This window comes from Caballeronia sordidicola (assembly GCF_002220365.1).
Taxonomy (GTDB): Bacteria; Pseudomonadota; Gammaproteobacteria; order Burkholderiales; family Burkholderiaceae; genus Caballeronia; species Caballeronia sordidicola_C.
The window spans coordinates 1-115,343 of the sequence record NZ_MTHB01000041.1 but is presented as its reverse complement, the minus strand read 5'-3'; the positions used below and the strand labels follow the sequence as shown (position 1 = coordinate 115,343).

Here is a 115,343-nt window from a genome sequence, read left to right as displayed (position 1 = left end):
CCAATCGCGTGACACGGTGGCAGAAGAAGCGCAGCGCGCTGGCATGCCTTTCGTGAACGCTCGCTGGCTCGGCGGCATGCTGACCAACTTCAAGACGCTGAAAGTATCGATCAAGCGCCTGAAGGACATGGAAGCATCGCTGGAAGCCGGTGAAACGGAACGCATGAGCAAGAAGGAAGCGCTCCTGTTCGAACGCGAGATGGCCAAGCTGGTGAAGTCGATTGGCGGCGTGAAGGACATGGGCGGCATTCCGGACGCAATTTTCGTGGTTGACGTGGGTTATCACAAGATTGCCGTGACCGAAGCCAAGAAACTGGGCATTCCGGTTATCGCCGTGGTTGATACGAACCACTCGCCGGAAGGCATCGACTACGTGATCCCGGGTAACGACGACGCTAGCAAGGCCGTCATGTTGTACACGAAGGGTGTGGCCGACGCGATCCTGGAAGGCCGTTCGAGCGCGGTGAACGAAGTCGTGCAGGCAGTTCGCAGTGGTGATGGCGACGACTTCGTGGAAGTCAACGCAGAAGCGTAAGTCTCTGCATAAGACGCCGACGTGATGTATCCGGCAAGAAAGGGGGCTTTGCGAAAGGCCCCCTTTTTTTAACCGGCCGCAACTGCGACGTAAAGTGACAACGGCAGTATTCGTGGGCAGCAGAACGCGAAACAGTCGTGAAGTATCGGTGAAGTAGTAGGCAGCACCCCAGGCAGCACCCCCATTCTGGCCGCGGGCATTTCTCGCCGGCGGCGCGTGTCAATAGTGCGAACGTGTGAAAGCACGGCACAGACTCAAGGAGCAAATGATGGCGGCAATTACCGCAAGCATGGTGGCAGAACTGCGCGCAAAGACCGACGCGCCCATGATGGAATGCAAGAAGGCGCTGACGGAAGCCGAAGGCGACATGGAGCGCGCTGAAGAGCTGCTGCGCGTGAAGCTGGGCAACAAGGCAAGCAAGGCAGCATCGCGTGTGACGGCTGAGGGCATCATCACGGCGCACATCGACGGCGGCGTGGGTTCGCTCGTCGAACTGAATTGCGAAACCGACTTCGTCGGCAAGAACGACGACTTCCTGGCATTCGGCAAAACCGTCGCCGAGATCGTGGCGAAGAGCAACCCGGCCGATGTCGCTGCCCTCGGCGCGCTGCCGCTGGAAAGCTCGACTGTCGACGCCGTGCGTCTCGCGCTGGTCGGCAAGATCGGTGAAAACGTGTCGATTCGCCGTTTCGTGCGTTTTGAATCCGCCAACAAGCTGGCGTCGTATCTCCACGGTACGCGTATTGGCGTGCTGGTCGAGTTCACGGGCGCGGACGAGCAAGTCGGCAAGGACGTTGCCATGCACATCGCTGCAATGAAGCCAGTCTCGCTGTCGTCGGACGACGTTCCGGCGGAACTGATCGCGAAGGAACGCAGCATCGCCGAGCAAAAGGCCGCTGAATCGGGCAAGCCGGCTGAAATCGTCGCGAAGATGGTCGACGGCAGCGTCCAGAAATACCTGAAGGAAGTTTCGCTGCTGAACCAGACGTTTGTTAAGAACGACAAGCAGACGATCGAACAAATGTTGAAGGCCGCTGGCGCGTCGGTGCAGAAGTTTGCGCTGTTCGTGGTCGGAGAAGGCATCGAAAAGCGTACGGACGACTTCGCTGCTGAAGTGGCCGCGCAAGTTGCCGCCGCCAAGCAAGGCTAAAGATTCAAACGGTGGTCAGGGCTGCGCAGCCGGCTAGGTGCAGCAGACGCGCGTAGCAAGTCCGGTGCAGCATCAGCCGGCCCGTTCAACCGGGCCGCTCGATGTAGACGCACTGGCCGCCGAGTCAAAAATGCAGTGAAAAGCAGCTAAATGTGAGTTCGGCGTTCCCGTATGCGGAACGTCGGTCTCGCGCCCTCATGGCGGTCAAAACCGCGCCGGACGGGCAAACCAGGGTTGATTCAGGTGAGCCCCGGGGTTAATCCGTTACGCCGCCGCGGCTTGTCCAATATGGGATGCTTGCCGGAAATATCGTTTCACCCCTACAGTTCTACGTTGTTGCACTCCCTCTCGGCGCGATCGGAACCCTCATATGCCCACAGCCTACAAACGCGTACTCCTCAAACTCTCCGGCGAAGCACTAATGGGCGACGATGCCTTTGGCATCAATCGCGCGACAATCGAAAGGATGGTGGCAGACGTCGCTGAAGTAGTGCGCATGGGTACGCAACTCGCGGTTGTCATCGGCGGCGGTAATATTTTTCGCGGCGTGGCAGGCGGTGCGGCCGGCATGGACCGTGCGACGGCAGACTACATGGGCATGCTCGCGACCATGATGAATGCGCTCGCCTTGCAGGACGCCATGCGCCACGCTGGTATCGAGGCGCGTGTGCAATCCGCGCTGCGCATGGACCAGGTGGTCGAGCCGTACATCCGCCCGCGCGCCATCCGTCAGCTCGAAGAAGGCAAAGTGGTCATTTTCGCGGCGGGTACGGGCAACCCGTTTTTTACCACCGATACCGCCGCTGCGCTGCGTGGTTCGGAAATCGGTGCGGAAGTTGTGCTGAAAGCGACCAAGGTGGACGGTGTATATTCCGCCGATCCCAAGAAAGACCCGAGCGCCACGCGCTACAGCACGATCAGTTTCGACGAGGCGATCGGCAAGAATCTGCAGGTGATGGACGCGACGGCGTTTGCGCTGTGCCGCGACCAGAAGCTGCCTATTCGCGTGTTTGCGATCAATAAGCCGGGCGCGCTCAAGCGCATCGTTCAGGGCGACGACGAAGGTACGCTCGTCCACGTGTAAACTCACGCGGTGACAAAAGGGCGAGGGCGGGCGCGCTCCCAGGGAACTGCGCTGCCACCGCCAGCACTGCACGCAATAAAAGTACGGAGGCTCAAATGAGTGTGGCTGACATTAGAAAGAGCGTCGATCAGAAGATGCAAAAGTCGATCGAAGCGTTCAAGAACGATCTCGCGAAGATCCGCACGGGCCGCGCCCACACGGGCTTGCTGGACCATATCCAGGTGGATTACTACGGCTCGAGCGTGCCCATTTCGCAAGTCGCGAACATGACGCTCATCGACGCCCGTACGATCGGCGTGCAGGCGTGGGAAAAGAAGATGGTGCCGGTGGTGGAAAAGGCGATCCGTGACTCGGATCTGGGCCTGAACCCCTCCAACCAGGGCGATCAGATCCGCGTCCCCATGCCCGCGCTGACCGAAGAACGCCGTCGCGAACTGACGAAAGTCGTCAAGAGCGAAGGCGAAAACGCCAAGATTGCCGTGCGCAATCTGCGTCGGGACGCCAACGAGCAGTTGAAGCGGCTCGTGAAGGACAAGGAAATCTCCGAGGACGACGAACGTCGTGCAAGCGATGACGTCCAGAAGCTCACCGATAAAAACGTCGCGGAAATCGACAAGCTGGTTGTGTCGAAAGAAGCCGAAATCATGACGGTTTGAGGCCGTTTCCGGTCTCTTGCGTCGTGCCGGCGCGTCACTCTGTCGATACTTAGATTCAGCGGCCATGACCTATACCAGCTCTACCGTTCGCGTACCCGATGTCGCGGCTGTCCCGCGCCATATCGCGATCATCATGGACGGCAACGGCCGTTGGGCGACGCAGCGGCGCCTGCCGCGCGTGGCCGGCCATACCCGCGGCGTAGACGCCGTGCGGGCAACGGTCGAAAGCTGTGCGCGCCAGGGCGTCGAATTCGTGACGCTGTTCGCTTTCAGTTCCGAAAACTGGCGTCGTCCGACTGACGAAGTCTCGTTCCTCATGCGCCTGTTCGTGACGGCGCTGGAGCGGGAAGTCGGCAAGCTGCACGCCAACGGCATCCGTTTGCGGGTGGTCGGCGACACCTCCATGTTCGACGACCGCATCCGTGCGCTGATCCAGCGTGCCGAAACCAAGACGGCGCGCAATACGCGCCTGACGCTGACCATCGCGGCAAACTACGGCGGCCGCTGGGACGTCATGCAGGCGGCGAAAAAACTGGCGGAGCAGTCGGTTCAGGAAGGCCGCGTCGTTCCAGTCGACGAAGCGGCGTTCGAGCAGCACCTGGCCATGGCCTATGCGCCAGAGCCGGACCTGTTCATCCGCACGGGCGGGGAGCAGCGCATCAGCAATTTCCTGTTGTGGCAGATGGCGTACACCGAACTCTATTTCACCGATACCTACTGGCCCGATTTCGACGCCGAAGCACTGGCTCGCGCGATCGAATCGTATGCTGAGCGCGAACGCCGGTTCGGGCGGACCAGCGCGCAACTCGAACCGCAATCGCAGAAGGCCGACACCCTTTCATGCTAAAGACCCGTGTCATCACGGCAATCGTCCTGCTGGCAGTGCTTCTGCCAATCACGTTATTCGCGCCGATAGGCGTTTTCGCGGCATTGATCGCCGTTGTTGTCATCTTCGCTGCCTGGGAATGGGCGCGACTGCTCAAGCTTACCGGCGGGTCGCCGGTGGTGTACGCGGTGATCGCCGGCATGGCGCTGATCGCCAGCACGCGGCTCGGGCTGGGTTACAAACCGTTGTATCAGATGGCGGCCATATTCTGGGTGCTGGCCGGTCCGTTCGCGCTTGCGCGCAAGCCCGCGCTTGCCGACGGCGCGTGGCGCGTCTTCCTGCTGTTCGCCGGCATTGTGACCTTCGTGGCCTGCTGGCACGCGCTCGTTGCGGCCCGTACGGTCGGGGTGGCGTTCGTGCTATCGCTTCTCCTAGTCGTATGGCTGGCCGACATTGGCGCATACTTCGCCGGAAAAGCGTTCGGCCGTCATAAGCTTGCACCGTCCATCAGCCCCGGCAAAACCCGCGAAGGCGCGTTGGGTGGCTGGCTGGCGGTAATGATCGTAGGCTCGGCGGGCGCGGCGACGCTGGTTTTTGCGCCGACACTGTTTTCGGCGCTGGTGGCGCATCTCGGCTGGGCCGGCGCGCTCCTCTCCTTGACGGTGCTGACCGTATTCAGCGTAATTGGCGACCTGTTCGAGTCTCTGCTGAAACGCCAGGCGGGCGTCAAGGATTCGAGCGGATTGCTGCCCGGGCACGGTGGCGTCCTTGACCGGATCGACGCATTGTTGCCTGTATTGCCGATCGCACTCCTGTTGCTCGGTCCTGTTGCCCAGTCAATCGGCTAATCGGCTAAAGAAGGATTTATGCAAAAACGTCTGACTCTGCTCGGATCCACGGGCTCGATCGGCGAAAGCACGCTCGACGTCGTGGCGCGGCACCCGGACCGCTTCACGGTCTATGCGCTGAGTGCGCATCGCAACGGCGACAAGCTCGTCGACCAATGTGTGCGATTCCAGCCGGAAGTGGCGGTGGTCGGTGACGCCGATACCGCCGCGAAGGTTGCCGCGGCGCTGCGCGCCCAAGGCTGCAAGACCGAGGTGAGCTACGGTCCGCAAGCGCTGGTGGACGTTTCGGCAAGCGCCGCCTGCGACACGGTGGTGGCCGCTATTGTCGGTGCTGCGGGCCTGGCGCCCACGCTGGCTGCCGCGCGCGCGGGCAAGCGCATCCTGCTGGCCAACAAGGAAGCGCTGGTCATGTCGGGCAAGATTTTCATTGATGCGGTGCACGACAACGGCGCGGTGCTGCTGCCGGTCGATAGCGAGCACAACGCGGTGTTCCAGTGCATGCCGCGTGAAGTGGCGCTGCACGGCGGGGTATCGAAGATCATCCTGACGGCATCCGGCGGCCCTTTCCGTACCCGCGAACCGTCAACGCTGCGCCACGTCACGCCTGACGAAGCCTGCAAGCATCCGAACTGGGCGATGGGCCGCAAGATTTCCGTCGATTCCGCCACGATGATGAACAAGGGCCTCGAAGTGATCGAGGCGCATTGGCTCTTCAACGTGCCGGGGTCGCGCATTGAAGTGCTGATCCATCCGCAAAGCGTGATTCATTCGCTCGTTTCGTACGCGGACGGTTCCGTGCTCGCGCAACTCGGCAACCCCGACATGCGCACGCCGATCGCCTATGCGTTGGCGTTTCCTGAGCGTGTGGACTCGGGCGTCGCGCAACTTGATCTCGCGCAAATCGCTTCGCTCACCTTCGAGAAGCCTGACCTGAAGCGTTTCCCGTGCCTGGCGCTCGCGCTGAAGGCGCTGGACGCTGGCGGCACCGCGAGCGCGGCGCTCAACGCGGCCAACGAGGTCGCGGTGGAGGCGTTCCTTGCTCGCCGTATCGGCTTCATGTCGATCGGGGAAGTGGTCGAGCGCGTGTTGAATGCGTTGCCGAACGGCAGTGCATCGACCCTTGATGAGGTGCTCGCCGCCGATGCCGAAGCGCGTCGCCTGGCAGGCGAGTTCGCCGCTTTGCTGACAGCCGACGCACCGCACGCCGAACGCGTCCTGCACTGAGGTCGCCATGAACTTCCTGATCGAGATCGTTGCATTTGTGGTGGCCATCGGCGTGCTGGTCGTCGTCCACGAATTCGGCCATTACAGCGTCGCGCGGCTGTGCGGCGTGAAGGTCCTGCGATTTTCGGTCGGGTTCGGCAAGACGCTCGTGAAATGGGTCAGCAAGCGCACCGGCACCGAGTGGACGATCTCAGCGCTGCCGCTGGGCGGCTACGTGAAGATGCTCGACGAACGGGAAGCTGAAGCGAGCATTCCCGAAGCCGATTTGCCGCACGCATTCAACCGTCAACCGGTGTTCAAGCGGATCGCGATTGTTGTGGCGGGGCCGGTAGCGAACTTCATTCTCGCCATTTTGCTGTTCGCCGGCGTGTTCGCGGGGGGCGTCTCCGAGCCGGCGGCGATTCTCGCGGCGCCCGCGCCCAACACCGTTGCCGCGAAGGCGGGCTTCGAAGGCGGCGAGACGATCGTTTCAATGCGCGATGTGCAGGGCAGCAGTGACGCGAGTGGCGAGACGCACAAGGTGCGCTCGTGGTCCGACCTGCGCTGGAAACTGCTTGACGCGTCATTTGATCATCGCCGCGTGGTGCTGACGGCCAGGACGAACGAGGGCACGTTCGATTTCCCGTTGAGCGTGGGCAAGATCGACGATCAGGACGTCGACCAGGATTTCATGGATAAACTCGGCTTCGAGCCGGGCGGCGGCACGCTGGCGGTAGCCGGTGTGGAAGCGGGCAGCGCGGCGGCAAGAGCGGGCTTGCAGGCCGGTGACGTGCTGCGCGCTATCGACGGCAAAAAGATCGATAACGCGATGGGTTTTATCGACTACGTGCAGCATCGTCCGGGTACGCCGGTCTCGCTGACGGTCGAGCGCAACGGCGTGGAGCGCGCAGTGCAGATCGTGCCGGAGCTCAAGCAGGACGCTGCCACGCATCGCGATGTCGGCCGGATCGGCGCGTCGCTCGCGACCCGGATTGCGGCAGTGGATGTGCGTTATGGTCCGGTCGAAAGCCTGCAGTTGGGCGTCAAACGGACGTGGGACATCAGCATTTATTCGCTGCGCATGTTCGGGCGGATGATCACGGGCGAAGCGTCGCTGAAAAATCTTTCGGGGCCGGTGACGATCGCCGACTACGCCGGCAAGAGCGCGCGGCTTGGATTGTCGGCGTTTCTTTCATTCCTCGCGCTCGTGAGTATCAGTCTTGGCGTCTTGAACTTGTTACCGATTCCGGTTCTTGACGGTGGGCATCTGTTATATTATTTGGTTGAAGCCGCAACCGGCAAGGCCGTGTCAGATCGTTGGCAGCTGGTTTTGCAGCGGGCGGGTCTTGTTTGCATCGTCGCCTTGTCGATGATCGCGCTCTTTAATGACCTTGCTCGCTTGATCCGCTTTTGATCTGGCTTGCCGTTTCACCTTGATCCTTTTTCATCCTGTCTGGCGGCGCTTGAACGAACGCCGTCCGGCTTGATGCAGCTATACACACTGGGGAAGCACGTTGTTCAAACCTCATCGCTTTGTTCCTAAGTCGGCTGTGGCCGCAGCATTGGCCGCAACCGGAATGGCGGCGCACGCGACAACGCCGTTTGTCGTGCAGGACATCCGGATTGACGGCCTTCAGCGCATTGAACCCGGTTCGGTTTTCGCCTACTTGCCTATCAAGCAGGGCGACACGTTCACCGACGACAAAGCCTCCGAGGCAATTCGCGCGCTGTATGCAACGGGCTTCTTCAACGACGTCCAGATCGCCACACAGGGCAACGTGGTGGTGGTGCAGGTGCAGGAGCGTCCGGCCATTTCGCAAATCGACTTCTCCGGGATCCACGAGTTCGAAAAGGACAACCTGGCGAAGGCGTTGCGCGCGGTAGGCTTGTCGCAGGGCCGCTCGTACGACAAGGCGCTTGTCGACAAAGCCGAGCAGGAACTCAAGCGCCAGTACCTGACGCGCGGGTTCTACGCGGCCGAAGTCACGACCACCGTCACGCCGGTTGACCGTAACCGCGTGCAAATCCTGTTCTCGGTGGCGGAAGGTCCGAGCGCGAAGATCCGCCAGATCAACTTCATCGGCAACAAGGCGGTCAGCACGAGCACGCTGCGCGACGAGATGCAGTTGTCCACGCCGAACTGGTTCTCGTGGTACACGAAGAACGATTTGTACGCGAAGGACAAGCTCACGGGCGACCTCGAAAACGTACGCTCGTACTACCTGAATCGCGGTTATCTCGAGTTCAACATCGACTCGACGCAGGTGTCCATCTCGCCCGACAAGAAGGACATGTACCTGACGATTGCGCTGCACGAAGGCGAACCGTACAAGATCAGCGCGATCAAGCTCTCGGGCAATCTGCTCGACCGCCAGGCCGAGCTGACGAAGCTCATCAAGATCAAACCGGGTGACCGTTTCTCGGCTGAAAAGCTGCAGGCGACCACAAAGGCTATCGTCGACAAGCTCGGTGAATATGGCTACGCGTTCGCACAGGTCAACGCACAGCCGCAGATCAATCAGGCCGATCACACGGTCGACCTGACGCTGAATGTGGATCCGAGCCGTCGCGTGTATGTGCGGCGCGTGAACATCGTCGGCAATACGCGTACACGTGACGAAGTGGTGCGCCGGGAAATGCGTCAGCTCGAAAGCTCGTGGTTCGATTCGAGCCGGCTGGCGTTGTCGAAGGATCGCGTGAATCGTCTCGGTTACTTCACCGATGTCGACGTGACCACCATCCCGGTCGAAGGGACGAACGACCAGGTGGACGTGGACGTGAAAGTCACGGAAAAGCCGACCGGCGCGATTACGCTCGGCGCGGGTTTTTCGTCGACCGACAAGGTAGTGCTGTCAGCGGGCGTGTCGCAGGACAACGTGTTCGGTTCGGGTACCAGCCTCTCGGTCAACATCAATACGGCCAAGACGTACCGGACATTGACGGTGACGCAAGTCGATCCGTACTTCACCATCGACGGCATCAAGCGTATTACCGACCTGTACTACCGCACGTATCAGCCGCTGTATTACTCCACGGATTCCAGTTTCAAGATCGTTACCGTCGGTGGTGATTTGAAGTTCGGCATTCCGTTCTCGGAGCAGGACACGGTGTACTTCGGCGCGGGCCTCGAGCAGAACACGCTCGATATTGATTCCGCTACGCCGCAAAGCTATATCGACTACGTGAAGGAATTCGGCCGCGTAGTGAACAACGTGCCGGTGACGGTTGGCTGGTCGCGTGACAATCGTGACAGCGCATTGGTCCCGAGCCGCGGTTATTACACGCAGACGAACGCTGAATACGGCACGCCGGCGGGTAACACGACGTACGTCAAGGTGGACGCTCAGGCGCAGTACTACTACTCGTTCGCGCGCGGCTTCGTGCTCGGCCTGAACTTGCAAGGCGGCTACGGTAAGGGCCTGCAAGGCCAGACGTACCCGATTTTCAAGAACTACTATGCCGGCGGTATCGGCTCGGTTCGCGGCTATGAACCGAGTTCGCTGGGTCCGCGTGACACGACCACGGGAGACCCGATCGGCGGTTCGCGCATGGCGGTGGGCAACATCGAGTTGACCTTCCCGTTGCCGGGTACGGGTTATGACCGCACGCTGCGCGTCTTTACCTTCCTTGACGGCGGTAACGTCTGGGGCGATCCGGGTCAGGGCGGCACCAGCACGGGTGCGAACGGCCTGCGGTATGGTTACGGTTTCGGCTTGGCCTGGATCTCGCCGATCGGCCCGCTCAAGTTGAGCTTGGGTTTCCCGGTGACGAAGCATGCCGGCGACCAGTATCAGAAGTTCCAGTTCCAGATCGGTACGGCGTTCTAAACCGCGATCGGGATGTGTCGGTGGCCCGGTTTTCCGCTCTTGTCGCGGAGCTGGGGTGCCTGACACAGTGGCTTGACTTCGTAACCTGATTCAGCGACTTGATTGAGCAAGATAAGTCAGTGGTGTAAATAAGTAACGTGAGGAAGACTTTGCGAACCGGTAAGCTTTCTAAACATGTAGCGTTGGCGCTTGTCATGTCGGTGGCGCTCGGCCTGACGGGTGCCGCCAAGGCAGAGGCGCAGGAGACCCGGATTGCAGCCGTCAACTCCGATCGCATCTTGCGTGAGTCAGCAGCGGCGAAGGCGGCGCAGACGAAGCTCGAAAGAGAGTTTTCAAAGCGAGACAAGGCGCTGCAGGACATGGCAGCGGGCCTGAAGACCCTGTCGGACGCAATGGACAAGAACGGCGCAGGCATGGCACCTGCCGACCGTGCTGCCAAGCAACGCGAGTTGTCGCAGGCCGATCAGGACTTCCAGCGCAAACAACGCGAATTTCGCGAAGACCTGAATCAGCGGCGCAACGAAGAGCTTGCTGCCGTGCTGGACAAGGCCAACAAGGTCATCAAGCAGATTGCGGAAGCGCAGCATTACGACCTGATCGTGCAGGAGGCGGTGTACGTCAGTCCGCGCATCGATATCACCGATCAGGTGCTGAAGGCGCTGGCCGCAAATCAGGCGAGCCTGTCTGCCAATCCAGCTAGTAGTTCGAACTGATCGGGAGCGGTACCGGATGGCATCAGACAGTGCGATCACGCTTGGTGAACTGACCGAGCGCTTCGGTGGAGACATAGCGGGCGATGCAGCGCATCGCGTGAACGGCCTCGCGCCGCTCGACAAAGCCGGCCCCACGCAACTCGCCTTTCTCGCGAACCAGAAATATTTGTCTCAAGTGGAAAGCACTCAGGCCGGTGGGGTATTGATTTCGCCAGCAGACCTGGAAAAAGTGACGTCGCCGGAAGGGCGTAACTTCATCGTCACAGCGAATCCCTACGCTTATTTTGCGCGTGTGGCGCAGGCTTTCATCGACCTCGCGACGCCGCCGGTTGAACCCGGCGTGCATCCCACGGCGTTTATCCATCCCGGCGCGAAGGTGGCGGCCAGTGCCGTGATCGGGCCGCACGTGAGCGTGGAAGCGGGCGCCGAGATTGGCGAGCGCGTGAAGCTGGATGCGGGCGTGACGATCGGCCAGGGCGTCAAGCTGGCTGACGACGTTCATCTCTATCCCCACGTGAGCGTCTATCATGGCTGTAAGCTCGGGGCGCGCGTGATCGTGCATGCCGGCGCGGTGATCGGTGCAGACGGTTTTGGTTTTGCTCCGGATTTTGCCGGCGACGGCGACGCGCGCACCGGCAACTGGGTCAAGATTCCGCAAGTCGGCGCCGTGGTCGTGGCAGAGGACGTGGAGATCGGCGCGAACACGACGATCGACCGGGGCGCAATGGCCGATACGGTGATCGAGGAAGGCGTGAAGATCGATAATCTGGTCCAGATCGGGCATAACTGCCGGATCGGCGCCTACACGGTGATTGCAGGCTGCGCGGGCATTGCGGGCAGCACGAACATTGGACGGCACTGCATGATCGGCGGCGCGGTGGGCATTGCGGGCCACGTGACGCTGGCGGACTACGTGATCGTCACGGCCCAGTCCGGCGTGTCGAAGTCGCTGCTGAAGCCGGGTATGTACACCAGCGCGTTCCCCGCCGTGAATCACGCCGACTGGAACAAAAGCGCTGCCATTGTGCGTAATCTGGACAAGTTGCGCGAACGCATCAAGACGCTCGAAGCGGCCGTAGCTGCGGGCACTCACCCGGATAACACCGCGGATAACATCCCGGACAGCACTTCAGGCAAGCATTAAGACGGTAAATACCGGCATCCCACGCGAAGCCGCTTGTTGTTTGTTGCTTATCAACGAGTAACGAGCTAACGAGCGGTTTCGCAGTCAACACCCGCGCTGTGAAGCGCGCGAGCAGAACGACTATGAGCACCGAAAAAATCAATCTAGACATCCACAAGATTCTCACGTTGCTGCCGCATCGGTATCCGATCCTGCTCGTCGACCGAGTACTCGAACTCACGCCGCATAAGAGCATCAAAGCGCTGAAGAACGTGTCGATCAACGAGCCGTATTTTCAGGGTCACTTCCCGACACGGCCTGTGATGCCTGGCGTGCTGATTCTCGAAGCGCTTGCGCAGGCAGCCGCGCTGCTGACGTTCGCCGAGGAGAAGGAGCCGCACGACCCGGAAACCACTCTGTATTACTTCGTAGGCATCGACCGGGCACGCTTCAAGCGCGTGGTCGAACCCGGCGACCAGTTGATCCTGAACGTGAACTTCGAGCGCTACATGCGCGGCATCTGGAAATTCAGCGCACGTGCCGAAGTGGACGGTGCAGTAGCAGCCGAAGCCGAGTTGATGTGCACCGTGAAAAACACGGCCGCCGACCCGAAGTGACGCGAGCCGTGCCTAAGTGACGCGAGCCGTGCCTTAGCCGGCGCGGCAAACCAAGCAACTGAACACCAAGCGAGGGCGCATGAGCAAGATTCACCCTACCGCGATCATCGAGCCGGGCGCGCAGCTCGACGAATCCGTCGAAGTCGGTCCATACGCGATCGTCGGCCAGCACGTGCAAATTGGCGCGCGCACGACTATTGGTTCGCACAGCATAATCGAAGGCCATACGGTCCTGGGTAGCGACAACCGCATCGGCCACTACGCATCCGTCGGCGGCCGGCCGCAGGACATGAAGTACAAGGACGAGCCCACCCGGCTTGTGATCGGCGAGCGCAACACTATCCGCGAATTCACCACCATTCATACCGGCACGGTGCAGGATACAGGCGTGACCACCATCGGCGACGACAACTGGATCATGGCCTACGTGCACGTAGGGCATGATTGCCAGCTTGGCAGCAACATCGTCATGTCGAGCAACGCGCAACTGGCAGGTCACGTGATCATTGGCGACCATGCCATTGTCGGCGGCATGTCGGGCGTGCATCAGTTCGTGCGCATTGGCGCGCATTCCATGCTGGGCGGTGCGTCCGCGCTCGTGCAGGACATCCCTCCGTTCGTGATCGCCGCCGGTAACAAGGCTGAGCCGCACGGTATCAACGTGGAAGGGCTGCGTCGCCGTGGCTTCTCGGCTGAGGCTATTTCGGCGCTGCGTTCGGCGTATCGCGTGGTGTACAAGAGCGGCGCGACGCTGGAAGAAGCGAAAGTGCAATTACGTGAACTCGCTTCCGCAGGTGGAGACGGCGACGCGCCCGTCACGGCGCTGGCCGATTTTATCGACGCCTCGCAGCGCGGCATCATCCGTTGACCGAGCGCTCGATGACGCTGGCCCCCGCCCCCCTGCGCGTTGCGATGGTGGCGGGCGAGCCGTCAGGCGATCTGCTCGCGGCTTCCCTGCTTGAGGGCTTGAACGAGCGTTTGCCGGCCGGCACGCAGTTCAACGGGATCGGCGGTCCACGCATGACGGCCGCGGGTTTCGACGCCCACTGGCCGATGGACAAGCTGACGGTGCGGGGTTATGTCGAAGCGCTCAAGCATATTCCCGAGATCCTGGGCATTCGCAACGAGCTCAAGCGGCAACTGCTCGCGGAGCCGCCGTCGGTGTTTATCGGCGTGGATGCGCCCGATTTCAATTTTGGTCTCGAACACGCGTTGCGCGACGCCGGTATTCCGACAGTGCATTTCGTGTGTCCGTCGATCTGGGCGTGGCGCGGCGGACGGATCAAGAAGATCGTCAAAGCTGTCGATCACATGCTGTGCGTGTTCCCGTTCGAACCGGCGCTGATGGAGAAGGCGGGCATTGCGTCCACCTACGTGGGCCATCCGCTCGCCGATGAAATCCCGCTCGTGCCTGACGTTGAAGGCGCGCGCCGCGCATTGGGCTTGGCGGAGGGCGGCCCGATCATCGCGGTGTTGCCCGGTAGCCGGCGTTCCGAGATCGCGCTGATCGGCCCGACCTTTTTCGACGCGATGGAGCTCATGCAGCTTCGCGAACCCGGTGTGCGTTTCGTGATGCCGGCGGCGACTGCTGCGTTGCGCGAATTGCTGCAGCCGCTGGTTGCCGCGCATCCGAATCTCGCGCTGACGATCACTGAAGGCAAGGCTCAGGTGGCGATGACTGCCGCCGACGCCATCCTGGTCAAGAGCGGCACCGTGACGCTGGAAGCAGCGCTGCTTAAAAAGCCGATGGTCATCTCGTACAAGGTGCCTTGGCTGACGGGCCAGATCATGCAGCGGCAGGGTTATTTGCCGTATGTCGGCTTGCCGAATATTCTGGCCGGGCGGTTTGTCGTGCCGGAGATTCTCCAGCATTTCGCCACGCCCGAAGCGCTTGCCGACGCCACGCTGAAACAGTTGAATGACGATGCGAACCGCGCGACACTGACGGAAATCTTCACGGAAATGCATCACGCGCTGCGTCAGAACACGGCTCAACGCGCTGCGCAGGCCGTGGCGCAGGTGCTGGAAACGAGGAGGCCGCGGTAATGGCGAAGATCGTCGTGAAAGGCGTGGTACGGCGCGCGGGGCGGCAAGCACTGCAGCCTGCGTTCGACTTCGACGTCGACATGCCGTCCGACGTCATTTGCGGCGTGGACGAAGCCGGCCGTGGCCCGCTGGCGGGTCCCGTGGTTGCGGCGGCGGTGATCTTCGATCCATCGAAACCCAAGATTCGCGGACTCGATGACTCGAAGGTGCTGAGCGCCAAGAAGCGCGAGGAGTTGTACGAGAAGATCATCGACCGTGCGCTGGCCTATAGCGTGGCTTCGGCGACGGTCGACGAAATCGACACGATCAACATTCTCCATGCCACCATGCTCGCGATGAAACGCGCCGTGGAAGGGCTGTCGGTTACGCCGACGGTCGCGAAGATCGACGGTAACCGGTGTCCCCAGTTGTCGATGCGCTCGGTGGCTGTTATTGGCGGCGACGCGTTGATCGCGCAGATTTCGGCGGCTTCCATTCTGGCCAAAGTCACGCGCGACCGGATGCTGCTGCAATTGCACGAAGTTCACCCCGTTTATGGTTTCGATGCCCACGCCGGTTACGGCACGCCGCAGCACCTGAGGGCGTTGCTTGAACACGGGCCTTGCGAGCATCATCGGCGTTCGTTTGCGCCTGTTCGTGAGGCGCATGCGCGCTTGGGCACGGCGTTGCCGGTTGTTGCGGCCGGGGTGCTTGAAGCGGCTGCCGCGGAGCAAGGCGTCGACGCTCCTCCGTTCTGAATTCTCCCCACGTGAAATCCATTACCTCGCGGGATAACCCGCTTTACAAGCGCCTGAAGGCGCTCGCCGGATCGACCTCGCAGCAGCGCCGCAGTGGCCACGCTTTGCTCGAAGGGCTGCATCTCGCCAGTGCTTATCTCGACGCGGAAGGGCAGCCAGAGACGTGCGTTGTGACCGAGGGTGCGCTTGAGCACGATGAAGCGCGGCAGATTGTCGGCCGGATCGATCCTGCGCATGTTTATACGTTGCCCGATGCTTTGTTCGGACAACTATCGAGTGTCGTGCATGGTGTGGGGATGGTGTTGCTGGTCGAGAAAATCGCGCCATCGTTGCCCGAACGCATCACTGGGACGTGTCTGGTTCTCGATGGTATCCAGGATGCCGGCAATGTCGGATCCATCTTGCGGAGCGCCGCAGCGGCCGGCGTTCAGCATGTGTTTTGCGTACCCGGGACGGTGTTCGCGTGGTCATCGAAGGTGCTGAGGGCGGGTATGGGCGCGCATTTCCTGCTCGGCATTTATGAGGACGTCGAACCGGCGGAGTTATTGTCGCGACTCGCGCCCGAGGTGCGGGTGACCATCACTGATTCGCACGGCGCAAAAGCGATCTACGATACCGATTTGTCAGGGCCTGTGGCCTGGGTCATGGGCAACGAAGGCGCGGGCGTCTCGCCATTCTGGCGCGACCACGCGACGCTTCGGGTGACCATTCCCCAGCCGGGCGGCATGGAGTCGCTGAATGTGGCGGCGGCTGCTGCGATTTGCATCTTTGAACAGTGCCGGCAGCAACGCCGATAGTCGCGATGGCCGTCGCGTGAGTTCGCAAAAAAGCCGTTTTCAACCTTCGTTGAAAACGGCTTTCGCCTATATGCCCACCATACCAACCGATATCAATAATACGATGGCCGTTCCAGCCGGATCTCCTGCAGGATGGTCGTGGCGATTTCCTCGATCGACTTATGCGTCGACGATAACCACTTGACCCCCTCGCGTTTCATCATCGCTTCGGCTTCGTTGATCTCATAGCGGCAGTTCTCCAGCGCCGCATATTTACTCCCCGGCCGACGCTCATTGCGAATCTCCGCCAGCCGCTGCGGATCGATCGACAAGCCAAACATCTTTTCCTTATACGGCAGCAACGGCGTCGGCAACCGTCCACGCTCAAAATCTTCCGGAATCAACGGATAATTCGCTGCTTTGACACCGTACTGCATCGCCAGATAAAGCGACGTTGGCGTCTTGCCGCTGCGCGACACACCAACCAGGATCACATCGGCATCGGACAGATTGCGATTTGACTGGCCGTCGTCGTGCGCCAGCGAAAAATTGATCGCCTCGATCCGGTTCTTGTATTCCTCCGTATCCGCGTTCTGGTGAACCCGGCCCATCGCGTGCGTCGACTTGATGTCGAGTTCCAGTTCCAGCGGCTCGATAAACGTCTGGAACATGTTCAGAACCAGCGCATTGGAGCGCCTCACGATCTCGTTCGACGCGCTGTCCACCAGCGTGGTGAACACAATCGGCCGACGGCCGTCAAGCGACACCGCCTCGTTGATCTTGGCGATAGTCGCATGCGCCTTCTCGGTCGAATCGACAAACGGCACGCGCACGAGCCGGAATTTCTGGTCGAACTGGGACAGGATCGAATGCGCGAATGTCTCGGCAGTGATCCCGGTGCCATCGGAAACGATGAATACGGTAGGCGGCATCGGCGTTGAGGGTCGTGAAATTACGTGAAATGAATTGACGGTGATTATGGTCGGCTAACGGGTCGATTAGTCGACCGGACGAAATGACGCAAAAAGACGCTAAAGGATGCTAAGGGCCCTAAGGGCCCTAGTGTGAGCCCTAGTGTGAGCCCGACTATGAGCGCCCATCGACATCGCGCCGGGCGCGGCGTCAGGCTGACAACTCCAAACTAAGCATCCACTAAAACACCCGATGTGCGCCGCCACACCATCCACGTGTGAAGGGTCTCATTACGCAGCGCTTTTATGCCCCGCGATGAAACATTTTCAAGAGTTAGCACGGTAGAATAGCGGCAACCTGTTCGATAAGCAATTGCGGACGATTAATCATCGATTGAGTGAAATTGTCGCCCATTCGTGCGTTTTCGAAACAATACGTAGATTTTATGGGCAGTTTTAACTGATATCGATGTGTTTCGAAGTCGTGTTTTTCAGCATCGCGACGTGGTTTGGCAGGACTCACGTTCCGGTGCATACACGATACGTCACGCCCCCAACGGCGCGTGGATCGAAACATGCGGCATGTGCTTATCAAACAGGTTATGCAGGTTGCGGTACGCGCCCCCAAATAAGCGCCACCGCTTCGAGCCCACTTGCATGATCGTGAATTCCATCCACCTTAGGGGCTTACATGACTAACGAAGCTAACGTTGCAAAGGACCAGGCGTATGTAGTTCCATTCGAGCAGTTGCGAATGACCGACGTCGACATTGTCGGCGGCAAGAATGCGTCGCTCGGCGAGATGATCAGCCAGCTCGCCGAAGCCGGCGTGCAGGTGCCCACTGGTTTTGCGACCACGGCACAGGCATTTCGCGACTTCTTGAATCACAATAACCTGACCGAACGCATCGCCAAACGTCTGGAACTCTTCGACGTGGACGACGTGAAAGCCTTGGCCGAAGCCGGCAAGGAGATCCGCCAATGGATCGTCGACGCGCCGATGCAACCGCGCCTCGAAGAATTGATTCGCAAAGGCTTCGACACGCTTCAGGCCAGCTCGCCGGACGAGCTGTCGTTCGCGGTGCGCTCTTCGGCGACTGCCGAAGACTTGCCGGATGCATCGTTCGCGGGTCAGCAGGAAAGCTATCTGAACGTAGTTGGCATCGACGAAGTGCTCGATCGCATGAAGCACGTGTTCGCGTCGCTGTATAACGACCGCGCTATTTCGTACCGGGTGCACAAGGGCTTTACCCACGCTGAAGTCGCGTTGTCGGCAGGTGTGCAGCGTATGGTCCGCTCGGACGTGGGCGCGGCCGGCGTGATGTTCACACTCGATACCGAATCAGGCTTCAAGGACGCCGTGTTCATTACGTCGAGCTATGGCCTGGGCGAAACGGTCGTGCAGGGCGCCGTGAATCCGGACGAGTTCTACGTCTTCAAGACCACGCTCGCACAAGGCAAGTACCCGATCATCCGTCGTTCGATCGGCTCGAAGCTCATCAAGATGGAATTTACGAACGCTGGCGAAGCCGGCCGAGTGAAGACCGTCGACGTGTCGCACGAACAGCGCAACCGCTTTTCCATCACCGACGAAGACGTGATCCAGCTCGCGAAGTACGCGGTGATCATCGAAAAGCATTATCAACGTCCGATGGACATCGAGTGGGGCAAGGACGGTCGCGACGGCAAGATCTTCATTCTCCAGGCGCGTCCGGAAACGGTGAAGAGCCAGGCTGCGGGCAAGGCTGAAATGCGCTTCAAGCTGAAGGGCCAGTCGAACGTGCTGGCTACCGGCCGGGCTATCGGCCAGAAGATCGGCGCAGGTCCGGTGCGCGTGATTCACGACCCGTCGGAGATGGATCGTGTTCAGCCCGGCGACGTGCTGGTGGCCGACATGACCGACCCGAACTGGGAGCCGGTGATGAAGCGTGCATCGGCGATCGTGACCAATCGCGGCGGGCGCACCTGCCACGCGGCCATCATCGCGCGCGAACTCGGCGTGCCGGCCGTGGTGGGTTGCGGCGACGCAACCGACATGCTGAAGGAAGGCCAGTTGGTGACGGTGTCGTGCGCGGAAGGCGACGAAGGCAAGATCTACGACGGTCTGCTCGAAACTGAAGTGACCGAAGTCGAGCGCGGCGAACTGCCCGAAATTCCGGTCAAGATCATGATGAACGTCGGCAATCCTCAGCTCGCGTTCGACTTCTCGCATCTGCCGAATGCAGGCGTGGGCCTGGCGCGGCTCGAGTTCATCATCAACAACAACATCGGCGTGCATCCGAGGGCGATTCTCGAGTACCCGAACGTTGATGCCGACCTGAAGAAAGCCGTGGAAAGCGTCGCGCGGGGCCATGCGTCGCCGCGAGCGTTCTACGTCGACAAGCTGACCGAAGGTATCGCGACAATCGCGGCGGCGTTCTATCCGAAGCCGGTGATCGTGCGCCTGTCCGACTTCAAGTCGAACGAGTACAAGAAACTGATCGGCGGTTCACGTTACGAGCCGGACGAAGAGAACCCAATGCTCGGCTTCCGGGGCGCATCGCGTTACATCTCGCAGGATTTCGCCGAAGCCTTCCAGATGGAATGTATTGCGTTGAAGAAAGTGCGCGAAGAGATGGGCCTCGACAACGTCGAGATCATGGTGCCGTTCGTGCGCACGTTGGCGCAGGCTGAGAAGGTCGTTGGCCTGCTCGAGAAGTTCGGCCTGAAACGCGGCGTGAACGGTCTGCGGTTGATCATGATGTGCGAGATTCCGTCGAATGCCATCCTGGCTGAAGAGTTCTTGCAGTTCTTCGACGGTTTCTCGATCGGATCGAACGACCTGACGCAGCTGACGCTGGGTCTGGACCGCGATTCGGGCATGGAGTTGCTCGCAGTCGACTTTGACGAACGTGACCCGGCTGTGAAGTTCATGCTGAAGCGCGCTATCGAAACATGTCTGCGGCTGAACAAGTACGTGGGCATTTGCGGTCAAGGCCCGTCGGACCATCCGGACCTCGCCGAATGGCTTGCGAAGGAAGGCATTGAGTCGATGTCGCTGAATCCGGACACGATTATCGACACTTGGAAGACGCTGGCAAAGACGTTGAACAAGTAAGCGCGATAAGTAAGCGCAATACGTACGACATGCCGCTGCATCGAAAGGGTATCAACCTTTCAAAACAGTAAGCGTGCTATAACACCCCGGACGTTCCGGGGTGTTTTTGTTTGGAGGAATCGCATGGCTGCTAACGGACTTTTCTGGTGGATCGGCGCCGGGGTGCTCGTGCTGCTCGAGCTGATGTCCGGTACGTTTTATCTGTTGATGGTGGCGGTCGGTTTTATCGCGGGCGGAATCGCACATTTGTTTGGAGCGGGTCTGGAGATCGAGCTGCTGGTGGCGGCTCTGGTCGCGATGATCGCCGTCACTGTTTTGCGGCGCTCGAAGCTGGGACACGTTACCCGGCGCGATGCATCGCATGATCCGGGCGTGAACCTGGATATTGGCGAGACGCTGAAGGTGAACGAGTGGCATGAGGGCCGCGCGCGGGCGCTGTATCGCGGGGCGGAATGGGACATTGAACTGGCGCCCGGGGAGACTGAAGGCGCGCATATGTACAGGATCACGGCGTTTTCCGGCAACACGCTGGTGGTTGCGGCAACACGCTGAGAAGGTGGAACGGGGTTGAAGCTTTCCTAAGTAAGACACGCATAACAAGGAGTAGAAATGGACGTGACTATCATCGGGGCAATTTTGTTGATTATCGTCATCGCGATCGCCGCGCAGACGATCAAGATCGTGCCGCAACAACACGCATGGGTGCTGGAGCGGCTTGGGCGCTATCACGCGACCCTCACGCCGGGGCTGACCATCGTCGTGCCGTTTGTCGACCGCGTGGCCTACAAGCACGTGCTGAAGGAAATTCCGCTGGAAGTGCCGAGCCAAGTCTGTATCACGCGTGACAACACGCAGTTGCAAGTGGACGGCGTGCTGTACTTTCAGGTGACAGACGCCATGAAGGCGTCGTATGGATCGAGCAACTTTATTTACGCCATTACGCAGTTGTCGCAGACCACGTTGCGTTCAGTGATCGGCAAGCTCGAACTCGACAAGACCTTCGAAGAGCGCGACTACATCAATCACAGCATTGTGACGTCGCTCGATCAGGCTGCGGCGAACTGGGGCGTGAAGGTACTGCGCTATGAAATCAAGGATTTGACGCCGCCGAAGGAAATCCTGCACGCGATGCAGGCGCAAATTACGGCCGAGCGTGAGAAGCGGGCGGTGATTGCTGCGTCGGAAGGTCGCAAGCAGGAGCAGATCAATATTGCGTGGGGCGCGCGTGAGGCGGCCATCCATAAGTCGGAAGGCGAGCGTCAGGCGCAGATCAATCAGGCCGAAGGCGAGGCGTCGGCCATTCTGGCGGTGGCCGTGGCGAATGCTCAGGCGATTGAGAAGATCGGCGCGGCGATACAGACGGCCGGCGGCATGGAAGCGGTGAACCTGAAGGTTGCCGAGCAGTATGTCACTGCGTTCGGGAACATCGCGAAGCAGGGCAATACGCTGATCGTGCCGGGGAATTTGTCGGAGATGAGTTCGATGATCGCGTCGGCGCTGAGCATCATCAAGGGCGATGGAGCGGGTGGCGGCGTGATTCGTAAGAGCTGAAGCTTGGCATTAGCCGAATCAGCTTGTTGAATCACCTGACCGTATGAAAAAAGGGCGTCGACTCCATGGTCGACGCCCTTTTTGCGTTGGATATCTTACTTTCATTCCGGCGGTGCTCAATGCTTGGCACCGCGCATGATTTGCGCTTTTTCGCGTTCCCAGTCGCGTTTTTTCTCGGTTTCGCGTTTGTCATGCAGCTTCTTGCCCTTCGCGAGGCCGATCTCGCATTTCACGCGACCGCCTTTGTAGTGGAAGTTCAGCGGGACAAGCGTGTGGCCTTTCTGCTCGACCTTGCTGATGAGCTTCGAGATCTCTTCGCTGTGCAGCAGCAGCTTTCGAGTGCGGACCGGATCCGGATGGATGTGGGTCGATGCTTCCGGCAACGGGCTGATGTGAGCGCCGATCAGGAACAATTCTCCGTCGCGAATGATGACGTAGCCTTCCTTGATCTGGCCGCGGCCGGCCCGGAGCGCCTTGACTTCCCACCCTTCCAGCACGAGCCCCGCCTCGTAGCGATCTTCGATGAAGTAATCGAAGAAGGCTTTTCTGTTGTCGATGATGCTCATGAATGAAAAGTGCCTAACTCGTTTAAAATCCTGATTTTAGCAGCGCGGGCGAGGTAAAGCCCGCAAAGCTTCCCACTCTTGCCACGCGTTGCGCCCTTTATGGCAGATGTCCAGAAAACTGTATTGATCCGTCACTCTGCAGAGCAGATGTTCGACCTCGTCACCGATGTCGCCGATTACCCGAATTTTTTGCCGTGGTGTGGAGGGGTGGAAGTAGGCCGCCACGACGAACACAGCATGGAAGCGAAGATCCACATCAATTTCAAGGGCATCAAGCAACATTTCGCTACCCGTAACGTGCATACGCGACCGACCACCATCGATATGGAGTTCATGGACGGTCCTTTCAAGAAATTCACCGGTTACTGGCGGTTCACGCCGTTGCGGGCCGATGCCTGCAAGATCGAGTTCGCGCTGCACTACGAGTTTTCGAACATCATTCTCGAGAAGATCATCGGGCCAGTGTTCAGCCATATCGCGCACACGTTCGTGGATTCGTTCGTGAAGCGCGCTGACCAGCGGTATGGAAAGTGATGACTCTTGCCGTTGAGGTTTGTTATGCGTTGCCGGAGGGGAAGAGTGCGGTGTGTACGCTTTCCTTGGGCAACGGTGCGACCGTGCGGGAGGCGATTGAGGCGAGTGGATTGCTCGTACAGTTTCCCGAGATCGATTTGAACGTGCAAAAAGTGGGCGTTTTCGGAAAGATTCAGGCGCTGGATGCGGTGCTCGCCGATCACGACAGGGTGGAGATTTATCGGCCGCTGAAGGTTGATCCGAAGGTCGCGAGGCAAAGGCGGGTTGAGAAGACGCGGCGCGGCGGGTCCATTGAAGGGCGCCGGTGGACGCGAAAGGAAGCGCGGTAAGAGCGATCCGATCGCGCGCCGGCATTCCTGCTGGCATCCGCAAAACCGAACTTATATCGAACGCAAATCGAGCGAAAAACCGAAACGGCGGCGTAAATCGCCTACCCGGTTGAGGCCCGGAAATTGCGCCGGAAAGCGAGCAGCGCCGCCTAAGCTGCTGTTCGGGCAGTGAAAATCCGGGGAACTATCGGTATAATTCGGTTTTGCGCCCATAGGATTTGCCATGCGTCTGATCCAGAAAGCACTCACGTTCGATGACGTGCTCCTCGTGCCCGCGTTTTCCAACGTTCTCCCGCGCGATACCAGCCTGAAAACACAGGTTACCCGCAAGATCTCCCTGAATATGCCTCTGTTGTCCGCCGCCATGGACACAGTCACCGAAGGCCGGCTCGCTATTGCGATGGCTCAGCTCGGCGGCGTCGGCATCATTCACAAGAACCTTACCGCAGCCGAACAAGCCCGCGAAGTCGCGAAAGTAAAGCGCTTCGAATCGGGCGTGGTGCGCGATCCGATTACTGTTCCGCCGCAAATGAAAGTGCGCGACGTGATCGCTCTCACGCGACAGCACGGTATTTCCGGGTTTCCGGTGGTGGAAGGGCCGCAGCTGATCGGTATCGTGACGAACCGGGACCTGCGCTTCGAAGAACGTCTCGACGACGAAGTGCGCAAGATCATGACGCCGCGTGAACGCCTCGTGACCGTCAAGGAAGGCACACCGCTCGCCGAAGCCAAGGCGCTGATGCATAGCCATCGGCTGGAACGCGTGCTGGTCGTCAACGACGCGTTCGAATTGCGCGGCCTCATGACCGTCAAGGACATCACCAAGCAAACCGAACACCCGGACGCCTGCAAGGACGAGCACGGCAAGCTGCGCGCTGGCGCGGCAGTTGGCGTGGGTCCCGAGAACGAAGAGCGTGTTGAGCTTCTGTCGGCGGCGGGTGTGGACATCATTGTCGTAGATACGGCGCACGGTCACAGCCAGGGCGTGCTCGAGCGCGTGCGCTGGGTGAAGCAGAACTATCCGCATATTGAGGTGATCGGCGGCAATATCGCCACGGCTGCAGCCGCCAAGGCGCTCGTGGAATACGGCGCGGATGGTGTGAAGGTCGGTATCGGTCCGGGTTCGATCTGCACGACGCGGATCGTGGCGGGTGTCGGCGTACCGCAAATTACCGCGGTGGCGAACGTGTCGGATGCATTGCGCGGCTCGGGCGTGCCGGTGATCTCCGACGGCGGTGTGCGTTTTTCTGGCGATGTCAGCAAAGCGCTTGCAGCCGGCGCGGACGCGGTGATGATGGGCAGCATGCTGGCCGGCACGGAAGAGTCCCCCGGCGACGTGTTCCTGTTCCAGGGCCGCCAGTTCAAGGCGTATCGCGGCATGGGGTCGGTCGGCGCGATGAAGGACGGTGCGGCGGACCGGTACTTCCAGGACAACTCGGCGAATATCGACAAGCTCGTGCCTGAAGGCATTGAAGGGCAGGTGGCTTATAAGGGTTCGGTCAACGCCATCCTGTTCCAGGTGGTCGGCGGCGTGCGGGCAAGCATGGGGTATTGCGGCTGCCGCAATATTGCAGAAATGCATGACAAGGCCGAATTCGTCCAGATCACGGGCGCCGGCATGCGCGAGTCGCACGTGCACGACGTGCAGATCACGAAGGAAGCGCCCAACTACCACGTGGACTGACTATGAAACCGTTGCTGCGCGCTGTTCTTGTCATCAATGCACTGATTTTTCTGGCTTTCGGCGTGCTGTTTCTGCTCACGCCTTGGACGGCTTTGTGGGCATCGATGCATCTCGTGACCGTGCAGCCGCCGTTTGTCGGACAGTTGTTCGGGATCGCGCTGATCGGTATTGCGTGGCTCGCGGTTCATGCCGCTATCGATGGTGCGTTGACTGCGACCGCTGCCAAGGTGTCGGGACATGTGGAGTGGTTGTCGGGCCTGGTGATGATGGTCTGGCTGCTCGGGCTGCATACGCCCGAGTTGACGGGTTTTGGTCAGGTGATCGCGGCGTTGGTTGGCGTGGCCATGCTGGTGCTGGGGCTTGGCAGCGTGAGGCTGTCAGGTGCCGTGCGGCGGCGCGAGCGCGCCGCGCTGGCCGGCGCTGCCGCGGCTGAGCGTGCCGAGAAACGGGCGGCGAAGACCAAGGCGGAAGAACGCGTGGAGCGTGTAACTCCGCCGCCGAGGCCTTTGTCGTCTGACCCCGTCGCACCGGCAAATCCGCGCTGGGACAGGGATAGCGGGCTGGTCGAGCCTGTCGTGGGCGAGGCTATTGCACGTCCTGCCGCGCCGGCGCCATCCGCTACCGCGTTTGATCCTGCTACCGGGCATGTCATCGATCCGGCCACGGGACGCTCGCTGGACCCCGCCACTGGCCGCGCGTTCGATCCCGTCAGTGGTCACAAAATTGATCCTGAAACCGGGCGCCCGATCGACCCGGTCACCGGTCGTACGGTGGATCCGGTGACCGGCCAGTTTATCGATCCGGTCCGCCGCGATCCGCGCTGAAGGCTTGCGCGCACAGGTCTTCGCGGCCGCGTCGGGTTGATCGAACACTTATCGATGAACGGAGCGTCGCGTTTCGTTGTATCGATGAATCTGTCTTGCTGCGGTCGGCAACAATCGCCGGCCGTTGAACTCTCTGCGTGACGTGATGCGCGGGACCTCGTTCCTGCTGCTTGCGTTATCGTTTTTGCCAACTGTTTCCGTCTACTTGCCTTCCCGGCCGCTGCCATGCACGACAAGATCCTGATTCTCGATTTCGGCTCCCAAGTCACCCAGTTGATCGCACGACGCATCCGCGAATCACATGTGTATTCGGAGATCCATCCGTACGACGTCGACGAGGCGTTCATTCGCGACTTCGCACCGAAGGGCATCATTTTGTCGGGCGGCCCGAACTCGGTTACCGAACTCGGCTCGCCGCGTGCGCCGCACGTTGTCTTCGATCTCGGCGTGCCGGTGCTCGGCATTTGCTACGGCATGCAGACGATGGCCGAACAACTCGGCGGCAAGGTCGAACTCGGCAATGTTCGCGAATTCGGTTATGCCGAAGTGCGGGCGCATAACCACACGAGCTTCCTGAACGGCATTGAAGATTTCCAGACGGCCGAAGGTCACGGCATGCTGAAAGTGTGGATGAGCCATGGCGACAAGGTGTCGGACATGCCCGTCGGATTCAAGCTGATGGCATCGACACCGTCTTGCCCGATCGCCGCGATGGCCGACGACGAGCGCCATTTCTACGGCCTCCAGTGGCATCCGGAAGTTACGCACACGGTTCAGGGACGCGCGATGCTCGACCGCTTCGTGCTCGAGTTGTGCGGTGCGCGGCCGGACTGGGAGATGGGGCATTACATCGATGAAGCGGTGGAGAAAATCCGCGCGCAAGTCGGCGATGAGCACGTGATTTTGGGTTTGTCGGGCGGCGTGGATTCGTCGGTGGCGGCGGCGCTTTTGCATCGTGCGATTGGGGCGCAATTGACGTGCGTTTTTGTTGACCATGGCTTGCTGCGCTTGAACGAAGCCGAGCAGGTCATGACGACGTTCGCCGATCACCTTGGCGTGAAGGTGATTCATGTCGATGCGAGCGAAGTGTTCTTGTCGAAGCTTGCCGGCGTGACGGATCCTGAGGCGAAGCGGAAGATCATTGGCGCTGAGTTTGTTGAAGTGTTCCAGACGGAAGCCAACAAGCTGAAGGACGCGAAGTGGCTCGCGCAAGGGACGATTTACCCGGATGTGATCGAGTCGGCAGGCAAGGGCAAGAAGGGCCACACGATCAAGAGCCATCACAACGTGGGTGGATTGCCCGAGACGCTGAATTTGAAGTTACTTGAGCCGTTGCGCGAGTTGTTCAAGGACGAAGTGCGGGAGTTGGGCGTGAAGCTGGGGCTGCCGCCGGCGATGGTTTATCGGCATCCGTTCCCGGGCCCGGGTTTGGGCGTGAGAATTCTGGGCGAGGTGAGAAAGGAGTTCGCCGAGCTGCTGCGTCACGCGGATGCGATCTTTATCGAAACGTTGAGGAATACGTTCGATAAGGAATCGGGTAAGTCGTGGTATGAGCTTACGAGCCAGGCTTTCGCTGTGTTTTTGCCGGTGAAAAGCGTGGGCGTGATGGGCGATGGGCGGACCTATGAGTATGTGGTTGCGCTGAGGGCCGTGCAAACGCTGGACTTCATGACCGCGCAGTGGGCACATCTGCCGCATGAGTTGTTAGGACATGTTTCGAACCGAATCATTAATGAGGTTCGCGGGATTAATCGCGTTGTTTATGATATTTCGGGGAAACCGCCGGCTACGATCGAGTGGGAGTAGAATTTCCGCCGGAAACATTATTCGCTGGTTGATTGACTATTAAAGCCCTGTTTTTACAGGGTTTTATATTTTGGATTGTCGCTTGATAGTTCTCGCATTCTGGCGAATGTTGGAGAAACTCGTGTCGTTTCAGTTTGGTGAAACTGCACTTGGCGACGGAAATAGCGGCTACATCATTTTTAGGATTTCCCCATGGAAATTAAAGTCAACTTTCTCGATAAGCTGCGTCTTGAAGCCAAGTTCGATGATTTCACGGTCGTGTCCGACCAGCCTATCCGTTATAAGGGCGATGGGTCTGCGCCCGGTCCCTTCGATTATTTTCTGGCTTCATCGGCCTTGTGTGCAGCTTACTTTGTGAAGTTGTACTGCGTAACTCGCAATATTCCTACCGAAAACATCCGCCTGTCGCAGAATAATATTGTTGATCCGGAAAACCGGTACCAGCAGATTTTCAAGATTCAGGTCGAGTTGCCGTCGGATATCTCTGCCAAAGACCGCCAAGGTATTTTGCGCTCCATCGACCGTTGTACGGTGAAAAAAGTGGTGCAAGCCGGACCCGAGTTTGTCATTGAAGAGGTAGCGAACCTGGATGCCGATGCACAGTCGTTGCTGATGCTGAAGCCGGCTTCTGATGCCAGCACCTATATTGCGGGCAAGGATCTGCCGCTGGAGCAGACCATCGCCGATATGTCGGGCGTTTTGGCGGCCTTGGGCATCAAGATTGAAATCGCTTCGTGGCGCAATCTTGTTCCCAATGTGTGGTCGCTGCATATCCGCGATGCGCACTCGCCGATGTGTTTTACCAATGGCAAGGGAGCGACCAAAGAAAGCGCGTTGGCGTCGGCGTTGGGAGAGTATATCGAGCGATTGAATTGCAACCATTTCTACGCCGGCGCGTTCTGGGGCGAAGACATCGCCAATGCGGCGTTTGTGCATTACCCGAACGAGCGCTGGTTCAAGCCTGGCCGTAAGGATGCGCTGCCGGCTGGAATTCTGGATGCGTACTGCCTGGAAATTTATAATCCTGATGGCGAGTTGCATGGCTCACATCTGGTCGACACCAACTCCGGCAATGTGCAGCGCGGTATCTGTTCGCTGCCGTTTGTGCGGCAGTCGGACGGCGAAGTGGTGTATTTTCCGTCCAACCTGGTCGAAAACCTATATGTCAGCAATGGCATGAGTGCCGGGAACACGCTGGCCGAAGCGCAGGTGCAATGTCTATCGGAAATTTTCGAACGGGCGGTAAAGCGCGAAATTCTGGAAGGTGAAATCGCATTGCCTGATGTGCCACAGGAAGTGCTGGCGAAATATCCTGGCATTCTGGCCGGCATTCAGGGGTTGGAAGAGCAGGGCTTTCCGGTGCTAGTGAAGGATGCGTCGCTGGGAGGGGTGTACCCAGTGATGTGCGTCACCTTGATGAACCCGCGCACAGGCGGTGTGTTTGCCTCGTTCGGCGCGCACCCAAGCTTGGAGGTGGCGCTGGAGCGTAGTCTGACGGAATTGCTACAGGGCCGCAGTTTTGAAGGCCTGAACGAATTACCTCGGCCCACCTTTGCGAGTGAAGCCGTGACTGAGCCAAATAACTTTGTCGAGCACTTCATTGATTCCAGCGGTATCGTGTCATGGCGCTTTTTCAGCGCCAAAGCGGATTTCAATTTTGCTGAATGGGATTTCTCTGGCCAGGGTGCGAACTCCAATGCCGAAGAAGCCGCGACCTTGTTCGGTATTCTCGAAGACATGGGCAAGGAGGTGTACGTGGCGGTGTATGACCAGCTGGGCGCCGTAGCCTGCCGGATTTTAGTACCTGGGTATTCGGAAGTTTACCCGGTAGAGGATTTGGTCTGGGATAACACAAACAAGGCGCTGTTGTTCCGTGCCGATGTTTTGAATCTGCATCGCCTGGACGATGCCGGCCTGGCAGCAATGCTTGAACGGTTGGATAACAGTGAACTAGATGAGCACTCCGATATTGCCACTTTGATCGGCATCGAGTTTGACGAGAACACGCACTGGGGACAGTTAACCGTTCTCGAGTTGAAGCTGCTGATTCATCTCGCTTTGAAGCAATTTGAGGAGGCACAAGAGCTGGTGGGAGCCTTCCTGCAGTACAACGACAACACGGTCGAACGCGGATTGTTTTACCAGGCCTTGAATGTGGTGCTGGAGGTGCTGCTCGATGACGACCTGGAACTGGACGACTACGTAGTCAACTTCCGTCGCATGTTCGGCGACGCTCGGATGGACGCGGCAATGGGGTCAGTGGACGGCAGCGTGCGCTTCTATGGCTTAACGCCTACGAGTATGAAACTGGAGGGTCTCGATAGGCACCACCGCCTGATCGACAGTTATAAAAAATTGCATAAGGCGCGGGCGAAGGGGGCGGCTACAGCGAGTTAGCGTGACGAGTCATGGCTGGATGCGATGATGCCGTTCATCTCCAGCACAAACGCATGTTCGATACGCCAGCGGCCGTCTGTGCCGGCGTGCATCAGTGTGGATGCCGTCGTGTCCGGAGCTTCAATCCGCCTGGGGGCTAGTCAGCACACTGGCGCGCTCCTGATTGATCTTTTAGCCCCTTCGCGTCTTCGACCGAGACGACTTCTATGACGGCGATCACTGCAGCTTCTTGCATTGTGGTTCTCCGAGTTGAATTCTTTCGGGCAAGGTCCAGGCAGGTCGTCCAGTCGCAGGCCAGCTTTTTTTCGACCCTCACTTTTGATATCGGCCATTTTGGCTAGGGCCGCGCGTAGCAGGCCGCCCCACTCAGTTCCCGGGGTAGTGTCCGGCTGCAATGTCTTCCAACAGCGTCTCGTGCGTCGGCTCCCAGCCAAGCTGCGAACGCGTGCGTGCGCTGGAGGCCGGGGCGTCGGCACCGAAGAACATGCCCAGCCAGTCGAAGTGAGCCTGTGCGCGCTCGACGGGGATCGATTCCACCGGCACGTCCAGGAATTGTCCCAGCGCCGTCGCGATGTCACGCGTCGCGACGCCCTCTTCGGCGACAGCGTGCAGCACGCTGCCTGGTGTCGCCTTGTCGATCGCGAGTTGCACGAGCTTGCCGGCATCGAGCCGGTTCACCGCCGGCCAGCGGTTATGGCCCTCGCCGATGTAGCCCGACATGCGCTTTTCGCGAGCGATGCGCGCCAGCACCGCGACGAATCCGTGGTCAGCGCCCGCGCCATGCACCGTGGGAGCGAAGCGCACGACCATTGACCTGATACCGCGATCGGCCAAGCCCAACGTGTAGGCCGCGTTGGCAATGCGCGGATGGACCCCGGCGCTCGGCATGTCCGTCTCGGTGCCCACGCGGCCCGGGGCCAGCCCCAGTGTGCCCGAGGCGATCAGCAGCGGGCCGCCAGTGCCTTGCAGTACGTCGGCGAACGTGTCGATGGCCGCGCGGTCGGTCTGCGCAGCGGCCGCCATCTGCGAGAAATCGTGGTTGTAGCCGAGGTGCACGACGCCCTCGGCTAGCGTCGCTGCGCCGCGCAGGCTGGCAAGGTCGTCCAGGCTGCCGCGCACCACTTCGGCACCAAGCTCGACGATCCTGGCTGCGGACGCGTCGTTGCGGGCGAGGCCGAGGACGTGGTGCCCTGCAGAAATGAGTTCCTTGACGCTGGCCGAACCGATCCAGCCCGAAGCGCCGGTGACGAGAATTCGCATGAGATGCTCCTTTGATGTCATTGAGTGACATCAGTATAGGCCTATGATGTCACACTGTGTCAACACAAGAGAGAAAATATGGGTCGCTGGGAACCCGATGCTGAGAGCCGTTTCCGTGCTGCGGCCATTGAACTGTTCGGGGAGGTAGGCTACGAGCAGACGACCGTGGCAGCCATCGCGGAACGCGCGGGGCTGACCGCGCGCACGTTCTTTCGCTACTTCGCCGACAAGCGCGAAGTGCTCTTCAATGGTTCCGAACGTCTTCAGCAGACGATGGTCGATGCGCTGGCTCAGGCGCCGGCCGAGGTTTCAGCGATAGACGCGATCGCCGCCGCCTTGATGAAGGCCGGCGATTTCTTCGATGACGACCGCCGCCCGTTCGCGCGCCTGCGCAGCACGGTGATCGCGGCGAACACGGACCTGCGCGAGCGCGAGCTGATCAAGCTGGCGACGTTGTCCGCGGCGCTCGCACAGGCGCTGCGCGAGCGCGGTGTCGGCGAGCCGGACGCGAGCCTTGCGGCCGAGGCGGGCATCGCCGTCTTTCGGGTTGCGTTCGTGCAGTGGGTCAGCGAATCCGAGCGACGCGGCTACGTCGGGATCGTGAAGGAGTCGCTTGCGCGACTGAGAATGCTCGCGGCCAGCTGACCGGTTTGCTTATGAGGCAGTGGGAGGGGAGAGAGACCTCATCAGCAGGCAAGTTGCGGGGAAATCATGCAAGAAATTCACGATCGGAGGAGAACCAAGGATTTCGCCGAAGGGTTCCGTGCTGATCTTGTTCACGGACCGACCAGCCATTGATCCTGAAGCCATAATCTTTAAGTTTGAAGAGATAGCAGTGAGCGTCGACGTTGTATCCGAAGAGGAATTGCATCAAACCGTTTTTAATCTCTTAGGTGTGCACGACAAGTGTCGCACCGGGGCGCTTCGTTTTCGACGCAACGACAAGGCTCCGTTTCTAGGCGATGAGAACGATATCGCTGCGCGTCCCTTCGTCCAGTTCGCCCTCCGGAGGCCCCGAGCTTGGCTCTGGAGCGCGACGAAGACAACACGGCGAGCGAAGCGGATGAATGGCTGCGGATGCTGATCGCCATGGCGGCTGATTGGGCGGAGCCCGGCACAAGGCCAGCGTGGTCGATCCGAATGGTCATCTGTGGATTGCGAAGTATCCTAGCGTTCGAGATGAGTTCGATGTCGGCGCATGGCAAATGGGGGTGTACACGCTGGCTAAGGCGTGCGGGCCTTGCGTTCCCGACGCACTTGGGTATTCCGAGGGTGTAATTAGTTTTGTGTAAACGGTCATTTGGCAGGAGACTGCCAGCATCCAGGAGCAACGATGACCGTAGTGAAGCGCAACAAACGAGTGAAACCCGATCCTGAGTTGGTGAAACTGGCGGACAGCCTGTTGGCGAACTACCAGAAGCCTGAGGATTTGATTGGCGAGAATGGCCTGCTCAAGCAGCTTACCAAGATGTTGGTCGAGCGGGCTCTGGAAACGGAGCTGTCAGAGCATTTGGGTCACGGCAAAAGCGAAACGGTAACCAATGCCACGGGCAACACGCGCAATGGCCACAGCGCCAAGACGTTGCAGGGCGAGTTTGGCGAATTACCGCTCGATATCCCGCGAGACCGTCAAGGCGCGTTCGAGCCGAAGCTGGTGACGCGCCACCAGACACGCTGGGCGGGCTTTGACGACAAGATCATCTCGCTGTACGCCCGCGGCTTGAGCGTGCGCGAGATCCAGGCTCATCTGGAAGAAATGTATGGCACGGAGGTTTCGCCCACGCTGATCTCGGCTGTGACCGATGCGGTGAGCGAGGAGGTGAAGCTTTGGCAAGGCCGCCCGCTCGACGCGCTGTACCCGATCATTTATCTGGACTGCATCCACGTCAAGGTACGCGACAGCGGGCCTGTGCGTACCAAGGCGGTGTACTTGGCGATTGGCGTGAACATGAACGGCCACAAGGAGGTTCTGGGGTTGTGGATCGCCCAGACCGAGGGTGCCAAGTTCTGGCTACAGGTGGTGACGGAGTTGAAGACGCGCGGCGTGCAGGACATCTTCATCGCCTGTGTGGACGGGCTCAAGGGCTTTCCAGAAGCGATTGAAGCGGTCTATCCGAAAGCGACGGTGCAGCTTTGTATCGTGCACATGGTGCGCAACAGCCTAAACTTCGTGTCTTGGAAACTGCAGCGCGAAGTCGCCGCCGATCTGAGGACGATTTATACGTCGACGACCGTCGAGGTGGCCGAGCAGATGCTCAGCGCCTTTGAAGCCAAATGGGATAAGGAATACCCGTCGGTCGGCCAGAGCTGGAGGCGCAACTGGGCCCGAGTGATCCCGTTCTTCAACTACCCGCCGGAGATCCGAAAAGTGATTTATACGACCAACGCGATCGAATCGATCAACATGAGCCTTCGCAAAGTCATCAAGACCCGAAGCTCATTTCCAACCGACGACGCAGTAACCAAGCTGTTTTACCTGGCGTTGAACAACATCAGCAAGAAATGGTCGATGCCAATCAGAGACTGGAAGGCGGCTCTAAACCGCTTCGCTATCCAGTTCGAAGACCGGATGTCGCCGGGTTAAACGAAAACCCGTTTACACAAAATTCGGGACACCCCCGGTATTCCCGTCGCGCAGCAACGACATTTTGCGACTGCCTTTCGGCTATCTGAGCAATCGGCGAGCGGATAAGCAGTGAGTTGAATCGTCGAAATTCGCGCTGGATCATTCCGACGATGCGTTGCTAATGTCATGCCGTGGCGACATCTTTACCGCTGCGCGTCTGCAAGACGAGCAATAAAACCATCGCAAGTCCCCACGCTGCTGGTGGTGCTTTCGTTGCCCTGGACCAGCAGGTTCTGTATGGTGAATCAACAGACGCAGCGCTCGCATGCATCACACCACGGATACCGAATGACTTCTGAATCAGACACACGCGTCGGCGCATCAACAGCGCCTACATCCCCTACATCCCCTACATCCCCTACATCCCCTACATCCCCTACATCCCCTACATCCCCTACATCCCCGATAAGTACCGATGTCCTGATCGTCGGCGCCGGGCCCGTAGGCCTCTTTGCCGCATTCGAGGCGGGGGTGGTCGGCTTATCGTGTCAGATCGTCGATACGCTCGAACGGATCGGAGGCCAATGTATCGAGTTGTATCCCGACAAGCCCATCTACGATATCCCCGCCATTCCTTCGTGCACCGCCCGCGAACTGGTCGACCGGCTCATGGAGCAATGTCGCCCCTTTAATGTCCCGATTCACTTAGGTCAACGAGTCGAAACCGTTCAGCAGCGCGAAGACGGCCGCTGGACGGTCACGACAGGCCAAGGCCTCGTCTTCGATACCGCCGCGATCATGCTGGCCGCCGGGAACGGTGCGTTCGTACCGCAGCGTCTCGCACTGCCCGAAGCGACACCGCTTGAAGACAGCCACGTCCACTACAGCGTGCGCAATCTCGCCGATTTCGCCGATAAGACCGTGATAGTCGCCGGCGGCGGTGACTCCGCGCTCGATTGGGCGCTGGCCTTGCGCCAAGTTGCGCGCCGAGTCGTGCTGGTGCATCGGCGCAATGGGTTCAGCGCGGTGGCATCGAGTGTCGATGAGATGAGGCGCGCGGTGGACGCGGACGAAATGGAGTTCATGGTCGGTTCCATCGCGGCGCTGGCCGCACCCGAGAACAAGCTGGCATCGATCGAGATCCGGCAGATTGGGGGCACCGCGCAGATCGATGCGGATCATCTGGTGGTGCTGTACGGTCTGGTTGCCGACCTTGGACCGATCGCGAACTGGGGGTTAAAAATAATCGGTGGCCGGGTCGACGTGGATACGTCGAACTACGAAAGCTCGCGACCGGGGATCTTCGCGGTGGGGGATATAGCGAATTATCCGAACAAGCAAAAGCTGATTCTTTCGGGTTTTCATGAGGCGTCGCTGGCGCTGAGGAAGGCATATACGTACGCGCACCCCGACAAGAAGCGGGTGCATGTCCATTCCAGTTACGACGCCGGTTTGGCCGACCGTATTGCGACGGGTTCGACGCATCAGGCGTGAGATTCCGGGTTCCGCCCAACGCTTGTCAGCTAACCTAGTTTGCAAAGCGCCCAGCGATCCAGACACGAACAAGCGCAGCTATTGGCGCGCAAGACCGCAAGACCGGGCGAGCACGCCTGGTAAAAGGCTCGGTAGTGTTGCCAAGCGCGACACGGTCAACTAAATTCAAGTTTATGAGTTGATTGGCCGTAAATCCGGCGGGGCGCCTCCGATGCTTCGTCGCAAGCGCCTATGCCACGACCTGTGTGTTGGGCATCCTAGCGGAAGGCAATGATGGATCAAAGCAATCGACCCGTGACGGACCGTTATGCCAAACGGCGTGATCCGGTTGAAGTTGAAATCGCACAAGCGCCCGGAGTACCGGCAACCCTTGAAGGCGAAGTGGGATATAACGCCGGCGATGCCCTTATCACTGGAGTAAAGGGCGAGCGTTGGCCCGCTTCGCGTGAACGGTTCGAACGCACCTATGAAGCCTTGCCGCCCACTCGGCCTGGTGAATCAGGGCGGTATAGGCGATGACCGAACGAAGTATCGGCGCGCCGGATGGATGCGCCTTTCAAGCTTGCCCCACAGTCGCCGCGATCCGTTCCGCAAGTTCGCGCGTGTCCCAATACACGCGTCCTTCGATCATGCGGTCGCCCTGTAGGCAAAAGCGATCCACCCCTGTCCAGCTAAGCGGTTGACCAGCAACGCTCGCGCTTGCTCGCCATTCGATCATCACGGCATTCTCCGTGGGCGCCCATCGCTCAACGGCGATTCTTAAATCGGGTAACTGCTGCAGCACCTGCCGGAAGAGCTCGACTACATCCTCCCGATTACCCGGCGTCTTCATCGGCGGGATCAGATTTTGAGTATCGGGATGCATCAGTTCGCGCAGATCGTCGGCTCGCGGGTGATCCCAGTGTTCAGCGAATCGTCCAACAATATCTCGCGCGGCGGCCAGTTGCTCGGACGTAGGCGGCACATAACGCGCGGCGGCATCAACGCGGATTGCTTCTGTCATGAGTTTCTCCATGTCGGCGCTGCGGGGACACGCCCAGTGCGGTCCCATTTCACATACACCGTGTATGTAACATACCATGAGAATTCAAAAGACGCCGGGTACACTAAAACGATGAACCTGCCCACGCCCATCAAGACACGCCGCGAGGAGTACGCCGATCAGACCCGTTCGGCGTTACTCGCGGCCGCTCGTACGATCTTCACGACCCAGGGTTTTGCCCAAGCGAATGTCGGCGAGATTGCCGAGATTGCGCGCGTGACACGCGGCGCCTTCTATCATCACTTCGAGGACAAACAAGCGTTGTTCGAAGCGCTGGTCGTGTCGTTGCAGGCGGCTGCAGCGCAGCAGATCCGGGCCCATGCGGTGGCCGAGCCGAACGTCGAAGCGCGAGTGATGGCGGGAGCGGCCGCTTTTCTCGATAGTTGTATGGAACCCGCGTACCGGCGGCTGGTGATCCAGGACGCGCCCGCCGTTCTCGGTGAGCGCCGCTGCCGTGAGATCAGCGAGGCTTACCCATACGGGCTGCTGATAGCCGCGGTGACGGAGCTCAGGAAGGTGGGACGTCTTGATTGTGAGAACCCGTACCTGGTGGCAAGAATGATCGGTTCAATGATCTGCGAGGCTGCGCTGCTCCTGGATGGAGCGGGGTCGTCGGAGGAGGAGTTGAAGCAACAGGCGCTGGCGATCGTCGCGCGGGTTTTTGCCGCTTTCTCCTGTCCGCCCGCATGAGCGCTTCCGTTTGCTCGCCACGCAGGCTGGAATAAACTAAGGGCGGCTATGTCCACGCCCGCCACGCGGCACCCTCTTCAGGGAGCGTTGCATGATCACTCTCTTTTCATACCCGGAACTGTACGGTCTCGAAGACAACAATCCGTATGGTCTGAAGGTATTCGCATTCCTCAAGCTCTGCGGTTTGCCTTTCGAGCATCGGCATATCCTCGATACAAAATCTGCACCCCGCGGACAGCTTCCGTACGTGACCGACGGCCAGGAATCGATTGGCGATAGCGACGCGATCATCGCTTATCTGAAGCGGCAGTACGGCCTCGCTATTGACGATGCGCTGACACGCATCCAGCATGACCTGAGCTTTTTGATCGGGCGGGCGCTCGACGATCTGTATTGGGTCATGTCGTATTCACGCTGGAGCGATCCGCGTTTCTGGCCGGTCTTCAAGGACGCGTTCCTGGCGGCACATCCTGGCATTACCCCAGATAGCCTCGACGCGGCAAGACAATACAACTTCGAGCGGTATCGATATCAAGGCATCGGTCGCTTTGAAACCGGCGAGGTCTATGCGCGAGGGATCGCCGATTTGCAGGTGATATCGAATCTGCTTGGGGATAGTGAATTCCTGTTCGGCGCGCAGCCGGCAGGTATCGACGCCAGCGTTTATGGCTTCGTGGCGAACATCTTTTTCTACGATATAGACACGCCGCTCAAGCAGTTCGTTTTGACGCAGCCTGAGCTTGTGCGGCACTGCCGCGCAATTCGTGCGGCGATAGCCAGATCCGCCTGACTACGACGCGTACCGGAGCAATTTGGCAGCAAGCGCTTCGGGCGCGCTGATCATTGCGTCGTGTCCGGTTTCTACTTCGTCCCACGCCCAGTCTTCTTGAGCACGCACGAAGTCGCGGCTGGCTTGCAACGGCTCGTACACCGGATCGACACACTGGATGTACACCTTCGGGATCGTACCGCCCACGGGTCCGTTGAGCATCATGGGGTCAACAAAGGTCTTCAGCGGATGCGGCGTACAGTTGCGTTCAAGCAGCGCCACCTGGGATGGCTCGAACACCCCGAACGCGCTCGCGGGCGGCACGGGTATGGAGAGGCCGCCGCTGGTCTCGTTCGACTGCGCGATGCGTCCTGCCACGATCTCGGGCGCAAGCCGGGAGAACGCCGTCTGTCCGTGCTCGAGCACGACGGCGTCAAGAAAGACAAGCTGGCGGATGCGCCGGGGCGCGCGATCTGCCGCACCGGTGATCGGCAGTCCGCCAAAACTGTGGCCGACCAAGACGACGTCGGTCAGGTCTTCGTACTCGAGGACATTGACGACGTCCTGGATGAAGACACTGAGATCAATAGCCTTCGAGAGCAGATGTGCACGTTCGCCCAGGCCGCTGAGCGTAGGGGTAAAGACCTGATGCCCATGAGCGCGCAAGATTTGGGCGACGGTCTTCCAGCACCATCCACCATGCCAGGCGCCGTGAACCAGTACGTAGGTTGTGCCTTCGCGGGCAATGGTTGTATCGATCAGATTGTGAGGGGTAGTCAAGGCCGTCTCCATCTCCAACTCCATCTTCGTCTTGTCTTTGTCGGCAAAGTGTTGCGCAGCGCGATCATTTCAGCCGCGCTGGGACGGAAATAGTACGCGCAACAAGTGTTCAATGTGCGCTCAACGTTTTACTTGCGAGGGCTCTTGAGCCGCGCCGCGTTCTTCTTGCGAGCGCTGATTCCCTGGCCTCGTTGTCAAGGAGACGATAGCTGCAAACCCGCCGCCTTCACGCTGCAGCAGCTGAAGTTCACCGCCATGCAGCTTCGCGATCCTTTCGACGATAGCCAGACCCAACCCCGTCCCTCCCGGATGCGCGCCCGTCGAACGCCCGCGTTTGAACGGCGCTTTCAATGCATCGAGATCCCCAGCATTCACGCCGTTGCCACGATCGGCGATCTCCACGTACGCGGTGTGACTGGCATCGTCTTCCCAGGTACGCGCCGACAACCCCACGCGGCCGTACAGCACCGCGTTCTGCATCAGGTTCATCAGAACGCGCATGACGCTGATAGGACGGAACGCGAATGGTTGCAGCTCGCCCAGAGTCAGCTCGAACACGTGACCAAGACCGGCGAAGTCGGCGGCAAGGCTAGTCACCAGCGCATTCAGGTCACCGACCTCGGCCGCTTCACGCGTGCCGCTACCAGCATAGTCCATGAACTGCTGGAGAATGGCGTCGATCTGATCGAGATAATGATCCGTCGATAGCGCGAGTTCATCATGTTCTTCCGATGGTGTGGTCATTGCCACGGCCAGGCGCAGCTTCGTCAACGGCGTGCGGATATCGTGCGAGATACCGGCGAGCATCAGCGAACGGGTCGCATCGGCTTCCTGCAAAGCGTGGACCATCTGGTTGAATGCGACGCTGACTTGCGCGATCTCGGTCGTTCCATCGACACGCAGTGCTTGTGGCGCGTCGCCGGAGCTCAAGCGGTGCGCTGCGTTGGCGAGATCGCGCAAGGGCCGGTTGATATGGCGCTGGATCAGGTAGGCGGTGACGATGGCAAGCCCGCCAAGCGCGAGCGACAGCGCGACAGCGGAGAGCATGCCGTCGTTGTGAGCGGCTTCAGGAACGGGCAGGGCGATCCAGCTAGGTTCGTGACCAAGATGCGCGCGAATCCAAAGCCGTTGCTCGCCTTGCGTCTGCCATTGAACCTCCATGCCCGCGGGCAAATGCTGGCGTAAGGTATCGATAAAAACATCGCGCTGATAAGTCCGATAAAAATTGCGCCATGTCAGCGAAGGTTCGGAGGCGGCGCCGGCGGGGAATTGCCGGCTGGCTTCGAAGCGAACCGCGAGTGCGCTCTGTGCGTCAGGCGCGACGGTCTTCAGCAGGTCATCGAGCGTTTGCACGTAGATCGCGAAAGTCTCGGCGGCGCGTTCGATCCGTGGTCTCTGAACAAAGTGCATTAGTACGCTTAACGAGCTGATCTGGCTGACAATGACCAGTGCCACGAGCAGCGCGATATTGCGTGCGAACAACGAGCGCGGCAGCGTGACTGAGCCCATTCGAGGGCTTATGCGAGGGCTCATGCGTCGGCTCATGCGAGGTCTCATGGTTCGACTTCCGCGACCAGCATGTAGCCCACGCCCCACACCGTCTTGACGAAGCGCGGTTTCGACGGATCGGCTTCCACGATTTGTCTCAGCCGTAGTACCTGCACGTCGATACTGCGATCAAGCGCATCGTGGTCGCGTCCGCGTGAGCGGGCGATCAGATTGTCACGGCTAACGGGCCGGTTCGGTGAAGCACCCAGAGCATTCAATAGCAGCATCTGGGTCGAATGAATCTCGAACAACTCGCCGCACCTGTAGAGGCGCTGTTTGCCGAGATCGAGGCAATAGTCGCCGAAACGCACGGTCTGCGACCTGAGTACAGGTTCGCCCGCAGCGATCTTCTGGCGTCTGAGCAGCGCGCGAACGCGTGCGACGAGTTCACGCGGCAGGAACGGTTTGGCGAGGTAGTCGTCGGCGCCGGTTTCGAGACCAATGACCTTGTCGACGGGATCGCCCTTGGCGGTGAGGATGAGAATGGGCAGTGTCTGGCCTTCGGCACGCAAGCGCCGGCACACCGATAGCCCATCCTCCTGATCCATCATCAGGTCGAGAATCAGCAGATCGAAAGGCTCGCGCTGCAGATAGCGATCAAGTCGCTTGCTGTCGGCGACCACGCGGACTTCGAACCCGTGACTGCTCAGGAAACGCTGCAGCATGTTGCGCAACTCGGCTTCGTCGTCGAGAACGATGATCTTCGGCTGACTCTCCATTCATGCCTCCTTCGATGCGTCGGACGGATGTGCTTCGTGACGTTCGGCAAGCCGCTGTAGCAGTGCTTGGGACGGCAGGTTTTCAAACTGCGGGTTCTCCACGCGCGTGGCCAGCTAGTTGAAGCAGGGCCGACTGTCACGCAACCGGCGAGCGGCACAATGAGCGCCGCGCTGGCTGCGAGAAGAGGACAACGCGGACCTCAATTCAAAGACAATAGTCCAGTACGCACAGAACAAAAAGCTTCCACTGCTGTCGCGTCACCGTCAGTGCGATGTCGCGCGCTGCTGCATGAATTGCTCGATTTGCGGCAGCGTGATGTAGCCAGCTTTTTGCGTGTCGATCTGGTCGAAGTTCTGCGCGACCATCGGCATGCCTTGCGCTGCTTGCGCCTGGGTCAGCTTGCCGTCGTGCGTGGTGTTGGCGGCAGCAAAGCGCGCCTGCAGTTGCTGCATCGCACGCTCCATGCGTTGCGGGCTGACCGTGGCTTGCGGCGCGGTTTGCGCCATGGCGCCTGTGCTGGCGAAGGAGGCGGCGATGGACAGGACAAGGATGGTAAGCGTGTTTTTCATGGGGTTCTCCAGTGACTTCCAGTGAATGAAGGGTTCGTTTGCCATTGGTTGCGGGTGTTTGCGTTTGGCCGTCAGGAGCGGCCAAGACCAATGGCAGACCGAAGCTTATCGGCCAGCACCCGAAAATGAATGACAAACCGGCTACGAATCATGTCACCACATGTCATGCATCGTGCCGATAACTAAGCATCTACTCCCTACAAAAATTGCGTGCCCTGACGTGTGAGCACGGATGACCGTGACATCGAATGAAATATGTTTTGACGTGGTTTTCAACCGCGGTTTGCGTATCTTTCGGTGGTCGGCGCTACGAGCGCTTCAACAGATTCGCAAGGCTCTGAAGCAATGCGAATTGCCCGGCGGAACGGCTTCCAAAGCGAAGACGAGACCTGCCGATCGAATTGAAGGGAATTCACATGAATATTCGTCTTATCAGTGCATCCGCCGCCACTGCTCTTGGTTTCATGCTCTGCGCCGGCGCTGAAGCACGGACATTCGTTGTATACGCCGGACCGGCTGTGGTTTATGTACCGCCGCCGCGGCCTGTTTACTACAGCGTCCCGGTTCAGCGGAGGTACGTCGCGGTGGTGCCCGCGGCTCCTGTTGTTGCGGTCCGCATGCCGGCGCCGAAGCCAGTGGTTTATGTGCCAGTGCAGGGCGGCTACGCTGCCGTGCCTGTGGCGAACGTAAGCTACGCACAACCCGTCGCCGTGGTGCCGGTCGCCGGCATGCGCTGAGCTAGTCGAAGTTTTGGGCTCAGCAATCGTGATTGGCGCAGCGACGACTATCGTGTAACCGGGCGAAAAACACGTTCTCCCGCGCGCGGTTGACGCACTGTCCAGGAGCGTCGGACGCGCATCTGCGTCCCGTGATGGGTGTGGCGTTTATTCCTCTGGAGGAGTTTTCCATGTGCGTTCATTCGATGTGTTCCTTGTCGCGCCGGCGCGCTCTTTTTGCCGGCGCGGCATCCGCGGTCCTTGCTGCATTTTCGTTGCATGATGCACGCGCCGATCAACCTTCAGCGGGGCCTGGTCCCAACGCGATTGCACCCTCGGATGCACTTGCACGCCTGCTGCAGGGCAACGAGCGATATGTTGATAATGTCCCTGCAAACAAGGACTATTCCGCTGGCCGGGCGGCACGAGTGACGGCGCAATATCCCATTGCGGCGATTCTCGGTTGCGCGGATTCAAGGGTTTCACCTGAGTTGGCGTTCGATCAAGGTCCGGGCGATCTTTTCGTCGTAAGGGTCGCGGGTAATTTCGTCAACGACGATGGACTCGCCAGCCTGGAATACGGGGTGAAGTTCTTGGGTGTACCGTTGATCGTGGTGCTTGGACATACACATTGCGGCGCGGTCTCCGCCGCAGTCAAGGTGATCCGTGAAGGTGCCGTCTTGCCGGGGCATTTGCCCGAACTGGTCAGGGCGATCACGCCGGCCGTCGAGATCGCCAAGACGCATGGACATGGCGATCTGGTGGCGGACGCCACGATCGAAAATGTGCGGCTGAACGTCAACCGGTTGAGGGTCTCGAAGCCGCTGATCGGAGAGTATGTGAGGGCGGGCAAGGTGCAAGTGATCGGAGCGATCTACGATCTCGCTTCGGGGATGGTCAGGGTGGTCGATTGAAGCGATCGTCCAGGTCCACGTGAGTTAAAAGTATGGGCGTCAACCGCCGGAGCGTGATGGGCCGCTTACCCATCTAGAGTGCCGTCGCCAGGATAAAACGCGAGAAAGAGCATTGCCTTCGCTGCTCGCGCCAAGGACAGGGGTTTAACTCACGTTGAAATGCACGCGCACGTCCTGATGACTCTCCACGGGATGTCCACCTTGCATCGCGGGGAAAAATCGCCATTTGCTCAGCGTTTCAAGTAGTAAAGCATTCAGGCGAGGGTTTTGCGTCGGCTTCGAAAGTTCTACTTCAATCGTCCCATCCGCGTGAATATCGAAACGCGCGACGGCGATCGCCTGATAGGAGTCCTCGCGAAGATCGTCGGGGAGAGAAGGCATCAGCTGACTGATGACGCGTGCGTCGGAGCGCGCTGAAGGGGCCTCAGTATTGCTTGTTGACGTAGAAGACGACGTTGTCACAGCGGCTGTGGATGTTGCTGCGGGGCTCGCCTCCGGCGACGCTGGCGGTGCCGGTTGGTCCGTTTTCGCAACTACGCGGTTCGGGGTTGGATGCTGGATTTCATGCGGTTTCGCCACTCGGGCCGGCGTTGGATCCCGTCGGGCGTGCAGTTGCGGCGTGACTGCCGCAGGGGGTGCCCAAGGGGCAGCAGCACGCGCATTCGCGGGGGGCGTGGCCAATTCGACAAGACGCATTTCCACAGTCGCTTGCACCGGGACGGCACTCGGCAGAGGCCGTAAGAGCGGGTCCACGAACTGGGTCAGCAGAACGGCCCAAAGCACAAACGCAATCAGAAGGGCCACGCTAAATCTGATTCGTGGCGCACCCATCAAACCTGCCCGGCTCCCTTTCTCCCTACTCACGATGTATGGCAATCAGGAAATGCTCCGCACCCGCGCGACGTGCGGCGAGCATGGCCTGAACGACGGCTCCTTGCGCCGCGGCGTCGTCCGCGGCGATGATCACGTTCCGGTCCGGTTTGAGAAGCCGCCGGACGCGGGCTTCCACCTCATCCAGGCGAACGGGCTGACGATTTAGAAAGACCGTGTTCGATCGATCGATCGCCAGTGTCAAAGGCTGATCTTCGGACATCCGCTGTGCCTGTCCGGACGGCAAATCGACCTTGACGGCATCCAGACGTTGCATGGCCAGCGATGCCAGCATGAAGGTCGCGAGCAGAAAGAACATCACGTCGATCATCGGAATGATCTCGATGCGCCCACGCTTCGATGCCCGCGAGCGCCGGAACTTCATCGCGTGTCTCCGGCCATCGGTCCGGCGCTTTCGGCCTTGAGCCGAATCTCGCTGAGGCGCTCGTTGGCGTGCACTTCGAGGTCATCGATCAGACGTTCAAGGCGTCGCGAGAAATAATTGAAGGCGAAAAGCGCGAACAACGCGACGACCAATCCAATAGCTGTCGCCACCAGCGATTGCGCCACGCCACCGGTGACACCGCCAGGATTAACCAGGCTGTTGCCACCGAATAGCTGGAACGAATGCATCATTCCGACAATGGTCCCCAGCAGCCCGAGCAAGGGCGCAGCCGTCACGATAGTCTCCAACACCCAGAAGCCGCGGCTCATGTCCCGTTCGATCCTCGTTGCGACCGATTGAGCACGTTCTTCGACCAGCCATAGTGGTGTTCCGGCTGGCGCTGTCACCGCTGCATAAAGGCGGCTGAACGCATTCTGTGCCGGCAGTGCATTGGTGCCGGTTCCGGGTTGGCTTGCAAATCGCACGAACACGTACGCGCGATCGATTACGATAGCGATCGCCAGCACGGCGAGCAGCGTGAGCGGGTACACCACCCAGCCACCTACTCGCGCTGCGGCAGTCATACCTGCCCAATCCTGCATGATCGAAGCCTTTTCGTTAAGTTATCCGATTGATTAAAAATTCTTCGTGACGCCTGCGTACATGGCAATGTGCGGGCCATACTGCGGTGCACCCACGCCAATGCCTGATCCATCGCGCAGCTCGTAGACGCGGTTGAACGCGTTGATGAGCAGCAGGCGCGCGTCGAACTTGTCGATCAGCGGTTCGTTGAAATTGAAGTGATGGATCACGCCCAGATTCGCCTGCGTGTAGAAAGGCAGGTGGTCGGTGTTCGCGAAGCCGCTGCGCAATCCGCTGCCCACAATGCCGTCGAAGGTGAAAGTGGTCTTGCCCAACTGGTACGCGCCGCCGAACGAGGCAGTCACGCGCTGGTCGTGATCGAGGTAGACCCAGTGATTGCTGATGTAAGCGAGTTCGGCGGCATCGAAATTGAATTGCGCCGAGTCGATGTCCTTTCCCTGTGCGCGGCTGAACGCGACGTTCATGTAGGCCGACACATTGCCCTGTTTATAGTTGCTGGTTAATTCGACACCATAGACACGGCCATATTGATAGTTGAACGGCGTGAAAATCAACGCGGTGCCGAACTGGCCCTCGTCAAGCAGGTTCGTCGATTTCTTGTAGTACGCGTCGACGCCTACCGTGATAGTCGAACTCAACCGCTGCGTGATACCGAGATCGAAATAATGGCTGCGTTCTGGTTGCACCGGATCGTTCTGGTTCGATGTCTGGGCGGTGGTGCCCACGAAGTGCGCAATATCTTCGCCCGAAACAAGCTCGAACGCAGGCGGCGTGAAGTAACGGGAATATCCGGCGTGAACCGTTGTTGAAGGCGTCAATGCATAAACGAGACCCACACGCGGACTTAGCTGACTCGCGCTGACGTACTCGTCCATCTTGTCGTAGCGCAGACCGTAGTTGATCGTGAGTTTATCGGTCAGTTTCCACTCGTCCTGAACGTACGCGCTATAAAGATACCCCGTCTTGCTGCTCGAGTCAGGCACGTTGAAGGGCTGATCGGAGAGCCGGTTGCCGTCGGCATCGGCGGGAAAAACGCTTAAGTTGTTGTTGAAGATCGCATGCTCCTGCTGGAACGAAATGCCCGCGCGAAGCGTGTGTTTTTCGTTGAGCCGGTAGGTCGTATCCGCTTGCACACCGTTGGCGCTGTCGCTGTGGAAATCGCTTGCCGCCACGCCGTTGAACAGCAGGTCGCCCACCGGGTCAGGATTGAATTGCGTGCGCGAGTAGCGTGTAAAAAGCGCGACCTGATAGTCCAGCGCGCCGCCGTTGGTCCCTTGCAGCGCGACGACCGCGAACTGGTTGAGTTCGGATTGTGTTTCGTTGAGGGTGCTTGAATCGAACGTGGTGTTGCCGTTCAAGGTGAAAGCGGTCGGCAAGCCGGGTGTATTGGGAATCTGAAACTGGTTGCTGGTCGTGCCGAACATCAGGCTCACGCGCGTGAGCGGATTGATGATGTAGGACATCAAGCCAAACGCATCGCCCTGGCGGGTGTGATCGTGAAGCGGGCTGGCGCTCGATGTCGGATTTTCGATGCCCAGATTGTTCTCGCCCAGCGAGCCGCTGAAATAGTAGCTGAACGGTCCCTGGCTGCCGAAGACGTCGGCGCTGGTCTTGATGGTCTGGTGACTGCCGCCGAAGACATCGACAGAACCGCCGTTACCCTGGTCGCCGTTCTTCGTATGAATATCGACGATACCTGCGGTGCGGTCGCCGTATTGAGCAGGCAACGCGCCGGTCAACAGGTTGAGTTGATCGATAACGCGCGTATCCAGCGACTGGCCGAATCCGCTGATCGGCTCTGGAATGATGATGCCGTTGATACGGTATTGCAGGTTCGCGTGGTCCCCGCGTACGTGCAACTGACCATACGAGTCGCTCGCCACGCCGGGCGCTTGCAGCAACACCTGATTGAGCGGCGTGTCCTGGCCGGCGGGAAGGGTATCGATATCCGCCTGGCTGAAGCGATACACGCTGCTGCCCGTTTCAGGCAGCAGGCCGTTGCGCGCGCGATCGAGTCGCTTCGCATTGACCTGCACGTCAATCGCGTCGCTTTTGTTCAGTGCCACCGACACGGACGTCTGCGTGCCGCCGCTCGCCGTTGCGATGCTGCTGCCGCTGGCGTAGCCCGGCGCCGCTACGACGACTGCATAGGTTCCCGGCGCGACATGACCGACCGTGAAATGTCCCGCGGTGTCTGTGCTCGTGGCGCCGACGGACGCACCGCTGGCGTCTTGCAAGGCCACGCTGGCATGGGCGACGGGCTTGCCGGAACCATCGATGACGGAGCCTGATACGGCGCCGTCCGAACCTGCGGCATAAGCCTCCCAGGTGGCGATCTGAGCGAACAGCAATAAGGCCGCGTGGGCGATGAGCGTACGATTTTTCATCGATTATTTTTCTGAATGGGTTGTGTTGGATGCGCGCCGCCTGGTGACGTCGTACGGTCCCCGAGGATTGACTTTAATTAGTAAAGAACGTAGTCCTAATCGATAGCAGGCAGGCGCCGGTTGCGGGCATATCAAGTAGCGCGGCCGAGGTGGGGCCGCGGAACGCCAGAGGGATAAAAAGTTTTGCACGTTGCAAATGCAATGTTATAACATTCAAAACCAATTATGCGAGAACTTTTTGGAAGGAAATAATGGACAAGCTGTCGGTAACTGTTTTGTCGGGCTTCCTGGGCGCAGGAAAGACCACGTTGCTCAACCACATCCTGAACAATCGAGAGGGCAGGCGAGTGGCGGTGATCGTCAACGACATGAGCGAGGTCAATATCGACGCTGCGCTGGTTCGCGATGGCGGCGCTGAACTGGCGCGCACGGACGAAAAGCTGGTCGAGATGAGCAACGGCTGCATTTGCTGCACGCTGCGCGAAGACCTTTTACTCGAGGTGAAGCGGCTTGCGAAGGAAGGGCGCTTTGACTATCTAGTGATTGAATCGACCGGGGTTTCGGAGCCGCTGCCGGTGGCCGAAACCTTTACGTTCGCCGACGAGCAAGGCCAAAGCCAGTCCGAGGTCGCGCGTCTGGACACCATGGTAACCGTGGTGGACGCATTCAATTTCCTCAAGGACTATAGCTCGGCGGACAGCCTGCAAACGCGGGGCGAATCGATGGGCGAGGAAGATACGCGCACTGTCGTCGACCTGCTGGTCGAGCAGGTGGAATTCTGCGATGTGATCGTTTTGAACAAGGTGGACCTGGTCGGCGACGCCGATCGCAGACGCCTGATGACAATCCTGAAGGGGCTGAATCCCCGGGCACGGATCGAGACCGCGGAGTTTGGCAAGCTCAGGCTGGACAAGGTGCTCGATACCCGTCTGTTTGACTTCGATGAAGCGTCCAAAGCGCCCGGCTGGCTCAAGGAATTGCGTGGCGAGCACACGCCCGAGACCGAGGAATACGGCATCACGCATTTCGTTTATCGCGCGCGCCGGCCGTTTCATCCCGAGCGTTTCTGGCAACTGATCACGAGCAACTGGCCGGGCGTGGTGCGCTCCAAAGGATTCTTCTGGCTCGCCAGCCGGCCAACCTACGTAGGGTCGTGGTCGCAGGCGGGCGGGGTATGCCGGCACGGCGGGATGGGGCTGTGGTGGGCAGCCGTACCGAAAGCCTACTGGCCGGAAGATGCCGAATTGCTGAAATCGATTGATGGCGACTGGGATCCTCAGGTCGGCGACGCGCGGCAGGAGTTGGTGTTGATCGGCATCGATATGGACGAGATGACCTTACGCGCGCCTCGATGCGTGCCTACTCAACGACGTGGAAATGGCGCAAGGTCCGCAAGCGTGGCAGCGATTCGCGGACCCCTTTCCTGCGTGGGATCACGACGCTCAAAACGCGGAATAAACCGCGGCCAGGGTTGCCTATTGGGTCGCTATTGGCATTCGTGGTGGATCGTTAGCTGCCGCACGAGGGCAGTTCTGCCACTTGCAGCACTTCCCCCGTCGCTCCGCGCTCGACGAACGCCACCACGCCGTCATGTCCATCCGCCGACACGTAATCGCCGGTGATCAATGCGTGTCCGTCGACTATCCGGACCGGCCCGATCCAGCGACGCACCACGCGGTCATGATGCAGCGTGACGCCACTGTTCTCGCCGCCTTTCACCGCACTGACGAGCTGGTTCTCATACACGGCGGCGTACGCTACAGCGTCGTCGGGAAGGTTCTTGCGAGCGGTGAATGCAGCGTCGAAGGCGACATGTCCGGGCGCGGAAGGATGACCGTCAATGTGGATATCGGCGAGTGGGGCTTCGCTATTCAACTGCTGAATGCGGGACTCGAAGCTCGCGTCGCTCGACCAACTGCGCAACTCGCGACCGCCTACGAAAATCTCCGGCGTGTACACCACGTGCCCGCCCCCCGTGTAGGTCAGTTGTTGCTGTCGCGTGGTGAACGCAGCTTGCGCAAACCGATCCTTCCACGCCCAGCTATCCCAGTAGTCCACATGCAGTGCCAGCGGCACGATGGTGCTGGTCTTGCGGGCATGGTCAAGTTCGCTCAACCAGTTATCGGCAGGCGGGCAACTGTTGCAGCCCTCGCTTGTATAGAGTTCGACGAGTGCGGCGCGATGCTCGGGGCTCGATGCGCTGCATGCGTTAGTGGAGGCGGCGCTGGCAGTGGCGGCGGAGAAGGAAACGAGCAGCGCGGCAAGGGACAGAATCGATGAAGCACGCATGACGGACTCCGAAGGTAATGGGAACGGTGCTGTTGACCGGGAAGTGGCCTGGCAATGCCCGTGGTCACGGAGCGTCATCGACAGGGGTGTCGAACATCTGTGGATCCAAGTCAGGCTGGGGAATGCCTGATCAAGAAGTCGCGTAGCCTGATAGTTATTTCGGCGATCCGTAAAAACCGGTTACAGCTAGCGTGAAATTGCCATGAGGCATCCGCAAACGCGTATGGAACGCATATAACACTGCGGTGAGGAGAGTCATCTGGGATAAACCAAGCGCCAAGCGTGTCGGGCCAGCGCACGGAAGATGCTCTTGAGTCTCGGCTCACGCGTGTAACCGCATCGGAAGCTGCGCCGAACTACCAACGTGACCACTCACTATCAATCGCGTCATGACTTAACTTGCGCACGCGCACCCCGTCAGGCACGCTGACACAGCGCAGGCGCAGGCACCAAGCTACCCACCAGCCGCAGTTCCCGACAGCATCAGGAGAACGCCATGACCCCGGACATCGCCGTACCTATTGAAGCCGGGCAGTTGCTGCCGTTCCGCGAGTCGGTGCTGGCGATGCTTGGGGTATCGTTTGTAGCGATGCTGGTCGCCCTCGATCAGACGATTGTCGGGACAGCGCTGCCGCGTATCGTGGCTGATCTCAAGGGCTTCGATCTGTATGCGTGGGTAGCGACGTCGTACATGCTGACGTCGGTCATCACGATCCCGATCTTCGGGCGCTTAGGCGACTTGTTCGGCCGCAAGCCGTTTCTAATGGCGGCGATCATTCTCTTCACCATCGCGTCGGTCATGTGCGGCATGGCTGCCAATATGCTCTTCCTCGTGATCGCGCGAGGCTTGCAAGGGATCGGCGGCGGCATCCTGGTGGGTACGATGTTCGCCACTGTCGCTGATCTTTTTCCCGATCCGAAGCTTCGCCTGCGCTGGCTGGTGTTTGTCAGTTCGGCGTTTGCATTGGCGAATATCGTGGGCCCGACGCTAGGGGGCGTGCTGACCCAGTACGGCGGATGGCGGCTCGTGTTTTTTGTCAATCTGCCGGTGGGCATCGTCTCGTTGTTGTTCGTGCGCGCTTTCCTGCCGCACCTCCGGCGGCCGCGTTCAGCCGCGCCGGTGAAGCTGGATTGGGTCGGAGCGCTGGTACTTGCGTCAACATTTGGCGTGCTGCAACTGCTGATCGAATGGGTTCCGAATGACGGCATCACGCCCGTGACCTGTGTGCTCGCGTTCCTCACCATAGCCGGCGCAGCGGTGCTGCTGCTCTGGGAAAAGCGCATGACTTACCCGATCGTTCCCGTCGACATGCTGCTGGACCGAAAGTTGGCGGCGCTATTCGCGATGTCCGTACTCGGCGGTTTCTCGCTCTTCTCGCTGGTCTTCTACGTGCCCTTGCTGTTTCAAGGCGGCTTTGCGATGTCGCCGCATGACTCGGGCATGCTGATCACGCCGCTGCTGCTGGGTACGACCGTGGGCAGTGTGGTGAACAACAGGATCGTCACGCGCATCAGGCATGCGAACGGTGTGATGTATATCGGCTTTGCGCTGTTCGCGTGCGCCGCGCTTTGTCTTGTCGCGATCACGGGCACCGTGCCTCATTTTGTGTGGATGGCTTGCATGGGCTTCAGCGGTGTCGGGCTGGGTCTGGTCGCGTCGAACCTCACGCTCTTTTCGCAGCAACTCGTAGCTCGCGACCATCTTGGTGCCGCGACGGCGCTGCTTCAATCGCTGCGGATGTTCGGCGGCATGCTTGGCACGGCTATGACGGGCGCGTTGCTCGGCCGCCTCTATACGAGTGGCGTGCATCGGTCGCTCGATACGTATCAGGCGACGCAGTGGTTCAAGTCGTTCGCAAGCCCGGAGTTACTGATCGATCGCGCGGAACAGGCGGCGCTGATCGGTCGGCTGATCATGGCGGGTCATGCAGGCGACGCGATGATGCAGTCAGCCCGCGGTGCGTTGATCGAATCGATACACGTGGGACTTGGGCTGGCTGCTGCGGCGGCGATAGCGGGACTTTGTCTTGCGTGGTTCGTGCCGCCAGTGCGGGTTGATCGGCTGGATACGGGGACGCGTCGCCGTTGAAGCGACGGCCTGAATTGCGTCCATGAGGCCCTCGCTTTGCGGTTCACCATCGAAGCACCCTAGGCCCAAGCAAACCACCGAGCACCGTCGGGACCGCCATGCCCAGCACATACCACACGCCCCAGAACGGCACGGTCATCTCCACGCAGTAGAGCGTGTAGACCAGCACCGCCTGCGCGCCGCTTAGCAGGCCGGCTGCCGCGCCCGCGATGACCGGCCGGGTCGGTGCCAGCCCTTTCATGGCCCAGAACACGGCGACAAACGTGGGTGCTGACAAGATCACGATATTCACCGTGCAGACTTGCCAGGTCTTCCCAAGTACAAGCTGAAGCCGCAGCGTGGGCGGAGCGGCAATAATCACGACCAGCGCCGTCAGCCAGACGAGCACGAGTGGAATGGCGAGCGAGACCCAGGCCATTGCCGTGTCCGCGCCTGGTCGTGACAGCCGCATCGCGACGAAAAGCGATGCGCCTACGATCGCGAGAGGAAACGCAACCTTCAACCAGAAGAGGGGGGTGATCAGCATTTGCGGCATGTCGCCACGCACGCCGTAGATGGCGACCACCATGCAGGTAGCGCCGGTCAATCCGAAGAACAGTGCCGTTGTGAAACGTCGCGCGATGACATGCGGATGGGTCGGGACGATGCCTGTTGCAAGCATCGATACGAACTCGCTGGTTTTCATGACCACTCCGCTATAAGAAACGACAGCGCTGCCAGCAGTTAAGCAGCGTCATGCGCTAGCGCATGATTTCTATTCGTTTCGAGGAGTGGCCGGGTTACGCCCGCACGTTAATTCTTATTCTCAGCCTCACTTACCAGCGCAAGAAACGCGGCCCAAGCAATGCGCCAATCAGCGTGGCAAGCGTCATGCCGAGCAGGTACCAGACAGCCCAGAACGCGACGCTCATCTCGGGGCAGTGGAAGCAATAGGCCATCGTCGCGAGGGTTCCCGCGAGCATGCCGCCCGCCCCGCCAGCGAGCCTGAGCCGGGTTGGCGCGAGTCCGCGGATTGCCCAGAATACGGCGACGAACGCCGGCACCGACAACAACAGGATATTGAATGGGCAGGTACGCCACGTGTAGCCCATGACAAGCGGCATGCGTGCGTCGGGTGAGGCGAGACACAAGACCGCCACGGCCGCGCTCCACACAACGAGCACGGGCACCGCAGGCATTGCCCAGAACTTGCCGATGGTCGTCCCGGGTCGCGACAGCCTCACTACAAGGAACAATGCGGTTGCCGCAAGCGTTGTCGGGAACGCGAATTTGGCCCAGAAGATCGGCGTGCGCGAGATTGTGGCGATGTCCGGCCGTACGCCGAAAATCACCGCCATCAGGACGAGCGCGCCGAGCCCACCCAATACGATTGCACGCCCGAAGCGGCGCGCGGACACGCGTGGGTCGACCGGCATAACGCCAGTCGATAGAAGCGAAATCAGGTCCTCGGTTTTCATGCGGTGCCTCGAATCTTTGCTGCCAACGCTTTCAGTCCGCGGTGAATGCCCACTTTGACCGCCGACTCCGACATTCCCGTGAGCGCGGCGGTTTCTGTCACGGAGAGCCCTTGTAGCTTCACGTGAACAATCGGCAGCCGATGACGGTCCGGCAATTGTTCAAGCAGCTTGCCGACATCGCGTTTGGCATCGGCGGGTTCTTCGTCCGAGGTCGCGAAAATCTCCAGCGCGTCGTCCAGCGGATCGTTCAATGCTTCACGCCGCGATCTTGCGCGGAAAAAATCCATCAGCTTATAGCGTGCGATCCCATGCACCCAGGCAGTCAACGGTTCGTCCGGGCGATAGGTGTGGCGGCTGTTGTGCACGGCCAGCAGGATCTCCTGCACGACATCCTCGATGTCGTCCTGCAGGTAAAAAATGCGCTTTCTCAAGAAGCCGCGCAGATGCCCCGTCAAGTCGTCGAGGAACGTCCGATAGGCGACAGCGTCGCCATTCAGGCCGCGGATGAACAGGGCCCTCAACCGTTCTTCGACACCAGGCACAGAACCACTTTGTATTATTCGCTTCATCGCGGAATCGGGTTACAGCGCGCTTCAAATAAATTGCGGTGGGCTTGCCGACGGATGTCGACGCTCCCAGCGCCGGGAATGGACACCGTTCGTGGCGGCCATCTATAGCAGGTATTTTCGTGACGCGGCAACGCGGGTCCTGCCGTGCGCGAGGCTCGTCGCTTCAGGTTCTGACGCCGAAGATTACCGCGATTTTATGTCGGGATCGGCTTTAGGCACACTGCAGGCCAATGCTTTACGGCGGCTACGGACGACAGGTCCAAGCACGCAAACGTCGCGCACCTATGCCGCAGTATTAGCAGCAGACGAAGCAGCAGCCAACAAAGCGGGCGGATTGTGCCGGATCGGCTTGCTTCTGTCGATCGCGCGCCGAGGGCGAAGGCCTTCGGTCCCAGGTGGGCCGTTGCTTAACGGGTGATCTCGGGATAATTCGATGGAAACATCGCGCGCCGTGTCTCTTCGTCAACCTCGCGCTTGAAAGTAAGGTCGTGGCCCACCGCCCGCGCCCGGGCGACGGCGGGACGCGCACTGATGGTGTCGAAGAAGCGGTGCAGATCCGGGAATGCGGCAAGCGGCGCGTCGGTGGCCAACACCCGCGACGCGCGCTCCAGCCATCCCCACGCGGACATATCAACGATCGAATACTCGTCTCCGACGATGTACTCGCGGCCAGACAAGTGCTCGTCAAGCACGCGATAGTGCCGCTCGATCTCCCGCCGGTACCGGTTGATCGCATACGGAATCTTCTCGGGCGCGGCGTGCTGGAAGTGCACCGCCTGGCCGGAGAAGGGGCCGAGTCCGGAGCTGATAAAGAACAGCCATGAGAGCAATTCGGGACGGTCCGAGGGCTTACCCGCGAAACGCTGCGTCTTGTCGGCGAGGTAGAGCAGGATGGCGCTGGAGTCGAATACCCTTGCTTCGGCTCCGCCGGGGCCGTCCGTATCGATGATGGCCGGGACCTTGCCGTTCGGATTGATACTCCTGAATGCCGGCAGATGTTGCTCGCCCTTGCTGGTGTCGACGGGAAACACTTCGTACTCGAGCCCCGCCTCTTCGAGAAAGAGCGCGACCTTGGCGGGATTCGGCGTCGGGTGAAAGTAAAAACGGATCATGTTGTCCTTGGGTGTTGAGATGGGCCGCTGCGGCTCGCCAGGAGCGCACGGCAGCGTCCTCGCCATGCCGTCATGCGCAGAAAGTCTCGACCGTTACGGACATGGCGAGAACGGTGCGGCCATTTGGACACGCCGACGTTCAGCTTCGAAATGCATCTGTAAGACTCGCGCAGCGGCTGTGTTTACTGCAAGACGTGTTGTGATTTATGTTTTAGATCAATCGATTTAGAATATCGTAACGAAAACGGAATGGCAATATCGCCTCGTTCAATGGAGTAATGGACTGGATGCCACGGCCAAGAGAGTTCGACGAAGCCGCAGTGCTCGACGCCGCGGTCCTGTGTTTCTGGAACCGGGGCTACGAAGCCACCTCGGTTCGCGAACTCGCGGACAGCATGGGTATCACGGGCGCGAGCCTCTACAACGCGTTTGGTGACAAACACTCGCTCTATGGACAGGCGCTGGCTCACTATGTGTCGCGAAGCGTGGACGACCGTGTCCGGCGTTTCGAAGGGACGCAGTCGCCGCTTCAATCGATCAAGGCGTTCTTCGATGAGATCGTCCACCGCTCGCTGAGTGACAAGGATCGCAAAGGGTGCATGCTGGTGAACTCGGCGCTGGAAATGGCCCCGCATGATCCAGAGTTCCAGCGGGTCGTGGCCGGCGTGCTAGTAAAGCTTGAGGCCTATTTCGGCCGATGCGTGGCCGCAGGTCAGCAAACCGGCGAGATCTCATCCGCGCAGCCTGCTGAAGACTTCGCGCGCCTTTTGCTGGCGGTCCTGCTCGGCATTCGAGTGCTGGCACGTGCCCGGCCGGAACCGGCGTTGCTGGAGGGACTCTTGCGACCGGTACTCGCGTCGCTCGATGGCCGGACTTTTGCCGGATAACTGAACCGCCGACCTGGCATAGCGATTCATCATCCCGCTGACCTTTCCCAAGGGTCGCTTGTTCGCTGCGCCTGAGCGTCTGTAGTAAAAAAACATCTCGCTGTAACCCATCCGCCTTCCCCAACGAACTCACTCACATATGCGCATTGCATGACCGCTTTCGCGTGCTTAAAAAATTTCGTTGGGCGATGTAACCCGCCAGGCAATCGAAGCGAATTAACTAACAACGAACGATCAGCTTCCGAAGGTTTCGTGCAGACGATAAAGGAGCGGATCCACAAGGCGAGTTGCACAACATGTTTTTGGCGGCGGTTTGTGCGCCGCCCACAGAAGCGAGTCATGGAGGCCCGGATGAACGCAACACATGAAGCGAGCCGCGTAAGCACTCCCTTGCGGACCCTCCAGCCTGCATGGGTACGCATCACGCACTGGCTCAACGCACTTGCCGTGATCCTGATGATGCTGTCGGGATGGCGCATCTACGATGCATCACCGGTGTTCAAGGGTTTTATGATTCCGCCGGGTATCACGCTGGGCGGTTGGCTTGGCGGCGCGCTGCAATGGCACTTCGCGGCAATGTGGCTGCTGTTCTTCAACGGCCTCTTTTATCTCGCGATGAACATTGTCACGGGGCGCATCAAGGGCAAGTTTTTTCCGCTGTGGCCGCGTGCAATTTTGCATGACCTGGGCGAGGCACTCAAGGGGCATTTATCGCATGCCGACCCGAGCAAGTACAACGCAGTGCAGAAGTTCGCGTACCTGTTCGTGATGGTCGATATTGCGGTGCTTGTCCTGTCTGGACTCGCAATCTGGAAGTCGGTGCAGTTTCCGCTGCTGCGCGAACTGATGGGCGGTTATGACTTTGCGCGTGTGGTGCACTTCTCGGCCATGTCGTTGCTGGCGGCATTCGTTGTCGTGCATCTGGTGATGGTTTCACTGGTACCGCGCTCACTGCTTACGATGATTCGCGGTCGCTAAGTTAGCCACTAATTCGGCGACTTAGCCAGCCACTAATTCAGCTGCGCGCACCCGCCGGCTAAAAGATAATTTTAAGGACGCGAGGAATCTCGATCATGGTACCTATGAAGCCAAATCGCGTGAGCGTAGACCGCGAGTCGCTGATTATCGACGTTCGGCGTGAACTCGACATGCCGTCGCGCCGCCTCTTCGGCAAACGCATTGTGACGCTCGGCGGTCTCGCGATGCTGGCCGGTTGCAGTATCTCAGACGACAAATCCGTTGAGACCTTCCTTAGCCGTGTCTCTCGCCTGAACGACACCGTGCAAGGCTGGCTCTTCGATCCGAATCGTCTCGCGCCGACTTACACGGAAGCGCAGATCACGCGGCCGTTTCCATTCAACGCGTTCTACGGCATTGACGACGCTCCTGTCGTGAATGGTTCCGACTTTCGCCTGAAAGTAAGCGGGTTGGTGCAGAACACGAAAACGTGGACCTTGCCTGAGCTTTACGCGTTGCCGAAAGCCGAGCAGATCACGCGCCATATCTGCGTGGAAGGGTGGAGTGCGATCGGACGCTGGGGTGGCACGCCGTTCTCGGAGTTCCTGAAGCAGGTGGGGGCGGACACAACGGCGAAATATGTTGGTTTCAAGTGCGCGGACGATTACTACGAAAGCATCGACATGCCGACTGCCTTGCATTCGCAGACGCTGCTGGCGTTCACCTTCGACGGCCAGCAATTGCCGCCAAAATATGGTTATCCGATGAAACTAAGGATGCCTACGAAATTGGGCTATAAAAATCCGAAGCACATCATGGAGATTTTCGTCACGAATAAATTCCCTGGCGGCTATTGGGTCGATCAGGGCTACAACTGGTTCGGAGGTTCCTGACGTCACGAATGACGGAGAAATATCGCGGCGTCAGGTACTTCGATTCACCCCGGCACGACCGGAAACTTTCACTCCAGCAAGAGGTTGATATGAAACTTTTCATCACTGCAGCACTCGCAGCAACGTTGGCCCTGAGCGGCTCCATGGCATTCGCCCAGGCAAGTGACGCAATGGCCCACGACTCGATGGCGAAGGACACCATGTCCAAGGATGCCATGTCGAAAGATTCTATGAAGAAGGATGCAATGAAGAAGGACGACAAGATGAAAAAGAACGACGCAATGGGCATGGGGCATCCGGCTTCGGGCGCGATGGCGCAGTAATCTGCGCAGATTACCGTATAAGCATCGAAAGCGGTTCCGCAGGTGTAGTTGAGCCGCTTTCGATTGCGCTGCTTTCACCTTCCGTCGATGCTCCCGGTATCGGCGCGATTCTACTGCCCGGCCACGCAGAAAACTGATCATCACGCCCAGGGTGCCAGTAGGCAGCGGTCGCCAGTGCATCCGTCCCCACAGTCGAGCGTCACCCCGCGTGCCGCCATTCCCGTTCAGACCTTCTTCGAACCCAACCTCCGGATTTTTGGCGGGTTTTAATCGGGGAACTGCTGATCCTGGGACAGGTGCGACCGTTGGCGGTAGATTCGAGTACAACGGCTCGACCCGTCGTTATGCCCCGAGTACAACCGGCTTTAGGGCCATCCGCGAATGTGGCATTTATCCGCCAAGTGCGGCATGTCCGCCACATTCACCCCCAAACCCGTCATTTTGATAAACAATAACGGCACCGCACGAACTCGTGAGCCTTGAACCCAACGCCGCCGATGCCCGATCACCGTCTGCTAAGCATCACTCCTGAAACGCACCGCGTCGCGATCGACCTGGTCTACGCAACCGATCGCAACCTGACGGGCAAGCCGATCTACAAGACGGCACATTGCTTGCTCCTGGCACCCGCCGAAGCCGCCCTGAAGAAAGCCGTCGAGCTGGCGGGCAACATCGGCATGACGCTGAAAATATTCGATGCCTATCGACCGCCGCAAGCCCAGCAAGTGCTCTGGGACTTCCTTCCCGACCCGACTTACATAGCAGATCTCAAGCGCGGCTCGAACCATAGCCGCGGCACCGCTATCGACCTGACACTGGTCGACGCTCAAGGCCAGGACCTCGACATGGGCACGGGTTTCGACGAGATGTCGATTGCCTCCGAGCACTTCCATCCGGGCTTGCCGGAGCATGTACAGCGCAACCGCACGTTGTTGCTTGGGGTGATGCACGGCGCCGGTTTCACCCATATTCCCAGCGAGTGGTGGCATTACGAATTGCCGGGCTCTCGCGCACTAGACCTGATCGACAATGCCGACAGCGGCCCCTTGCGCCTGATGTAGTCAGACGGAGTAGCCCAGGAACGCGCGGAACATCTCATCAACATCCCTCACGGAGCGAGTATGAAACGGGTATTGTGCAACGCGTTGGCAGCCATCGCGGCAGCGTCCACTCTGATGCTGGCCGGCACGTGCATAGCTGAAGCGGCCACGCCGAAGGACATGCTGGTCATGGCTACTTTACTCGACGAGTTCACCACGCTCGACCCGGGCGAGATCTACGAACTGGTGCCGCAGGAATACGTCGCCAATACCTATGACCGCCTGATCCGCGTCGATCTGAAAGATCCGGCCCGCTTCAACGGCGACGTTGCGCAGTCATGGGCGGCGAGTCCGGACGGCCTCACGTTCACCTTCAAGATTCGCTCCGGTCTCAAGTTCCATTCGGGTAATCCGCTGACCGCCGACGACGTCGCGTGGTCGATCCAGCGCACGGCGTTACTCGACAAAGGCGCGGCTGCGGTGCTGGCGGGCATCGGGCTGACGAAGGAAAACGCGCTGCAGAACGTGAGGAAAATCGACGACAGCACTGTTTCAATCACCACCGACCAGAAGTACGCGCCCACGTTCGTGTTGAACGTGCTGGGCTCATGGCCGGCTTCCGTGCTCGACAGAAAGCTGCTCGAATCGCACGCGACGGGTAACGATTTCGGCAACGAGTGGCTCAAGACGAACGAGGCGGGATCGGGTGCATACAAACTGGTGAAGTGGACCGCGAATGACAGCATCGTGCTGCAACGTTTCGATGGTTATCGCGTGCCGCTTGCGATGAAACGCATCGTGCTGCGGCATGTGCCGGAAGCATCGAGCCAGCGCCTGATGATCGAGAACGGCGATATCGATATCGCGCGTGACCTGAGTTCCGACGACCTCGCAACGCTCACGAAGAAGGGCACGATTCGCGTGACGTCGGTACCGCAAGCAACGCTGATGTACCTTGGCCTGAACAACAAGAACCCGAACCTTGCAAAGCCCGATGTGCAGGAAGCCATGAAATGGCTGATCGACTACAACGGCATTCAGCAGAATATCGTGCGGACCACGTACAAGGTGCACGAGACCTTCCTGCCCGAAGGTTTCCTCGGCGCGCTGAATATCAATCCGTATCATCAGGACGTAGCGAAGGCGAAAGCGCTGCTGGCGAAAGCCGGTGTACCGAACGGCTTTACGGTGAAAATGGATGTGCGCAATGACTCGCCGTATGGTGAGATCGCGCAGGCGGTGCAGGCCAATCTGGCGCAAGGCGGGATCAAGGTCGAACTGATTTCAAGCGATAACAAGCAGACCCTCGGCAAGTATCGCGCGCGTCAGCATGACATTTATATTGGCGAGTGGTCGGCGGATTACATTGATCCGCACAGCAACGCGCAGGGCTTCGCGTGGAATCCCGACAACTCCGACAAATCGGCCTTCAAGATGCTGGCGTGGCGCAATGCGTGGGACATTCCCCAACTGACCAAGGAGACCCAGGCCGCGCTCGAGGAATCGTCGACGGCCAAACGCGCGCAACGCTATGAAGCGATGCAAAAACAGTTTCTCGCGAACTCGCCGTTCGTGATCATGTTCCAGAAGGTCTCACAGGTTGCGGCACGGCCGGGCGTAACGGGTCTTGAAGTCGGGCCGATCTTCGACCTCGTGTCGTACCGTGACGTGAAGAAACAGTAAGCGTGGCTGCACAACTCACCGCGTTCCAGCGCCTGCAACTAGTGCTGACCCGCCACGGCGGCGTGCGCCGGACGTGGCTCTTCGTGCGCTGGCTGCTGATGCTCGCCGTCACGTTTATCGGGTTGCTCGGGGTGACGTTTTTCATCGGACGAAAGATCCCGATCGATCCATTGCTCGCGATGCTCGGCGAGCGCGCGTCGGTGCAGGCGTATGCAGCGGCGCGCGTGGCGCTCGGGCTCGACAAGCCCTTGATCATCCAATTCCTGATCTACGTTCGCGACGTGTTGCACGGCGACCTGGGCATGTCGCTGCTGACGTCGAACCCGGTGATAGACGACATCAAGCGCGTCTTTCCCGCCACGCTTGAACTCGCCACGCTCTCTACGTTCATTGGCATAGTGATCGGCGTGCCGCTGGGCGTGGCGGCCGCTGTGCGACATAACCGCTGGACCGATCACGTCGCGCGTTTCATCGGTTTGGCTGGCAGCTCGCTGCCGGTGTTCTGGCTCGCGCTGATGGGCTTGCTGCTGTTCTACGCCAAATTGCACTGGGTATCCGGGCCGGGCCGTATCGACCCGCTGTACGACGGTCTGGTCGATACCCGCACGGGCAGCCTCCTGGTTGATTCCATTCTGGCCGGCGAGTGGGACGTGTTCAAGAATGCGCTCTCTCACATTGTGTTGCCGGCGGCTATTCTCGCGTTCTATTCCATCGCTTACTTGAGCCGCATGACGCGATCTTTCATGCTCGAGCAGTTAAGCCAGGAATACATCGTGACCGCGCGCGCGATGGGTTTGAGCGAGCGCCGCGTGATCTGGCGTCACGCATTCGGCAACATCGCCGTACCGCTCCTGACTGTAATCGCGCTCGCTTACAGCTATCTGCTGGAAGGCTCGGTGTTGACGGAGATTGTGTTTGCATGGCCGGGAATAGGCTCCTATCTCACCGGCGCGTTGCTTAACGCCGACATGAACGCGGTTTTGGGCAGCACGCTCGTCATAGGTGCCACGTTCATCACGCTCAACCTGCTGACCGACGCGCTGTATCGAGTGTTCGATCCCCGTGCCCGATGACCGCCAAAGGCTCATGACGTGCTTCCATCCACAGACAATTCCACTCAGACAATGAAGCCAGCGCACAAGGAGTGGCGTGCATGGCTGCTCACGGATACGCCTGCGTCCCGCAGGCAGGCTGCATTGGGCTTGGCGTACCGTCGTTGGCGACGTTTCGCGAGCAACCCGCTGAGCGTATTCGGGTTGGTGATCCTGACTTTGATGATTGTGTTCGCCGCAATCGGGCCGTTATTGCCGCTGCAAGATCCGTTGCGGCAAGTGCTCGGCGACCGCCTGTTGCCGCCCGGTTCGCCGTCTCACTGGTTCGGCACCGATCAACTCGGTCGCGACATCCTCGCGCGGCTCGTGATCGGCTCGCGCCTGACGTTGAGCATCGCGATCCTGGTCGTGGTGCTGGTCGTGCCGGTGGGTTTGCTGATCGGGACAACGGCGGGTTTCTGCGGCGGTTTCGTCGACACCGTCCTGATGCGCTTGACCGACATCGCACTCGCGTTTCCGAAGATCGTCCTTGCGCTTGCGTTCGCGGCGGCGCTGGGGCCGGGCGTGATCAATGCGGTGATTGCGATCTCGATCACCGCATGGCCGCCGTATGCGCGGCTCGCGCGCGCCGAGACACTGCGGCTGGTGCAAGCTGATTTCATCCACGTGGCGCGCTTGCAAGGGGCGTCGTCCATGCGGATCTTGCTGCGTTATATCGTCCCGCTGTGTTCGTCGTCGGTGATCGTGCGCGCGACGCTCGACATGGCCGGCATCATCCTGACCGTCGCGGGACTCGGTTTCCTCGGGCTCGGTGCCCAGCCGCCGAGTCCCGAGTGGGGTTTCATGGTGGCGTCGGGGCGTGGCGTGCTGCTCGACGCGTGGTGGGTCGCGACCATTCCCGGCATCGCCATCCTGCTCGTGAGTCTTGCGTTCAACTTGCTCGGCGATGGTCTGCGCGACGTCTTTGATCCCCGTCAAGGAAGTTGACATGCAAGCCGATACCCTCTGTGAGATCGATAACCTGCGCATAGCGTTCGAAGGCCACGACGGTACGCTGACCGAAGCGGTGCGCGGCATTTCCCTGACGCTGGCCAGAGGTGAGCGGCTGGGTATAGTCGGCGAGTCGGGGTCGGGGAAATCGCTGACCGGTCGGGCATTGCTCGGGCTACTGCCTGCCTCGGCCCAGTGGTCAGCCGAAACGTTGCGCCTCGATAACCACGACCTGCTCGCCATGCGCCCGAAGGAGCGGCGACGCCTTTGCGGCACGCAGATGAGCATGATCCTGCAGGACCCGAAGTATTCACTCAACCCGGTGATGACCGTTGCGCAACAGATGCGCGAGGCGTTCGGGCGGCAGTCGCCGAAGCTGAATGCGAAAGCCATGCGCGAACGGATCGTCGCCGCGCTGGAAGCCGTGCATATTCGCGATCCGCAACGAGTCGCCGACGCTTATCCGCACGAGTTGTCGGGCGGCATGGGCCAGCGCGTGATGATTGCCATGATGGTGTCGTCGGGCCCCCGGTTGCTGATCGCCGACGAACCGACCAGCGCGCTCGATGTGCTCGTCTCCATGCAGGTGCTGTCGGTGCTCGACGAGATGATCGCGAAGCACAATACCGGGCTGATCTTCATCAGTCACGACCTGCCCCTGGTGATGTCGTTTTGCGACCGTGTGCTCGTGATGGTCGGCGGACGCGTAGTGGAGACGTGCGCGGCGCGCGATCTTGCCCACGCGCAGCATCCGTACACGCGCGGTTTGCTCGCCGCGAGTCCGCCGCTGCGCAATCCACCGGACGAATTGCCGGTGCTGCAACGCGATCCTGCGTGGTTCGCCGAGGTCGCGCCATGATCGAAGCAAACGAGGTACAGGTACGCTTCAAAACGAAAACGGGTTTCGCCGATGCAGTTCGCTCGGCGACGTTCCATGTCGGCGAAGGGGAGGTGTTCGGGCTCGTCGGGGAATCGGGTTCCGGCAAATCGACCGTGCTTCGCGCACTGACCGGGCTCGTGCCCATCTCCAACGGGTCAATGCGGATTGGTCGCCATACGCTTGGCAAACACATCGATCGTGCGTTCAGGCGTGAAGTGCAGATGGTGTTCCAGGACCCATACGGGTCGCTTTATCCACGCTTTACCGTGGATCAGACGCTGCGGGAACCGCTCACCATCAACGGCATGGACCGTCACGATGCCCGCATTCTCGATGCATTGCGGGAAGTCGGTCTTGGCCCTGCGTTCCGGTTCCGGTACGCGCATCAATTATCGGGCGGGCAACGCCAGCGCGTGGCGATTGCCCGGGCGTTGATCGTGGAGCCGCGCGTGTTGCTGCTCGACGAGCCGACTTCTGCGCTCGACGTGTCCGTGCAGGCGGAGATCCTGAACCTGCTGCGGCGATTGCATCGCGAACGCCACCTCACGATGATCCTCGTCAGTCACAACATGGCGGTCGTCGGATTTTTATGCCAGCGGGTCGCGGTGATGCGCGATGGCGAGATTGTGGAGCAGCTTCCCATCGAAGCCGTTCGCGAACAAAACGTGGCGCATGAATACACACGAAGCTTGTTGCTGGCCACAGAAGGCTATCGACGCAAGGCTATCGATCCTGCCTAGCCCTGTGGATTTCCGCCTTGTGGCTTGCTTTGTCCGGCGCGAACCGCCCTGCGCGGGCCGCCTGATAGAATACCAACTTGGTAGTAAGCATCCCCGAAGCGCGTTGCGCCGGGATCGCTCACCCGGCTTCCCACGCAGCCGGCGGCACATTGAGTGCGAATGACGCCGCGAAGCGCAACCCTCAAAACGTGACAGTCCGGTTTGATCCTGCTGCTCGATAACGTTCGTCGTCAAACGTTCGACACGCCGGTCGCCGGCACCTAAAACGCCGATGAAACTGCTAGATGCCCTGGTCGAACAGCGAATTTCGGCCGCCGCCGCGCGCGGCGAGTTCGACAATCTGCCCGGCGCGGGCGAGCCTCTCGAACTCGACGACGACGCCCTGGTCCCCGAAGAAGTCCGCGTTGCCAACCGCATTATGAAAAATGCCGGTTTCGTGCCGCCCGCTGTCGAACATTTGCGCGCGCTTCGCGATTTGCAAAGCGAAAGCAGCAGCAGCGAAGATCCTGCAACCCGCCGCAAGCTGCAAGCGAAGATGCTGGCGCTCGATATGGCGCTGGAATCCTTGCGTGGCAGCAGCACTGTCGTGCCGCTCGAATACCGGCGGCGCATTGTGGAACGTTTGTCCGAGCGTCGGTCGGAGAACGACAGGAACGCACAAGCCGAGGCCACCGAAAAGTGACCCCGACGCCCGAAACCGAGCTCACCTTGGCGGCTGCCGCGGAACGCGACCGCCGTTTCATGGCGCTTGCGCAAGCCGCCGCTGAGCAAGCGCGTGCGTTGGGCGAAGTGCCGGTCGGCGCGGTTCTGGTTCGTGGCGATGAAGTCATTGCGACCGGCTTTAATCATCCGATCGGTGCTCATGATCCGTCGGCGCACGCCGAAATGGCCGCATTGCGTGCGGGGTCGCGGGCGCTCGAGAACTACCGGTTACCGGGCTGCGAACTCTACGTCACGCTCGAACCCTGCATCATGTGTGCGGGCGCGATCATGCACGCAAGGATTGCCCGCGTGGTGTTCGGCGCGCACGATCCGAAAACAGGCGCGTGCGGGAGCGTTGTCGATGCATTCGCCATCGGCAATCTGAACCACCACACGAGCGTGACGGGCGGGGTGCTCGGCGACGAATGCGCCAACGCGCTGCGGAGCTTTTTCGCCGACCGCCGGCGCGCGGTGCGCGAGGCGCGCGATGCCCGCAACGCTGTACTACCCGATTCCATCGATCCACTTTCCGTTCGCTCATGACCTATCCGGCACGCACCATCGACCTTGTCGCACCCTCGGGTTACCCCGACTCTGAAGTGGTTGGGCGGGCGATGGAACGCCTGCGCGCGCAGGGGCATCGGCTGGAAAATGTGTCGGCGGCGCACCGTCGTTATCAACGCTTCGGCGGCACTGACGGCGAACGTGCCGCGGACCTGAACCGGCTTGCGGATTCAACGCGTCCTCTGCCTGACATCGTATTGGCGGTGCGCGGCGGTTATGGCGCTACACGCATTCTTCATGGCCTCGACTACGAGGGCTTGCAGCGCCGCTTGCAAGATCAGCCGGTCGCGATTGTCGGCCATAGCGACTTCACTGCGATCCAGCTGGCGCTGTACGCGCTGGCCGGAGTGAAGAGCTTTGGCGGTCCGATGCTCGCAGCTGATTTTGGCGCGCAAGAGCCGAGCGCGTTCACGATGGAGCATTTCTGGAACGCGATCACGCACCCGTCGTTCAAGGTGACGAGCCACGTACCACAGGCCCATTCCGTCGATGTTACCGGCATGTTGTGGGGTGGCAATCTGGCGATTCTTGCGTCGCTGATCGGCACGCGATACATGCCGCCGGTAGAGGGCGGGATTCTGTTTATCGAAGACGTGAACGAGCATCCTTTCCGCGTCGAACGCATGATTTACCAGCTGCATCAGTCAGGAATTCTCGCGCGGCAGCAGGCATTGGTGCTGGGCGAATTCACGGGCGGGAAGCTGTCGGAGTACGACAACGGCTATACGTTCGAGACGATGCTCGAACAAGTCAGGTCGGTGATCCGGATTCCCGTGGTGACGGGATTGCAATTCGGGCACGTGCCCGAATTGCTGACGTTGCCGTTCGGCGCGACCGCGCATCTGGTGGCGCGCTCGCATGGATTTGAAATGAAGCTTTCTGACTATCCCTACTTGGCGTAGCGGGTTTCACGAAGTTCGAACGAGCGCCCGCAAGGGCGTTTTTTTTATTCAACGCACCTCTTTTGAGCGCGCACGCACGAATAACGTGCATACGATTGTCAACAAAAAGATCTGAAAATTTGGTTTTATTCGCTTAGATAATTCGCCAAAACCCTTTGCAGACGGGAGTTAGATGAATCAATTGAGGAAAATTTCTGTTCACTGAGAAAAAATTTATCTGAAATTGTTGACAGTTTTTATGTCCGCCATAAGATGTACCACATAGAGCGAACACGACCATGCCCGAATCGAAATTGAAAGATTTGTCGAAGGTAAGCGTCATCGGCACTGCGGCTTCGGTCGCCGCCGCGACGGCGGAATCGATTGCCGCGAATATTCGCGACGCCATTCTCGAACACCGTCTCGCTCCAGGCGCGAAGCTGACAGAAGCACAGTTATGCGAAGTATTCGACGTCAAGCGTGGCACTGTGCGCCTGGCGCTGGCGCAACTGGCGAGCGAGCGGCTGGTCGACCTTGAACCTAATCGTGGCGCGTTCGTCGCAAGCCCTTCGGTGCAGGAAGTACACGAAGTGTTCGAGATGCGCCGAATCGTCGAAATGGCGGTCGTTGAGCGGATCTGTACCGGGCATGGCACGCGCCGGCTCAAGTCGATCAGCGCGACGATCGGGCGTGAACGCAAGGCCTATGAGAGCCGCGATTTTTCGTCCTGGATACGGCTGTCCGGCGAGTTCCATAAAGAGCTTGCGCAGCTCACCGGCAATACTGTGTTGTGCGAATGCTTGTCGGGGCTGGTGGCGCGCTCCACGCTGATATCGGCGCTGTATGAGTCGTTGGGCAAGAGCTCGTGCAGCTTTGAAGACCATGAACATATCCTGGCCGCGCTCGATGCTGGCGACGGTCCGAAGGCCGCCGAACTGATGGCGCGCCACCTGCAGGAAGTCGAACTGAAAATGCTGGACCGGCCGGCACGCGGCGCGGTCGATTTGCGTGAAGTCTTTTCGAAGCCGAAGGTAAGTGAGCGCGATAAAAGCGCCTGATTTTCAGCTTGATCGTCAGCCTGACCGGCAGCAACACCGCGCGACCATTCTTCGGGCGCGACGCATTACCAGTAACACCAACACTACCAAGATCTGAAAATCGAACGAATTTAAAAGCCCGCATTCAATGGAATGCTTGGACTTTTACCATGCCTTTTCCGTGGACGCATGCGCGCAATTGCGCGTGCCGAGTGGATGAATTGCGTCTGGTCGCCGGTTCGCCCGCGGCTGCAGGACGGTTAGCCCATACCGACAAGAAAGCGCTGCGCGTTGACCACGCGACGGTGCGTATTGCTATACGAAAGCTATACGAAGTCGACTATTTGCGGCTTGATTGCCGAGCTCATTCAAGGAGAAGTCATGGTTCAGTTAAGTGCGACCCCGGGCAGTGCGGCAATACCTTCCTACGGTGAAGATTCCGGCAGTGATTCAGGTAGGGATCCTGATCATCCAGCGGGATACAGCGACCGGCTCTATAACGACGACCTCGCGCCGCTCAAACATCAGACGTGGAGTGCGTACAACATCTTTGCGTTCTGGATGTCCGACGTGCATAGCGTGGGCGGTTATGTATTCGCTGGGAGCTTGTTTGCGTTGGGGCTGACGAGCTGGCAGGTGCTGGTTTCATTGCTCGTCGGAATCGGCATTGTAAACCTGCTGTGCAACCTTATCGCCAAGCCGAGCCAGCAGGCGGGCGTCCCGTATCCGGTGGCGTGCCGCGTGACCTTTGGCGTGCTGGGGGCGAACCTTCCTGCTGTGATTCGTGGCTTGATTGCAGTGGCATGGTATGGAATCCAGACCTTTTTGGCGTCGAGCGCGCTGGTGATCGTGGTGCTGAAATTCATGCCCCAGTGGATGCCTTATGCCGATGTCCACAAATACGGTTTTGCCGGGTTGTCGGCAGTGGGCTGGGCGGGGTTCATGCTGTTGTGGGTATTGCAGGCCGTGGTGTTCTGGCGCGGGATGGAGATGATCAAGAAGTTCATCGACTTCGCAGGTCCGGCGGTCTACGTGGTGATGTTCATTTTGGCTGGTTACATGGTGTGGCGTGCGGGCTGGCGAAACATTGGCTTGAACCTGGGCGGCGTGAAATACCACGGTCTGGAAGTGGTGCCGGTCATGATCACGGCCATATCGCTGGTGGTCTCGTACTTCTCCGGTCCGATGTTGAATTTCGGCGACTTCTCGCGTTACTGCAAGAGTTTCAAGAGCGTAAAGCGGGGCAACTTTTGGGGCTTGCCGGTCAACTTCCTGGCGTTCTCGCTGGTGACGGTTGTGACGACCGCCGCGACCTTGCCAGTCTTTGGCCAGTTGATCACGGACCCTGTGGAAACGGTGGGACGTATCGATCAACCGACGGCGGTGATCCTGGGCGCGCTGACTTTCACGATAGCAACCATCGGTATCAACATCGTGGCAAATTTCGTGTCGCCGGCTTTCGATTTCTCGAACGTCGCGCCGCGGTTGATCAGTTGGCGGATGGGCGGCATGATGGCTGCAGTGGCATCGATCTTCATCACCCCGTGGAACCTCTTCAACAACCCTGCGGTGATCCACTACACGCTCGATGTGCTCGGCAGTTTCATCGGTCCGTTGTATGGCGTGCTGATCGTCGATTTCTACCTGTTGAAGCGTGGCAAGTTCAAGGTGGAGGAGTTGTACACGACGTCGGCGACGGGGCGTTACTGGTACAGCAACGGCGTGAACTGGCGCGCGGTGGGTGCGTTACTGCCGGCAGCGGTCATCGCGGTGGCTTGCGTAATGATTCCCTCCCTCGAAGGTGCCGCCAACTTTTCGTGGTTCATAGGGGCGGGGTTGGGCGCGCTGTTCTACAGGATCATCGCGGATAAGAACTCGGTGTCTAATTTCGCTTAGGACACGAATGCCGCGAGAGGCAGGCCACGGCATCCAGGGATCCCGTGGCGACTGCGAGGAACAATGCAAGTGATGGTTTATAGGAATACTATGTAATATGCATAAGACCGCACTTGCAGGAACTAAAGGAAGAACCAAATGCGCATCAAGCTGATCAACCCGAACACAACGGAACGCATGACGTTGGCGATGGATCGTTGTGCCCGGGAAGTAGCGTCAACAGGAACGCAGATAATCTCAGTAAGCGCTTCGATGGGACCGCCCTCTATCGAGGGTTACTACGACGAAGCGCTCGCGTCGCTAGCCTTATTGCAGGAGATTGAAAAGGGTGAGAAAGAGGGTATGGACGGGTATGTCATAGCCTGCTTCGGTGACCCCGCGCTATATGCCGCCAGGGAGTTGTCCAGAGGCCCGGTCATTGGCATAGCGGAAGCAGCAATGCATGCAGCAAGCGTTATAGCGCCGAGTTTCAGCGTAGTGACAACCTTGAAGCGCACCTGCACGATGTCGTGGCATCTGGCGGAGCGCTACGGCATGAAGCGTTTCTGCAAGAACGTCCGTGCAACCGACGTAGCGGTGCTGGACCTGGATATCCCCGGGTCCAGGGCGCGCTCGATCATCATCGAAGAGTGTCGGAAGGCCTTGGCGGAAGACGATGCGGAGTCGATCGTCCTCGGCTGCGCGGGCATGGCCGAGTTTTGCCACGAGATTGAAGATGCGATTGGCGCGCCGGTCATTGAGGGCGTGACGACCGCGGTGAAATGGGCGGAAGCGTTGATCGCGCTGAAGTTGCGAACGTCGAAACGCGGCGACTATGCCCGCCCGCTAGCGAAGCAGTATGACGGGGCGTTAGCGCCTTATAGTCCAGGCAAACCCCGATAAAGCGCCTGGACCATACACCCCGCCTGACCTGCAATATCTGCGTATGAATATGGGCGTGACGATGCGTTTTCGCTAAACTGACCCATCGTCGCGCGGGTCTTTCACCGTGTGCGGCTCCATCGACTCCCACGCACTCATCCAGCCATGTCGAATGAATCGAAGTACCCACGCGACCTGATCGGCTACGGCCGGTACCCCGTGCAGCCGAAATGGCCCGGGGACGCACGCATTGCGGTGCAATTCGTGCTGAATTACGAGGAAGGCGGGGAAAATTGCGTACTTCACGGCGACCCGGCATCCGAACAGTTCCTGTCGGAGATCGTGGGCGCGGCGGCATATCCATCTCGTCACATGAGCATGGAGTCCATCTACGAATACGGCTCGCGCGCCGGCGTCTGGCGTATCCTTCGCGAGTTTGAAAAACGGGACCTGCCGCTCACCGTGTTCGGCGTGGGCATGGCGATCGAGCGTCATCCGGATCTCGGTCGCGCGTTCGTCGAATTGGGGCATGAGATCGCGTGTCATGGGTATCGGTGGATCCACTATCAGGACATGTCGCCGGAGAAGGAAGCGGAGCACATGCGGCTCGGCATGGAGGCCGTTGAACGCGTGACGGGCGTGCGTCCGCTCGGCTGGTACACAGGGCGTGACAGTCCGAATACGCACCGGCTGGTCGCGGAGCACGGCGGTTTTCTGTACGACTCGGACTATTACGGCGACGACCTGCCGTTCTGGATGGACGTGGAGGTCAGCGGTGGCGCTAAGGTGGCGCAACTGATCGTGCCTTACACGCTCGACACCAACGACATGCGTTTTGCCACGCCGCAAGGTTTCAACACGGCGGAGCAGTTTTTCACCTACCTGCGCGATGCGTTCGACGTGCTCTACGAAGAAGGCAGCGAAGCGCCGAAAATGTTGTCCATCGGCATGCATTGCCGGTTGCTGGGCCGCCCGGGTCGGTTCCGTGCCCTGCAGCGTTTCCTGGATCACATCGAGCAATATGATCGTGTATGGGTAACGCGGCGGGTCGATATTGCGCGGCATTGGCGCGAGCATCATCCGTATGAAGGCACGGCGGGGGTGAGCAAGCCATGAGTATCGCGCGGATCACTTTGGACCAGCTCAATGCGCTGCCTGCCGGCGCGTTTATCAGCACGCTTTCCGGTGTCTTCGAACATTCTCCCTGGGTGGCGGAAGCGGCGCTTTGGAAGCGGCCGTTCACGAGCATCGACCAGCTTCACGACGTCATGACGACGATCGTCGATCAGGCGGACAACACACGGCAACTCGCTTTGATCAACGCCCACCCGGAGCTTGCGGGCAAGGCTGCGGTGCGGGGCGAACTCACGGACGAATCCACGCGCGAGCAAAGCGGTGCCGGCCTCAATCTGTGCACGCAGGAAGAGTTCGACAGATTGCAGGCGCTTAACGCTGCGTACCGCGAGAAGTTTGGATTTCCCTTTATTTTGGCTGTGCGCGGGTTTGATCGCCACGGCATTATCGCGAACTTCGAGGCGCGCCTGCATCACGGCCGCGACATCGAGTTAAGCGAGAGTCTTCAGCAGATTTACCGGATAGCGCGCTTCAGGCTCGACGATTTGCTTGGGCGTTGAATGCTTGAACGCAGCGCGTCACCTTCAAAACCTTATAAGGAAACATCATGGCCGCTCCCATACTCGATGCCAACGCGCCCGAATTCACTCGCCGTTATGTGAACCTCGCGGACCCGCGGCTTGGCGCGCAAGCGCTTGAAGCCAGCGATGAATTTTTCGCACCGAAAGAGCGGATGCTCAATCCGGAGCCGGCGGTGTTTATCGTGGGTAAATACGACGATAACGGCAAGTGGATGGATGGCTGGGAAACGCGTCGCAAGCGGGTGAGCGGGTTCGACTGGTGCGTGGTGAAGCTGGCGCGTCCAGGGGTGATCAAGGGCATTGATATCGATACGAGCCACTTCACGGGCAACTTTCCACCAGCCGCGTCTATCGAGGGTGCGCATGTGGCTGAAGGCACACCGACGCAGGCGACGCAATGGACGGAAGTCGTGCCGTCCATGACGTTGCAGGGGAACACGCATCATTATGTGGAGATTGGCAGCGAACAGCCATTCACGCATCTGCGCGTGAACATTTACCCGGATGGCGGTATTGCGCGGCTGCGTGTGTATGGACAGCCGCAGCTTGACTGGAGCAGCGCTAGCCGCACCGAGCTATTCGATCTCGCCGCGATGGAAAATGGCGCGTACGTCGTTGGTGCGAACAACCAGCATTTCGGGCCGGCTTCGACCTTGCTGATGCCGGGACGCGGCGCAAATATGGGCGATGGCTGGGAGACGCGTCGTCGACGTGAGCCGGGTAACGACTGGTGCATCGTGGCGCTTGCTCAGCCGGGCGTGATCAAGAAGATCGAAGTGGATACTGCGCATTTCAAGGGTAATTTCCCTGACCGGTGTTCGTTGCAGGCGGCTTATGTGAAGGGTGGGACGGACAGTTCGCTTGTCACGCAGGCGATGTTCTGGCCGGTGTTGCTGGGTGAGCAGAAGTTGCAGATGGACAAGCAGCATGTGTTCGAGTCGGAGTTGGCTGCGCTGGGCCCTGTCACGCACGTGCGGTTCAACATTTATCCGGACGGCGGCGTATCGCGGTTGCGGTTGTTCAGCACGCTTGTTTGATCTACGTAAATGAGAAGCAGGCTCTGCGATGAAAAAGTTGGTGATTGAACCGTTGACCCGGGCGGCGTTTGAGCCGTTCGGCGATGTCATTGAGCTTGACGGTGCGAAGCAGATCCCGATAAATCTCGGGACGACGATTCGTTTCCACGATCTTGCACGGATTGATGTGGAAGATGAGGGCGGGCGGGCGCTTGTGAATCTGTTTCGCGGGCAGCCGCGGGTACTGCCGTTTGAGGTTTCGATGCTCGAGCGGCATCCGTTGGGGAGTCAGGCGTTTTTGCCGCTTAACGATCGGCCGTATCTTGTTGTTGTTGCGCCGGCGGGGGAGCTTGATGAATCTGCTATTCGTGGGTTCGTTACTCGCGGATGGCAAGGGGTGAATTATGCCAAGGGCGTCTGGCATCACCCGTTGATCGCGCTTGGCGAAGTGAGCGACTTTATTGTTGTGGATCGTGGTGGGGAGGGTTGCAACCTCAACGAGGTTCAGCTCGATGAGTCGGTTTGGTTAATGGACTGACATTTCGCTCGCGCTCGGGGGGCGGGGTTGGTGTTGGGTTAGCGGTCGGAGTCAATGCCGGGGTGCTAGGTTCCGGGGTGAGCGGTCGGGGTCAGTGCCGGGGTGCCAGGGTCCTGCGTTAGCGGTCGGAGTTTATGCCGGGTTGCTGCTTTCAGCCTTAGCGGTCTGCCTGAGTTGGCTAATTTCTTTAGCACTATTGGGGGTGTCCCGAATTTTGTGTAAACGGGTTTTCGTTTAACCCGGCGACATCCGGTCTTCGAACTGGATAGCGAAGCGGTTTAGAGCCGCCTTCCAGTCTCTGATTGGCATCGACCATTTCTTGCTGATGTTGTTCAGCGCCAGGTAAAACAGTTTCATTACGGCGTCGTCAGTCGGGAATGAACTGCGCGTTTTGATGACCTTTCGCAGACTCATGTTGATCGACTCGATCGCGTTGGTCGTATAGATCACCTTTCGGATCTCCGGCGGGTAGTCGAAGAACGGTATCACCCGGGCCCAGTTACGACGCCAGCTCTGACCAATCAAGGGGTAGTCCTTGTCCCATTTGGCCTCGAAGGCGCTCAGCATTTGCTCGGCTACCTCGACGGTCAATGAGGTGTAAATGGTCCTCAGATCGGCGGCCACTTCGCGCTGCAGTTTCCAGGATGCGTAGTTTAGGCTGTTGCGCACCATATGCACGATGCACAACTGCACGGCAGCCTTCGGATAGACCGCTTCAATCGCTTCTGGAAAGCCCTTGAGCCCGTCCACACAGGCGATAAAAATGTCTTGCACGCCACGTGTCTTCAGCTCAGTAACCACCTGTAGCCAGAACTTGGCGCCCTCGGTCTGGGCAATCCACAGGCCCAGGACCTCCTTGTGGCCATCCATGTTCACGCCGATCGCCAAGTACACGGCCTTGGTACGCACAGCCCCGCTGTCGCGTACTTTGACGTGAATGCAGTCCAGATAAATGATCGGGTACAGCGCGTCGAGCGGGCGGCCTTGCCAGAGTTTCACCTCCTCGCTTACCGCATCGGTCACAGCCGAGATCAGCGTGGGCGAAACCTCGGTGCCATACATTTCTTCTAGATGGCTCTGGATCTCGCGCACGCTCAAGCCGCGTGCGTACAGCGAGATGATCTTGTCGTCAAAGCCCGTCCAGCGAGTCTGGTGGCGCGCCACCAGCTTCGGCTCGAACCCACCCTGGCGCTCACGCGGGATATCGAGCGGCAATTCGCCAAACTCGCCTTGCAACGTCTTTGCGCTGTGGCCGTTGCGGGTATTGCCCGTGGCATTGGTCACCGCTTCGCTCTTGCCGTGGCCCAAGTGCTCGGACATCTCGGTTTCCAGAGCCCGCTCGACCAACATCTTGGTGAGCTGCTTGAGCAGCCCATTCTCGCCAATCAAATCCTCAGGTTTCTGGTAGTTCGCCAACAGGCTGTCCGCCAATTTGACCAACTCAGGATCGGGCTTTACTCGTTTGTTGCGCTTCACGACGGTCATCGTTGCTCCTAGATACTGGCAGTCTCCTGCCAAATGACCGTTTACACAAAACTAATTACACCCCCGCACTATTAGCCACCGTGCGTGGCGGCACGTCATTTCCTGGTCCTGAGCGACAAAGAAACAAAGCAAAGAAAACGCTTTCAAACCACGCTACCCTAAGTGTCCACAGCGTGCAGTTCCTATTCATGGGTGCCCCAAAAGCACGGTGCTCGCCAGAGCCACGGATGTGTGAACCCCTCCTTCTCCGAACTCGGGTTCTGACGCGCTTCGCCACCAGTGACTGAACCTGCCCAAGGTTCACCCCGCGCTATCCGCGTAAAACCATCCACTAAATATGGCCGCGTCACGAACTTCTTAGACAAAGCGTTTGCGTAAGAAAACTTTTCGGGCGAATATCTCTCTCGCGACATACGAGAAAATCTCGGCTTTGTGTGAGAAAAACTTATCTGAATGCAACATCCCTTACCTCCCCTCAATGCGCTGCGCGCCTTCGAAGCCGCTGCCCGCTCAGGCAGCTTCAAGGCAGCCGCAGCCGAATTACATGTGACTCACGGCGCTGTAAGCCAGCATGTCCGTCTGCTAGAGGAGTGGCTGGGCGCACCTTTGTTCGAGCGGCACAATCGGCGTGTAGTCCTGACGCCAGCCGCCCGCGCATATCTTGCTGAGATCGGGCCCGCGTTCCAACAGGTCGCTTCCGCGACCGCAAGGTATGGCTATGTCGGTGGCGTGTTGCCGCGCGTGCTCCGAGTGAACGGACCCGCCACGTTCGCATTGCGCTGGCTGGTTCCAAGGCTGGCAGGTTTTCAGAAGCAACATCCCGGTGTCGAGGTGAGCCTGGAGACGTCAAATGAGCCCGTAGAAGCCCTGCAAGACACCTACGACATCATCATTCGCGGCGGCCCTGATACGTTCTACGGTTATTCAATGCGCTCCTTCCTGGCGGAGGAACGTCTGCCGGTCTGCAGTCCCGCCTTGCTGGATCATTTGCCGCTTGAAACGCCACGCGACTTGATCCATCACACGCTCCTCCATACATCGAGTCTCCCAAGGTTATGGAGCGACTGGCTCGCCAAAGCGGGCGTTGTCGATCTCAAACCTGCCACGACGCTGACGCTCGATCACTTTTATCTCACGCTTCAAGCGGCACTCGACGGCATAGGCGTGGCGATGGGTCCAACCGCTTTGATAGCGGATGACCTCGCATGCGGCCGCCTGATCGCACCATTCGCCAGTCCCCTTCTTCCCGCCCGCAGTTACTGTACTTATGTGCCAGAGGCTAAGGAAGCGGATGTGCTCGTGGTTGCCTTCTGCTCATGGTTGGAACGAGAAGCGAGTACCTAGGTGGCGCGTGGTGAAAGTATCAAAATCCTGCAGGGACTGGTTCGTGGAGACATACGGGTACCCCATACCATCAGCATTCCTATGTATAGAGAAACGAGTCTTCCCGCGATCCATGCCCTGCACCACCCTTTACTTTAAAGTTGAAACTTAGTCTTGCGCGTGCTCGGCAGCTTGTTCAATCAACGCTGCCACTTCTTTGGGATGCGACTCATAGACCGAGTGACTCGCACCGGCAATCTCGACGGTATGGCTATGGGCACGGGCGGCGTACATCCGTTCCAGGTCCGGATTGATGATCTTGTCCGATTTCGCGACCATGTACCAGCTAGGTTTCACCTTCCACGCCGGATCGGTCATGGCGGTTGAGAAAACCGCGGCCGACGTCGGCATCTGTGCGCGAGCTTCAAACTGAGCTTGCTTCAGCGGCAGGTCAGCGGCGAAATCGCCCGGGTAGTTGGTAGGGTCGAGGAACAGGAAACCGTCCGGCGTTTTCACGAGCGGGTGCGCGGTATTCGAAAACTTCTTGCCGTTGCCAACTTCGGTCTCACCGGTGTCCAGGGCATGAGCCGCAATGTAGACCAAACCCGCTACATGGGGATCGTTTCCAGCCGACGTGATGATCGCGCCGCCGTAGCTATGGCCGACCAAAATGGCCGGGCCGTCCTGACGGTCGAGAATACGTTTCGTGGCGGTCACGTCTTGCGCAAACGACGTCAACGGTTCCTGCACCAGGGTCACGTTATAACCGTCCTTGGTCAGGATATTGTAGACAGGTCTCCAGCCCGAGCCACCAACAAACGCACCGTGGACCAGCACGATGTTCTTGACGGGACCTTTGGCCGGTTGAGTCTCTTGAGCCATGGCGCCCACTGAAATGAACGCACTGGCAATGATCGACAAAAGTAACGTAGCTCGACGGATTTTCATTTTCTAACTCCTGGAAGGTGTGTGGTTTGCAATGGGACGAACACACCTACTCATCCCTCTATTCCCGTGGTGATGAAAATTTTTTTTAGATTCCCCGTCGCACGTAACATGCGCTACGTTTTGTCCGATGTCCTGAGTCGCCCTACGCCCTCGGCGTGGTTAGCGTTTTGTAAGCGGCCCCTGATACAAGAGCGGTAACGCTTACCAACGTCTGCTGCAAACAAGACAGCCCCATGAACCGGAAAACCCTCTCCGACACTGGACACACGGACCATCTGGACCATCAGCTTGTAGAGTCAGCGTGGCAAGCTTGGCAACAGGGTGACCTGACGAAGGCAGAACACGCTTACCGTAGCGTGCTTGAAAGGGATGATCGCAATGGTCTGGCTCACAACAACCTGGCGAATCTCTTGCGGCAATGGGGGCGGTTCAGCGAAGCCGAAGTGCACTATTGCCGCGCGCTCGAGCAGATGCCGAATTCCGCGGAGATCAGGAATAACCGCGCAGGCACGCTCGAACGACTTCATCAGTATGAACAGGCGGAGATCGAATATCGCCGTGCGCTCGAACTGAAGCCGGATTTCGCCGAAGCCCGCTTCAATCTGGGAATGCTTCTTCTGTCCGCCGGACGTTACACGGAAGGCTGGAAATACTACGAAGCGCGATCGAAAGCGTTTGGAGAACACGGGCAGTTGCCCTTCCCTCAATGGAACGGCGAGGACCTGAGCGGGAAGACCCTGTTGCTCTTGCCGGAGCAAGGATACGGCGACACCATATAGTTCGTCCGTTACGTGCCGCTGCTTAAAGCGCGAGGTGCGGCAAAGATATCGGTGATCTGCAAACCGGTACTTGGCGCCCTGCTGCGCACAGTGGAAGGTATCGACGCACTGATAACCGACCCCCAAGCGCTTCACGCTCACGATTACTGGGCTTCGCTGATGAGCCTACCCTTGCACATGGGTACGACAGTCGAGTCGATCCCGTCGCGGATTCCCTATGCCGGTGTATTCACCAACCGCCTGGAGATGTGGCAAGCACGCTTACCCGGCGACGGCTTGCGCGTGGGACTGGTTTGGAAAGGTAACCCCGAGCACGAGAACGATGCGCAACGGTCGTTGAGCCATTTTTCCGATTTGGCGCCACTGTGGTCCGTTAGAGGAATTCGCTTTATCAGCCTGCAAGTGGGCGATGCCGAAACACAGGCCGACGAATGCAAAGTGCTGCAACCCGCTCTTTGCCTGGGACGGGAGATTCGCGATTTCGGCGATGCCGCAGCCATTGTCGCGCAAATCAATCTGGTCATCTGCGTAGATACAGCGATCGCTCACGTGGCCGGTGCATTGGGCGTTGCGTGCTGGTTGATGTTGCCGCAGACAGGAGTCGACTGGCGCTGGCATCGAACGGGAACCGTTTCACCCTGGTACCCCAACGATATGTATCTGTTTCGGCAGCGTCAGGGAGGTTGGCCGGCCTTGATCGACGAGGTGAAAGATGCGCTGGCCGACATCATGCGCGGTACGCGTTAGCCGCGACTTAGCGCGTGGCACTTCGTGCTGGCGCATCCTCGAGCGCTCTCTGCATAGTCCTATTCGTCCTCAGCCTTGCCGACCTTCTTCGCTGCCAAGGCAACAAGATGTTTTGCTTCCCAACTCGATGCATCGATTGCCAACGCCTGGGTTGCATTGTCCGCAACGCACTGCCAGTCTCCGATTGCGTGGCAATGCCACGCGTGGTGCAGCAGAGCGTCACGGGTATGTTCGCGGTTAGCGAGTTCGGTGCGCATCTGTTCCGGTTGGCTGCTATTTTCATCGCTCGCACGCATCCCGGAGAGATGCCGACGGGCCGCCACCAAGTCACCGCCTTGTAGCGCTTGATAAAACGCGCTGACATCGGACTTCGGTGTTGGCGCGGTCGCCACGTTGGCGTTGTGGCGACCATCCGAAAGAGAGGGCTTTGCCGGCGAGACGCCATTGCCGGATGCCGCGACCACCGTTCCGCTTCGGATCGTCGGCCCTGTTTCCGTCACGGGTGTGTCAGCGGTTCGCGAGTGAAAGCCTATGCCCGCAAGATAGGGTTGAGTAAGCGCAAAAATCACCAGCGCACCGGCGCCCATTGCGCACGCAAACGCAATTCGTGCCGCGCGCCGCTTGCTTGCCCGATCGGAAAGATGTGCGGTTTCCGCCAGTCCTGGATACGCGCCCCGCGAACGCGTGCGATGCAATACGCCGCGCGAACGCCCTTTCTCCGCGTTCGACAAGGAAGGAAAATTTGCCAGGCGCTGCATGATGGTCGGCGTTTTGCCGCATCGGCTGCATTGTCGCCCACCATCAGAAGAGGTATTCCCGCATCGTTCGCAGGTGGTCCATGCAATGTGGTCAAGCGGCTCAAGCACGCGCATAGGATTCTCCATCACTTACATTAGGGGTTCGTCGGCTTGATCAGGAAGCTTTACTCAGAGTCGCTGGGATCGGTCGAATCGTGCGCTTCATCAATGACCGCACGCGTGGGTATTCCCAGCTCCTGCATCAACCGGTGCAGATGTACACGCGAAATGCCAAGGCCGCGGGCGGCGTCGACAACCCGGCCCTTATGAACGAAGAGCGCGACCTCTATCGCCCTTCTGTCTGCCGACACCCGTGCTTCCCGAAGCGAGTCCGGCGCGAGCGAGACATGCTCCGCCAGTTCCAGGTCATGGGCAGTGATGACCTTGCCTTCGGACAAAATGATCGCGCGGCGGACACGATTGATCAGTTCCCGAACGTTCCCGGGCCAGCCGTAGTTATGCAACGCTGCAATCGCGTCCGGCGCGAAGCCATGTATCCTGCGAGCGCGTTCATCTTTAAACCGTTCAAGTGCGTGCGTTGCAAGCTCAGTGATGTCTTTTCCTCTCACGCGAAGAGGCGGCTCCCTGATCTGAAGCACGCACAGCCGGAAGAAAAGGTCGGCTCTGAACCTCCCCTCCTCCACGGCAGCTTGCATGTCCTGGTGCGTTGCCGTGATCACCCGTACGTCCACGTCGATGGACTCAAGGCCGCCCAAACGTTCGACCTTACGTTCCTGGACAAAGCGCAGCAACGCGGCCTGACTCTCATGCGGGAGATCGCCAATTTCGTCGAGGAACAGCGTTCCGCCATGCGCCTGTTCGACTCGCCCTATCTTGCGCTGCGTGGCACCTGTGAACGCTCCGCGTTCGTAGCCGAACAGTTCCGAATGCAGGAGATCCGGTGGAACGGCGCCGCAGTTCACCGCTACGAAAGGCATGTCGCGACGCGCCGATCGCGCGTGAATCATCTGCGCGGTCAACTCCTTGCCGGTTCCTGACTCGCCCGAAATGAACACGGTGGCATCAGTCGCGGCCACCTTTCGAATAGCCCGATGAAGTTCCAGCATGACATCGGATGAACCTAGCATGCTGCTGCTTAACGCATCCTTAAGTTCAGGCGGCTGCGCCTCTGAACGAAGAGCCTCCATACCAATGGCCTGCCCGACTATATTCACGATCCGCTCATGTGATGTCGGCAGCGTTACAAAATCGAAGCAATGGGTCGCGATAGCGTCTCGAACAGCCGACCACTTTCGCGTCTCTTGAGATACCAGGGCAACCCACGCAACCAGCACTGACCGTGAGAGTTGTTCGACCCTTGCGATCCGGCCCTCGTGAACGCCGTCTGTGAGATCGAGCAGGCCGGCCATGGGCGCATGCGCCAGCTTTGCCGCTGTGTTGGCGCCCATGGCTGGGACGACAAGCCAGGCTCGCTCACCAAGGCGCCTCAGAAGCGATTCGCTTGGCTTACCTCCAATCTATAGAAGCGTGCGATGAGCGCTGTCCATGTTGTAAGCAATTCTCTGGTAGATCCTGCTTCACTTCTTTAGTCTCGGCGGCGTCAACGCTCACCAATGCTTGACGGTCATTCATCACTTCAATCGGTTCGCGGGGGACAGGCGAGGCGAAATTGGTGGATGCAAAGAGCTAAAACAAGGTTGATGTTGACGCGCGGCGAGCCGGCAATAATCGGTTTCTCGGCGCAATCCTAGCGGCGCGAATTCACCACAGGTGAAACCAAAGGTTAAGTTGCGTTTCCGTCGATGAGAAAAGGTCGCCATATGTAACGGGAATGCGCAAGCGTTACATAAGCATTAGTCAGACCTTAGATGAGCCTTAGGCGCGCCTTACAGTTACGCCACGGGAGGCGGTGCGGCGGGTCCAGGCGGCGCAGGTCAATCGAGCGACTGGATTGACGAAATGTTTCCCGTTGGTCTAGCAGGGTTGAAAGACCGCAGGCATCCGTGTACCAGTCCTTCCCCGAATCAAACATAGCCTTCCCCACCGGCCGCGCGAATCCGTTCGACGTAGATGCGGGCGGCTTCCCGCTTGCGGTGCATGGACACCGCGAACCTTGAGATGGGCTAAGACTGCGGCGATAGCCTGCCGCATGCCCCTTTTTGACAGTCGGATAGCTGCGGCTGTGGTCCTGTGCGCGTTTTCCCTTGGATTCAGTAAAGATCGTTAGCCTGTACTATCGAAAGAGCGTTGGGCGCCACCCTCTACGCCTGAGGAGCGTCGGCGTTTCCGCGAACGTGAACATATCTTAGGGAGAGGCACATGACGAAGCCCGAGTACAGCGACCCGTTCAGTCAGTTTTCCGCGATGTTCCAGCAGTACAAACTTCCGGGATTCGACGTGCAGGCAATTCTGGATGCGCGCAGAAAAGACGTCGAAGCCCTGGCGGCCGCAAACCGCGTCGCATTCGGCGGCATGGAAGCGCTTCGAGATAAGCAGATCGAGATCCTGCGCCGGGCCCTCAATGATTTCCAGGGCATCGCGCAGCAATTTGCCACTTCTCCCGCCAAAGCTTCGTCCAATCCGACCGAAGTCGTCCAAAAGGCGTTGCACCAAGCGCTCGCCGACATGCAGGAAATCGCTCAGAAAACGCAGCAGGCGCAGACCGAAGCGTATGCGATCGTGACGAAGCGAATTGAAGAGGCTGCCAAGGAATTGAAGTCGTCGCTGGAACAACCTAAGTAGTAGCCAAGCGAGTAGCCGAGCCGAGCAATCCTGCATCGGACCTGACCGGGAGCGTGACCGCCGTTCCCGGTTCTCTTTACTCCCGCTTCATTCCCCTCCCTTGAAAAAACCCCGCGCCGCTTGCCCACCGCAGGCGGAGAGCAGTCTTTATTACATCCAAGGTAATTGAACGTATTCGTGCGATCGCTAAGATGGCAGTCATCTGCTTGCGGTATCAGCGTTGAAAAAAGCATCGCATGGAGATACGCACACAGTTTCGTTCAATCAATGGAAAGGAGTTAGGAATGCATAGCTTTACACTTCACACAATCGAATCGGCGCCGGAAAAATCCAAACCGACATTGCAAGCGCTGGAACAGAAGTTCGGCTTTTTACCAAATGTGATGGCAACCATGGCAGGGAACCCCGTTCTTCTCAACGGGTTTGCCGGCAGCTTTGGAAGTTTTCATGGCGGCAGCCTCGACGAATGCGAGAAGCAGGTTCTGCTGCTCACAAACGCGGTCACGCTCAAGTGCCCGTGGACCGTTGCGGCTCACTCCACGTTTGCCCTTGAGGACGGCATGAAGGCGTCCTACGTCAAGGCGATCCGCGAGGGAAGATTGCCGGACGACCCGAAGTATGCGGCGCTGTCCGGCATCACCAAAGCCCTGATCGAAAAGCGAGGAAATGTGGGTGAGCAAGAGTTCGAAAGGTTTACCTCTGCAGGATATTCGCAGCTTCAGATTTTCGAGGTAATCACCAGCATTGGTGTGTCCACCATGGCTGCCACTACGACAAACCTGGCGGGCACGCCTGTCGAGGAGCGCTTCAAGGCTCAGGCCTGGACGCCTGCCTGACGATAGGATGCGCCATGAAGCGGGACAATCGCGCATGACTCGGTTCGCGCTGAACCTGGTGCGCTTGCTCTAATCGCTGCGACCGCCGACCCAACTGGGCGGCGGCCGATCGACCTGCTGAGTTAAGCGTATTCTTATCCGGTGGATCAAGAGACCGCGAACGTTGGCGATGGATCTATGCCCCGCGCGGTCGATCATGCACAATCACCTGAACGCTGTTGCAACTGAGAGATCAATGAATTCCGCACGCCTCAACACCAAGCCGCCTGCCAACGAGCTCGGTTTGCTGCTGCGCCAATGGCGCGATATGCGCGGCAAGAGTCAGTTCGAGTTATCTCTTGATGCGGGCGTGTCGCAACGGCACATCAGCTTTATCGAAAGGGGGCGCAGCGTTCCGAGTCGTCAGATGTTAATGGATATTTCCCAAGCGCTGGACATTCCTCTTCGTGAACGCAATACTTTATTACTGGCGGCCGGCTATGCTCCCCTCTATCAGGAAAGCGCGTGGGACGCGCTCGAAATGCAGAGTGTAACCAGTGCGCTCGGGCGCATTTTGCGTCAGCATGAACCTTTTCCCGCAGTGGTAATGGACCGCTATTGGAATGTGCTCATGAGCAACGAATCTACTCCACGGTTCTTCAATTGTTTCATCAACATGTCTGCGCGCAAGGGGCCTCGCAACCTGCTGCATCTCATGTTCGACCCGGCAGGCATGCGCCCGTTTATTGCCAATTGGGAAGACGTCGCGAAAAGCCTGATCCAGCGCGTTTATCGTGAATCGGTCGGACGCGTTATTGACGAAAAAACCCGGGAATTACTCGCGGCGCTGCTCGCCTACCCCGACATCCCGACCGGCTGGAAGTCCCTGCGTGCACTGAGCGCCACGCCTGCTACGCGCGCCATGCCCGTCATACCCATCAGCTTCGTTAAAGATGACGAAGTGCTGAGCTATTTTTCCATGGTCACCACCGTCGGAACCCCGCAGACCATCGCAGCGCAGGAGCTGCGTATTGAATGCATGTTTCCGGCGGACGATGCGACAGAAACTCGCCATGTCGCCATGCTGGGCACGGTTCCGGCGGAGTGACGAAAGAATAGAATGGTGAGCTGAAAATGGCGGGAAAATCGCGGCTGGAGAGGGTGCAGCGCCGAATGGCGAGACGCGGGAAAGCGTCCCGCGATTGCCTTTTTTATTGCGGATAAACGCTCACCAGAAATTCGCCAAATGTATCGAACACAGGCCGGTTTTCGAGCACTACGTCAACCGTGGGCTGTTCAGCATTTTCTTCTTCGACGACCACAAAGCAGAACTCGGGCGCCGGCGACGAAAGTGCTGCGCGCGCCTCGGCCAGGCTCCTCTCCGCATCGAGAAGCAAGCTTGCCTCTTCCGCGGCTGTTGACCGCCCAGGCGAAGGCGGACCTTTACGAATCATATGCACGGTCAGCTTTGCCTCGTTGAGCAACGCAGGGGGTACCAAGTGGAACTCGCAAAGCGAGAGCGTTCCCCGTGTCTCCGCAATCTCCAGCAAAAATTGCATGCCCTCATAAGTCGCTGTATATCGTTTCGCCTCGCCTACCGCCGTGAACCCGCTTTTCGTAAAGTGGTTCTTGAATTCATTGACTGCCGTGTTTTTGGCCTGGACAACGGCTGCGTTCAAGCGCTCGGCAAATTGCCTTTGCAACGGCCCGACCTCAGCCTTCAATTTTGCGATTTCTTTAACGGTTCGAAGATCCATCATTTTTCTCTGTGGGTTGCCAGCCAGGCAGGGTATGCCGTTCTGGCGAAAGACCATTGGCACGAGGTGCGGTTCTACCCGTTGCGTCAGGCCGGAAGTTCGACGTATCAGATACGCAAAACAAACTCATTACGTAATGTACTCTTGATCTCAAGAGGCACAGCCTTGAGGCATTTGAGCGCCCAAGGCTCCCTTCGAGCGATCATCAGGCGAGAGTCAGCGAAACTGTACTCGCGACCCATGGCATCTCGATCTCGACGCTGTGCTCACGCCCATCGTCGATCAGATGTATCTCTGCGTTGGGTTGCGACACACCATCGAGAACGACGCGCTGCAAGCCATCGCCCGTGGACTGGTTGACTGAAATACGAAATAGCGTCTTGCCGAAGTAGTAGCTCAACTCAAACGACTCCCAGTTGGCCGGCAGCAGTGGCGCGACACTCATGCGGTCGCCCCTGACCTGCAGCCCAAGCAACGACTCGACCAGCAGCCGGTACATCCAGGCCGCCGAACCCGTGTACCAGCTCCACCCGCCCCTGCCTGCATGTGGGCTTACCCCATATACATCGGCTGTCATCACGTAAGGTTCGACCTTGTATTGCTCGATCGCCCGCCCATTCTTGCCGTGAAGGACAGGGTTGATCATCCGCAGCAATTCCCACGCGCGTTCACGATCGCCCAGCGCGGCGAACGCCATCGTCGCCCAGATTGCTGCGTGCGTGTATTGACCGCCATTTTCGCGCACGCCCGGGACGTACCCCTTGATATAACCGGGATCGAGGTCCGATCGATCGAAAGGAGGATCGAGGAGCTGGATCAGGCCAGCATCACGTTTGACGAGGTAGCGATCAAGTGAAGCCATCGCCTCCAACTGTCGTTCGTCTGAACCTGCGCCCGACAGCACCGACCAGCTTTGCGCGATCGAATCAATCCTGCATTCTTCATTGCTGGCGGATCCGAGCGGTGTGCCATCGTCGAAATACGCACGCCGATACCATTCGCCATCCCAGCCGTGCGCCTCCAGGTTGGTTCGCAGCGCGACCGCGTGTTCGTGGCAACGACTGGAGAAGACGGTATCGTCGTGAGCCTTTGCTGTTTCAGCGAATCTGAGCAGTACGTCGTAGAGGAAGAAGCCAAGCCACACGCTTTCACCACGTCCCTGCGCACCCACACGGTTCATGCCGTCATTCCAGTCGCCGCAGCCGATCAGCGGCAACCCATGCGCACCCTGCGTCAGACCGTGTTCGATCGCGCGCACGCAATGTTCGTAGAGTGTTTCGACCAGCGCCGAACGGCCCGGCAAGTCGTAATAAGAATCCTCGCCCGGATTGACCCGCCGCCCTTCGATGTAACCGACGCGTTCGTCAAGCACGCTCGTGTCGCCGGTAATGCTCACGTAGCGGCTGGTCGCCACGGCGAGCCACAGGTAGTCGTCGGAGCAATCGGTACGTACGCCGCGGCCAAGCGGCGGATGCCACCAGTGCTGCACGTCGCCCTCTGGAAACTGGTGCGCTGCGCACAGCAAGAGATGCTCGCGGGCAAGCTGCGGCGTGGCGTGGATCATCGCCATGGAATCCTGCAACTGATCCCTGAAGCCAAACGCGCCGCCGGACTGGTAATAACCGCTGCGTGCCCAGAACCGGCAGGCTATGACCTGATACATCAACCAGCCGTTGACCAGCACGTCGACAGCCGGCTCGCGCGTCCTGACCTGCACGCGGCCGAGCGTTGCCTGCCAGTGCTTGCGCACCGCATCGAGCGCGTTGGCCGCCGCAACCGCGCCGCGAAACTCTTTCGCAATACCGCGCACGGACACCGCGTCGTGCGCCGCGCCCATCCGGAAAACAATTTCACGACTGTCGCCATCGGCCAGGTCGAAGTCCGCCTTGAGCGCCGCACACGGGTCGAGTCCGGCACCTGCATGTCCTGACAGACGCGCCTGGCGCATGGCAGCGGGCGCGCGCAGGCTGCCATTGCGACCGATAAATTCGCGGCGATCGCAGGTGAAACTTGCCACTGTGTCGTCAACCGCGAAGAACGCGACGCGGCCACCGAACTCCATCGAATAGTCGTTGCGGGCGAACAGCGCCCCGCTAAGCGGATCGGCCTCGGTGACTATATGCATGGCGGATTTCTCGCGCAGATCTCCAAGCGTCCACTCGACGTAGCCGGTAGCTGAAAGCTGTCGCGCGCGTCCCGACACGTTGCGGATCTTGAGCACCGAAAATTTGACGGGTGCATGCAGCGCGACATACACCCACAGTTCGGAGCAGATGCCGTCTTCCTCATGCTCGAACACGCTGTAGCCGAAGCCGTGGCGGGTGGTGTACGTGCCGCTGCCGCGCCGGGGCAACGGCGTGGGCGACCAGTAATGTCCGCTCTCCTCGTCGCGCAGGTATATTGCTTCGCCGCTCGTGTCACCGACCGGATCGTTAGCCCACGGAGTCAGTCTGAACTCGTGTGCGTTCTCGCTCCATGTATAGGCCCCTCCGCTCTCCGAGACGACCGTGCCGAAGCCCGGGTTCGCGAGCACGTTGGCCCATGGCGCGGGGGTCGTGTGATGCGGCTCCAGCTTGATGACGTACTCGGTGCCGTCGACCGAAAATCCGCCGTACGGGTTCTGCAGAATCAACGCGTTCGCGCGCGGCCGTGCGTGCACCTCGGGCAACCGGTTGGGCACATAGGCGCTCACCGGCTCGAACGGAACGGTGATCGTATCCGGGCGCCTGCGCTCGACTTGCTCGGCCAGGCTGCCACGCGTGTCGGCGACAATAATGCGCGCCACCGCCTGCATCAGGTCACGGTCCTCTCGTGACAATTGCTGCGCCGGCCGAACGAAAATTCCGCCGGGCCGATCTATCAGGTTCGCTTCCGTGCCGGAGGCGATCAGGCCCATGATCAGGTCCTGCAGGTTCTGCCGGTAGCCGGCATGGTCCTCGTTCCAGATGACCAGATCGACAGCGAGCCCTTTCTGGCGCCAGTAGGCGTGCGCCTGCACCATCTGCCGGACCAGCTCGATGTTGGCCATGTCAGTGATCTGCAGCAGCACGATAGGCAAGTCACCGGAGATCGACTGGCCCCACAGGCCGGACTGATTGCGCCGGTTGGCGACCAGCACGCCAGCCTCGGCACGCAACGACGCGTTGGCGTAGATGATCGATGCCGCCATCTGCTCGTAGAGCCGCGCATCGGATACCGTGGCGTTCATCTGCCGCAACGACACCTGGCTATGGGTCCAGGCAAGGTCGAAGACACGGTCGGCGAGTTGCCGGTCGCGGTATTTGTTGATCAGGTGCAAGCAGCCGTCGCGGCTGTCGCTTATGCCGGTGACGAAATCGATCGTCGCCGACTGCCCCGGATTCAGGGTAATCCGGCAGCGAATTGAAACGATGGGGTCCAGCACCGACCCCGCGCTGTTCGAGAGCCGGCCCTGGGTATCGGAGCCGTCATCCATCGCGGCGGGATGAACCACGCTGCGCCCTCGTCCAATAAACCGCGCCCGGTCGGTCTCGTAGGAAATTGCATCGATATCCACACCGTGCGCCGCCAGCAGATGACACATCCACGGCACGGCTTCCTTGCTCGAACGGGCCCGTCGTGTGCACAGGATGGCTTGCAACGGTTCGAGCAGTTCAGTCTGCACGAACAGGTTGCTGAAGGCGCGATGCGCAGCGTCAGCCGACGCAGGCGCCAGCACTACCTCGCCATAGCTGGTCAGTTCAATCGTGCGCCGCACCCGTGCGCGATTCGTGATGCGCAGGCGCCGCAATTCGATATCGTCTTCCGGCGACACCACGATCTCCGTATGCGAGTCGAAGTCGCGTTCACGCACGCGGAACTCGGCGCGTGCATCGGAGAAAATGGCTTCGTAGAGATCGGGACGCTTGAGTGTCGGCTGATGTGCGCTCGACCAGAACTCGCCACTTGCCACATCGCGCAGGTAACAGAACATGCCCCAGTTGTCGGACGTGATGTCCTCGCGCCAGCGTGTCACCGATAGATCACCGCAAAGGCTGTAGCCGCCGCCGGCGCTGCTGACCATCACGTGATACCGGCCGTTCGACAGCAGTTGCACGGAAGGCCGCGGACGATCGGGGTCGGTGAAGATCCGTAGCTTGGTCTCCGCAATCAGCGCGGCCGCATCGACGGCAGGCAAGCCCGGCGTCGGCAGATATTCGGTTGCGGTCTTCGGAATCCGCTCTTGCAGCAGCAGGGTCGTGGCCTTGAACTGCGGGTCGGATTCGAAGCGGCGCTGCATCGGTTGCCCGAGCAGGCAACTCGCCATCGACAACAGGCTCATGCCCTGGTGATGCGCCATGTACGACTGGATCACCACGGAAGTCTGGCCGCGCGGCACGCGTGCCTGAGTGTGATCGATAGCTTCATACAGACCGTAGCGGCCCGCCGCTCCCGTTGTTGCCAGACGCTGCAAATTGCGGCAAGCGGCGTCCGGCGACACCATCAACGCAAGCGCAGTGGCGTAAGGCGCAATGACAACATCGTCACCGAGTCCGCGCTTTAGTCCAAGACCTGGAACGCCGAACGCGCGGTACTGGTAGTTCAACTGGGCGTCGAGCACGTTGTAGCCTGACTCGGACACGCCCCATGGCACGCCCAGTTGATGACCGTACTCGATCTGCCTCGCGACCGCCGCGCGGCAGGTCTGGTCGAGCAAGGTGCCCTCGTAGCTTGGCATGACCAGCATGGGCATCAGGTATTCGAACATTGAACCGGTCCACGAGAGCAGGACCGGAACGCCCCCCGTACTCGTGAGCAAACGACCCAGCGTGAACCAGCTTTCTTGCGGCAACTGGCCCTGCGCGATTGCCACGAAGTTGGTCAAGCGCGCCTCGGACGCGAGCAGGTCGTAGAAACCGGTGTCCAGACGCCGCTCGTCCACGTTGTAGCCAATACTCAACAACTCGCGGTTGATGTCGTAGAGGAACCTGAAATCCATCATCGCCATGTCGCCGGAGCGTTCTGCCAGCCGGTTGACTTGCGCGATGCGATCGATCGCTGCGTTGCGTACTTCAATGGCGCGTGACGCGGCCGACTCGGGCCACAGATTCACGTCGAGACGCGCAAGCTGCCGGAACGTCGGCAAACCCGGAGGTGCATCGACGGCTGGCGGCAGGTCGAAGCGTCCAAGCTCGTCGGCGATATCACGGCATTGCGCCGAAAGGGCGTGTGACCAGAAGAAAAGATCGCTGTCCGCGGGACCCTTGATCTCGTGCGCGAGCGTTGCGGCCAAGGCCGATACCTCGTGCATCGCCGCGACTGCCTCGGCTGAAGTGCGCGGCGGGCTTGTCAACGCTGCGTTCAATTGTGTCTCGAGCTGCGCAAATGTCTGGAGATCAAACTCTGCTGCGTGCGCCGCCGCGCGGTAAGCATCGAGGGTATCGGCAAGACCGGCGAACATGCGTGGACTGAACACCGGTTCGTCCGCCACCTCAAGCAATCCGCGGCTCAAGGTCATCAGATGGCCGGCGAGATTGCCGCTATCGACGGTCGATACATAACGAGGCGCAAGCGTCTGCAATGTGCCCGTGTCGTACCAGTTGAAGAAGTGATTGCGATAACGCTCGAGGCTATCCATGGTCGCGAGCGTCTCGCCAATGCGCGCGAGCATTCGCCCGGCGCTCAGATAACCAAAATCAAAAGCAGCCAGGTGCGCGAGCAGGCCCATGCCCATGTTGGTAGGAGACGTGCGGCGCGCCACGATCATTGCGCCCGTAGTGGGACCCTCCTGGATATTGTCAGGCGGCAGCCAGTGGTCTTGCGGTCCGACATAATCGTCGAAAAAGGCCCATGTCTTGCGGGCAAGTCCGCGCAGAAAACGCGTCTCGCCGGCAGCCAGGGCGCCCCGATTCTGGAGGGGAGGCTGACTGATCCACCAGGCAAGCAGCGGAGACAGGATCCACAGCAATGCGAACGGCGCGGCCACGACCAGCGTTGCGGGTGTCCTGATGAACGACAGGACCAGACCGGCGCCGAGCAGCGGACCGATCCACATCAGCCGGTACAGCGACTTCGGATCGTTGGTTGCGACCCGCTCCACTTCGCGGGAAGCGTTCCATTGCAGCAACTTGTGCTTGCTGAACCCAATGCGCCAGAGCGTGCGCACGATGGCGTCCAGGCTGTAGTGCGCCTCGTGAGGCAGCCATGCAAGAGCGAGCATGGTGCGCGCCAGATGACGGCCGGCCGATTGCGCGGTCAACGCCACGTGCCGGCGCAGCGGCATGTCGTGCGGCTTCTGGAGGAGCTCGATCAGGCTTGCGACCAGCGGCATGCTCAACGTCAACGCAATCACGCCGACGGTCCACGCGACGGGCTGCCATCCGCTTATCCAGCCCATCAACACCATGGCGAGACCAGCGACAGGCGCGGCGCTGCGGCGCAGGTTGTCGAACAGTTTCCAGCGCGACAACCAGGAAAGCGGATTGCGCGCCAGGCCACCATGTTCAGTCGGCGCCCACGGAAAGATCCATGGCAGCAGTTGCCAATCACCGCGGATCCATCGGTGCCGACGGTTGACGTCGGCGCTGTAGCGGGCCGGATACTCTTCGTACAGGTACACATCGCTCAGGAGGCCCGCTCGTGCGTAACAGCCTTCTATGAGGTCATGGCTCAGGATACGGTTGTCAGGAAAACGCCCCTCCACTGCTTGCTCGAATGCATCGAGTTCGTAGATGCCCTTGCCGATGAACGACCCTTCGTGGAACAGGTCCTGATAGACGTCCGAAGCGGCACGGGTGTAGGGATCAATGCCGGCGTCGCCGCCGAATAGCCGCGCATAGGCCGAGCGCGCCGTGCTCGGCAGACTGATCCCCACGCGCGGCTGAAGAATCGCATGGCCGGAGCTCACGCGCTGCTTGTGCGCGTCGTAGACTGCTGCATTCAGCGGATGCGCGATCGCGCCAATAAACTGGCTCGCTGCGTCGCGCGGGAGCTGGGTGTCGGTATCGAGCGTAATGACGTACCGCACGCGTGGCAACGCCGCAATGTCCCCCACGATCAACGAGAAGCGATCCCGTCCCGTGCCTGCCGTATCACGTAGCAGCGCATCGAGTTCAGCGATCTTGCCGCGCTTTCGCTCATGCCCCATCCAGATTTTTTCGATAGCGTTCCAGCGTCGTGGGCGATGAAACAGGAAGAAACGGTCGCCCTGGGTGTCCGGATATTTTTCATTCAAGGCTTCAATGCTCAGCCGCGCGCGCACCATCAGTCCGGCGTCTTCCTCGCGACTCTCGGAGGCCGAATCCATGAAGTCGGTCAGCAGGCTGAAGTGCAGATGCGGATCGCGATTCGCAAGGAAGCGCACTTCAAGCCCCTCGGCCAGATCTTCGACGTCTTGCGCGTTGCCGATCAGCGACGGAATCACGACGAGCGTGCGCATCTGCGCCGGGAGTCCCTTGCTGAAGTCGAGGCGTGGCAGCCAGTCGGGCTGCACCGTCAACGTGACGAACCAGTTGACGAAATCGATCGCAACGCGGCTGGTCATCAGCAGCACCGGTACTGCGAGCACGGTCAGCGACCCGCCCTGCCATCCATGGTGACGCGCGGCATCCAGGAAGGGCCATGCGAACAGGAACGTGATCAGCGCCGCGAGTGCGAGATAGATGGGCAACGGCGCACGGCGCAAGATACGCCGCCACGCTTCGAGCGCATTCACCTTCGCTTCGACATGCCGTTCAAGCCCGCCGACCCCATCGCGCAAGAGGTAGAACCCGACGTGATGTTCAACACCGCGGCCCGTGTCCGATTCAACGGCGCCCTTGGCGAGGTCGATCGCGGCGCGCGCCACCGCCTCTTCCGGGCGCCGGCTCGCGCGCGCAAGGCGTTCAACGCTGTGCCGGTAACGGTCGCGCGTGGCGAAATCCATCGCCCGGTAGATATTGGCGGGATCTTCGCTCAGGATCTGTTCCACGATGCTCGTGCTTTCGACGAAATCGCGCCAGTCGGTAGCCGATAGCAAGCGCAGGCTGCTGATGCTGTTGCTGATCGACACCTGGTCCGCTGCCTGCTGCTGCGCCTCCAGTTGCACCATCCGGTCGATACTCAGGCCCGACTCCGACAACAATTGTTCGATCCACGTCAGCGGCAGGGCCAGCGTTGCGCTCTGGCCCTGCAGGCGTCGAGCCAGCTCGGCCACGAAGGAACTGGCCATCGGCGGGTTCGAGCGCGCCATGTCGGCAACCGTCAGCACCACGCTTTTCGGATCGTGCCCAGCCGTCTCGGTCATCCGGTCGGCCCAATACCCGGCGAGGTTGCGATCGTCGAGATCGGTCGTCACGCGGCTTGCCACACGCCGCAGATTCTCGATCAAGGCGAGCCGCAACATGATGGGAATCGCCCACAGTTCGCCCAGCGTGAGGGGCGTAACCGTCTGATACGCAGTGATGAAGCGAGTCAGGCTTTCGACATTGACGCGACCGTCGCCGTGCGAGATTGTCTCCAGCGCAATGCCATACACGCGCGGCAATTCGTGGGACGGACCATCAGCGAGACGCGGTAACTCGCGGCTATAACCCTTCGGAAGATGGTGCCGCGCAATACGAATCTGCTCGGCGATCAGGTAGTAATTGTCGAGCAGCCACTCTGCGGCGGGTGTGACGCGGTAGCTGTTGAGCGTGGCCTTCGTGAGGCGTTCGTACGCACTCAGCAGTGTCGCTTCATTATTCGTGAGCCGTGGCAGCAGATGATCCAGCCCTGCACCCGTACTTAACCGATGCTGCCCCGCAAGCCGCACCCCGTGCTGTTCCATCTGGTCCGCGCTGAACAACTCGGCACGCAGCGCGGGCTCTTGAGGCAAGCGGCGAGATGCGGTCTTCCAGCGGGCGAACGCCCCTGTAAGCGAATCCAGTTTGAGCGGTAAATACGAACGGGAAAAGGCCATCATTGTCCAAAATTGCAGACTGGCGAACTGTCGGCATGGTGCGCGAAGCTGCGTGGCTGGCGTGGGGAGTGGAGTCGGGGAAGCGAGAGCTTGAGGCCAAGCGCCTACGCGTCCCCTGAACATCGCACGTCAAAGTCGACGCGAGCGTTTGAAGCGGGTGAAAGCAGCGGCTGAGCTACCGCGCCGTGCGCTCGGTATTCACCAGCGCACGGAGAGCATCGCCACGGGGTAGGGTGGCGGCAGGCAGGGATTTCCCCCTTTTCATGAACGGCAACACCCGATGAAACGTGGCGGCTGTTTAGTCGAATGGACGGAAGAACACGTCCCGCCTGGTCGGATCGGAGACAAACTTGAACAACGACATTCCGGCTGGTTTGGCTCGCAGGTCGCCATTTATGGCGGTATGTACGGCTGTGAAGGTCTGCGCGACAGCATCGCTCAGTCCGTTTGTACCGGCGAGAATAGGCGCCCGGGCACAATAGTCCCGGACAAACGTATTTCCCGAAGCTTGCAACAGTGAAACCATGACTTCGAAGTCATTGCCGTGTATGCGATGGCTTAAAAGTAATTTCCCTTCCCCGTGCCCGGTTAGCAACTCTTCAACGATCTGGCGGTTCATTTCTACTGACTTCTCCTTTGGCCGTCATACAGCGACGCTGCAAGACCGGCACCCGCGACTGATGCTGGCGCCGTGGGTGCCTTCTTTAGGGGAACACAAATCGGACGAACAAAGGCAATTCTTTTCAAAGCCCTTATTCTTGCGGCTGTCACGCGCTATTCGCCGGAGTGGCAAAACGCACCAGATTTCGCATTTCAGAGGCACTTTATGTCCAAAAACACGGAAAACAATGCGAAGAAGTGGATTTGGTGGCGCGCTTGGCGAACGTCTTTGCGAACTCGCTTATCTCCAGGTGTGCCCAAAATGCAGCACCTGTGTCCGCGTGACAGACGCTGCGAGCTCTTCCGGCCGGTTTTCGACATTTCGCCTGGACGAACCCTCGCGCCCGCTTATAGCAAGCTCTTGATAGAATCGATCTCGTCAATGGTTGTTTAACAATTGATCACACCATTGGAGTTCAATTTGGCAACGTACGAAGTCGATTTTTTCTATAGTTCGGCCGAAGCGCCGGAAACTTACAACCAGCACATGACTCATCAAACGGTCTCCGGCGTGCCGGACTATCTTCTGGGCGAAGCCGCAGTGGCACATATCACCGCCCGCTTGCTGCATGACAATCCCACCTTCAGGCGGATCCGGAATCTGAGAATCCTGAACACAGGCGTTTCGCCGAATTCAAGCAAGCCGACTGGCGAGTGAATCTGCTTCAGCCCTGCTTCACGTCTGCTGGATGCAAGGTTCAAAAGCCGGTTTTGGTCGTTCCTGGAATGGATGAATGAGCGCTCCGCCGCTGATTGACGCGTTAATCAAGCGCGTCAATCAAGCGCGTCAATCAAGCGAGTTAATCAGGCGGGTTCAGCAATCGCGCTCGTCAAGCAACCGCCAAAACACGCTCCGCCCACCTGCACGCCGGTCAAGCCGCGCATGTTTAACGCCTGCATGCGACTGTCGTAGCATGATGGCTTACGAAGCGAGATGTGCTCATGTCCGAATACCTGTCGAGTCAAAAGCTGCGCCGGTTCGCCTCGATGGTGGCGCTCGCCGTCGCGCTCACCCTCGTCGGTGTCAAGGCCTGGGCATGGCTTGCGACGGGCTCGATCTCGTTACTCACATCCGCGGCTGACGGTCTGGTCGATGTCGTTGCGTCCTTCGTCACCTTTGCGGGCGTCCGGTATGCAGGGCGCCCTGTCGACCAGGGTCATCGCTATGGACATGGCAAAGCGGAGGCCGTGGCCGCGCTGGTGCAAGCGCTATTGCTCACGGGCGCGGCCGTGGGACTTGGAATTGAATCGGTCGAGCGCCTGTTCGTCCCGCAACCGCTCACTGACATGGGCTTTGGCTTGTGGGTGATCATTGCCAGCCTGGTTGCTGCCAGCGGGCTCGTAGCATTGCAAACCTATGTCGTCAAACGAACGGGGTCGACAGCAATCGCTGCCGACCGGGCGCACTATGTCACCGACGTTGCGGTGAACATCGCAGTGCTGGTCGCGCTGGCACTTGAACGGTTCCTTGCGTGGAACCGGGCCGACGCACTAGGCGCTCTGGCCATTTCCTGCTACATGCTATGGAATGCACGGGACATGGCCCTGCAGGCGTTGAACCAGTTACTCGATCGGGAACTCGAAACGTCCGACCGGGAGCGCGTCCGGTGCGCTGTGCTCGGTTGCGAAGGTGTCCGGGGCGTTCATGACATCCGGACCCGAAATGGCGGAGATCGTGTGTTCGTGGAGTTCCACGTCGAGGTGGACGGTGCGATGTCGGTTGAACAGGGCCACAGCATTGGAGACCATGCGGAGGACGCCGTGAGATCGATATTCCAGGCAGCAGATGTGGTTGCGCATCTGGAGCCCGCCGGCATAGATGACCGGCGCCTGGACGATTTGGTCAAGTGATTCAGGGAGCAGCGCGCGAACGAGATCGACTGATCGTGAGACGTCAACACGCCAAGCGGAAACTCCCTTGCGATCCACTAAGGTATGCTCGCGCCTTCCAAAAGCCTACTCAGGCACCGCGTCCTTCCCTGGATCAGCACCAGCGGAAAATTGACGAAACTCCCTTTCTGCGTGCGTGATCAGTTCGGCGCATGTGACATACATCCATGCAGGGTTCCCGTCGGTCGTGTACATCCCGCGGCATAAGCCCTTTACCCGAATCGTCGAACTGCCGATGCCGTTGTCCATGAGGGTGCGCGACGCCCATAAATAAAGAACACCTGATTCATGCGGCTCCGCTGTCTCAATGGCAGTTTTGTTCGCGCGAATAATGTTGGTCGCCGAGTGCTGCGTAACAAATTCCCGAGTCCTTTGCCACATCGCGTCGCATGCCACCTGCCCCACGCAGTCTATTGATGCGTCATCGCGAGCCTTATCTAAAGCAGCCTCGTAACGATGACCGTCGATTGGTGATCCGCTCATCGTGCAAGCTTCAAGACTCGCGACTGCCATCATCAATAAAAGTGTTCGTTTCATAGTCTTCCCAGCCATTTTCAAGCCGATCGTCAAATGCCAGGTCTCAAATCTTCGTACGTGGTTTTCCAATGGCTGTATTTCAATAAGCAGTTCCAAATAATCGATTCCGGTTGCGCACGGCGCGCAGCGGATCGTATCCGGCTTCCTCGACGATCCAGTCGCAGTCGTCCGTTGAAGTCAACGCACCCGCCAGGGTTTCAGTGGCGGTCATGGTGCGCGCCGGCAAAGCCGGCCTAGCGACAGTTCTTCAATGGAAACTTCGTCGAGACTGGTCACAACGAGGCTTGCTCCCGCGGCCCGGAGCGAGGCCGCATCATGAAGCCGGGCAATGCCAAGACCCGTCATGCCGCCGGCGCACGCGGCTTCGATGCCGGCTGGCGCATCCTCCACCACGAAGCAGTTTCCAGGGGCGGCCGGCAAATCCGCAGCGGCCAGGAGGAAGATTTCCGGGTTTGGCTTGCCTTGCTTTAAATCGCGGCCGCAGACATTCGATCCAAAGACATCGAGGAGGCTATGGTCCGCGTCCAGTTGAACGAGCCTCATCATTTCGTTGGCGTTCTTCGACGAGGACGCAACGGCCATGGGCCACCCTAACGCCATGACGGCCCGAACGAAGCGCAACGCGTCGGGGAACGCGTTCACTGCCCCAGCGTGTATCAGTTCCTCCAGTCGTCTTTGCTTGCGCTGCGCGTAGTCTGCGGCCTCCCGATCAGCGTGGCGCCGGCCTAGCGCCTGCAAGGCTGCTAGCGCGCCGGCGAGGCGTGGCTTGCCAGCCACCTGGGACTGGTACACAGCCGTGGTGAAACGAGCTTCGTCAGCCGGATCTCCCAGCGCTTCTCGCCACGCGCGCTCATGAGGCGAGGCAAGCAGGACGCCGTCCACATCAAAGATTCCCGCCGATAAGATCGGGGGTCTTTGTGATGCGGAAATCGGCTGTGTGTTATCGGTCATGCTCGAGGCATGCCGAAGACGCACGACGCGTTGTCAGCTCCAACGGTACCGTGACTCACATAGCGATTTGAACGCATATCCAAGCTCCATAGCATCAGGCTGCGTGCGCTGGAAGGAGTCAACCATGGTCGATCCCGAGCGCCTGAACAAATTCACATAGGCCCAAAAAATCCTAGTATCCGGCGTAAATGCCAATGAGGGCAGATTCGGAAAATACTCAGAGCGAGTCAATCGCCTTCGAAAAAATGCCGCTGGAAAGAATCTGTGTGTCCGGCCATCAACGCCATCGGCGAGCGCACATCGCGCACATCAAGCTGAGTAGTTTCCGAGTCTATCGGACCCGCTTTCAACCTCCTATCATCGGTAGCATCAAGATCAAACCATTCATCGCTGCGCAAGGGCCTGCCCGGAAGAGCGTGTCCCTGCAGGACGCGTTTCTCCCGTGCCGTTCTCCTTCCGCGCACGTTACTTCTGCACATCCCGGAGACATCATGGCGGTCATTTATAACGACAGCGAATTGCAACAGGCCGTTCTTTCGGAGCTTGCCTGGGAACCCAGCGTGATCGCTGCACACGTTGGCGTCACGGCGATCGCGGGCATCGTTACGTTGACCGGGCATGTCGAAACATTCGCGGAAAAACATGCGGCCGAGGCCGCCGCCCTACGTGTCAAGGGAGTCGAGGCGGTTGTGGACAATGTCGAGGTCCGGCTTGCCTTCGATGCAAAGCGCAGCGACGACGACATAGCCGCGGCAATCGTGAATCGGCTCGCGTGGGATGTCTCGGTTCCACGAGACACGGTGGGGGTGAAGGTGGAGGACGGCTGGATAACGCTTAGCGGGAAAGTGGACTGGCACTTCCAAAGAGAGGCTGCCGTTCAGGACGTTCGACGGCTACTCGGCGTGACCGGCGTGACGAACCAGATTACGCTCAGGGCCGCCATCAACGTCTTGAAGGTGCGAGGCGACCTCATGCACGCGCTGGATCGTTCGTGGTCCGACTCGCGCAACATTACGGTAACGGCAAACGGCGCAACGGTGAAACTGACTGGGACCGTGCGCACACCGCACGACCGGGATCTGGCAGTCGCGATCGCATGGTCCGCTCCCGGCGCGTCCGCCGTGGAGAACGACCTGACCATCTCGCTCTGACGAACCGCTGGCTGCATCTGAATCGAGGAATAACGTGAACTGATATATCGTATTCCTTACTATATAGAATTTTCTTGAAGATATTCGATCCGAGATCAGGAGCCGACCATGCTTTCAGTTCAAGTCAAACCCGCCATCTATCCCGCACCGGCCGCGTCGGGCCAGCAGGCGCGCAACCCGTCGGCCGCTTTTCCGCACTACCGGCCGGGCCGCATCGATCACTCGCCTCCTGCCGTTCCCGTAGCAAAAGGCGCTACCCTGCTGGACCTCACTCGCTTGCAATCGATCATATGCACAACGCGTAAAGTCAAACGTGGGAATGCACTGTACCGTACGCATGACCCATTCGATAGTATCTATACGGTGCGCGCCGGCTGCTTCAAGACTGTTATCACTCACCGCGACGGCAAAGAGCAAGTGACCGGCTTTCAGTTCATGGGCGAGGCGCTGGGCCTTGACGGACTCTGCACCGAGCGCCACAACTGCGACGCAATTGCGCTCGAGGACAGCGAAGTATCCGTCATCCGCTTTGCACTTCTGGCTTCGCTGTGTCATCAGGTCAGTTCAATCCAGCACCACTTTTACCGCGTGCTGAGTGGTGAAATTGTCCGGGAGTCCAGTCACATGATGATGCTTGGAACGATGTCCGCGGAACAGCGCGTAGCAGCGTTTCTTCTCGACCTGTCGGTCCGGATGAAGGCGCGAGGGTACTCGCCGGTCGACTTTTACCTCCGCATGACGCGGGAAGAAATGGGCAATTACCTGGGAATCAAACTGGAAACGGTGAGCCGGATGTTCTCGAAGTTACAAAAACAAGGTCTCGTCGATGCCCACGGCAAGCAGATCCGGATCGTCAACCCTCTCGGTCTGTCACGCGTCTAGCACCGTACCAGATCCGATTTAGTCGGCCGAGTTTCCGTGAGCTGGAAACTGCGAGCGGGTTTTTCCGTCCGGAAGCGGTGACCATGCCGGACGCGCTTTCCGCGCGGAATCAACCACTACAACGATCCCAGTCCAGCCAATGACGTGTTTCACCGGGCCACTTCCTCCGCTGTACAGTCCGTTGCCGCTGCGGTCAGTGGAAACGCCCGCGTCGTGCCGCTTTGCAGTTCATACGTTTCTCCGCCCACGAGCAGATCGATAGGCGCTGCAACCCCGTTATGGACATGCAGCGTCAGCGTGTCATGATCGAGCCTCAGGTCAATCGAGTGCCCCCGGTAGCGAATGCGCATCTCGAGGTACTCAATATCAAGTGGCAATTGAGGGTTGAACCGCAAGCGGTCATCTTTGATCTCGATACCGGTCCAGACGCGTTGCACGATATCGACCGTTCCAGCCATTGCCCCGAGATGGACGCCCTCGGCGGTCGTGCCATCCTGAATGTCAACCACGTCGCTTTGCAGCGCCTGAGCGAAGAACCCCATGGACCGTGGCCGATCCGATCGTGCGAGGACCCACGCGTTGACGACCCTGCTCAACGTAGAACCATCCGATGACCGGTCCGTGTAGTAGTCGACGTTCCGCGGAATAGTGGTGCTCGGAAACGGGTAGCCGAGGCGGAGGAATAGTTCAGTGAGTTCTTCGGCGGAAAACAAATAGAACAACATCAGCGTATCAGGCTGTTTCGAAAGCTTGTAGCCATTCGCGCTGTCACCCTCGCCTTCAAGGATCAAGTCGAGCCGCTGGATATTCGAATAACGAACACGGTAGGCATCCCAGTCAAGTTCGCGTAACTTTTCATAGCCCTCAAACTGGCTGATGATCCCTTCATCATGAAATGGGATGACCATTTTCCGGCTGATGTCGTCCCAGTGGTCTATCTCGCTGGCCGTCAAGTCAAGGTCGATCATCAGTTCGGTGCGCCGTATTTCGGGCAAAAGATCGAGCACGTCCCGGGCCCGGCGCAGCACCCAGACCGCCATGACGTTCGTGTAGGCATTGTTGTTGATACCGGGCGTCGTGGACCCGGGATAAGCATCGTGGAACTCGTCGGGTCCAAGCACGCCGTGGATCTCGAAGCGTCCACGCGCCGGGTTGAACGTCGCAATGCTGGACCAGAACCGGGCAATATCGAGGATCAGTTCTGCTCCGTATGCATACAGGAATTCGACATCGTGCGTCACCTGAAAGTATTGCCAGACGTTATACGCAATTGCACTGCCTACATGACGCTGCAAGTAAGAGTTGTCAGGCACCCAATGTTGCGAGCGCGGGTTGAGATTGAACGCCTGGGTTTCCTCGCTGCCATCGCTTCCACTCTGCCAAGGGAACATGGCCCCCGCATAGCCAGCCGCGGCGGCAGCCGCGCGAGCCTCCCCAAGGCGCCGGTAGCGGTACATCAGCAGCGACCGCGTGATTTCCGGCAAGCGATAGTTGAAGAACGGAAAAATGAATAACTCGTCCCAAAAGATATGCCCCTGGTACCCTTCCCCCGTCCATCCCCTCGCCGGTACGCCAATATCACGGCCGATGGAATTCGGCGACACGGCTTGCAAGAGATGAAACATGTTCAAGCGCAGCAACATGGATACGTTCAACTTGAAGCTTGGGTCAGCCGGTTCAATGCGCACGTCGAAACGCCGCCACAGGTGCTTCCAGGTCAACGCGTGACCGGCCGCGAGTTCATCGAAAGATCCTGCTCTCGTGATCGCCTTGCGCGCTTCAAATCCGCACTCTGAAATAGCCGGGTCGCGCGACGAATAGAGCGCGGCAATTTTATTGATGACAAGCGACTCGCCCGGGGCCAGATCCTTGCAGAATTCCTGGCCGATGTACCCCGGCTCTTCGATCACTCGCCGTGGCAGGTCCAACAACCCGCCGTGGTGCAACGCCCGAGTACGCGACGCTTGACTCACATTCACATGCGACTGGCTCGTGCGGATGGTCACGGCGACGCAGTCCTTTCCTACGACCTCCGCCGCCAGCGGCTCAATGTGCTTGTTACTGAACTTTCGGTATAGCTTGGCGCCGCCGTTGACAACGCGTGCGTCGATGGCCGAGCGCACGGTGACCGGCGCCGACCAATCGTGGGCGGTCAACGTGAGCTCCAGCGCTCCCAGATGCATATCCCTCATTGAGATGAAGCGGCGCTCGTCAAGCGTGCTCCTGCGCCCCTTCGCGTCTTCGAACGATACCGATCTCAAGAGCATGCCGCGACGAAGATCAAGCTCCTGCCGATAGGACGAGAGTGTCACGGCTCGCATGTCGAACCAGTCCTCCGTGCCTATGCGAAACGTGAGTTCCAGCCAGTTGGGGAGATTGACGAGGTCTTCGTTTTCAACTTCTCGCCCGGCAATGTCGGTGTGCAACCGGTTATACCCGCACGCGAGATACGTCCCGGGATAATGGACATCGTCGGCAATGCTCCATGGCGCGGCCGCACGAGTCGCGAAGTAGCCGTTGCCCAAAGTACACAAGGTTTCCCTGACGCCTTCATGAGCAGGCTCGAAGCCCGTGAATACCAATGACCATTCGGGAGGAGGCGCAGCCGTTGCCTGAACCTGAGACGAGTCAGTGACAACGACATCAGCGCCGGCGTCGCGCAGTTCCTGCGTGCGTCCACCTCGATCAACACCAATGACACACCCGAACCGGGCTGCATGACCAGCGTCTATTCCTGCAATCCACTGGCTTACTACGGCCACTCTTGAAATGTCTGCGCCGAGGCGTCGCACCACATCGCGCCAGGCATCCGGTTCCGGCATGGAATTCGGGTCACCGATATCAGCGTCCAGACCGTTCACTTGCACGTCGAAAAGTTGAGTAATGCCAGCCGCTTCCAGCACGGCCGAGCAGTTGCCTGCAAAGGATACGACAGCCGTCCTGATACTCAGTGCGCGCAGTTTGCGCACCAACTCAATAGAGGCATCGTAAAGCCCGACGCCGTCTGCTTTAAGATTCTGAAGGAAATATCGGCTTTCCAGTGGACCCAATGAGCGTCTACTTAGGACCTCGGTCCTATCATCCGGCGAGCCGATCGGCAAATGGATCTCATGCGCCGCAAGGAACGCTGCGATGCCGTCGTCTTGCGACTTGCCGTCCATGTAGCGCGCGTAGTCAGCATCGATGTCAAACGGGATGGACGGCACACCCGCACGGACCGCGTGCTGCGCGAGCAAGTCGTGCAAGACCTGCTTCCACGCACGGGCATGCAAGTGCGCTGTCTTTGCCAGCACACCATCCAGGTCAAACAGAACGGCATCATAGTCGCGCGGCGACAGCGTGACGATCGGGTAGGAAATCATAGGGATCCGATGACCCAACCTGCTGACGTCGCCGGCGATTTCACCGAACCACTCGTCCTCCGCCCCACCGAACCCGCGCCCAATGCCTTAAACGAACGGCCGCTCGACATTTTCACAAGATCGAGCCCCGCCCGTCTTTCGCAGAGAGTCGCTTCAGGCGTCGCGTCAGTGGTCGCGTCACCGCGAAGCACGGTCGCCTTTCGTCCAGTATCCGTCTCTGCTATGAAAGGTGTGCAGCGCTGTTTCGTAGGTACGGCTCAGCGGCACCAGATCGTCATAGTCCGGGCACTTCTTGATCGCTTCACGTGTGAGGTCGGTGACAATGCTGGAGCCGAACCAATCGACAGAGTCAACCCACTCAGTCGCCAAAAGCACGGTCCTTCCTCCGGGCCACCAGTTTCGAGTGTCGACTGTCAGATAACGAATGACCCAGGCCTTATCATCGAAGATGAAGCCAGACACGTGACCTATGCTCGCGTCACGCGCCTCTATGTGGTAACCCGTCACAGCGTCGCTACTTCGCAGATGCACATCCTCCCATGGCGCGTCTGCCTCAAGTTCATCCGGCTCGCGTGATTCCGGCTGGATACCCGGGCCGATCTGCATTGGACCGAGCACCGGAAAACCGCCCATTCCCCACGAGTCGCGACCGCCCCAGTACTGGGGATAGCCGTAGTAACGCAGATAGTCCAGCTCATGCTGACGAGACACGGGTTGTTGCGTATCTATACCCGGGCTGTTCTTCACCTGCTCGCGCGTCAGATCCACAGACACGGTGCTCGCGCCTGGGTCCGTATGTTTGACGGAATAGGGTGAAATCAATACGCGATGACCATTGAGCCAGCCTCCCGTATCAACCACGAGATAACGGACACCCCATGCCTCGTCATCAAAATAGACTTCATCGACGCTCCCCAATATTCCATCACGCGCAGCAACCGCGCTACCTTTAAGACTTTCTACGCTTCTCAACATGTTAAATACTCCTCATATTTAGAGCTGGCACCAAGCCTGGTCTCGGGTTGCGGAAACGGTCAGAGCAAGCTTCAAGCGGCCCTGCGACTGCTGTAGATTGTCTACCGCCGAGCGGCGATGATCCTCAGACAATAGCGCTTGTCCAGGGCCGACAGGACACTTTTGCTACGTTGACTTCTGCAGATGCGGTTGCAGCCAAAGGCCGAGCTGCCCCGCGGTCATCGCGCCGCAGTGGCGTACGATCTCCTGTCCACTCCTGAAAACCACAAGTGTAGGGACACATTCAATTCCGTAGCGCTGGGCAAGCGATGCCTCCTTGTCCGTTTCCACTTTCGCGAACAATGCCCGCCCCGCGAGCTTACGAGCGCCAGTGGAAAAATGCGGCAGCATCGTCTTCGATACGTTGCACCATCGCGCCCAGAAATGAATGACGATCGGCAGGTCGGACACACCCATATACTGATCGAACGTGGCCGCGGTCAGTGAAATCGGACCACCGGCGGAGGATCGTTTGTGGGCAGCAATCCGCGCAGGGGTAACCACGATCGATTCAGGTGAAAACCCCTTCGGAACGGGGCCGTTTCCATAAAGCCTATTCATATTCCACTCCGCAGTTCATCCTTACAACGGCCTGCCCATGGTCGCCTGCACTCGGGCAGTGTTCCCGGTTCCTGGTCGCGGTTAGCGTAAGTTCGTGTGAACAACAATATCCCCAACATGCGCGTTTGGCTTGCGTCAGATCAAGATCACCCGTCCTTAATTTGTCGATTCACCTTCCCCGTTTGACGGCTATTCAAAGCCTGTCGCAATGCGCAGCGCTTAATGACTCGCAAACTCCAGCACCACGCGCGAAGGAACGTCGCCATGGGCCAGCCGATGGAACACGTCGTTGATCGCCGATAGCGGCTGCAACTCAATATCCGCCTTCACCTTGCCCTCGGCGGCAAAGGCAAGTGTTTCGGCCATGTCGCGGCGATTGCCGACGAACGAGCCCTTGATCGTGATGCAGTTGGCCACCACGTCGAACAATGGAGTCGGGAATTCGCCCGGCGGCAAGCCCACCAAAACGCAGGTTCCGTGCTTGCGGGTCATGCCAACACCCTGCTTGAACGCACCTAGCGACGGTGCGGTAATCAGCACACCATGAGCGCCGCCACCGGTGGCCTTCCTGACGGCGGCGATCGGGTCTTCGTCCCGGGCGTTGACCATCACATCCGCGCCAAGACGTTTAGCGTGGGCGAGCTTGCCGTCGTCGATGTCGACTGCGCAAACGTGCAGACCCATGGCCTTGGCGTACTGGATACCCAAATGTCCCAAGCCTCCAACGCCTGAAATGACCACCCATTCGCCCGGGCGGGCCTGCGTTTCCTTGATGCCCTTGTAGGACGTGATGCCGGCGCAGATAAGCGGGGCTGCATCCCGGGCGGCCAGATGCGCCGGGATGTGCGCTACGTAGTTGGGGTCCGCGAGGATGTACTCGGCGAAGCCGCCGTTTTTCGTGTAGCCGCCGAACTGAGCCTCCGCACACACCGGTTCGCGCGCAGCAAGGCAATATTCACAATGTCCACAGGCGGAATAGAGCCAGGGCACGCCAACACGATCGCCTTCCTTCACCGCCGTGACACCCGTGCCGATTGCGGTGACTATGCCGATACCCTCGTGGCCCGGAATGAACGGCAACGTGGGCTTCAAAGGCCAGTCTCCATTCGCCGCATGCAGATCGGTATGACAGACGCCACAGGCTTCGGTCTTGACCAGTATCTGCCCTGTTCCGGGCGTTGGAATATCGACTTCCTTCAACACCAGCGGCTTGCCGAATGCTTCAACAACCGCCGCTTGCATTTTGCTTTTCATGATTTTTCCCTCTGTTAAAACGTGTCTGGTGTCTCACTCCACTGCCGGAATCGTCAGCCCCCTGACCGCCTCGATTGTCTTGACGAGCAGCGTCCTTGCATCGCCGCGAACGATGCCGCAGTTATCGGCGTAAAAAAAGGGTATGGACGATTCCGGCATGGCCATTGCTCTCCCGGCGCTCGATCACAAGGATCTTCCCGGCCTATCCTTCAGGATCTTCAACGGAATTTTTATGATTATTTTCGTCATCCGAATGATTAAATCCGGGTGCGCACCGCGCATAGCTTTTGAACCGACCGGTCTGTTCGAACCCGATGCGGCCGGAAAAGCACCTGCTTCAACTATGAGCAAAGGAGTCTCCTAGTATTTCGTCGCGTTCGGCCGAATCCGATAACAAAAAATCTCGTCGTGCTTCATCAATTACATGACGAATGTAGTCGTTGTGCTGGTCTTGATCGTCGTGCTTCATATCCCAGTTCCGCTTCTCAGCATCGGGAGAATGAGCTATGGGCAACGAAACAGACTTCTCCAAATGATCACCGGGCACGGGAGTTCCTTGAATCAAGCGTCTAAGCACCTCCTGACGAATCTGTTCCGCGGTAAAAACTTGCTTTTCCATGACAGTCTCCCGAGATCCACGCGTTGCGTAAGGTTATGTCTCAGCCACTCGGCGCAGATCTGAAAACGCCCATTCTTGATCTACGTCCTATGTGGTTCCTCGATTTCTAGCCCGGAGTCAGCTGTGAGCGCCTTCTTTGCCAGCAGCCTCTCGACCATGCGCCCCCCAGCAAGTGATGGGTCACGTCGGGAAAGCGAGTCAGATAACGAAGCGCTACGATCAGTGAAGTGATGTTCGGCACGGATCTTTGTCCTGACACAAAAGTGGATATCACGATTGCGCGAAGGTCTCCATGCTCATGTCCACAATAGCGCCGAGCGCACGGCAAAGGCAGACTCGGAAACTACTCAGACCGATGTTCCACGTCGCTCATGGATGAGCGATTTTCGAGTGCGGATTTGATTACTGAAGAGTTGGAGGAACGGGTGGATGACGCGACTAACCTCGACTAGGTGGATAGATGGTTTCCACACGATTTTTTGTCTTCGCCAACTGAGTAGTTTCCGATCCTGTCGGGAGATTTATTAGGGAGTAAATTCACCAGATAAGACTGATCCGTTCATCACGGATAGTTTTCGGCCCTTTCGTCGGCGTGCGTGCTGCCTCGTAGCGCGAACGTGTCACCCTGTAGTCATAACACTAGGAGTATTGCCATGGCACTACCAATCTGGGGCGTTTTGGGTGGCATGACAGCGCTATTTTTTGCAGCACTTTTTTTGCGTGGGCAGACAATGCTGGAACCACGGAGAGTAGAGATCAAGCGCAGCGGCCCGAAATAGGGGCAGTGGATGGGCTTTCGCTAGCCAGCCGTCCCTTCTATCCGGTGGAAGGCGGTTCGTCGACACCATTGGTCTGCGCCAGTTGCGCCGCGAGCGCGAGGCGCGTCAACGCCGGCAGCGACCTCGAGCCTGTTTTTTTCATGATCAACGCCCGGTGGTTCTCAACCGTACGCTGACTAATGCCAAGGTCCGCCGCAATAATTTTGCTAGGGCATCCCGCAAGCACGAGATCCATTATCTGGTGTTGTCTTGGTGTCAGGCCCGAGATGTGATTCGCCGCGGCCTCACGCCAGGCAGTCAGCTTTTGCGAGTTCACCGACTGTTCGAACGCACGCCCCACACTTTCGAGTAACTCAGCCGCGCCTATCGGTTTTTCGATGAAATCCGAAGCACCTTCCTTCATGGCCTGTACCGCCACGCTGACGTCACTATTCCCCGTGATCATGATGGCCGGCAAGCGGTCGCCCCTGCCATGCAGCAGCTTAAGCAGATCGACTCCTTTCATACCCGGCAAATAGGCATCGACCAGAAGGCATGCCTCTCTTCCCGGTTTATAGGCGTCCAGAAAAGCCTCACAGGACCCGTAATCCTCAACGGTGCGGCCGTTGTCTTCCAGGGTCTGCCGAATCTCGGTACGGACATGCGGATCGTCATCGACTATGTACACGACGGACGACATCGGTCCCGCCGGTCGCGAAACGGGCGCTAAAGCCCGCGGCGGCACGGTGTGACGCGAAGCATCCATGAGACCTTCGATTGCCTTGATGAGATCGCCCCCCTTCACCGGCTTGTGAAGGTGCAGGCATTTCGCTTGGGCAATGTCGCGCAGAGTCTCCAGCGATATGTCACCCGTCAAGATGATCGCTGGAATCTCCCAACGAGCGATTTTTCGTACGCTGGCAACAACCTGGAGCCCATTCATGCCGCCCGGCAGGTTGTAGTCCGCCAGGATGACGTTGGGTTGAAGGACGTGCTGTAACACGAGTTCCAATCCCTCGACACCGTCGGATGCCGTCCCTGCGTTATAACCCTCTGCGTTGAGTATCGATCCCATCAGGTCTCGAACCTCAGGGTCGTCCTCAATAACAAGTATTGATCCGCTGTGCTTCTTCGGATCGGGCCTTGAAACTTCGCCTATGCGCTCATCATCGTGCGTCGGAGGCCCACTTGTTTCGAGCGGTCCGAGCATGACTTCGATCGAGAAAACGGAGCCCTTGCCAGGCTGTGAGCGCACCGTGATCCGATCGCCGAGGAGGTCGGCCAGACGATTCGCTATTGACAGGCCAAGACCCAGGCCCCGGCTGCGCTCACGCGCCGCATTGTCCAACTGATGGTACTCGTCGAATATCGCCTTCAGCTCATCGTTCGGAATGCCAATACCTGTGTCCCAGATTTCGATGCGCAGTCTGTCGCCTCTGCGGCGGCAACCCAACAACACACGCCCCCGCTTGGTGTACTTGAAGGCATTGGACAGCAGGTTACGAATCACCTGCATCAGCAAATGCGGGTCGCTTGTAATCAAGAGACTGCAGGGAGCCACGCGGAAGACGAGGTTTGACGGCAGCGTACGATCGTTAAACTCGTCCTTCATTTGATCAAGGAGCTCACCAATCGGAAAACTGACCAACTCCGCATGAACGGTTCCGGCTTCGATCTGGTTAATGTCCAGCAATGCGTTCAACATGCCGGACATCGAGCTCAGGATATGCTCGAAACGCTCGACCATCTTCTTGGCGACTTCGCCTTCCACAGCGTTCGCGAGCGAACCTTGTAGCAGGACAAGCGCTTGAAGGGGCTGGCGCAGGTCGTGGCTCGCCGCAGCCAGGAATCGTGACTTCGCATTGTTGGCCTGGTCTGCAAGCTGTTTCGCTTCCCTCAACGAGGTCTTTACCAGCTTGCGTTCGGTGATGTCCGTGAACGTAATGACAACACCCTCCACCCGGTTGTCCTCGGTTCTGTACGGCAAGATCCGGCGAATAAACCAGATACCGGTTTGCGCCTGTATCTCACGCTCGGATGCGACAGACGTCGCCAGTACGGTTCGGGTGTCGGCAATAAGATCGTCATCGGCGGCCAGCGAACTGAGATCGCGCAGCGGCCGGCCTATGTCGCCCGGGAGAACATTGAACAGCGATCTCGTCGCCGGCGTAAAAAAGCGGATATTGAGCTGCATATCCAGGAAAAGCGTTGCTACCTCGGTGCTATACAAGACATTCTGAAGATCGTTGGACGTCGTGCGCTGCCGTTCCAGCGTCTCTTGTAGCTGGCTGTTGAGCGCAGTCAGCTCCTCGTTCAACGCTTGCAATTCTTCTTTTGATGTCAGCAGCTCCTCGTTGGTCGATTGATATTCTTCGTTCACCGACAACGCCTCCTCGTTGACCACCTTATGGTCCTCGCTGATCATCTCGAGGCTTCGAATTGCACTTGCGAGCTCCGCTTTGGCCGCCGCGAGCTCGCTCTCAAGTTCTGCCACCCGAGGCACGTCCTCTTGCGTGCTGGGAATGGCCCTCCTGTCCTGCTGATCACGATGTGCGTCGTCGACAAAGGAAACCAGGAACATTTCCTCTCCGTCGTTCAAGACAAGCTGGACGTCCAGCTTGAAACCCACCACGTTGCCGTTTTGCAGCGTCGTGCCCCCCGCCACCACGACACGCGTATTTCCCTGCCTCGCACGCTGAATGGCGAGCCTGAGCCTGCTGCGCACCTCATGCGCGGCCATTGCCAGGATGTCCTGAGTGGGAGGACCCGACGCGACATGCAGATACCGGTCGGTGGGTCCGACGGAATAGATGCACTCATGGTCGCGGCTGATCAGGACGGTGGCAGGCGCATGCGACTGTATGACCAACCGCTTGCACAGCTCCGCCATGGCGGACTGACGGGAGACGGCATGTCCCTGCTCTTGCCGCGATGCAATACGGACCGCGTTGGTCGAGTTCATCGAAAAGCCGACGTTATGCGACCTGCCGCGACCGGTATGCCGATAAATGCGTTCTGACTTCGAAAGAATCTCGAAACGGCCGTCAGGTTTTCCGACAGTTTCAGCGCTGCCGAGCAGAAGGATGCCTCCGTCGCGTAATGCGAAGTGAAAAAGGGACACGACCTTTGTCTGTGCTTCGGGATTCAGATAAATCAGCAAATTGCGGCACGAGACCATGTCGAGCCGGGAAAATGGCGGATCCACGAGCACATCATGGGCAGTGAACACCACCATCGAGCGCAGATCGGCCAATACCCGGTAGTTGCCTCCTTCCTTGAGGAAGAAATTGGCAAGTCGAATTGGCGAGACATCTGCCTCAATGGTTTCTGGATACAGACCTTCGCGAGCCTTGGCAAGGGCATCCGGATCGGCATCCGAGGCAAAGACCTGCAGCTTGATGTTACGCCGCGACGCTGCTATTTCCTCGAGAAAAAGCATGGCAAGCGAATACGTTTCTTCTCCCGTGCTGCACCCCGCGATCCAGATGCGGATAGACTGACCCGGCGCGTGGAGACGGACAAGCTCGGGCACAACGGTTTTCGCCAGGAAATCAAAAACCTTTGGATCGCGAAAAAATTGGGTGACGTTAATCAGAATGTCTTTGGCGAGCAGTTCCAGCTCGACAGGGTCGTTAGCGAGAACCTCAATGTAGGCAGCCATGTCGTGCGTCTCGACTGCGGCCATCGCTCGGCGGCGCTCCATTCGACGCTCCAGCGTGCCGCGCTTGTAAAGCGTGAAATCGTGATCGGTTCTCGTGCGCAACAACCCGATAATCGCCGCCAGCCAGACCGGCCCGGCGCTCTGGCCTGAACCCTCGTCAACCTGATCCCGGCCCGGAATTCGCCGCTGGTATGCCATGAGCGCTTCCGGGATTTTTGCTAGCGGCAACACCAGGTCCACTGCGCCAGTGGCAATCGCGCTCAGTGGCATTCCGTCAGATCCCGCTTCATGCGGATCCTGGGCAATGATAATTCCGCCTTGCTCCTTGATCGCCTTTAAACCGAGACTGCCATCCGCGCCGGTACCGGACAGGACAACGCACGCTGCCCGTGAGCCGTATGCTTTCGAGAGCGAATGCAGCAGGAAGTCAAAAGGTAGCCGCGCGCCATGCCGAGCTTGCGGGATGGAACTGCGTAACACCCCGTCTGCAACGGATAAATAGGTACCCGGGGCAATAATGTAAAGGTGCTCTCGCTCAATCAACATACCGTCTGCCGCTTGCACGACGGTCATCCGTGTATGGCCGGCAAGCAAACTCACCAGCAAGCTTTCGTGAGCCGGATCGAGATGCTGGACGAGTATCCATGCTGCGTTGGTTGTCGGCGGCAATGCCTCGACAAGCTTGCGGCACGCGTCGAGCCCACCCGCCGATGCGCCGACCCCGACGACAAGAAGGTCGTCGGCTTGCGCAGCGAGACCAACGTCTGATAATGGCTTGCGCTTCGACCTGGGTCGAGAGAGGCTAGCCTGACGGACGAGACTTGCAGGCATTTTGTGTATCCGGAGAGAATTGCTTCGAAGCAGCCAACGCTCCTCGAGTCTTCCTGGCTTACAAATACAAGCCGGTCAGCGGGCGTAATTGGTAGATCCCAGGCTTCGACGATAATCGGGTTTCCCGCCGGTTCCGCCCAAGTTTCCTTTGCGTTTCCCTTTAGCGAGCGCACGAACCAGTCCCGGAACGGCTTCAGTTAGGGAATTTATGCGCCCGGTATCCGCGTAACAGTCCGTGCATTCGGCACGCATTCAACGCGCATGCAATTTTATCCATCCTACTCGCCTATCTAACCGCTGTCGCGTTTTGGAACTTCAACCGAGGAGTTCCATTAAGCCACTCCACTGCCACCGCAGCCGCCCCGCGAGGCTTTTTCTGAGTAGTTTCCGAGGCTGGCGCTGCGGCGCATGAATGCGCTACCCTCGCCTGTGGAAACATCGGCGTAACGCCCGCATCCACTGAGCAGCGCGGCTGCAAGCATTGCGTTTTACCCAAGTGAGGACACCGTGTACAAGCGCATCCTGGTCGCAATCGATGGAAGCGAGACGTCCGTCCTGGCGCTCGACGCAGCCCTGCAGATCGCTCGTGAGGCCGATGCCGAACTGCAGCCCGTCTATATCATCGACGCACCTCTGATGGCCTACGATGCCCCCGGCTACGACCCATCGATCCTGCGCAATGTGTTGATCAAAGAAGGAACGCGAGTAACGAATGAGGCGCTCGCGAAAATGCATCTGCAGAAAACCAGAGGCGTCGCGCGGATCGCCGAAGTCGACCTGTATGGCGACGGCATTGCACAACGCTTGCTGGTTGCGGCGGACGAGCTGAAAGCCGATCTTGTGGTGATGGGTACCCACGGGCGCCGAGGTTTCCAGCGGCTCTTGCTAGGGAGCGTTGCCGAGCGTTTCGTCCGAATGGCAACGTGTCCAGTCCTGCTCGTTCCTGCGCCTCATCCGGGCGCCCTCAACGCCGCATCGCCTGCTGCAGCGGAATCCATCGACAATCCGGCCTGATGCTGTAGTCGTGGCCGGCAGCCTTTCAGGAAGTGACCATCATGAATCCCATCACCTTGTTCCTTGCGTTCGTACTGCTTCTTGCCGGGTTGGCTACCGGCGAATTTGTGAGCGTGTGGCTGGCTCCGCTGTTCTTTGTCGCAGCCGTGCTGGTGTTCCTGTCCGTGAGAGTCGCGAACGTCTGGGAAAAATACGTGGTGTTACGCGTTGGCAAGTTGCAGGGCGTCAGGGGACCAGGATTCTTCATGATCATCCCGGTGATCGACAACGTGGTTGCTGTCATCGATGAAAGGATCCAGACCACTTCGTTCAACGCCGAGCAAGCGCTCACGAAAGACACGGTACCCGTGAACGTCGACGCGATCATCTTCTGGCACATTCACAACGCGGAAAAGGCTGCATTGGCTATCACTGACTACCGGCAGGCGATCGACCGCGTAGCACAAACATCGCTACGGGAGATGATCGGTTCATCCATGCTTGCGGCACTGCTGTCGGACCGGCGAGCAGCGGACGCCCAACTGCGTGACGAGATTGGCGCCAAGACGGCGGAATGGGGCGTGACCGTCGGATCCGTCGAGATTCGCGATGTCGCAATCCCAGTCGCATTGCAGGATGCGATGTCGCGCCAGGCGCAGGCCGAGCGCGAAAAACAAGCTCGCGTGATCCTGGGTTCGGCAGAAGCAGAAATTGCGGCCAAGTTCGTCGAAGCGGCCAAGGTGTACGAGTCGCAGCCGGGTGCGTTGCAGTTGCGCGCGATGAACATCATCTACGAAACGACCAAGGAACGCGGGGCGACCATCCTCATGCCTACCTCAATGGTCGACAGCCTGAATCCACCGCTCGCGCTTGCGATCGCCGGACGAGATCTGCCCGGCGCCGAGGTCAAGCCGCTCATCAAGACAGCTGCGTAGCTACCGCGTCTTCAATGCCGGCCGCCGTTGCATCGATAGAGTTGGCCCGGCATTGCCGGCGATCATTGCCCGATGTCGCCTGACGCGCTGATGACCGTCCGGCGACCTGTGCGGCTTCCAAAGCAGGACGCCGTGTCGACCTTCGGCGCCATGGATACAGCCGAGAAAGCCAGTTCGCCCAGCGCTGCTGGGCTCGCACGCGCGACCAAGCGCAACGACGGCTTGCCCAGTCGAAATAAACCCCTTGCACGTCAGTCGCGGTTACAACAAATCGGCCTTGAGTTCCACTGCAAGCATGGCTGCGCCGCGGTCCTCGTCGACCATTGTCCGTGCGCCCTCGCCAAGGTTTTCGTCGTTTGATTTGAGTCAGCATGGGAACTGCACGGCCCCGCTCGTTGATCTGTGTCAACCCCGGTTTAAGTGGGAAAGTTACCTTTCAAAGCGTGTCTTCGCGCCCATCGCTCAACCCGATCCCAACCAGGGTGATTCCATGCAACGTGCGTACGCGGACGGTACGGCCAAGCCGTTCTCCTCCGAAGAAAGCAAGTTTTATCTGGTGGGGGGCGGCATTGCATCGCTGGCCGCAGCCGCCTTCCTGATCCGCGATGCCGATGTTCCGGGCCGCAATATCACGATACTGGAAGCGCTTGGCGTAGCAGGCGGCAGCCTGGACGCAGCGGGCTCCGCGCAAGAAGGTTATGTACTGCGGGGCGGCCGCATGCTCGAGAGCAAGTACGTGTGTACGTTTGATCTGTTCTCATCGATCCCTACGCTCGATGAAAGCAAGACGGTCACACAGGAAATCCTGGACTGGAATGAAACGATGAAGACTGCGTCGAAGTCTCGACTGGTACGCGACGGTCGTCGGATCGACAAACCCGAGTTCGGGCTCACTGAAAGCGACATCCTCACGCTCGAGCGCCTCGCGATTGAACCGGAGCACCTGCTCGGCCGCCGCCGCATAGCGGACTACTTCGCCCCGGCCTTCTTCAAGACCGACTTCTGGCTGATGTGGTGCACGACCTTCGCGTTCCAGCCATGGCATAGCGCGGTTGAATTCAAGCGCTACCTGCTGCGCTTCGTGCACATGGTGTCGGGGTTCAACCAGTTGCATGGAATCATGCGCACGGTCTACAACCAATACGACTCGATGGTCCGGCCGCTGAGCAAATGGCTCGACGACCGCGGTGTCCAGTTCCAGTTCGGCACGCGCGTGAGCGATCTGGTGCTTGACGAGGCCAACGGCGAAACGCGCGTGGAGGGCATCGTCTGCGAGTGCGAGGGGCGTAGCGTTTCAATCCCCGTCGGGCCGGGCGATGCGGTGATCGTCACCCTGGGCTCAATGACCGAAGGCTCGACCCTCGGCGGCATGGATCGCGCCGCCGTGCCGGGCGGCAGCGCCGACTCTGGTTCCTGGGCTCTCTGGGAAAAGATCGCCACGAACCGCCCCGCTTTCGGCCACCCGAACGTGTTCACGGATCACATCGATGAATCGAAGTGGCTGTCGTTCACGACCACATTGCATGATCCTGCGTTCTTCAACCTGGTCCGGGACTTCACCGGCAATGTCCCCGGAGAAGGTGGCCTCATCACCTTCGCGGATTCAAACTGGCTCATGTCGATCGTCCTGCCGCACCAACCGCATTTCATCGGTCAGCCGAGCGACGTGCAGGTGTTCTGGGGATACGGACTCACTATCGATCTGCCCGGTCATTTCGTAAAGAAACCGATGGCCGAGTGCACCGGTCGCGAGATCATGACCGAGGTACT

Annotated in this window: 103 protein-coding genes and 1 pseudogene (1 of these 104 running past the window's edge); 69 read left to right on the top strand and 35 right to left on the bottom strand. The window is 59.3% G+C overall.

The annotated features are described in order from the left end of the window. The 16 genes from rpsB to BSU04_RS06745 all read left to right on the top strand — a co-directional run. Window positions 1–535: the 3' portion of a 30S ribosomal protein S2 gene (rpsB, locus tag BSU04_RS06820; protein WP_089159883.1), read on the top strand. It extends 218 nt beyond the left edge of the window; only the last 535 of its 753 coding nucleotides appear in the window; its start codon lies beyond the left edge, outside the window; it ends in the stop codon at window positions 533–535. 268 nt (window positions 536–803) lie between these two features. After that, entirely contained in the window at window positions 804–1,685 is an 882-nt protein-coding gene (gene tsf, locus BSU04_RS06815; RefSeq protein ID WP_089159882.1) for a translation elongation factor Ts, read from the top strand. 370 nt (window positions 1,686–2,055) lie between these two features. Next, a complete protein-coding gene (gene pyrH / locus BSU04_RS06810; protein ID WP_047896685.1) occupies window positions 2,056–2,769 on the top strand; it encodes a UMP kinase in 714 nt (237 codons plus the stop codon). 95 nt (window positions 2,770–2,864) lie between these two features. Then, on the top strand, window positions 2,865–3,425 hold the full coding sequence (frr, locus tag BSU04_RS06805) for a ribosome recycling factor (protein ID WP_089159881.1): 561 nt from the start codon (window positions 2,865–2,867) through the stop codon (window positions 3,423–3,425). A gap of 64 nt (window positions 3,426–3,489) precedes the next feature. Further along, window positions 3,490–4,272, top strand: a complete 783-nt coding sequence (gene uppS / locus BSU04_RS06800; protein ID WP_089159880.1) for a polyprenyl diphosphate synthase — start codon at window positions 3,490–3,492, stop codon at window positions 4,270–4,272. Further along, window positions 4,266–5,099 (top strand): phosphatidate cytidylyltransferase, encoded by an 834-nt coding sequence (locus BSU04_RS06795; protein ID WP_089159879.1) that lies wholly within the window; start codon window positions 4,266–4,268, stop codon window positions 5,097–5,099. Before uppS ends, BSU04_RS06795 begins: the two co-directional genes overlap by 7 nt. Before the next feature lie 18 nt (window positions 5,100–5,117). Then, window positions 5,118–6,323: a 1-deoxy-D-xylulose-5-phosphate reductoisomerase gene (locus BSU04_RS06790; RefSeq protein ID WP_089159878.1), complete on the top strand. Its 1,206-nt coding sequence runs from the start codon at window positions 5,118–5,120 to the stop codon at window positions 6,321–6,323. A 7-nt stretch (window positions 6,324–6,330) separates the two neighbouring features. After that, window positions 6,331–7,716 carry an RIP metalloprotease RseP gene (gene rseP, locus BSU04_RS06785; protein ID WP_089159877.1) on the top strand — a complete coding sequence of 462 codons (1,386 nt, stop codon included), beginning with the start codon at window positions 6,331–6,333 and terminating at the stop codon, window positions 7,714–7,716. Window positions 7,717–7,816: 100 nt separating this feature from the next. Continuing rightward, the gene (gene bamA, locus BSU04_RS06780; protein WP_089159876.1) at window positions 7,817–10,129 is read left to right on the top strand and encodes an outer membrane protein assembly factor BamA; all 2,313 of its coding nucleotides are present in this window, start codon (window positions 7,817–7,819) and stop codon (window positions 10,127–10,129) included. 194 nt (window positions 10,130–10,323) lie between these two features. Then, window positions 10,324–10,842 (top strand): OmpH family outer membrane protein, encoded by a 519-nt coding sequence (locus BSU04_RS06775; protein WP_089159875.1) that lies wholly within the window; start codon window positions 10,324–10,326, stop codon window positions 10,840–10,842. A gap of 16 nt (window positions 10,843–10,858) precedes the next feature. After that, window positions 10,859–11,986, top strand: a complete 1,128-nt coding sequence (lpxD, locus tag BSU04_RS06770; protein ID WP_089159874.1) for a UDP-3-O-(3-hydroxymyristoyl)glucosamine N-acyltransferase — start codon at window positions 10,859–10,861, stop codon at window positions 11,984–11,986. A gap of 122 nt (window positions 11,987–12,108) precedes the next feature. Next, window positions 12,109–12,582 carry a 3-hydroxyacyl-ACP dehydratase FabZ gene (fabZ, locus tag BSU04_RS06765; protein WP_089159873.1) on the top strand — a complete coding sequence of 158 codons (474 nt, stop codon included), beginning with the start codon at window positions 12,109–12,111 and terminating at the stop codon, window positions 12,580–12,582. A 79-nt stretch (window positions 12,583–12,661) separates the two neighbouring features. After that, window positions 12,662–13,450 (top strand): acyl-ACP--UDP-N-acetylglucosamine O-acyltransferase, encoded by a 789-nt coding sequence (gene lpxA, locus BSU04_RS06760; RefSeq protein ID WP_089159872.1) that lies wholly within the window; start codon window positions 12,662–12,664, stop codon window positions 13,448–13,450. 11 nt (window positions 13,451–13,461) lie between these two features. Further along, window positions 13,462–14,628 carry a lipid-A-disaccharide synthase gene (gene lpxB / locus BSU04_RS06755; protein ID WP_089159871.1) on the top strand — a complete coding sequence of 389 codons (1,167 nt, stop codon included), beginning with the start codon at window positions 13,462–13,464 and terminating at the stop codon, window positions 14,626–14,628. An 80-nt stretch (window positions 14,629–14,708) separates the two neighbouring features. After that, a complete protein-coding gene (rnhB, locus tag BSU04_RS06750) occupies window positions 14,709–15,365 on the top strand; it encodes a ribonuclease HII (protein WP_144021145.1) in 657 nt (218 codons plus the stop codon). An 11-nt stretch (window positions 15,366–15,376) separates the two neighbouring features. Next, window positions 15,377–16,162, top strand: a complete 786-nt coding sequence (locus tag BSU04_RS06745; protein WP_089159869.1) for a TrmH family RNA methyltransferase — start codon at window positions 15,377–15,379, stop codon at window positions 16,160–16,162. Window positions 16,163–16,254: 92 nt separating this feature from the next. Here BSU04_RS06745 and ppsR read toward each other — a convergent pair whose 3' ends face one another. Then, window positions 16,255–17,073 (bottom strand): posphoenolpyruvate synthetase regulatory kinase/phosphorylase PpsR, encoded by an 819-nt coding sequence (ppsR, locus tag BSU04_RS06740; protein ID WP_089159868.1) that lies wholly within the window; start codon window positions 17,071–17,073, stop codon window positions 16,255–16,257. Window positions 17,074–17,743: 670 nt separating this feature from the next. On the opposite strand from ppsR, the gene ppsA reads away from it, so the two are divergent. The 3 genes from ppsA to BSU04_RS06725 all read left to right on the top strand — a co-directional run bounded on the left by ppsA (window position 17,744) and on the right by BSU04_RS06725 (window position 21,700). Next, complete coding sequence (gene ppsA / locus BSU04_RS06735; RefSeq protein ID WP_089159867.1) at window positions 17,744–20,149, top strand: phosphoenolpyruvate synthase; 2,406 nt, start codon at window positions 17,744–17,746, stop codon at window positions 20,147–20,149. A gap of 123 nt (window positions 20,150–20,272) precedes the next feature. Next, a complete protein-coding gene (locus BSU04_RS06730) occupies window positions 20,273–20,701 on the top strand; it encodes an NfeD family protein (protein ID WP_089159866.1) in 429 nt (142 codons plus the stop codon). 57 nt (window positions 20,702–20,758) lie between these two features. After that, window positions 20,759–21,700, top strand: a complete 942-nt coding sequence (locus BSU04_RS06725; protein WP_089159865.1) for an SPFH domain-containing protein — start codon at window positions 20,759–20,761, stop codon at window positions 21,698–21,700. Between the two features lie 116 nt (window positions 21,701–21,816). Here BSU04_RS06725 and smpB read toward each other — a convergent pair whose 3' ends face one another. Continuing rightward, on the bottom strand, window positions 21,817–22,266 hold the full coding sequence (gene smpB, locus BSU04_RS06720; protein WP_031364027.1) for an SsrA-binding protein SmpB: 450 nt from the start codon (window positions 22,264–22,266) through the stop codon (window positions 21,817–21,819). A gap of 99 nt (window positions 22,267–22,365) precedes the next feature. On the opposite strand from smpB, the gene BSU04_RS06715 reads away from it, so the two are divergent. Further along, window positions 22,366–22,800 (top strand): type II toxin-antitoxin system RatA family toxin, encoded by a 435-nt coding sequence (locus BSU04_RS06715; RefSeq protein ID WP_031364028.1) that lies wholly within the window; start codon window positions 22,366–22,368, stop codon window positions 22,798–22,800. Then, entirely contained in the window at window positions 22,800–23,129 is a 330-nt protein-coding gene (locus tag BSU04_RS06710) for an RnfH family protein (protein WP_089159864.1), read from the top strand. The genes BSU04_RS06715 and BSU04_RS06710 overlap by 1 nt, the downstream gene beginning before the upstream one ends. Before the next feature lie 51 nt (window positions 23,130–23,180). Here BSU04_RS06710 and BSU04_RS46260 read toward each other — a convergent pair whose 3' ends face one another. Next, complete coding sequence (locus tag BSU04_RS46260; protein ID WP_179258227.1) at window positions 23,181–23,354, bottom strand: hypothetical protein; 174 nt, start codon at window positions 23,352–23,354, stop codon at window positions 23,181–23,183. Between BSU04_RS46260 and guaB the strand changes: the two genes are divergently transcribed. From guaB to BSU04_RS06690, 4 genes are all read left to right on the top strand, one after another. Continuing rightward, window positions 23,353–24,813, top strand: coding sequence for an IMP dehydrogenase (gene guaB, locus BSU04_RS06705; RefSeq protein WP_089159863.1), 1,461 nt, complete (start codon window positions 23,353–23,355; stop codon window positions 24,811–24,813). The genes BSU04_RS46260 and guaB overlap by 2 nt on opposite strands. A gap of 2 nt (window positions 24,814–24,815) precedes the next feature. Further along, a complete protein-coding gene (locus BSU04_RS06700) occupies window positions 24,816–25,637 on the top strand; it encodes a hypothetical protein (protein WP_089159862.1) in 822 nt (273 codons plus the stop codon). A 225-nt stretch (window positions 25,638–25,862) separates the two neighbouring features. After that, window positions 25,863–27,443: a glutamine-hydrolyzing GMP synthase gene (gene guaA, locus BSU04_RS06695; RefSeq protein ID WP_089159861.1), complete on the top strand. Its 1,581-nt coding sequence runs from the start codon at window positions 25,863–25,865 to the stop codon at window positions 27,441–27,443. 192 nt (window positions 27,444–27,635) lie between these two features. After that, complete coding sequence (locus BSU04_RS06690) at window positions 27,636–29,840, top strand: OsmC domain/YcaO domain-containing protein (RefSeq protein ID WP_089159860.1); 2,205 nt, start codon at window positions 27,636–27,638, stop codon at window positions 29,838–29,840. A 366-nt stretch (window positions 29,841–30,206) separates the two neighbouring features. On the opposite strand, the gene BSU04_RS06685 is transcribed toward BSU04_RS06690, so the two are convergent. Then, window positions 30,207–31,100, bottom strand: coding sequence for an SDR family oxidoreductase (locus BSU04_RS06685; RefSeq protein ID WP_089159859.1), 894 nt, complete (start codon window positions 31,098–31,100; stop codon window positions 30,207–30,209). A 78-nt stretch (window positions 31,101–31,178) separates the two neighbouring features. Between BSU04_RS06685 and BSU04_RS06680 the strand changes: the two genes are divergently transcribed. From BSU04_RS06680 to BSU04_RS48730, 4 genes are all read left to right on the top strand, one after another. After that, the gene (locus BSU04_RS06680) at window positions 31,179–31,745 is read left to right on the top strand and encodes a TetR family transcriptional regulator (RefSeq protein ID WP_089159858.1); all 567 of its coding nucleotides are present in this window, start codon (window positions 31,179–31,181) and stop codon (window positions 31,743–31,745) included. 688 nt (window positions 31,746–32,433) lie between these two features. Next, a complete protein-coding gene (locus BSU04_RS06670; protein ID WP_144021143.1) occupies window positions 32,434–33,684 on the top strand; it encodes an IS256 family transposase in 1,251 nt (416 codons plus the stop codon). 447 nt (window positions 33,685–34,131) lie between these two features. Beyond that, window positions 34,132–35,160 carry an NAD(P)/FAD-dependent oxidoreductase gene (locus BSU04_RS06665; protein WP_256982257.1) on the top strand — a complete coding sequence of 343 codons (1,029 nt, stop codon included), beginning with the start codon at window positions 34,132–34,134 and terminating at the stop codon, window positions 35,158–35,160. Between the two features lie 270 nt (window positions 35,161–35,430). Further along, a complete protein-coding gene (locus tag BSU04_RS48730) occupies window positions 35,431–35,679 on the top strand; it encodes a PGDYG domain-containing protein (protein ID WP_089159855.1) in 249 nt (82 codons plus the stop codon). Between the two features lie 37 nt (window positions 35,680–35,716). Here the strand turns inward: BSU04_RS48730 and BSU04_RS06655 are convergent, their stop codons facing one another. Continuing rightward, window positions 35,717–36,163 carry a nuclear transport factor 2 family protein gene (locus BSU04_RS06655; RefSeq protein ID WP_179258226.1) on the bottom strand — a complete coding sequence of 149 codons (447 nt, stop codon included), beginning with the start codon at window positions 36,161–36,163 and terminating at the stop codon, window positions 35,717–35,719. Between the two features lie 111 nt (window positions 36,164–36,274). Here BSU04_RS06655 and BSU04_RS06650 point away from each other — a divergent pair, with 111 nt between their 5' ends. Together BSU04_RS06650 and BSU04_RS06645 are read left to right on the top strand one after the other, a co-directional pair. Further along, on the top strand, window positions 36,275–36,892 hold the full coding sequence (locus BSU04_RS06650; RefSeq protein ID WP_179258225.1) for a TetR/AcrR family transcriptional regulator: 618 nt from the start codon (window positions 36,275–36,277) through the stop codon (window positions 36,890–36,892). A 91-nt stretch (window positions 36,893–36,983) separates the two neighbouring features. After that, entirely contained in the window at window positions 36,984–37,682 is a 699-nt protein-coding gene (locus BSU04_RS06645) for a glutathione S-transferase C-terminal domain-containing protein (protein WP_089159853.1), read from the top strand. Here the strand turns inward: BSU04_RS06645 and BSU04_RS06640 are convergent, their stop codons facing one another. The 4 genes from BSU04_RS06640 to BSU04_RS06625 all read right to left on the bottom strand — a co-directional run bounded on the left by BSU04_RS06640 (window position 37,683) and on the right by BSU04_RS06625 (window position 41,278). Further along, window positions 37,683–38,441: an alpha/beta fold hydrolase gene (locus tag BSU04_RS06640; RefSeq protein WP_256982247.1), complete on the bottom strand. Its 759-nt coding sequence runs from the start codon at window positions 38,439–38,441 to the stop codon at window positions 37,683–37,685. It lies immediately after the preceding gene. Window positions 38,442–38,561: 120 nt separating this feature from the next. Further along, on the bottom strand, window positions 38,562–39,974 hold the full coding sequence (locus BSU04_RS06635) for an ATP-binding protein (RefSeq protein ID WP_256982246.1): 1,413 nt from the start codon (window positions 39,972–39,974) through the stop codon (window positions 38,562–38,564). Between the two features lie 20 nt (window positions 39,975–39,994). Next, window positions 39,995–40,708 (bottom strand): response regulator, encoded by a 714-nt coding sequence (locus tag BSU04_RS06630; protein WP_089159850.1) that lies wholly within the window; start codon window positions 40,706–40,708, stop codon window positions 39,995–39,997. 264 nt (window positions 40,709–40,972) lie between these two features. Beyond that, window positions 40,973–41,278, bottom strand: coding sequence for a hypothetical protein (locus BSU04_RS06625; RefSeq protein WP_089159849.1), 306 nt, complete (start codon window positions 41,276–41,278; stop codon window positions 40,973–40,975). A gap of 416 nt (window positions 41,279–41,694) precedes the next feature. On the opposite strand from BSU04_RS06625, the gene BSU04_RS06620 reads away from it, so the two are divergent. Both BSU04_RS06620 and BSU04_RS06615 read left to right on the top strand, forming a co-directional pair. Further along, complete coding sequence (locus BSU04_RS06620; protein WP_089159848.1) at window positions 41,695–42,015, top strand: hypothetical protein; 321 nt, start codon at window positions 41,695–41,697, stop codon at window positions 42,013–42,015. A gap of 170 nt (window positions 42,016–42,185) precedes the next feature. Continuing rightward, window positions 42,186–42,908 (top strand): carbonic anhydrase, encoded by a 723-nt coding sequence (locus BSU04_RS06615; RefSeq protein WP_089159891.1) that lies wholly within the window; start codon window positions 42,186–42,188, stop codon window positions 42,906–42,908. Window positions 42,909–43,052: 144 nt separating this feature from the next. Here the strand turns inward: BSU04_RS06615 and BSU04_RS06610 are convergent, their stop codons facing one another. The 4 genes from BSU04_RS06610 to BSU04_RS06595 form a co-directional block, all read right to left on the bottom strand. Beyond that, entirely contained in the window at window positions 43,053–43,604 is a 552-nt protein-coding gene (locus BSU04_RS06610) for a TonB family protein (protein WP_089159890.1), read from the bottom strand. A gap of 160 nt (window positions 43,605–43,764) precedes the next feature. After that, window positions 43,765–44,163 carry an ExbD/TolR family protein gene (locus BSU04_RS06605; protein ID WP_089159847.1) on the bottom strand — a complete coding sequence of 133 codons (399 nt, stop codon included), beginning with the start codon at window positions 44,161–44,163 and terminating at the stop codon, window positions 43,765–43,767. Continuing rightward, window positions 44,160–44,765, bottom strand: coding sequence for a MotA/TolQ/ExbB proton channel family protein (locus tag BSU04_RS06600; RefSeq protein ID WP_089159846.1), 606 nt, complete (start codon window positions 44,763–44,765; stop codon window positions 44,160–44,162). Before BSU04_RS06600 ends, BSU04_RS06605 begins: the two co-directional genes overlap by 4 nt. A gap of 33 nt (window positions 44,766–44,798) precedes the next feature. Then, window positions 44,799–47,153, bottom strand: a complete 2,355-nt coding sequence (locus BSU04_RS06595; protein ID WP_089159845.1) for a TonB-dependent receptor — start codon at window positions 47,151–47,153, stop codon at window positions 44,799–44,801. 251 nt (window positions 47,154–47,404) lie between these two features. Between BSU04_RS06595 and zigA the strand changes: the two are divergent. After that, window positions 47,405–48,611: pseudogene (gene zigA / locus BSU04_RS06590) on the top strand (zinc metallochaperone GTPase ZigA). A gap of 51 nt (window positions 48,612–48,662) precedes the next feature. Here zigA and BSU04_RS06585 read toward each other — a convergent pair. Then, on the bottom strand, window positions 48,663–49,442 hold the full coding sequence (locus BSU04_RS06585; protein ID WP_179258224.1) for a DUF1223 domain-containing protein: 780 nt from the start codon (window positions 49,440–49,442) through the stop codon (window positions 48,663–48,665). A gap of 496 nt (window positions 49,443–49,938) precedes the next feature. On the opposite strand from BSU04_RS06585, the gene BSU04_RS06580 reads away from it, so the two are divergent. Continuing rightward, on the top strand, window positions 49,939–51,531 hold the full coding sequence (locus tag BSU04_RS06580; RefSeq protein ID WP_089159843.1) for an MFS transporter: 1,593 nt from the start codon (window positions 49,939–49,941) through the stop codon (window positions 51,529–51,531). A gap of 43 nt (window positions 51,532–51,574) precedes the next feature. Here the strand turns inward: BSU04_RS06580 and BSU04_RS06575 are convergent, their stop codons facing one another. The 4 genes from BSU04_RS06575 to BSU04_RS06560 all read right to left on the bottom strand — a co-directional run bounded on the left by BSU04_RS06575 (window position 51,575) and on the right by BSU04_RS06560 (window position 54,669). Then, entirely contained in the window at window positions 51,575–52,216 is a 642-nt protein-coding gene (locus tag BSU04_RS06575; protein ID WP_089159842.1) for a DUF1109 domain-containing protein, read from the bottom strand. Between the two features lie 130 nt (window positions 52,217–52,346). Next, on the bottom strand, window positions 52,347–52,988 hold the full coding sequence (locus BSU04_RS06570; RefSeq protein ID WP_089159841.1) for a DUF1109 domain-containing protein: 642 nt from the start codon (window positions 52,986–52,988) through the stop codon (window positions 52,347–52,349). After that, on the bottom strand, window positions 52,985–53,557 hold the full coding sequence (locus BSU04_RS06565) for a sigma-70 family RNA polymerase sigma factor (RefSeq protein ID WP_089159840.1): 573 nt from the start codon (window positions 53,555–53,557) through the stop codon (window positions 52,985–52,987). Before BSU04_RS06565 ends, BSU04_RS06570 begins: the two co-directional genes overlap by 4 nt. Before the next feature lie 407 nt (window positions 53,558–53,964). Further along, entirely contained in the window at window positions 53,965–54,669 is a 705-nt protein-coding gene (locus BSU04_RS06560; RefSeq protein WP_089159839.1) for a glutathione S-transferase family protein, read from the bottom strand. Window positions 54,670–54,956: 287 nt separating this feature from the next. Between BSU04_RS06560 and BSU04_RS06555 the strand changes: the two genes are divergently transcribed. From BSU04_RS06555 to BSU04_RS06460, 20 genes are all read left to right on the top strand, one after another. Continuing rightward, the gene (locus BSU04_RS06555) at window positions 54,957–55,556 is read left to right on the top strand and encodes a TetR/AcrR family transcriptional regulator (RefSeq protein ID WP_089159889.1); all 600 of its coding nucleotides are present in this window, start codon (window positions 54,957–54,959) and stop codon (window positions 55,554–55,556) included. 351 nt (window positions 55,557–55,907) lie between these two features. Continuing rightward, entirely contained in the window at window positions 55,908–56,534 is a 627-nt protein-coding gene (locus BSU04_RS06550; protein WP_256982241.1) for a cytochrome b/b6 domain-containing protein, read from the top strand. Window positions 56,535–56,629: 95 nt separating this feature from the next. Beyond that, complete coding sequence (locus BSU04_RS06545; RefSeq protein WP_373452802.1) at window positions 56,630–57,406, top strand: molybdopterin-dependent oxidoreductase; 777 nt, start codon at window positions 56,630–56,632, stop codon at window positions 57,404–57,406. Between the two features lie 89 nt (window positions 57,407–57,495). Further along, complete coding sequence (locus BSU04_RS06540; protein WP_089159888.1) at window positions 57,496–57,729, top strand: pentapeptide MXKDX repeat protein; 234 nt, start codon at window positions 57,496–57,498, stop codon at window positions 57,727–57,729. Between the two features lie 497 nt (window positions 57,730–58,226). Next, a complete protein-coding gene (gene ddpX / locus BSU04_RS06535) occupies window positions 58,227–58,790 on the top strand; it encodes a D-alanyl-D-alanine dipeptidase (RefSeq protein ID WP_089159836.1) in 564 nt (187 codons plus the stop codon). A 60-nt stretch (window positions 58,791–58,850) separates the two neighbouring features. After that, a complete protein-coding gene (locus tag BSU04_RS06530) occupies window positions 58,851–60,452 on the top strand; it encodes an ABC transporter substrate-binding protein (protein ID WP_089159835.1) in 1,602 nt (533 codons plus the stop codon). A gap of 32 nt (window positions 60,453–60,484) precedes the next feature. Next, a complete protein-coding gene (locus BSU04_RS06525) occupies window positions 60,485–61,525 on the top strand; it encodes an ABC transporter permease (protein WP_256982255.1) in 1,041 nt (346 codons plus the stop codon). 51 nt (window positions 61,526–61,576) lie between these two features. Continuing rightward, window positions 61,577–62,491, top strand: coding sequence for an ABC transporter permease (locus tag BSU04_RS06520; protein ID WP_089159834.1), 915 nt, complete (start codon window positions 61,577–61,579; stop codon window positions 62,489–62,491). Window position 62,492: 1 nt separating this feature from the next. Further along, window positions 62,493–63,353, top strand: coding sequence for an ABC transporter ATP-binding protein (locus BSU04_RS06515; protein WP_089159833.1), 861 nt, complete (start codon window positions 62,493–62,495; stop codon window positions 63,351–63,353). Beyond that, window positions 63,350–64,114, top strand: a complete 765-nt coding sequence (locus BSU04_RS06510; protein ID WP_089159832.1) for an ABC transporter ATP-binding protein — start codon at window positions 63,350–63,352, stop codon at window positions 64,112–64,114. The genes BSU04_RS06515 and BSU04_RS06510 overlap by 4 nt, the downstream gene beginning before the upstream one ends. 271 nt (window positions 64,115–64,385) lie before the next feature. Next, window positions 64,386–64,796, top strand: coding sequence for a DnaJ family domain-containing protein (locus BSU04_RS06505; protein ID WP_144021142.1), 411 nt, complete (start codon window positions 64,386–64,388; stop codon window positions 64,794–64,796). Then, on the top strand, window positions 64,793–65,359 hold the full coding sequence (gene tadA, locus BSU04_RS06500; RefSeq protein ID WP_179258223.1) for a tRNA adenosine(34) deaminase TadA: 567 nt from the start codon (window positions 64,793–64,795) through the stop codon (window positions 65,357–65,359). The genes BSU04_RS06505 and tadA overlap by 4 nt, the downstream gene beginning before the upstream one ends. Then, a complete protein-coding gene (gene ldcA / locus BSU04_RS06495) occupies window positions 65,356–66,282 on the top strand; it encodes a muramoyltetrapeptide carboxypeptidase (protein WP_089159830.1) in 927 nt (308 codons plus the stop codon). The genes tadA and ldcA overlap by 4 nt, the downstream gene beginning before the upstream one ends. A gap of 278 nt (window positions 66,283–66,560) precedes the next feature. Then, a complete protein-coding gene (locus BSU04_RS06490; protein WP_089159829.1) occupies window positions 66,561–67,319 on the top strand; it encodes a GntR family transcriptional regulator in 759 nt (252 codons plus the stop codon). Window positions 67,320–67,679: 360 nt separating this feature from the next. Then, on the top strand, window positions 67,680–69,194 hold the full coding sequence (locus BSU04_RS06485; RefSeq protein WP_089159828.1) for an NCS1 family nucleobase:cation symporter-1: 1,515 nt from the start codon (window positions 67,680–67,682) through the stop codon (window positions 69,192–69,194). 138 nt (window positions 69,195–69,332) lie between these two features. Next, window positions 69,333–70,076, top strand: a complete 744-nt coding sequence (locus BSU04_RS06480; RefSeq protein ID WP_089159827.1) for an aspartate/glutamate racemase family protein — start codon at window positions 69,333–69,335, stop codon at window positions 70,074–70,076. A 144-nt stretch (window positions 70,077–70,220) separates the two neighbouring features. Then, window positions 70,221–71,171 (top strand): allantoinase PuuE, encoded by a 951-nt coding sequence (gene puuE, locus BSU04_RS06475; RefSeq protein ID WP_089159826.1) that lies wholly within the window; start codon window positions 70,221–70,223, stop codon window positions 71,169–71,171. Beyond that, window positions 71,168–71,689, top strand: coding sequence for a 2-oxo-4-hydroxy-4-carboxy-5-ureidoimidazoline decarboxylase (uraD, locus tag BSU04_RS06470; protein WP_089159825.1), 522 nt, complete (start codon window positions 71,168–71,170; stop codon window positions 71,687–71,689). Before puuE ends, uraD begins: the two co-directional genes overlap by 4 nt. Before the next feature lie 47 nt (window positions 71,690–71,736). Further along, window positions 71,737–72,747, top strand: a complete 1,011-nt coding sequence (alc, locus tag BSU04_RS06465) for an allantoicase (protein WP_089159824.1) — start codon at window positions 71,737–71,739, stop codon at window positions 72,745–72,747. 28 nt (window positions 72,748–72,775) lie between these two features. Further along, window positions 72,776–73,264: an ureidoglycolate lyase gene (locus BSU04_RS06460; RefSeq protein ID WP_089159823.1), complete on the top strand. Its 489-nt coding sequence runs from the start codon at window positions 72,776–72,778 to the stop codon at window positions 73,262–73,264. Between the two features lie 234 nt (window positions 73,265–73,498). Here the strand turns inward: BSU04_RS06460 and BSU04_RS06455 are convergent, their stop codons facing one another. Continuing rightward, entirely contained in the window at window positions 73,499–74,749 is a 1,251-nt protein-coding gene (locus BSU04_RS06455) for an IS256 family transposase (protein WP_089159822.1), read from the bottom strand. 453 nt (window positions 74,750–75,202) lie between these two features. Here BSU04_RS06455 and gcvA point away from each other — a divergent pair, with 453 nt between their 5' ends. Further along, window positions 75,203–76,093 carry a transcriptional regulator GcvA gene (gene gcvA / locus BSU04_RS06450; protein WP_089159821.1) on the top strand — a complete coding sequence of 297 codons (891 nt, stop codon included), beginning with the start codon at window positions 75,203–75,205 and terminating at the stop codon, window positions 76,091–76,093. A 147-nt stretch (window positions 76,094–76,240) separates the two neighbouring features. Here gcvA and BSU04_RS06445 read toward each other — a convergent pair whose 3' ends face one another. Next, a complete protein-coding gene (locus BSU04_RS06445; protein ID WP_089159820.1) occupies window positions 76,241–77,020 on the bottom strand; it encodes an alpha/beta hydrolase in 780 nt (259 codons plus the stop codon). A gap of 233 nt (window positions 77,021–77,253) precedes the next feature. Here BSU04_RS06445 and BSU04_RS06440 point away from each other — a divergent pair, with 233 nt between their 5' ends. Next, the gene (locus tag BSU04_RS06440) at window positions 77,254–77,799 is read left to right on the top strand and encodes a tetratricopeptide repeat protein (RefSeq protein WP_089159819.1); all 546 of its coding nucleotides are present in this window, start codon (window positions 77,254–77,256) and stop codon (window positions 77,797–77,799) included. Between the two features lie 12 nt (window positions 77,800–77,811). Beyond that, window positions 77,812–78,546, top strand: coding sequence for a hypothetical protein (locus tag BSU04_RS06435; protein WP_089159818.1), 735 nt, complete (start codon window positions 77,812–77,814; stop codon window positions 78,544–78,546). A gap of 59 nt (window positions 78,547–78,605) precedes the next feature. On the opposite strand, the gene BSU04_RS06430 is transcribed toward BSU04_RS06435, so the two are convergent. Both BSU04_RS06430 and BSU04_RS06425 read right to left on the bottom strand, forming a co-directional pair. Next, on the bottom strand, window positions 78,606–79,304 hold the full coding sequence (locus tag BSU04_RS06430) for a hypothetical protein (RefSeq protein ID WP_144021141.1): 699 nt from the start codon (window positions 79,302–79,304) through the stop codon (window positions 78,606–78,608). Between the two features lie 164 nt (window positions 79,305–79,468). After that, window positions 79,469–80,821, bottom strand: a complete 1,353-nt coding sequence (locus BSU04_RS06425) for a sigma-54 dependent transcriptional regulator (RefSeq protein ID WP_256982254.1) — start codon at window positions 80,819–80,821, stop codon at window positions 79,469–79,471. An 802-nt stretch (window positions 80,822–81,623) separates the two neighbouring features. On the opposite strand from BSU04_RS06425, the gene BSU04_RS06420 reads away from it, so the two are divergent. From BSU04_RS06420 to BSU04_RS06410, 3 genes are all read left to right on the top strand, one after another. Next, the gene (locus BSU04_RS06420; protein ID WP_089159815.1) at window positions 81,624–82,046 is read left to right on the top strand and encodes a phasin family protein; all 423 of its coding nucleotides are present in this window, start codon (window positions 81,624–81,626) and stop codon (window positions 82,044–82,046) included. A gap of 284 nt (window positions 82,047–82,330) precedes the next feature. Further along, window positions 82,331–82,882: a carboxymuconolactone decarboxylase family protein gene (locus BSU04_RS06415; RefSeq protein WP_089159814.1), complete on the top strand. Its 552-nt coding sequence runs from the start codon at window positions 82,331–82,333 to the stop codon at window positions 82,880–82,882. 235 nt (window positions 82,883–83,117) lie between these two features. Beyond that, the gene (locus tag BSU04_RS06410; protein WP_089159813.1) at window positions 83,118–83,969 is read left to right on the top strand and encodes a helix-turn-helix domain-containing protein; all 852 of its coding nucleotides are present in this window, start codon (window positions 83,118–83,120) and stop codon (window positions 83,967–83,969) included. A gap of 103 nt (window positions 83,970–84,072) precedes the next feature. Here BSU04_RS06410 and BSU04_RS06405 read toward each other — a convergent pair whose 3' ends face one another. The 3 genes from BSU04_RS06405 to BSU04_RS06395 all read right to left on the bottom strand — a co-directional run bounded on the left by BSU04_RS06405 (window position 84,073) and on the right by BSU04_RS06395 (window position 94,133). After that, complete coding sequence (locus BSU04_RS06405) at window positions 84,073–84,681, bottom strand: hypothetical protein (RefSeq protein WP_144021140.1); 609 nt, start codon at window positions 84,679–84,681, stop codon at window positions 84,073–84,075. Window positions 84,682–84,823: 142 nt separating this feature from the next. Next, on the bottom strand, window positions 84,824–93,517 hold the full coding sequence (locus BSU04_RS06400) for a GH36-type glycosyl hydrolase domain-containing protein (protein ID WP_256982238.1): 8,694 nt from the start codon (window positions 93,515–93,517) through the stop codon (window positions 84,824–84,826). Window positions 93,518–93,812: 295 nt separating this feature from the next. Continuing rightward, window positions 93,813–94,133, bottom strand: coding sequence for a hypothetical protein (locus BSU04_RS06395; RefSeq protein WP_089159810.1), 321 nt, complete (start codon window positions 94,131–94,133; stop codon window positions 93,813–93,815). 462 nt (window positions 94,134–94,595) lie between these two features. On the opposite strand from BSU04_RS06395, the gene BSU04_RS06390 reads away from it, so the two are divergent. Both BSU04_RS06390 and BSU04_RS06385 read left to right on the top strand, forming a co-directional pair. Beyond that, entirely contained in the window at window positions 94,596–94,832 is a 237-nt protein-coding gene (locus BSU04_RS06390; protein ID WP_144021139.1) for a hypothetical protein, read from the top strand. A 284-nt stretch (window positions 94,833–95,116) separates the two neighbouring features. Continuing rightward, window positions 95,117–96,025, top strand: a complete 909-nt coding sequence (locus tag BSU04_RS06385) for a cation diffusion facilitator family transporter (protein ID WP_089159808.1) — start codon at window positions 95,117–95,119, stop codon at window positions 96,023–96,025. Between the two features lie 105 nt (window positions 96,026–96,130). Here the strand turns inward: BSU04_RS06385 and BSU04_RS06380 are convergent, their stop codons facing one another. Genes BSU04_RS06380 through BSU04_RS06375 form a run of 3 tightly spaced genes read right to left on the bottom strand, consistent with a single transcriptional unit; the run spans window position 96,131 to window position 97,483 of the window. Beyond that, window positions 96,131–96,697, bottom strand: a complete 567-nt coding sequence (locus tag BSU04_RS06380) for a hypothetical protein (protein WP_144021138.1) — start codon at window positions 96,695–96,697, stop codon at window positions 96,131–96,133. Next, a complete protein-coding gene (locus tag BSU04_RS47395; RefSeq protein ID WP_256982237.1) occupies window positions 96,681–96,812 on the bottom strand; it encodes a hypothetical protein in 132 nt (43 codons plus the stop codon). The genes BSU04_RS06380 and BSU04_RS47395 overlap by 17 nt, the downstream gene beginning before the upstream one ends. Next, window positions 96,809–97,483, bottom strand: a complete 675-nt coding sequence (locus BSU04_RS06375; RefSeq protein WP_256982236.1) for an HAD family hydrolase — start codon at window positions 97,481–97,483, stop codon at window positions 96,809–96,811. The genes BSU04_RS47395 and BSU04_RS06375 overlap by 4 nt, the downstream gene beginning before the upstream one ends. Before the next feature lie 560 nt (window positions 97,484–98,043). On the opposite strand from BSU04_RS06375, the gene BSU04_RS06370 reads away from it, so the two are divergent. Both BSU04_RS06370 and BSU04_RS06365 read left to right on the top strand, forming a co-directional pair. Further along, window positions 98,044–98,703 (top strand): BON domain-containing protein, encoded by a 660-nt coding sequence (locus BSU04_RS06370; protein WP_218827240.1) that lies wholly within the window; start codon window positions 98,044–98,046, stop codon window positions 98,701–98,703. Between the two features lie 108 nt (window positions 98,704–98,811). Further along, window positions 98,812–99,585 carry a helix-turn-helix domain-containing protein gene (locus BSU04_RS06365; protein WP_089159805.1) on the top strand — a complete coding sequence of 258 codons (774 nt, stop codon included), beginning with the start codon at window positions 98,812–98,814 and terminating at the stop codon, window positions 99,583–99,585. A 149-nt stretch (window positions 99,586–99,734) separates the two neighbouring features. Here the strand turns inward: BSU04_RS06365 and BSU04_RS06360 are convergent, their stop codons facing one another. The 7 genes from BSU04_RS06360 to BSU04_RS06335 all read right to left on the bottom strand — a co-directional run bounded on the left by BSU04_RS06360 (window position 99,735) and on the right by BSU04_RS06335 (window position 111,645). Beyond that, window positions 99,735–102,947, bottom strand: a complete 3,213-nt coding sequence (locus BSU04_RS06360; protein WP_089159804.1) for an HAD family hydrolase — start codon at window positions 102,945–102,947, stop codon at window positions 99,735–99,737. A gap of 177 nt (window positions 102,948–103,124) precedes the next feature. Continuing rightward, window positions 103,125–103,922: a PRC-barrel domain-containing protein gene (locus BSU04_RS06355; RefSeq protein WP_089159803.1), complete on the bottom strand. Its 798-nt coding sequence runs from the start codon at window positions 103,920–103,922 to the stop codon at window positions 103,125–103,127. Between the two features lie 165 nt (window positions 103,923–104,087). Next, window positions 104,088–104,522, bottom strand: a complete 435-nt coding sequence (locus BSU04_RS06350) for a thioredoxin family protein (RefSeq protein ID WP_089159802.1) — start codon at window positions 104,520–104,522, stop codon at window positions 104,088–104,090. Between the two features lie 219 nt (window positions 104,523–104,741). Next, window positions 104,742–105,776, bottom strand: a complete 1,035-nt coding sequence (locus BSU04_RS06345) for a zinc-dependent alcohol dehydrogenase (RefSeq protein WP_089159801.1) — start codon at window positions 105,774–105,776, stop codon at window positions 104,742–104,744. 33 nt (window positions 105,777–105,809) lie between these two features. After that, window positions 105,810–105,941, bottom strand: coding sequence for a hypothetical protein (locus BSU04_RS47390; protein ID WP_256982234.1), 132 nt, complete (start codon window positions 105,939–105,941; stop codon window positions 105,810–105,812). A gap of 172 nt (window positions 105,942–106,113) precedes the next feature. Then, complete coding sequence (locus BSU04_RS06340; RefSeq protein WP_089159800.1) at window positions 106,114–106,395, bottom strand: hypothetical protein; 282 nt, start codon at window positions 106,393–106,395, stop codon at window positions 106,114–106,116. A gap of 816 nt (window positions 106,396–107,211) precedes the next feature. After that, window positions 107,212–111,645 carry a CheR family methyltransferase gene (locus tag BSU04_RS06335; protein ID WP_089159799.1) on the bottom strand — a complete coding sequence of 1,478 codons (4,434 nt, stop codon included), beginning with the start codon at window positions 111,643–111,645 and terminating at the stop codon, window positions 107,212–107,214. A 507-nt stretch (window positions 111,646–112,152) separates the two neighbouring features. Between BSU04_RS06335 and BSU04_RS06330 the strand changes: the two genes are divergently transcribed. The 4 genes from BSU04_RS06330 to BSU04_RS06315 all read left to right on the top strand — a co-directional run. Continuing rightward, complete coding sequence (locus tag BSU04_RS06330) at window positions 112,153–112,659, top strand: universal stress protein (protein WP_089159798.1); 507 nt, start codon at window positions 112,153–112,155, stop codon at window positions 112,657–112,659. 41 nt (window positions 112,660–112,700) lie between these two features. Continuing rightward, complete coding sequence (locus BSU04_RS06325) at window positions 112,701–113,573, top strand: slipin family protein (RefSeq protein WP_089159797.1); 873 nt, start codon at window positions 112,701–112,703, stop codon at window positions 113,571–113,573. A 132-nt stretch (window positions 113,574–113,705) separates the two neighbouring features. Beyond that, on the top strand, window positions 113,706–113,933 hold the full coding sequence (locus tag BSU04_RS06320; RefSeq protein ID WP_144021137.1) for a hypothetical protein: 228 nt from the start codon (window positions 113,706–113,708) through the stop codon (window positions 113,931–113,933). Window positions 113,934–114,063: 130 nt separating this feature from the next. Then, window positions 114,064–115,343, top strand: a 1,280-nt coding sequence (locus BSU04_RS06315; RefSeq protein ID WP_089159795.1) for an oleate hydratase, incomplete at its 3' end; no start/stop codon positions are given.

Bases quoted from the DNA above. Each gene is read 5' to 3' on its own strand.
- BSU04_RS06440 (WP_089159819.1), top strand. From the start codon at position 77,254: ATGAACCGGAAAACCCTCTCCGACACTGGACACACGGACCATCTGGAC.
- BSU04_RS06335 (WP_089159799.1), bottom strand. From the start codon at position 111,645: ATGCCTGCAAGTCTCGTCCGTCAGGCTAGCCTCTCTCGACCCAGGTCG.
- BSU04_RS06710 (WP_089159864.1), top strand. From the start codon at position 22,800: ATGACTCTTGCCGTTGAGGTTTGTTATGCGTTGCCGGAGGGGAAGAGT.
- BSU04_RS06680 (WP_089159858.1), top strand. From the start codon at position 31,179: ATGGGTCGCTGGGAACCCGATGCTGAGAGCCGTTTCCGTGCTGCGGCC.
- BSU04_RS06580 (WP_089159843.1), top strand. From the start codon at position 49,939: ATGACCCCGGACATCGCCGTACCTATTGAAGCCGGGCAGTTGCTGCCG.
- BSU04_RS06520 (WP_089159834.1), top strand. From the start codon at position 61,577: ATGAAGCCAGCGCACAAGGAGTGGCGTGCATGGCTGCTCACGGATACG.
- BSU04_RS06560 (WP_089159839.1), bottom strand. From the start codon at position 54,669: ATGATCCGTTTTTACTTTCACCCGACGCCGAATCCCGCCAAGGTCGCG.
- BSU04_RS06340 (WP_089159800.1), bottom strand. From the start codon at position 106,395: ATGGAAAAGCAAGTTTTTACCGCGGAACAGATTCGTCAGGAGGTGCTT.
- puuE (WP_089159826.1), top strand. From the start codon at position 70,221: ATGTCGAATGAATCGAAGTACCCACGCGACCTGATCGGCTACGGCCGG.
- BSU04_RS47390 (WP_256982234.1), bottom strand. From the start codon at position 105,941: ATGGCCATGCCGGAATCGTCCATACCCTTTTTTTACGCCGATAACTGC.
- fabZ (WP_089159873.1), top strand. From the start codon at position 12,109: ATGAGCACCGAAAAAATCAATCTAGACATCCACAAGATTCTCACGTTG.
- BSU04_RS06555 (WP_089159889.1), top strand. From the start codon at position 54,957: ATGCCACGGCCAAGAGAGTTCGACGAAGCCGCAGTGCTCGACGCCGCG.
- BSU04_RS06690 (WP_089159860.1), top strand. From the start codon at position 27,636: ATGGAAATTAAAGTCAACTTTCTCGATAAGCTGCGTCTTGAAGCCAAG.
- ddpX (WP_089159836.1), top strand. From the start codon at position 58,227: ATGCCCGATCACCGTCTGCTAAGCATCACTCCTGAAACGCACCGCGTC.
- BSU04_RS06360 (WP_089159804.1), bottom strand. From the start codon at position 102,947: ATGATTTCCTACCCGATCGTCACGCTGTCGCCGCGCGACTATGATGCC.
- smpB (WP_031364027.1), bottom strand. From the start codon at position 22,266: ATGAGCATCATCGACAACAGAAAAGCCTTCTTCGATTACTTCATCGAA.
- BSU04_RS06485 (WP_089159828.1), top strand. From the start codon at position 67,680: ATGGTTCAGTTAAGTGCGACCCCGGGCAGTGCGGCAATACCTTCCTAC.
- uppS (WP_089159880.1), top strand. From the start codon at position 3,490: ATGACCTATACCAGCTCTACCGTTCGCGTACCCGATGTCGCGGCTGTC.
- rnhB (WP_144021145.1), top strand. From the start codon at position 14,709: ATGCCGTCCGACGTCATTTGCGGCGTGGACGAAGCCGGCCGTGGCCCG.
- guaB (WP_089159863.1), top strand. From the start codon at position 23,353: ATGCGTCTGATCCAGAAAGCACTCACGTTCGATGACGTGCTCCTCGTG.
- BSU04_RS06685 (WP_089159859.1), bottom strand. From the start codon at position 31,100: ATGCGAATTCTCGTCACCGGCGCTTCGGGCTGGATCGGTTCGGCCAGC.
- BSU04_RS06650 (WP_179258225.1), top strand. From the start codon at position 36,275: ATGAACCTGCCCACGCCCATCAAGACACGCCGCGAGGAGTACGCCGAT.
- BSU04_RS06595 (WP_089159845.1), bottom strand. From the start codon at position 47,153: ATGAAAAATCGTACGCTCATCGCCCACGCGGCCTTATTGCTGTTCGCT.
- BSU04_RS06355 (WP_089159803.1), bottom strand. From the start codon at position 103,922: ATGTTGAGAAGCGTAGAAAGTCTTAAAGGTAGCGCGGTTGCTGCGCGT.
- BSU04_RS06655 (WP_179258226.1), bottom strand. From the start codon at position 36,163: ATGACAGAAGCAATCCGCGTTGATGCCGCCGCGCGTTATGTGCCGCCT.
- BSU04_RS06445 (WP_089159820.1), bottom strand. From the start codon at position 77,020: ATGAAAATCCGTCGAGCTACGTTACTTTTGTCGATCATTGCCAGTGCG.
- BSU04_RS06545 (WP_373452802.1), top strand. From the start codon at position 56,630: ATGGTACCTATGAAGCCAAATCGCGTGAGCGTAGACCGCGAGTCGCTG.
- BSU04_RS06325 (WP_089159797.1), top strand. From the start codon at position 112,701: ATGAATCCCATCACCTTGTTCCTTGCGTTCGTACTGCTTCTTGCCGGG.
- BSU04_RS06345 (WP_089159801.1), bottom strand. From the start codon at position 105,776: ATGAAAAGCAAAATGCAAGCGGCGGTTGTTGAAGCATTCGGCAAGCCG.
- BSU04_RS06420 (WP_089159815.1), top strand. From the start codon at position 81,624: ATGACGAAGCCCGAGTACAGCGACCCGTTCAGTCAGTTTTCCGCGATG.
- BSU04_RS06410 (WP_089159813.1), top strand. From the start codon at position 83,118: ATGAATTCCGCACGCCTCAACACCAAGCCGCCTGCCAACGAGCTCGGT.
- BSU04_RS06715 (WP_031364028.1), top strand. From the start codon at position 22,366: ATGGCAGATGTCCAGAAAACTGTATTGATCCGTCACTCTGCAGAGCAG.
- BSU04_RS06570 (WP_089159841.1), bottom strand. From the start codon at position 52,988: ATGAAAACCGAGGACCTGATTTCGCTTCTATCGACTGGCGTTATGCCG.
- BSU04_RS06625 (WP_089159849.1), bottom strand. From the start codon at position 41,278: ATGAAAAACACGCTTACCATCCTTGTCCTGTCCATCGCCGCCTCCTTC.
- BSU04_RS06370 (WP_218827240.1), top strand. From the start codon at position 98,044: ATGGCGGTCATTTATAACGACAGCGAATTGCAACAGGCCGTTCTTTCG.
- BSU04_RS06505 (WP_144021142.1), top strand. From the start codon at position 64,386: ATGAAACTGCTAGATGCCCTGGTCGAACAGCGAATTTCGGCCGCCGCC.
- BSU04_RS06585 (WP_179258224.1), bottom strand. From the start codon at position 49,442: ATGCGTGCTTCATCGATTCTGTCCCTTGCCGCGCTGCTCGTTTCCTTC.
- BSU04_RS06725 (WP_089159865.1), top strand. From the start codon at position 20,759: ATGGACGTGACTATCATCGGGGCAATTTTGTTGATTATCGTCATCGCG.
- BSU04_RS06615 (WP_089159891.1), top strand. From the start codon at position 42,186: ATGTGCGTTCATTCGATGTGTTCCTTGTCGCGCCGGCGCGCTCTTTTT.
- BSU04_RS06550 (WP_256982241.1), top strand. From the start codon at position 55,908: ATGAACGCAACACATGAAGCGAGCCGCGTAAGCACTCCCTTGCGGACC.
- BSU04_RS06565 (WP_089159840.1), bottom strand. From the start codon at position 53,557: ATGAAGCGAATAATACAAAGTGGTTCTGTGCCTGGTGTCGAAGAACGG.
- BSU04_RS06480 (WP_089159827.1), top strand. From the start codon at position 69,333: ATGCGCATCAAGCTGATCAACCCGAACACAACGGAACGCATGACGTTG.
- BSU04_RS06730 (WP_089159866.1), top strand. From the start codon at position 20,273: ATGGCTGCTAACGGACTTTTCTGGTGGATCGGCGCCGGGGTGCTCGTG.
- BSU04_RS06530 (WP_089159835.1), top strand. From the start codon at position 58,851: ATGAAACGGGTATTGTGCAACGCGTTGGCAGCCATCGCGGCAGCGTCC.
- frr (WP_089159881.1), top strand. From the start codon at position 2,865: ATGAGTGTGGCTGACATTAGAAAGAGCGTCGATCAGAAGATGCAAAAG.
- BSU04_RS06455 (WP_089159822.1), bottom strand. From the start codon at position 74,749: ATGACCGTCGTGAAGCGCAACAAACGAGTAAAGCCCGATCCTGAGTTG.
- BSU04_RS06670 (WP_144021143.1), top strand. From the start codon at position 32,434: ATGACCGTAGTGAAGCGCAACAAACGAGTGAAACCCGATCCTGAGTTG.
- BSU04_RS06635 (WP_256982246.1), bottom strand. From the start codon at position 39,974: ATGAGCCCTCGCATAAGCCCTCGAATGGGCTCAGTCACGCTGCCGCGC.
- BSU04_RS06515 (WP_089159833.1), top strand. From the start codon at position 62,493: ATGCAAGCCGATACCCTCTGTGAGATCGATAACCTGCGCATAGCGTTC.
- BSU04_RS06395 (WP_089159810.1), bottom strand. From the start codon at position 94,133: ATGAACCGCCAGATCGTTGAAGAGTTGCTAACCGGGCACGGGGAAGGG.
- BSU04_RS06510 (WP_089159832.1), top strand. From the start codon at position 63,350: ATGATCGAAGCAAACGAGGTACAGGTACGCTTCAAAACGAAAACGGGT.
- BSU04_RS06610 (WP_089159890.1), bottom strand. From the start codon at position 43,604: ATGCGTCTTGTCGAATTGGCCACGCCCCCCGCGAATGCGCGTGCTGCT.
- pyrH (WP_047896685.1), top strand. From the start codon at position 2,056: ATGCCCACAGCCTACAAACGCGTACTCCTCAAACTCTCCGGCGAAGCA.
- BSU04_RS06490 (WP_089159829.1), top strand. From the start codon at position 66,561: ATGCCCGAATCGAAATTGAAAGATTTGTCGAAGGTAAGCGTCATCGGC.
- BSU04_RS47395 (WP_256982237.1), bottom strand. From the start codon at position 96,812: ATGACCGCCACTGAAACCCTGGCGGGTGCGTTGACTTCAACGGACGAC.
- guaA (WP_089159861.1), top strand. From the start codon at position 25,863: ATGCACGACAAGATCCTGATTCTCGATTTCGGCTCCCAAGTCACCCAG.
- BSU04_RS06350 (WP_089159802.1), bottom strand. From the start codon at position 104,522: ATGAATAGGCTTTATGGAAACGGCCCCGTTCCGAAGGGGTTTTCACCT.
- uraD (WP_089159825.1), top strand. From the start codon at position 71,168: ATGAGTATCGCGCGGATCACTTTGGACCAGCTCAATGCGCTGCCTGCC.
- BSU04_RS06645 (WP_089159853.1), top strand. From the start codon at position 36,984: ATGATCACTCTCTTTTCATACCCGGAACTGTACGGTCTCGAAGACAAC.
- BSU04_RS06630 (WP_089159850.1), bottom strand. From the start codon at position 40,708: ATGGAGAGTCAGCCGAAGATCATCGTTCTCGACGACGAAGCCGAGTTG.
- BSU04_RS06430 (WP_144021141.1), bottom strand. From the start codon at position 79,304: ATGCAGCGCCTGGCAAATTTTCCTTCCTTGTCGAACGCGGAGAAAGGG.
- rseP (WP_089159877.1), top strand. From the start codon at position 6,331: ATGAACTTCCTGATCGAGATCGTTGCATTTGTGGTGGCCATCGGCGTG.
- tsf (WP_089159882.1), top strand. From the start codon at position 804: ATGGCGGCAATTACCGCAAGCATGGTGGCAGAACTGCGCGCAAAGACC.
- ppsA (WP_089159867.1), top strand. From the start codon at position 17,744: ATGACTAACGAAGCTAACGTTGCAAAGGACCAGGCGTATGTAGTTCCA.
- BSU04_RS06795 (WP_089159879.1), top strand. From the start codon at position 4,266: ATGCTAAAGACCCGTGTCATCACGGCAATCGTCCTGCTGGCAGTGCTT.
- BSU04_RS06415 (WP_089159814.1), top strand. From the start codon at position 82,331: ATGCATAGCTTTACACTTCACACAATCGAATCGGCGCCGGAAAAATCC.
- ppsR (WP_089159868.1), bottom strand. From the start codon at position 17,073: ATGCCGCCTACCGTATTCATCGTTTCCGATGGCACCGGGATCACTGCC.
- BSU04_RS48730 (WP_089159855.1), top strand. From the start codon at position 35,431: ATGATGGATCAAAGCAATCGACCCGTGACGGACCGTTATGCCAAACGG.
- gcvA (WP_089159821.1), top strand. From the start codon at position 75,203: ATGCAACATCCCTTACCTCCCCTCAATGCGCTGCGCGCCTTCGAAGCC.
- BSU04_RS06620 (WP_089159848.1), top strand. From the start codon at position 41,695: ATGAATATTCGTCTTATCAGTGCATCCGCCGCCACTGCTCTTGGTTTC.
- BSU04_RS06365 (WP_089159805.1), top strand. From the start codon at position 98,812: ATGCTTTCAGTTCAAGTCAAACCCGCCATCTATCCCGCACCGGCCGCG.
- BSU04_RS06575 (WP_089159842.1), bottom strand. From the start codon at position 52,216: ATGAAAACCAGCGAGTTCGTATCGATGCTTGCAACAGGCATCGTCCCG.
- lpxA (WP_089159872.1), top strand. From the start codon at position 12,662: ATGAGCAAGATTCACCCTACCGCGATCATCGAGCCGGGCGCGCAGCTC.
- BSU04_RS06385 (WP_089159808.1), top strand. From the start codon at position 95,117: ATGTCCGAATACCTGTCGAGTCAAAAGCTGCGCCGGTTCGCCTCGATG.
- BSU04_RS06775 (WP_089159875.1), top strand. From the start codon at position 10,324: ATGTCGGTGGCGCTCGGCCTGACGGGTGCCGCCAAGGCAGAGGCGCAG.
- lpxB (WP_089159871.1), top strand. From the start codon at position 13,462: ATGACGCTGGCCCCCGCCCCCCTGCGCGTTGCGATGGTGGCGGGCGAG.
- ldcA (WP_089159830.1), top strand. From the start codon at position 65,356: ATGACCTATCCGGCACGCACCATCGACCTTGTCGCACCCTCGGGTTAC.
- BSU04_RS06460 (WP_089159823.1), top strand. From the start codon at position 72,776: ATGAAAAAGTTGGTGATTGAACCGTTGACCCGGGCGGCGTTTGAGCCG.
- BSU04_RS46260 (WP_179258227.1), bottom strand. From the start codon at position 23,354: ATGGCAAATCCTATGGGCGCAAAACCGAATTATACCGATAGTTCCCCG.
- BSU04_RS06540 (WP_089159888.1), top strand. From the start codon at position 57,496: ATGAAACTTTTCATCACTGCAGCACTCGCAGCAACGTTGGCCCTGAGC.
- BSU04_RS06400 (WP_256982238.1), bottom strand. From the start codon at position 93,517: ATGATGGCCTTTTCCCGTTCGTATTTACCGCTCAAACTGGATTCGCTT.
- lpxD (WP_089159874.1), top strand. From the start codon at position 10,859: ATGGCATCAGACAGTGCGATCACGCTTGGTGAACTGACCGAGCGCTTC.
- BSU04_RS06605 (WP_089159847.1), bottom strand. From the start codon at position 44,163: ATGAAGTTCCGGCGCTCGCGGGCATCGAAGCGTGGGCGCATCGAGATC.
- BSU04_RS06700 (WP_089159862.1), top strand. From the start codon at position 24,816: ATGAAACCGTTGCTGCGCGCTGTTCTTGTCATCAATGCACTGATTTTT.
- BSU04_RS06790 (WP_089159878.1), top strand. From the start codon at position 5,118: ATGCAAAAACGTCTGACTCTGCTCGGATCCACGGGCTCGATCGGCGAA.
- alc (WP_089159824.1), top strand. From the start codon at position 71,737: ATGGCCGCTCCCATACTCGATGCCAACGCGCCCGAATTCACTCGCCGT.
- BSU04_RS06600 (WP_089159846.1), bottom strand. From the start codon at position 44,765: ATGCAGGATTGGGCAGGTATGACTGCCGCAGCGCGAGTAGGTGGCTGG.